Raw genomic sequence first — 95,495 nt, 5'->3', positions numbered from 1 at the left:
CCTTTTCGATCCGATTCCCTGTCGGCGGGATTTGCCGATCGCCTTCGTGCTTTCGCTCGTCGGCCTTTCGACATTCACTACGTTAGCCGATCTTTCCGTGGACTCATAATCGAGTCCCGCGAGTTTGAATTCAGGCATGCGGACATGCCGAATTCGCTCCCGCTGAGGGAAGTCGTAGGTAGTGGGTTGGCCGCTTCCGGCTGCAGGCGATTGCCGTACCCGGGTCAAGCGGCTCGGGCTACGTTACGCGTCTGCCAAAGGAGAGTCAACTTCGGCGCTTCCTAGGGACATGGGCCCGGTACGGGCTGACCGTCGGGTCGTCGGCGACCCAGTAGCGCCAGGGGTGCACGCCGCCTTCGCCGGCCACTCCGGTCCGGGGACCGTTGCGTACCTGGTCACCGGGTACGGGGTCGCCGGTCAGGATGCGCAGCGGGGTGTCCTGGGCCGTGCACGCGTCCGTGCCGTTCAGGGCGCGGTCCACGCCCAGGGCGGTGGCGAGGCGGGCCGGGCCTTTGGCCAGTTCCTTGTCATTGCGGGCGGAGAGCCGGCGGGTCCGCGCCAGCTCGGCTCCCTCGATGATCTCGCCGGCGCGCAGCAGGACCGCGCTCGACCTGCCCTCGGGGCCGCACACCAGGTTCATGCAGAACCACATGCCGTAGGTGAAGTAGACGTACACGTGTCCGGGGGGACCGAACATCACGTCGTTGCGGGGGGTGCGACCGCGGTAGGCGTGCGAGCCGGGGTCGTTCTGACCGTCGTAGGCCTCCACCTCCGTCAGGCGGAGGGCGATCGGACCGTCCGGGGTGGTGCGCACCAGGATGCGGCCCAGGAGGTCGGGGGCCACCTCGAGAACGGGGCGGTCGAAGAAATCCCTGGGCAGGGGCGTACGGTCAGGGCTCGCGATCATGCCGTCCGAGCGTAACGCAGCCGGGGCCGTGCGCGGGGTGGTCAGGGAGCGTGCGCCTTGCCAGGGTGTGGGGCGCGGAACCGGCCACGCCCGGATCGCGTTTGTAGGGATCGAGGATCCACACGTAAGCCTGGAGAGGGAGAGACATGGCGTTCAAGAAGCTGCTCGCGAGCCTGGGGGCCGGCGGGGCCTCGGTCGAGACCGAGCTGCACGAGGTCAACGTCGTTCCGGGGGGTGTCGTCCAGGGCGAGGTGCGGATCCAGGGAGGGTCCGTCGACCAGGAGATCGAGGGCCTGTCGGTCGGGCTCCAGGCCAAGGTCGAGGTGGAGAACGGCGACCAGGAGTACAAGCAGGACGTCGAGTTCACCAAGGTGCGGCTCGGTGGCGCCTTCCAGCTCAAGGCCGGCGTGGTGCACGCGGTGCCCTTCGGGCTCGAGATCCCGTGGGAGACGCCGATCACCATGATCGACGGGCAGTCGCTGCGCGGGATGAACATCGGCGTCACCACGGAGCTGGAGATCGCGCGCGCCGTGGACTCCGGTGACCTGGACGCGATCAACGTGCATCCGCTGCCGGCGCAGAAGGCGATCCTGGACGCGTTCATCGGCCTGGGCTTCCGCTTCAAGAGCGCGGACATGGAGCGCGGTCACATCCGGGGTACGCGCCAGCAGCTGCCCTTCTACCAGGAGATCGAGTTCTTCCCGCCGCAGCAGTACCGCGGGCTGAACCAGGTCGAGCTGAGCTTCGTGGCCGACGCGCAGGCGATGGACGTCGTCCTGGAGATGGACAAGAAGCCCGGGCTGTTCAGCGAGGGCAGCGACACGTTCCGTTCCTTCAAGGTCGGGCTGAACGACTACCAGGGCACCGACTGGACGGCGTACCTGAACCAGTGGCTGTCGGAGGTCGGCAGCAAGCGCAACTGGTTCTAGAAGATCTAGGCTCGGTCATCTCTGCACCAGACCATTCAGGAGGTACCGAGGTGACCGAGCTGAAGCGGCGTCCGCTCCCCCATGACTTCCATCCGCCCGTGCCGTCGTTCACCGTCACGAGTGAGGACGTCCCGAAGGGCGGGACGCTCAAGGACGACCAGGTCCACGCGGCCGGCAACACCTCCCCGCACCTGCGGTGGGAGGGCTTCCCGGCCGAGACCAAGAGCTTCGCCGTGACGTGCTACGACCCGGACGCCCCGACGGGCAGCGGCTTCTGGCACTGGGTGGTGTTCGACATCCCGGCCTCGGTGACCGAGCTGCCGGCGGGGGCGGGCAGCGGCTCGTTCGAGGGGCTGCCCGAGGGGGCCGTGCAGGCGCGCAACGACTACGGCAGCAAGGACTTCGGCGGAGCCGCGCCGCCGGCCGGGGACGGCCCGCACCGGTACGTGTTCACGGTGTACGCGGTGGATCAGGAGAAGCTCGGGCCGGACGCGGACGGCACCCCCGCCTTCGTCGGCTTCAACCTGCGCTTCCACACCCTCGCGCGGGCCCACCTCATCGGTGAGTACGAGGTGCCCGCCGACAGCTGACCCAGCTGAGCGTTCATGGAACGTTTGCCCGCCCCTGGTCTTGGAATGGATCAGGGGCGGGCATCTTTATATTGCGTTGTCCATCTCGGCGTGCCCGGCCAGAGTTGATCCCAGCCCGCCAGGGGGTGGGCCGGTGCGCACGGGAGGTGGGCTGGTATGCGGGACACGTTGGTGCTGAACGCGAGCTTCGAGCCGTTGTCGACGGTGACGTTGAACCGAGCCGTCGTTCTGGTGCTCCAGGACAAGGCCGTCGTCGAGCAGGCCCACCCCTCGCTGCGGATGCGCGGAGCCGCGCTCGACATACCCGCGCCACGGGTGATCAGGCTCTGCCAATACGTACGGGTGCCGTTCCGAAGACGCGCCCCATGGTCGAGGCGGGGGGTGTTGGTCCGGGACCGGCACCGGTGCGCGTACTGCGGGCGGCGCGCGACGACCGTCGACCACGTGGTGCCGCGCTCGCACGGCGGGCAGGACACGTGGCTGAACACGGTGGCCTCGTGCGCGGAGGACAATCACCGCAAGGCGAACCGGACGCCGGAGCAGGCGGGGATGCCGTTGCTTCGGAAGCCGTTCGAGCCGACGCCCGCGGACGCGATGCTGCTGGCGCTGGCCCGGGACGACTTCGCCGCGCTGCCGGAGTGGTTGGTTCTGGACGCCGCGTGACGGCTGCGTCCTCGGGGCCTGGGTTTTCCGCCCCGAGTGCGGGCCGTTCGCGGCTGGTCGCGCCCACGCGGCGGAGCCGCACGTCGATACGGCCCCGCGCCCCTCGCGGGGTGTGCCGGTCGCCCGGCATCCAGTGAGTGCCGTCAGTCGATCGACGGCTTCTCGCGGCGTTCCTGGGCCGGGACGCTCGCGCCGCCGTTGCCGCTTCCCGAGCCGCCGCCCAGGCCGCCGAGGTTGCCCATGGCGCCGGAGAGCCCCTTGAGGGCGTCGCCGATTTCGCTGGGGACGATCCAGAGCTTGTTGGCGTCGCCCTCGGCGATCTTCGGGAGCATCTGGAGGTACTGGTAGGAGAGCAGCTTCTGGTCCGGGTCGCCGGCGTGGATGGCCTCGAAGACCGTGCGGACGGCCTGGGCCTCGCCCTCGGCGCGCAGGGCGGCCGCCTTGGCCTCACCTTCGGCGCGCAGGATCTGGGACTGCTTCTCACCCTCGGCGCGCAGGATCTCGGACTGCCGGACACCTTCGGCCTGGAGGATCGCGGCGCGCTTGTCGCGGTCGGCGCGCATCTGCTTCTCCATCGAGTCCTGGATGGAGGTGGGCGGTTCGATGGCCTTGAGCTCGACGCGGTTGACGCGGATGCCCCACTTGCCGGTGGCCTCGTCGAGGACGCCGCGCAGGGCCGCGTTGATCTCCTCGCGGGAGGTCAGGGTCCGCTCCAGGTCCATGCCGCCGATGATGTTGCGCAGGGTGGTGACGGTGAGCTGCTCGATGGCCTGGATGTAGCTGGCGACCTCGTAGGTCGCGGCGCGGGCGTCGGTCACCTGGTAGTAGATGACGGTGTCGATGTTGACGACCAGGTTGTCCTGGGTGATGACCGGCTGCGGCGGGAAGGGGACGACCTGTTCGCGCAGGTCGATGCGGTTGCGGATGGTGTCGATGAACGGGACCACGATGTTGAGGCCCGCGTTGAGTGTCCGCGTGTAGCGGCCGAAGCGCTCGACGATGGCGGCGCTGGCCTGTGGAATGACCTGGATGGTCTTGATCAGGGCGATGAAGACCAACACCACCAGGATGATCAGGACGATGATGACCGGTTCCATCGTGGGTGTCCGTCCCCTTCTCCGCCTCGGCGCTCCGGCAGATCCTATTGACCAGATCTTGTCGAGCAGGTCCTGTTGACCTGGCCGACCCTGACTACTGCTGATCTTACGGCTGTTGAGGATCTTGCTGGTCGAGTCTGACAGACCGTCGCATGCCTCGGGGTGCGTTCGGGCCAGTTGTGCCTGGCCGGGTCACATGATGACGGCCGTGGCCCCGTCGATCTCCACGACGTCCACTTCCTCACCGGGTTCGAAGGCGCGCCCGGTGTCCAGGGCGCGTGCCGACCAGACCTCCCCGGCCAGTTTGATCCGGCCGCCCGAGCCGTCCACCCGCTCCAGCACGACGGCCTGTCTGCCCCTCAGGGCGTCCACTCCCGTGGCCAGTTGGGGCTGTTGGGAGCGGTGTCGGGCGGCGATGGGCCCTACGACGGCGATGAGGGCGACCGAGACGATGACGAAGACGAGTACCTGGAAGACGAGGTCCGCACCCAGTCCGGAGGCGACGGCGGCGGCGACCGCGCCGACGGCGAACATCCCGAACTCCGGCATCGCGGTCACGACGAGCGGGATTCCGAGCGCTGCCGCGGCGACGAGCCACCACACCCATGCGTCGATGTCGTTCACGCTGTCATGGTAGGTCCGTTGGGCATGCCGGGGACAGGGCGCACGTGGGGGCGGGTCAGGAGAGCGGGAGCCCCTTCGCGGTCCACCGGTCGCCTGCCTGCTCGACGACGAGCGGGAGTCCGAAGCACAGGGACAGGTTGCGGGAGGTGAGTTCGAGCTCCAGCGGGCCGGCGGCCAGGACCTTGCCCTGACGGATCATCAGGACGTGGGTGAAGCCGGGGGCGATCTCCTCGACGTGGTGGGTCACCATGATCATCGAGGGTGCGATGGGGTCGCGGGCGAGACGGCCGAGGCGGCGGACGAGGTCCTCGCGGCCGCCGAGGTCGAGGCCGGCGGCGGGCTCGTCGAGGAGGAGCAGCTCGGGGTCGGTCATCAGGGCGCGGGCGATCAGGGTGCGCTTGCGCTCGCCCTCGGAGAGGGTGCCGAACCTGCGGTCCAGGTACTCGGTCATGCCGAGGCGGTCGAGGAAGGCGCGGGCGCGCTGCTCGTCGACGTCCTCGTACTCCTCCTGCCAGCCGGCGGTCATGCCGTAGGCGGCGGTCAGCACGGTTTGCAGGACGGTCTGACGCTTGGGCAGCTTGTCGGCCATGGCGATGCCGGCGACGCCGATACGCGGGCGCAGTTCGAAGACGTCGGTGCCGGGCTTGCCGAGCGTCTCGCCGAGGATGCTGGCGGTGCCGGTGCTCGGGTAGAGGTAGCTGGACGCGACATTGAGGAGGGTGGTCTTGCCGGCGCCGTTGGGGCCGAGGATGACCCAGCGCTCGCCCTCCTTGACCGACCAGGAGACCTGGTCCACCAGAGCCCGGCCCTCGCGGACCACGGATACGTCCTGAAGCTCCAGAACATCGCTCATGAGCGCGTTGTCTCCCCTTGCATTGTGGCCGGTCTCGGCTGTCGCGTACACCTGTGACTCGGGCCGCGGCGCCGGTGGGCGCAGGCCCCTCCAGGAAATCTACGCCACCGGTCGGCGTAACCGTTCCATCGGTCCGGTCCTTAGGGTGGGGGCATGCTCTCGGAACCACGCGCAGGGCGCTTTGCCGCCTGGGGAAATGCCCTTATTGCCCACATGGTCTCGCCGGACGACGCCGCGGTCGCGATCGTGGGCGAGGACGCCGTGCACCGGGTGGAGGGGCTGCCGGGTGAAGACGCTCCGGTCGGTCTCACGCTGGCGTTGGGGCGGCTGCGGGCGCTCGGCGCGGTCGGGCTGCGGATCGCGCTGCCCGCGCCGGGGCATCCGCTGGGGCTGAGCGGGCCTCCGGAGTTCAACGCGCGGGCGCTGGAGGCCGAGGAGGCGGTGATCTGCGAGGGGGCCGCGCTGGGGCTGGTGCCGGAGGTGTACGAGGCGGGGCCCGAGGGTGATGTGCACGTCGAGGTGGTGTGGCACTGCCTGCCGGTGCGGGAGGCGCCGCCGGCGGACGTGCCCTCGCTCGGGGAGGCGGAGCGGGAGCTGGCGGAGGCGCTGCGGGACGCGACGGAGGTGCTGACGCGGCTGGACGTCGCCGGGTCGGGGCCGGTGGCGGAGGCGGCGGTCGCGGCGTACCGGGCGCGGGCGGAGCGCGGGCGGGAGGTGCTGGCGCCGGGGTATCCGCCGCGGGCGGTGCGGGTGCTGGAGTTGGCGCAGCGGGTGGGGATGCTGGTGTCGCTGGCGTCCGAGAACGGGCACGGGGGCGCGGTGAGCGCGTCCGAGATGGCCGCGCGTGGGGAGGCGCTCAGGCCGGTGGAGCGGGTGGCTCGGCGGGCGCAGGTGGCTGCGTACAACTCGGTTGTGGTGGAGCGGGGACGGTGACGGCGCCGTCTCTCGGCGGGTGCCCGGCGTGAGTGGGGGCGCGGGCCGGAGGTGCGCTGCTCGGCGCTGACGAGGTGCCGCAGCGCCCACCCGTGCCGCCCCAGCGGCACGACTGCCCGCTGCTGGGGGCGGCACGCGACTGCCCGCTGCTGGGGCGGCACGGGTGAGGGGTGGCCTGCGTCAGTGGTTGACGCCCAGGTTGCCGAAGGCCGGGTTCAGGACGCCGATGACGTTGACGCTGTTGCCGACGGCGTTGACCGGGATGTGGATCGGCGCCTGGATCAGGTTGCCGGAGGCGACGCCCGGGGAGCCGATGGCCTCGCCGTGGGCGTGGGAGCCGCCGTCGGTGGCGGAGGCCATGCCCGCACCGGCGGCGATCAGACCGCCGGCCACCATCGTCACGGCCGCTGCCTTCTTCAGGTTCTTCACTTACAAGCCCTCCTTGCGATCACCGTGGCAGGCGCCGCGGTGCGCACTGAAGAACGGCCGGACCCCTCGAAGGATGCGCCATATGGGGGACATTCCCACGACGGTATGAATCTCCGACCGGAGGGGAACCCTCCGGCGCGTCGCCGCGTACCGGGTCAGCCGGTCATGCCGTGGCGTACGGCCCACAGGGCGGCCTGGGTGCGGTCCGCCAGGTCGAGTTTCATCAGGATGTTCGAGACGTGGGTCTTCACCGTCTTCTCCGAGAGGACCAGCGCCCGCGCGATCTCCCGGTTGGAGCGGCCGTCCGCTATCAGGCCCAGCACCTCGCGCTCCCGTTCCGTCAGGGACCCGCCCCGGCCCGGCCCGGAGCTGCTCTCCTCCTGGCTCAGGAGGGCACCCGCGACCTCCGGCTGGAGCAGGATGTGCCCGGCGTGGACGGAGCGGATGGCGCCGGCCAGCGCGTCGGGGTCGACGTCCTTGTAGACGTACCCGGCCGCGCCCGCCCGCAGGGCCGGGACCACGGTGCGCTGCTCGGTGAAGCTGGTGACGACCAGCACGCGCGCGTGGTTGTCCAGCTCCCGGAGCCGGCGCAGCGCGTCGACGCCGTCCATGCCCGGCATCTTGACGTCCATGAGGATCACGTCGGGCGTCAGCTCCTGGGCGCGGTCGACCCCCTCGGCGCCGTCCGCGGCCTCGCCGACCACCTCGATGTCGTCCTGCACCTCCAGGAAGGTGCGCAGTCCCCGGCGGACCACCTGGTGGTCGTCGACGAGCAGCACCTTGATCGCGTCAGCCACCGGGAACCTCCATCTCGATCGTGGTGCCCTCGCCGGGCGCGGACCGCACGGTCAGCCGGCCGCCGGTGCCGCTCGCCCGGTCGCGCATCGAGACCAGGCCGAGGTGGCGTCCGGCGCGGCGTACCGTGCGCGGGTCGAAACCGCCGCCGTCGTCGGTGATCCGCAGGACGGTTCCGGTGCCCCGCCGGTGCAGGGTCACCTCGACGCGCTCCGCGCCGGAGTGGCGCAGGGCGTTGTGCAGGGCCTCCTGGGCCACGCGCAGCATCGCCTCCTCCTGGGCGGCCGGCAGGGCCTTGACCCCGCGGCCGGTGAAGGTGACGCGCGCGGCGTGGGCGCGGTCGAGGACCTGGATCTGGGTGCGCAGGGTGGCGACGAGGCCGTCCTCCTCCAGCGCGGCGGGGCGCAGCTCGACGACGGCGGCGCGCAGTTCGTCGGCGGCCTCGGCGGCGAGGGAGGCGACCTGGTGCAGCTCCCCCTTGGCCCGCGCGGGGTCGCGGTCGACCAGGGCGGTGGCGGCCTGCGCGGTCAGACGCAGCGAGAACAGCTTCTGACTGACCGCGTCGTGCAGCTCGTGGGCGAGGCGGCTGCGCTCCTCGGCGATGGTCAGCTCGCGGCTGCGCTCGTACAGGCGCGCGTTGGTGAGGGCGATCGCGGCGTGCTGGGCGAGGATGCCGAGCAGTTCCTCGTCGTCCTGGGTGAAGCCGCAGGTGCCCGTCGGTTCGGGGCACGGGGGCTGTGGGGGGTGTCCCTCCACAGGACGCAGCTTGTTCGCGAGGAACAGCGCCCCGAGGACCTCGTCGCCGTCGCGGATCGGCAGGCCGAGGAAGTCGACCAGGTCGGGGTGGGCGGAGGGCCAGCCCCCGAAGCGGGGGTCCTTGCGGACGTCGCCGAGGCGCTCGGGGGTGGCCTCGTGGAGCATCGCGGCGAGGATGCCGTGCTGGCGCGGCAGCGGGCCGATGGCCTTCCACTGCTCGTCGCTGACGCCGTCGACCACGAACTGGGCGAAGCCGCCGTGGTCGTCGGGGACGCCGAGGGCGGCGTACTGCGCGTCGAGCAGCTCGCGGGCCGAGGCGACGATCGTCTTGAGGACGTCGCGCACCTCGAGGTGCCTGCTCATGGCCAGCAGCGCGGAACTCACCGCGGTGAGGCCGGACCGGGGGCCGTGGCTCATGTCCTCACGGTACCCGCGGGGGGTGCCGGCGTGGATCGGCCCGGTGACGGGCGTCGCCTGGGCCGGTGGGCCTAGGTCCGAGGTCCCGTCCGTCGGGCCTAGGGCGAAGGGCCCTGGGCGGTTGGGGCGCGTGCCCGAGGCGAGGGGCGGGGGCCGGTTCCTAGGTTGAGGATCACGCCGGCCGGACGGACGGCGGAGACGCGACGAAGGGGACGGGTGTCATGCCGGTTGCGATCATCACGGGGGCGTCCAAGGGACTGGGCCGGGCGCTCGCCGAGGCCCTGGCGGCGCGGGGGTGGGACCTGGTGCTCGACGCCAGGAATGCCGAGGTGCTCAAGGAGACGGCGACGGCGCTGGAGGCGTACGGCACGCGCGTGACGGCGTTGCCCGGCGACGTCACCGACTCCTGGCACCGGACGGGGCTGGTGGCGGAGGCCCGGCGGCTGGGCGGCGTGGACCTGCTGGTCAGCAACGCGAGCGCGCTGGGTGCCGAGCCGCTGGTGCGGCTGGCGGAGCTGCCCCTGGAGGGGCTGCGGCGGGCCCTTGAGGTGAACGTGGTGGCCGCGCTGGGCCTCGTCCGTGAGGCGCTGCCGCTGCTGCGGGCGGCCGCCGCGGGCACGGTCGTCACGATCAGCTCGGACGCGGCCGCCGAGGCGTACGAGACGTGGGGCGGCTACGGGGCGTCCAAGGCGGCCCTGGACCAGCTGGCGGCGGTGCTGGGTGCCGAGGAGCCGGGGCTGCGGGTCTGGGCGGTGGATCCGGGGGACATGGCCACGGATCTGTACGCGGCGGCCGTGCCGGACGACGAGGACCCGCGGCCGGATCCGGCGAGTGTGGTGCCGGCGCTGCTGCGGCTGCTGGACGAGCGTCCGGCGAGCGGGCGCTACGGGGCTCCGGCGCTGCTGGAGGCGCGCTGATGTCGGCGCTGGCGGTACGGGTCCCACCGGAGCTGTCGGCCCGGGTGCCGGTCGAGCAGCGGGAGCCGGGGCTCGACCGGGACGGCGTACGGCTGCTGGTGTCGCGCGGCACCGAGGTGTCGCACCACGGGTTCGCGGAGCTGCCCGGGCTGCTCCGGGCCGGTGATCTGCTGGTGGTCAACACCTCCCCCACGCTGGCCGCCGCCGTGGACGGCCGGGTCGGGCACACGCGCGTGGTGGTGCACTTCTCCACGCGGGGGGACGACGGCCGGTGGGCGGTGGAGCTGCGGGAGCCGGACGGCAGGGGCACCACGCGCGCGCGTACGGAGGCAGCGGACGCGATGTTCCTCCGCACGCGCGCGCGTGCGGAGGAAGAGGGAGTGGCAGGGCGCGGCTGCGGTGGCCCGGCGGGGACGAGGGTGCGGTTGCCGGGCGGTGCGCGGCTGGTGCTGGACGAGCCGCTGAGCGCGCGCGGGGAGCGGCTGTGGTGGGCGAGGCTGTCGGGGGCGCAGGTGCCCGCGCTGCTGCGGGAGCACGGGCGGCCCATTCGCTACTCCTATACGGAGCGGGATCAGCCGTTGTCCGTCTACCAGACGGTGTTCGCGCTGCCGTACGCGGACGGGGCGGGCAGCGCGGAGATGCCGAGCGCGGCGCGGCCCTTCACGGCGCGGCTGGTGGCGGAGCTGGTGAGCCGCGGGGTGCAGTTCGCGCCGGTGACGCTGCACACGGGGGTGGCCTCGGCCGAGTCGCACGAGCCGCCGTACCCGGAGCGGTTCGCGGTGCCTCGGGCGTCGGCGCGGCTGATCAACGCCGCGCGGGCCGGTGACGGGCGGGTGGTGGCGGTGGGGACGACGGCCGTGCGGGCGGTGGAGTCGGCGGCCGGGGCCGACGGGGTGGTACGGGCGCGGGCCGGGTGGACGGATCTGGTGGTGACGCCGGAGCGCGGGGTGCGGGTGGTGGAGGGCCTGCTGACGGGGCTGCACGAGCCCGAGGCCTCGCATCTGCTGATGCTGGAGGCGGTGGCGGGGCGGGCGGCGATCGACCGCGGGTACGAGGCGGCGGTGCGGGGGCGCTACCTGTGGCACGAGTTCGGGGACGTCCATCTCCTCCTGCCGTAGGAGGGCGCCGCGAACCCACTCACACATTGCATTGCTTCAGCAACTAGTAGTGAGATTGACGGGGGGTCGATGTGAGCCCGCGCATAGGGCGCACGTCACGTACGAAGGGGAGTAGGAGAAGGACTCGTCCGTTTTGAGCGGGGCAGATGGTCCAATCTGCCCCGCTTTGTCGTTCCCTGATCCACTATCTCGGATCGTACGTCACACCTTTGCCTCCGGATTTTGCGGCCGCTAAGAATTGCTCTCGTCGCTCAGCGCCGTGGGTTCTCCCCCGCGGCGTTTGTGCCGGAAGCACCAACTGTCCCCACCGGACGAGAGCGACCTCCGCGCTATCCGAAGAGGTCTATCCCGCCATGCTCAAGAACATCCTTCCCCGTGGTCGCAGTCGTTCCCTGAACCGCACCCAGAAGGCCGCGATCTCCGGTGTCGGCGCGCTCGGCGCCGCCGCCGTCGCCCTCACCGCCGTCCCGGCCAGCGGCCAGACGACGACCACGAGCGAGGCCGCTCCGACGGCCAAGGTGGCGTACAGCACCAAGCAGATCCAGGACGTGCACGCCGGTGTCACCGGCCAGCTCGCCGGCGCGAGCCAGAAGGTCGCCGCCATCGAGGCCAAGCAGGAGGCGGCCGCCAAGAAGGCCACCGCCGAGAAGAAGGCCGCCGCCAAGAAGGCCACCGCCAAGCGTGCGGCCAAGGAGACCACCAGCCGGTCCGCCCAGCGCACCGAGGTCAAGAAGGTCGCGAAGTCCTACCCGGACAACCTCGACGGCTGGATCCGCGAGGCCCGCGCCATCATGAAGAAGCACGGCATCCCCGGTACCTACGAGGGCATCCACCGCAACATCATGCGGGAGTCCTCCGGCAACCCGAAGGCCATCAACGACTGGGACATCAACGCCATCAACGGCATCCCGTCGAAGGGCCTGCTCCAGGTCATCCCGCCGACGTTCGCGGCCTACCACGTGCCCGGCACCTCGAAGAACATCTACGACCCGGTCGCCAACATCGTCGCCGCGTGCAACTACGCCGCGGACAAGTACGGCACCATGGACAACGTCGACAGCGCGTACTGAGGTCGGCGCGGACCTCTTCACGACGTCGCCGACGCCGCACCGTACGCCGAAGGGCGGCACCCTCCTGACGGGGTGCCGCCCTTCGGGGCGTGCGGGCCGGGCCTGCGGGCCCGCCGGACCTCGGCCTACTTGCGCATGACCTCGGGCTCGTGCCGGCGCAGGAAGCGGGCGACGAAGAACCCGCAGATCACGCCGAGGACGATCAGCGCGGCCATGTCCAGGCCCCAGGCGCCCACGGTGTGCTCCCACAGCGGATCGGCCTCGGCGCCCTTCTCGGGCGGGCTGACCTTGTTGAAGTCCAGCGTGGCACCGGCCGCGGCGACCGCCCAGCGCGAGGGCATCAGGTACGAGAACTGGTTGACGCCGACCGCGTCGTTCAGCGCGAAGAGGCAGCCGGTGAAGACGACCTGGATGATCGCGAACATCACCAGCAGCGGCATGGTCTTCTCGGCGGTCTTCACCAGCGACGAGATGACCAGGCCGAACATCATCGAGGTGAAGCCGAGGGCCATGATCGGCAGGGACAGCTCGACGAGTGTCATCCCGCCGAGGACCAGCCCCTCCTTCGGGATCTCGCGGTTGACGAAGCCGATCACGCCGACCAGCAGGCCCTGGAACACCGTGATCAGGCCGAGCACGAAGACCTTGGACATCAGGTACGCGGACCGGGACAGGCCCGTCGCGCGTTCCCGCTCGTAGATCACCCGTTCCTTGATCAGCTCACGGACCGAGTTCGCGGCACCGGCGAAGCAGGCGCCGACCGCGAGGATCAGCAGGACCGTGGTGGCGGTGCCGTTCGGGATGATCCGGCCGGTCTGCTGGTTCGCGGGGTTGGGCAGCAGGCCCTTGTCCGCGTCGATGAGCAGGCTCACCGCGCCCAGCACGGCCGGCAGGATCACCATCAGGGCCAGGAAGCCCTTGTCGGAGGCGATCACCGACGTGTAGCGCCGTACCAGCGTGACGAACTGCGACATCCAGCCCTGCGGCTTCGGCGGCCGCATCGCCTGCATCGGCGGCACCTGTACGGACTGCGGCGCGACGGCGTCCAGGTCCGCGGCGTACATCTGGTAGTGCTGCGAGCCCTTCCAGCGGCCCGCCCAGTCGTAGTCGCGGTAGTTCTCGAAGGCGGAGAAGACGTCGGCCCAGGTGTCGTAGCCGAAGAAGTTCAGCGCCTCCTCGGGCGGGCCGAAGTAGGCCACGGAACCGCCCGGCGCCATCACGAGCAGCTTGTCGCAGGTCGCCAGCTCGGCCACCGAGTGGGTGACGACGAGGACGGTGCGGCCGTCGTCCGCGAGGCCGCGCAGCAGCTGCATGACGTCGCGGTCCATGCCCGGGTCGAGGCCGGAGGTCGGCTCGTCCAGGAAGATCAGCGACGGCTTGGTGAGCAGCTCCAGGGCGACGGACACGCGCTTGCGCTGGCCGCCGGACAGGGACGTGACCTTCTTGTCCTTGTGGATGTCCAGCTTCAGCTCGCGCAGCACCTCGTCTATCCGGGCGTCGCGCTCGGCGGCCGTGGTGTCGGCCGGGAAGCGGAGCTTCGCCGCGTACTTGAGGGCCTTCTTGACGGTCAGCTCCTTGTGCAGGATGTCGTCCTGCGGGACCAGACCGATGCGCTGGCGCAGCTCGGCGAACTGCTTGTACAGGTTCCGGTTGTCGTAGAGGACCTCGCCCTGGTCGGCGGGCCGGTAGCCGGTGAGCGCCTTGAGCAGGGTCGACTTGCCGGAGCCCGACGGGCCGATGACCGCGATCAGCGACTTCTCGGGCACGCCGAAGGAGACGTCCTTGAGGATCTGCTTGCCGCCGTCGACCGTGACGGTCAGGTGGCGGGCGGAGAAGGACACCTCACCGGTGTCGACGAACTCCTCGAGCCGGTCGCCGACGATCTGGAACGTCGAGTGGCCGACGCCGACGATGTCGGTCGGACCGAGCAGCTGGGAGCCGCCCTTGGCGATCGGCTGGCCGTTGACGTACGTGCCGTTGTGCGAGCCGAGGTCGCGGATCTCCATGCGCCCGTCGGGCGTCGAGTGGAACTCCGCGTGGTTGCGGGAGACCTGGAGGTCGGAGACGACCAGGTCGTTCTCCAGGGCACGGCCGATGCGCATGACGCGGCCGAGCGAGAACTGGTGGAACGTGGTCGGGCTGCGGTCCCCGTGGACCGGTGGCGCCCCCGCCGCGCCGCCTGGTCCGTGCTGCTGGGGAAAGTGCGGCGCGGCCTGCTGCGGCTGCGGCGCTGCCTGCTGCGGTGGTTGTTGCTGCTGCCAGCCGGCCTGCTGGGCCTGTTGGGCCTGGTGCTGCGGTGCCTGCTGAGGCGGTGCCTGCTGCTGGAACGGGTCCTGCGCGGGCGGTGCCTGCTGGGCCCAGCCCGCGTTCGCGCCCTGCGCGGCGTACGGCTGCTGCTGCGGCTGCGGCTGGGCCTGCGGCGTGCCGGCCGGGGCCTGGGCGCCGGTCAGGCTCACGCGCGGTCCGTCGGTCGCGTTGCCCAGGTTCAGCACCGCGCCGGCGCCGAGCTCCATCTGCTGGACCCGCTGCCCGTGCACGAACGTGCCGTTGGTGCTGCCGTGATCGTCGACCACCCAACTGCGGCCGTTGAAACTGATCGTGGCATGCCGCCAGGAGACCCTGGCGTCGTCGAAAACAAGCTCCCCCTGCGGATCGCGTCCTAGCGCGTATGACCGGGACGGATCGAGCGTCCAGGTCCGTCCATTGGATTCCAGTACGAGTTCCGGCACTCCATGCCCCACTGAGTTGTCCCCCGATGTGCTCCCGTCGCGGGGAGTCTAGGGATGTCGAACATCGGGGGGAACTATTTCAGGCTCGGGGCCCTGACCGAAAGTCGGGCCTTGTGAAAAGTGCGTAGGCACCCTCGGCCGTTCCCGTTGACGGGGTTGAAACCTGCCCGGAGAGTGGTATTCCACGCGAGGGGGACATGCGCGGCAACCTGACCGCGCAGCGGATCGGGGGGTCTGCCATGAGCGCGTCCACGAGCGTCGGAACCAAGGGGTACGGCACCGGTGTGCCGTGGGGCGACGTACTGCTGTCCGCGATCGCCTCCGTGAGCTGGGCGTTGATCGGCATGGCCGGTACGGCGGCGCTCGGCCTCCATCTGCTGGACGCGGACGCGGCGGGCTCGCTCGGGCCGATGACCGCGGCGGTCGTGGCGCTCGGGGCGGGTGGTTCGGTCACACCGGCCGGTGATGTGTCCTCGTTCGGTCTGAAAGGGGCCGAGGCGCACACGGCCATCGAGATCACGCCACTGGGAGTGGGCCTGGTCGGGGCGCTGTTCCTGTCGTTCTTCTTCCTGCGGTCCCTGCGGGCGGCCGGAGTTGTCGTCGCTCCCGCCGAACTCGTCGCGCGCGTGGGCGCGGTGGTCGCGCTGTTCGTGGCGATGACGGGTGGACTGGCCTGGGCGGGTCACGACGTCGTCACGATCGACGGCGCCTCGCTCGGGCTGGACGACCTGCCCGGCGGGGGTGACGGCGGTGGCGGCGGGCTGGAGATTCCCGGGCTCGGCGACGTGGGCGACATCGGCGGGCTGCTGCCCGACCGGGTTGGTGACCTCGTGGACGCCCAGGCCGCCGTCGGGTTCACGGTGGACACCGCGCCGACGTTGCTGGGCGGTCTCGTCTGGTCCGCCGGGGTGCTGCTGATCGCGTTGCTGGCCTCGCGCCGCACTCCTCTGCCGCGCGGGTGCGAGGCCCTGCACCGGGTGGTGCGGCCGGCCGTGTCCGCCCTGGTCACGGTGGCGCTGACGGCGGTGGCCGCCGGCCTTGCGGCGGCGGCCTGGGCGGCGGTCGGCGACGATCATCCCCGGCGGATCGCGGGGGCCGCGCTGCTGGGCGCGCCGAACGGGGTCTGGCTCGGCGTCCCGCTCGGCCTGTTCGTGCCGTGGGACGGGCGGGCCACCGGTGCGCTGGCCGGGGTACTCCCGGCTCCCCTGGACGACCTGCTCGGCTCCGGCGCCCAGGAGCCGGTCACGCTGGGACGGCTGGCGGAGCTGGACGGGCGGATGTGGCTGCTGGGGGTGGCGGCGGCACTGCTGATGCTGCTGGCCGGGGTGCTCACGGCGGTACGGACACCGGTCGGGCCCGCCGACGCACGTGCCCTCGTCTTCGCCGGGCGCTGTGCGCTGCGGCTGGGCGTCGCCACCGCGGTGGCGCTGCCCCTGTGGGCACGGCTCACGGACGTGTCCGTGGACGCGTCCCTGTCGGTGCTCGGCATCGACGCCTTCGGGGCGGGCATCGACCTGCGCGGACATCTCGGCGCGGCCCTGCTGCTGGGCGCCGCCTGGGGCGCGGGCGCGGGGGCCGCGGGGGCGCTGCTGGCGCGGGTGAGCGGGGCGGCCGGGGCGGGGGCGTCGGACTTGGCACGCAGTGCCGAGGCGGTGCCGGGGGCGGTGACGGGGAGCGCGGTCGCGGGCGGTGCGGCGTATGCGGGCTCGTCCGCCGGGCCGTACCGGCCGGGTACGCCGCACCGGCCGCGGCCCGGGCCGGACGCCAACCCCTACCTGCGGTCGCGGGAGGGGCCGTGGTCCGGGACCGGCCCGGCGCCGGGCGCGGGAGGACCCCCGGGAGAGCCCGAGGACGCCCGTCCGGCGGGAGCGGCTCCGGCGAGGCGCGACGCGGGGCCGCCGCCGGGCCCCGGGCACACGGCGTCGGGAGCACAGCCGCCCGCAGGCCCGGGCCATGGGCAGGCGCACCAAGGAGGCAGTGGCGTGGTCCGGCGGGGCGACGGTCCCGGGCGGTACGGCGCCGAGGCGGGCCGCGAGGACGGCAGGGCGGATCCCCTTTCCGACGACGACGACGTGTACGGCGCCCCTACGGTGGCGGGACCGCTGGAGCCACCGGGAACGCCGCGACGCCCGCGGCGGCCGGGAGAACGGCCCCCGCCCCGGCCCTGGGGCGAGGGCCCTCCGCCGCCTCCGCCCCCACCCCCGGCGCCGCCCCGACGCCCTCGGGACGAACGGTGAGTCCCGGGACTCCGGTACCGGCACCGGCACTGGCACGCGCAGGCTCCGCCACCGCGCCCGGCAGGCCCCCGCCGCGCCACGCGGGGGCATGTGGTGGGGCCCGCGCCGCCCCGACCCCCCGGGACGGGCCATGAGTCGCCGTACTCCGGTACCGGCACCAGCACCGGGGTACGGCACCGGCACACGCAGGCTCCGCCACCGCGCCCGGGCAGGCCCCCGCAGCGCCACGCAGGCGGGCGTGCAGTGGCGCCGTGGGGTCCCGCTCCGGTGGTCGGCCCGCCGGGGGGGGCGGAGAGTGCGGCTCGCTCGGCGGTCTCCGGGCGGTCGGAGCGCCCCAGCCCCGGCCCGGCGGAGCAAGGTTCCGGCCTGGCCAAGCGGGTCCCGGCCCGGCCCGGCCGGGGCGAGGTCCCGGCCCAGCCGGGGTGAGGTCCCGGCCCAGCCGGGGTGAGGTCCCGGTCGCCGCCGGGACCGGTCGTGTCCCCTCCCCGTGGCTCCTGTCCGCCAGTCGGACCTCGGGGGCGGGCGGCACCGGGTGCCGGATACGGTGGGAGCACCATGAGCGCTACGCAGACCTCTGACGTTCCCACTCTTCTCGTCAAGATCTTCGGCAAGGACCGGCCCGGCATCACGGCCGGCCTGTTCGACACTCTCGCCGCGTACTCCGTCGATGTCGTCGACATCGAGCAGGTCGTCACCCGTGGCCGGATCGTGCTGTGCGCGCTCGTGACCGAGCCGCCCCGTGGTCTGGAGGGCGATCTGCGGGCGACCGTCCACAGCTGGGCGGAGTCGCTGAAACTACAGGCGGAGATCATCTCCGGCATCGGCGACAACCGGCCGCGCGGCCTCGGCCGCTCCCTGGTCACGGTGCTCGGGCACCCCCTCACCGCGGAGGCCACCGCCGCCATAGCGGCCCGGATCACGGAGTCCGGGAGCAACATCGACCGTATCTTCCGGCTGGCCAAGTACCCGGTGACCGCCGTCGAGTTCGCCGTGTCCGGAGTGGAGACCGAACCGCTGCGCACGGCGCTGGCCACCGAGGCCGCGGCGCTCGGCGTGGACATCGCGGTCGTCGCGGCGGGGCTGCACCGGCGGGCGCAGCGCCTGGTGGTGATGGACGTGGACTCCACGCTGATCCAGGACGAGGTCATCGAACTGTTCGCCGCGCACGCCGGGTGTGAGGACAAGGTCGCCGAGGTGACGGCGGCCGCGATGCGCGGGGAGCTGGACTTCGAGCAGTCGCTGCACGCGCGCGTGGCCCTGCTGGCGGGTCTCGACGCCTCGGTGGTGGACAAGGTGCGCGCCGAGGTGCGGCTGACGCCGGGTGCCCGCACCCTGATCCGCACGCTGAAGCGGCTCGGCTACCAGGTGGGCGTCGTCTCCGGCGGCTTCACCCAGGTCACCGACGCCTTGCAGGAGCAGCTGGGGCTGGACTTCGCCCAGGCCAACACGCTGGAGATCGTCGACGGCCGGCTGACCGGCCGGGTCACCGGGGAGATCGTGGACCGGGCGGGCAAGGCGCGGCTGCTGCGCCGGTTCGCCACCGAGGCGGGCGTGCCGCTGTCGCAGACCGTGGCGATCGGTGACGGCGCCAACGACCTGGACATGCTGAACGCGGCCGGGCTGGGGGTCGCCTTCAACGCGAAGCCGGTGGTGCGCGAGGCGGCGCACACAGCGGTGAACGTGCCCTTCCTCGACACGGTGCTCTATCTGCTCGGCATCACCCGCGAGGAGGTCGAGGCCGCGGACACGCTGGACGAGGGTCCCGGTGAGGGCCGTGGTCTGCCCGCCGAGCGATCCTGACCCGGCGGAAGGCCTGACGGCCCTGATCCGGTGGCCCTGATCCGGCGGGAACCCGACGCGGAAGGACGGGTGGGCGCCCGGCACGCCAGACGCCCCGAGACGTTGAGGGCCCGGGCCGCGTAGGCGCCGGGCCCTGTCACGTGGGGGGACGGGTCAGTCGGTCGGCGCCCAGTAGTCGACCAGGGTGGCCCGGCCGGGCTCCACGTCCTTCCAGGAGCCCGTGAAGGTCAGGACGGCGAAGGCGGCGGTCGGGAAACCCCGGCGGTTGATCCGCTCGCGGACCTCGTCCTCGGCCGAGCCGGCCAGGATCTCGGTCAGCGCCTCCATGCCCGGGTTGTGGCCGATCACCAGCACGTTCCGCAGGTCGTCGGGGGTCTCGTTGAGCACGGCGATCAGCTCACCGGGCGAGGCCTCGTAGATCCGCTCCTCGTAGACGGTCTTCGGCCGGTGCGGGAACTCCTGGACGGCGAGCTTCCAGGTCTCACGGGTCCGGACCGAGGTGGAGCACAGGGCCTGGTCGAAGGGCACGCCGGTGTCCGCCAGCCGACGCCCGGCCTCCGCGGCGTCCATGCGGCCCCGGTCGGCGAGCGGTCGCTCGTGGTCGGTCACCTGCGGCCAGTCGGCTTTCGCATGCCGGAAAAGAACAATCCTGCGGGGTTCTGCGACGCTCATGTCATCCAGCTTCGCATGAAACAGGCCATGGGGCTCTGGGAGTTGACACGCGGACCCAGCACGGGCCACGGGTGGGAGCCCGTGGTCGGCGCTCAGCGCGCGGCCAGCTGCTCCAGCCGCTCCAGAAGGTGGCTGATCGCGGGCTGCTCCGCGGCCGCGTGAGCGTCGGCGGGATTGAGTATCAGCAGGAGCAGCGCGACGAAGGCGAGCACGGGCAGGGCGAGGGCCCACCAGGGCAGCCGCATGTCGACGCCACCCCGGGTCGCCCGGGGAGGCCTGGTGTAGGTAGGGGCCGACATGAGTGCCTCCGCTGGTCTTCGGGCGTCCCTGGTCCGTGCTCCGCGGCCCGCCTGTCGCGGGCACATCTCGAAGGTACGGAACGCGCGGGGCCCAACCCATCCGGAGGTCCACCCACTTGACCCTGCCCCTTGCCCCCTAGGGGACGGGGGGTTAACCCCACCGTCCGTCCGGCGGGAGCGGGGTCACGGCGAGGCGATGGTCGCGATGACGCCGATGATCACGAAGATCGCGAGGAAGGAGCCGAAGACGATCAGCATCTTCTTCTGGCCGTGCTGGGGGTTCGGGTCGAGGACTGGCATACGGCAAGTCTCGCATCCCGCGCGCGGACCGCTCCCGGCGGGCCACCGGCCGGGACCGGCCCGCCGTCCGGCCGGTCAGAGGGCGGCCGTCCGGCCGGTCAGAGGGCGGCCGTCCGGCCGGTCAGCGGGCGGCCGTCCGGCCGGTCAGCGGGCGGCCGTCCGGCCGGTCAGCGGGCCGCCTCGTCCTCCACCGTGCGGTTGCGCCCGGCCAGGACGCCCACCACGATCTGCGGCACCATCAGCGCGCTCATCAGGGCGATCGGCAGTCCCCAGCCGCCGCTGTGCTGGTACAGCACGCCCACCAGGAGCGGGCCCGGGATGGAGATGAGGTAGCCGGTGCTCTGCGCGAAGGCGGACAGCTGGGCGACGCCCGCCCCGGTCCTGGCCCGCATCCCGACCATGGTCAGCGCCAGCGGGAAGGCGCAGTTGGAGACACCGAGCAGCAGGGCCCAGGCCCAGGCGCCGCCGACCGGCGCGAAGTACAGACCGGCGTATCCGGCGAGCCCGCACACGCCCAGGACCACCACGATCGGACCCTGGTGGGGCAGGCGGGTCGCCACGCGCGGGATGACGAAGGCGAGCGGCACGCCCATCACCATGATGACGGCGAGCAGCAGTCCGGCGGTGCCGGCGGAGACGCCCGAGTCCCGGAAGATCTGCGCCATCCAGCCCATCGTGATATAGGCGGCGGTGGCCTGGAGACCGAAGAAGACGGCGAGCGCCCAGGCCGTGCGGCTGCGGGTGATGCGCAGCGGGGGCTGTTCCGCGGACTTCCCGCCCTCCGGGCCCGACCCCGGCTGCGGCGCGGACGGCACCGTGGCGGCCGGCGCCTTCCGGTTCCGTACGAACGGAATCCAGGGCAGGACGGCCAGCGCGGGCAGCACGGCCCAGACCGCGAGGCCGGGCTGCCAGTGACCGCCCAGCGCGTCGGTCAGGGGCACGGTCGCCGCCGCGGCGACGGAGGTGCCGAAGGCGAGGGCCATCGAGTACAGGCCGGTCATGGAACCGACGCGGTCGGGGAAGTAGCGCTTGACGATGACCGGCATCAGGACGTTGCTGACCGCGATGCCCATCAGCGCCAGGGCGGTGGCGGCCAGGAAGCCGCCCGTGCCGCCGGCGTACGGGCGTATCAGCAGGCCCGCGGTGATGGCGACCATGCCGGCGCAGACCACCGCGCCGGGCCCGAAGCGGCGGGCCAGCCGGGGGGCGGTGACCCCGAAGACGGCGAAGCAGAGCGGCGGCACGGAGGTGAGCAGTCCGGCGATGCTGCCGCTCATGCCGAGGCCGTCGCGGACCTCCTCCAGGAGCGCGCCCAGGCTCGTGATGGCGGGGCGCAGGTTCACCGCGGCCAGGACGATGCCGAGCATGAGCAGCCGGGTCGTCCACGTCGTCCACGCGCGCGTGGCGGTCGCCTCGCCGGGTACCTCGGGCACGCCGCTCTCGGCAGGCGCCTGCACGCGAGCCTCCGTGGGGGTTTCCGTACGTGTCTCCGTCCGGGTTTCGTCACTAGCCATGAGACCCATCATAGAATCATGGGATGATTGTCTGTCCACTCGCTCGTCCCTCCGTGTGCGAAGGTGTGCCATGCCGCTGAACCATCCCCGTCGTTCGGCACTGTCCGAGCAGGTCATCGCGGCGCTGCGGCAGCAGATCGCCTCGGGCGAGTGGCCGGTCGGGTCCCGCATTCCCACGGAGCCCGAGCTGGTCGAGCAGCTCGGCGTCGCCCGGAACACGGTCCGCGAGGCCGTCCGCGCGCTGGCCCACAACGGTCTGCTGGACATCCGCCAGGGCTCCGGCACGTACGTCGTGGCGACCAGCGAGCTGGCCGGCGTGATGCAGCGCCGCTTCGCCGACGCCGATCCCCGGCACATCGCCGAGCTGCGTTCCACGCTGGAGTCGGCCGCCGCACGCCTGGCCGCCGAGCGGCGCACGGAGCGGGACCTCAAGCAGATCGACGGGCTGCTGCTGCGCCGGGAGGAGGCCTGGGAGTCGGGTGACGCGGAGGCCTTCGTGTCGGCGGACGCCACGTTCCACCTGGCCGTCGTGGCCGCCTCGCACAACGACGTGATGACGGCGATGTACGCGGACCTGGGCGAGGTGATGCGGGACTGGCTGCGCGGCGACGTGGGCGAGGGCATGTCCCCGGCGATGCACATGGACCACGCCCGGCTGGTGGACGCGATCCGCGCGGGCGACGCGGCGACGGCGGCCGAGGAGGCGGCGGCTTATCCGTTCGTGTGCCGGCCGGCGCTGTTCTCCCCGCCCTCGGGCGACTGACCCGCGCCACCGCGGTGACACGCCCGCCGCACCACCGCGGTGACACGCCCGCCGTGACGGCGCGAGGGCCCGCACCCCGTACGGGATGCGGGCCCTCGGGCGAGGCGGCGGGTCAGGCGCCGATGGCGTGCAGACCGCCGTCGACGTGGACGATCTCCCCCGTGGTCTTCGGGAACCAGTCGCTCAGCAGCGCGACGATGCCGCGGCCGGCCGGCTCCGGGTCCTTCAGGTCCCACTCCAGCGGGGAGCGGGTGTCCCACACGGACGCCAGCTCGCTGAAGCCCGGGATGGACTTGGCGGCCATGGAACCGATCGGGCCCGCCGAGATCAGGTTGCAGCGGATGTTCTGCTTGCCCAGGTCACGGGCCATGTAGCGGCTGGTGGCCTCCAGCGCGGCCTTGGCCGGGCCCATCCAGTCGTACTGCGGCCAGGCGAACTGCGCGTCGAAGGTGAGGCCGACGACCGAACCGCCGTTCTGCATCAACGGCAGGCAGGCCATGGTCAGCGACTTCAGGGAGAACGCCGACACGTGCATGGCGGTGGCGACCGACTCGAACGGCGCGTTGAGGAAGTTGCCGCCGAGGGCGTCCTGCGGGGCGAAGCCGATGGAGTGCACGACGCCGTCGAGGCCGCCCAGCTCCTCGCCGACGACGTCGGCGAGCCGGGCGAGGTGCTCCTCGTTGGTGACGTCCAGCTCGATGACCTTGGCGGGCTTCGGCAGCTTCTTGGCGATGCGCTCGGTCAGGGTGGGGCGGGGGAACGCGGTCAGGATGATCTCGGCGCCCTGCTCCTGGGCCAGCTTCGCGGCGTGGAAGGCGATGGAGGACTCCGTCAGCACGCCCGTGATCAGGACGCGCTTGCCCTCGAGAATTCCGCTCATGGTGATCAGTGACCCATTCCCAGTCCGCCGTCAACGGGGATGACGGCTCCAGTGATGTACGAGGCGTCGTCCGAGGCGAGGAACCGCACCGTCGCGGCGATCTCCTCCGGCCGCGCGTACCGCCCCAGCGGCACCTGCGACACGATGTTGGCCCGCTGCTCGTCGGTGAGCACCTTGGTCATGTCGGTGTCGACGAAGCCGGGCGCGACGACGTTGAAGGTGATGTTGCGCGACCCCAGCTCACGGGCGAGGGAGCGCGCGAAGCCGACCAGGCCGGCCTTGGAGGCGGCGTAGTTCGCCTGCCCCGCGGAGCCGAGCAGCCCGACGACCGACGAGATGAGGACGACGCGGCCCTTCTTGGCGCGCAGCATGGCGCGGTTGGCGCGCTTGACGACGCGGAAGGTGCCGGTGAGGTTGGTCTCGACGACGGAGGTGAAGTCCTCCTCCGACATGCGCATCAGGAGCTGGTCCTTGGTGACGCCGGCGTTGGCGATCAGGACCTCGACGGGACCGTGTGTCTCCTCGATCTCCTTGTAGGCCTGCTCCACCTGCTCGGTGTCGGTGATGTCGCACTTGACGGCCAGGAAGCCCTCCGGCGGCTCACCCGAGCGGTATGTGATCGCGACCTTGTCGCCGGCGTCGGCGAAAGCGCGGGCGATGGCGAGGCCGATGCCCCGGTTTCCTCCGGTGACGAGAACCGAGCGGCTCAACGGATCACCCTTTCCCTAGCGGTCGTCCACCCGTCCGTTCACCCGTACGGCGGGCGGGGGCGGCAGGCGGCTTCCTCGGAAATCTATCGGTCCCCGGCCTCCCTCAGAGACTCGGGCACCCACAGTGGCTTACGGGGCTGTCTGTCGGATCCCTACAGAACCGGTCCCCGGCGCGGCGGGAAAGGTGTGGTCGCCGGATCGCCGACGCGACATGATGCGGCGCAGCCCCCGGTGTCGCGGCAGACGACCGGTCACGTCGACAGAAAGAGACGCAGGTGCCTCACAGCATCGACCAAGCCTTCACGGCACTCCCCCTACGCGCCCTCGCCGACGCCGCCCTCGCCCGTGCGCGTGCCCTCGGCGCGGAGCACGCGGACTTCCGCCTCGAGCGGGTGCGCAGCGCGTCCTGGCGGCTCAGGGACGCCCGGCCCGCCGGGTCCTCGGACACCACCGACCTCGGGTACGCGGTGCGGGTGGTGCACGGCGGTACGTGGGGGTTCGCGTCCGGCGTGGACCTGACCCTGGACGCCGCGGCCAAGGTCGCCTCGCAGGCGGTGGCGATGGCGAAGCTGTCGGCGCAGGTGATCAGGACCGCCGGGTCGGACGAGAGGGTGGAGCTGGCCGCCGAGCCCGTGCACGCCGACCGGACGTGGATCTCGGCGTACGAGATCGATCCCTTCACCGTGCCCGACGAGGAGAAGTCGGCCCTGCTGGCCGACTGGAGCGCGCGGCTGCTGGCGGCGGACGGGGTCGACCACGTGGACGCCTCGCTGCTCACCGTGCACGAGAACAAGTTCTACGCCGACACCGCCGGGACCGTGACCACCCAGCAGCGGGTGCGGCTGCACCCGGTGCTCACCGCCGTGTCGGTGGACGACTCCAGCGGCGAGTTCGACTCCATGCGCACGCTGGCGCCGCCGGCCGGGCGGGGCTGGGAGTACCTGACCGGGACGGGCTGGAACTGGGACGCGGAGCTGGCCGAGATCCCGGAGCTGCTCGCGGAGAAGATGCGCGCGCCGAGCGTCGAGGCGGGGCTGTACGACCTGGTCGTCGACCCGTCGAACCTGTGGCTGACCATCCACGAGTCCATCGGGCACGCCACCGAGCTGGACCGCGCCCTCGGCTACGAGGCCGCCTACGCCGGCACCTCCTTCGCCACCTTCGACCAGCTCGGCAAGCTGCGCTACGGCTCCGAACTGATGAACGTCACCGGCGACCGCACCGCCGAGCACGGCCTGGCGACCGTCGGATACGACGACGAGGGCGTCGAGGGCCAGTCCTGGGACCTGGTGAAGGACGGCACGCTGGTGGGTTACCAGCTCGACCGGCGGATCGCGAGGCTCACCGGGTTCGAGCGGTCCAACGGGTGCGCCTACGCCGACTCCCCCGCGCACGTGCCGGTGCAGCGGATGGCCAACGTGTCGCTGCGCCCGGATCCGGGCGGGCTGTCGACCGAGGACCTGATCGGGAGCGTGGACCGCGGGATCTACGTCGTCGGGGACCGGTCCTGGTCCATCGACATGCAGCGCTACAACTTCCAGTTCACCGGTCAGCGGTTCTTCCGGATCGAGAACGGGCGGCTCGCCGGACAGCTGCGGGACGTGGCGTACCAGGCGACGACCACCGACTTCTGGGGGTCCATGGCGGCCGTCGGCGGCCCGCAGACGTACGTCCTGGGCGGTGCCTTCAACTGCGGCAAGGCCCAGCCGGGGCAGGTCGCGGCCGTCTCGCACGGCTGCCCGTCCGCCCTCTTCAAGGGAGTCAACATTCTGAACACCACCCAGGAGGCCGGTCGATGAGCGTCCGCAGCAGCAAGCCGCACGAGATCGTCGAGCGGGCGCTGGAGCTGTCCCGGGCCGACGGGTGCGTCGTCATCGCCGACGAGGAGTCCACCGCCAACCTGCGCTGGGCGGGCAACACGCTCACCACCAACGGCGTCACGCGCGGGCGCACGCTGACGGTCGTCGCCACCGTCGACGGGCGGGAGGGCACCGCGTCCGGGGTCGTGTCGCGCTCGGCGGTGACCGTGGACGAGCTGGAGCCCCTGGTGCGGGCCGCCGAGGCCGCCGCACGGGGCGCCGGACCGGCCGAGGACGCGCAGCCGCTGGTCACGGGCGGGCCGGCGGCGCCGGACTTCACCGACGCGCCCGCCGAGACCTCGTCGGCGGTGTTCGCCGACTTCGCCCCGGCGCTCGGGGAGGCGTTCGCCCGCGCGCGTGCGGGCGGGCGGGAGCTGTACGGGTTCGCGAACCACGAGATGACGTCGACGTACGTGGGCACCTCGACGGGGCTCAGGCTGCGGCACGACCAGCCGAACGGGACGCTGGAGCTGAACGCCAAGTCGCCGGACCGGACCCGGTCGGCGTGGGCGGGGCAGGCCACCCGGGACTTCAAGGACGTCGACCCGGCGGCCCTCGACGCCGAGCTGGCCGTACGGCTCGGCTGGGCCGAGCGCCGGGTGGAGCTGCCCGCGGGGCGCTACGAGACGCTGCTGCCGCCCACCGCGGTCGCGGACCTGCTGATCTACCAGTACTGGTCGGCGTCCGGTCGGGACGCGGTCGAGGGGCGCACGGTGTTCTCCAAGCCCGGCGGCACCCGGGTCGGCGAGCGGCTGGGCGCACTGCCGCTGACGCTGCGCAGTGATCCGCACGAGCCGGGGCTGGAGAGCGCGCCGTTCGTGGTCGCGCACTCCTCGGGCGGCGACCAGTCGGTGTTCGACAACGGGCTGCCGGTGACGGCGACCGACTGGATCCGCGCGGGTGAGCTGCACCGGCTGACGACCACCCGGCACAGCGCGGGGCTGACCGGGCTGCCGGTGGCGCCCGCGGTCGGCAACCTGATCCTGGACGGCGGCGACCCCGACCGCTCCCTGGCGGACATGGTCGCGGGCACGGAGCGCGGGCTGCTGCTGACCTGCCTCTGGTACATCCGCGAGGTCGACCCGGCGACGCTGCTGCTGACCGGGCTGACCCGGGACGGCGTCTACCTCGTGGAGCACGGCGAGGTCGTCGGCGAGGTGAACAACTTCCGGTTCAACGAGTCGCCGGTGGACCTGCTGGGGCGGGCCTCGGAGGCCGGGCGCACGGAGAGGACGCTGCCCCGGGAGTGGGGCGACTGGTTCACCAGGGCCGCGATGCCGGCGCTGCGGGTCCCCGATTTCAATATGAGCTCTGTCAGCCAGGGCGTATAACCTCGTACCTGATTTGCGAGACCACTCGACACGACTCGATACGTCTCGATACAGGACCAGTCAAGGAGACACGAGAACCGTGACGGACATCGTCGACGAGCTGAAGTGGCGCGGGCTGTTCGCCCAGTCCACCGACGAGGACGCTTTGCGCAAGGCGCTCGCGGACGGTCCCGTCACGTTCTATTGCGGTTTCGACCCGACCGCGCCGTCCCTGCACGTGGGGCACCTGGTGCAGGTACTCACCGTGCGCCGGCTCCAGCAGGCCGGGCACCGGCCGCTGGCGCTGGTGGGCGGGGCCACGGGTCAGATCGGCGACCCGCGTCCGACCGCGGAGCGCACGCTGAACTCGCCGGAGACCGTCGCGGGCTGGGTCCAGCGGCTGCGGGGCCAGATCGAGCCGTTCCTGTCCTTCGAGGGCGAGAACGCCGCGGTGATGGTCAACAACCTCGACTGGACCGAGGGCCTGTCGGCGATCGAGTTCCTGCGGGACATCGGCAAGCACTTCCGGGTCAACAAGATGCTGACCAAGGACTCCGTCGCCCGGCGTCTGGAGTCCTCCGAGGGCATCAGCTACACGGAGTTCAGCTACCAGCTGCTCCAGGCGATGGACTTCCTCCAGCTCTACCGGAGGTACGGCTGCACGATGCAGCAGGGCGGCAGCGACCAGTGGGGCAACCTCACGGCCGGCCTCGACCTGCTGCACCGCCTGGAGCCGGACGCGTCCGTGCACGCCTACGCGACCCCGCTGATGACCAAGGCGGACGGCACCAAGTTCGGCAAGACCGAGGGCGGCGCCGTCTGGCTCGACCCGGAGATGACCACGCCGTACGCGTTCTACCAGTTCTGGCTGAACGTGGACGACCGGGACATCTCGACGTACATGCGGATCCTGTCCTTCCGCTCCCGTGCGGAGCTGGAGGAGCTGGAGCGGCAGACCGAGGAGCGGCCGCAGGCGCGGGCCGCGCAGCGCGCGCTGGCCGAGGAGCTGACGACGCTGGTGCACGGCGCCGACCAGACGGCCGCCGTGATGGCCGCGTCCAGGGCTCTCTTCGGCCAGGGCGAGCTGGCGGAGCTGGACGAGCGGACGCTGGCTGCGGCCCTCTCCGAGCTGCCGCACGTCCGGGTCGCCGAGCCGGCCCCGGTCGTCGACCTGTTCGCCGAGGTGGGCCTGGTGGCCAGCAAGTCCGCCGCGCGCCGCACGGTGAAGGAGGGCGGCGCCTACGTGAACAACGCCAAGGTCACCGGCGAGGACGCCGTCCCCGCCAAGGAGGACCTGCTGCACGGACGCTGGCTGGTGCTGCGCCGCGGCAAGAAGAACCTGGCCGCGGTGGAGGTCACCGGCGCCTGAGCGGGCGCACACGCGAGGGGCGTGCTCCGCAGCCGCACGGCTGCCGGAGTCCGCCCCTTCGCCCTGCCGGGTCCCGGGGGCCGTCAGGCCCGTTCGCGCCGCTTGTTGCCGCGCATCGCCGTGTAGGCCGCGTCACCGAGGCCGACGACGATGATCGCGGCCACCAGCTGGAACAGGTGCCGCCACCAGTCGATGCCGGAGGTCGCGTCGACGCCGGCCGCGCGGGCGATGGCGTTGCCGACGATCGCGCCGATCATGCCGCAGATGGTGGTCAGCCACAGCGGCATGTGCTGCTTGCCGGGAATGATCGCCTTGGCGATCAAGCCGAGCACGAATCCCACGATGATCGCCCACAACCAGCCCATGGCTGCCTCCTCGTCCGGCTCTACGCGAGCATTGCCACCAGTGTTCGGCCGTACCGCGTACGGCGCATGCCGCGTACCGCCGAACGGGGTACGGGCGGCTCCGCCGGGCGGCGCAGGCGGTGCGGCCGGACCGGAGGCGACCCGGTCTCGTGGGCGGAGCGGGCGCGGCGTAACCTGGGGAGTTGTCCGGGACCGGAGTCCCCGAGCGGCCGCGGACGAGAGCGGGGCGGGGAGAGTCCGATACGGGCGGATGGTGGAACCAGATGCGGAAGCAGAGTGCCGGCGGCAGTGCCGAGGTGTTCCGGATCACCGGAGCCCGGACGGGCCTCCAGGAGGACGTGCGCGGGCGGCAGCGGCGGTACATCATCTCGATGTCGATCCGTACCGCGTCGGTGATCCTCGCGGTATGCCTGTGGAACGTGGAACGGCACGTCGCGATCGTGGCCCTGGTCCTCGGGGCGGCCCTGCCGTACATCGCGGTCGTGATCGCCAACGCCGGGCGTGAGAACGCGCCATCCTTGCCGTCGACGTTCGTGACGGCGCCGACCCCGCCGATGATCATGCCGCCGCGGGCCGGGGGCGGTGCGGCGGAATCCGTCCCGGAGGGCGCCGCCGCCGATCCGGCGCCGGGTGCGGGCGGCGATTCGCGCGGCCGGCCGTGACCGCTGCGCCGCTTCCCGGTGGCGTCGATTCCACGCCAGGCCGAAGAAATGCTCAGATGAATCGTGTGGTTCCGGTGCCGGGCGGCGGGTGGGCCGTGACATACTTCGTACGCGCTCCGCATCCCCCGTCGGAGCGACGGACCGACGCCGGGCAGCTCCCCCCGTGGCTGCTCGGCGTCGCCTTGTGTGGGGGCCCTGTGCGTGGATCTGTGAGACCAACCTGTGAGTGACGAAACCACCCCGATCTGCTCCGCCAAGGGCTGCCGCACCCCCGCCGTGTGGGTGCTGGCGTGGAACAACCCGAAGCTGCACACCCCGGAACGCCGCAAGACGTGGATCGCGTGCGACGAGCACCGCGAGCACCTGTCCCAGTTCCTCGGGGTGCGGGGTTTCCTGAAGGACGTGGTCCCGCTCGCCGAGTGGGAAGCGCCCGAGGACTCCGGCCGCTCCTAGGACCGGCCCCCGGCCTCGACTCAGCCTCCGATCGCCGACATCGGGCGGTCGGGCTGGACGAACGTCGGGTCGTCGAGGCCCGCGCCCGCCTTCTTGCCCCACATGGCCAGCCGCCAGATGCGGGCGATCTCCTCGTCGGGGGCGTCGGAGCGCAGGGCCGCGCGCAGGTCGGTCTCCTCGGTGGCGAACAGGCAGGTGCGCACCTGGCCGTCCGCGGTCAGCCGGGTGCGGTCGCAGGCCGAGCAGAACGGGCGGGTGACGGACGCGATGACGCCGACGCGGTGCGGGCCGCCGTCCACGAGCCAGCGTTCGGCCGGGGCCGAGCCGCGCTCCTCGGACCCCTCGGCGGTCAGCTCGAAGCGGGTGCGCAGGGAGGCCAGGATGTCACCGGCGGTGACCATGCCCTCGCGCTTCCAGCCGTGCTGGGCGTCCAGGGGCATCTGCTCGATGAACCGCAGTTCGTAGTCGTGCTCGACGGCCCAGGCCAGCAGGTCGGGGGCCTCGTCGGCGTTGAGCCCCGGCATCAGGACGCTGTTGACCTTGACCGGGGTCAGTCCGGCCTCGCGGGCGGCCTCCAGGCCCTCCAGGACGTCCTTGTGGCGGTCCCGGCGGGTGAGGGTCTTGAAGACGTCGGGGCGCAGGGTGTCCAGGGAGACGTTGACCCGGTCCAGGCCCGCCGCCTTCAGGGCCGCGGCCGTGCGCCGGAGGCCGATGCCGTTGGTCGTGAGCGACATCTGGGGGCGGGGCTCCAGGGCCGCCACGCGCTCGACGATGCCGACCAGGCCGGGGCGCAGCAGCGGCTCGCCGCCGGTGAAGCGGACCTCCTCGATGCCGAGGGAGGTGACCGCGATGTCGATGAGGCGGACGATCTCGTCGTCCGTGAGCAGATCGGGCTTGGCCAGCCACTGGAGGCCCTCTTCGGGCATGCAGTAGGTGCAGCGCAGATTGCAGCGGTCGGTGAGCGAGACCCTCAGGTCGGTGGCCACTCGGCCGTAGGTGTCGATGAGCACGTGGGCCCCCTCCCTCGACGCGGATCGGCGGAGCACTTCTCTCCTCCGACACCGTCGAGCCTACGTGACCGGTCGGACATCGACATCGGCCCGAACCCACGACGCGCGACGCGGCCGCGTCGTAGGGATCTACGAGCGGCCGCGTCGGTGCGGGTCGGGCGCGGGGCCCACAGGGGGTCCGGCGGGGGCGTCAGTGCGCTCCGGTGCCGGTCAGGGACCGGACCTCCAGCTCCGCGTACTTCGCCTTGTCCGGCTCCTCCTTGGACAGGACCGTGCCGAGCCAGCCCATCAGGAAGCCGAACGGGATCGAGATGATGCCCGGGTTCTTGAGCGGGAACCAGGCGAAGTCGACGTCCGGGAACATCGCCTTGGGGTCGCCGGAGACGACGGGCGAGAACAGCACCAGGCCGACGGCGACGATCAGGCCGCCGTAGATCGACCACAGGGCGCCCTGCGTGGTGAACCTCTTCCAGAACAGGCTGTAGAGGATCGTCGGCAGGTTGGCGGACGCGGCGACGGCGAAGGCCAGCGCGACCAGGCCGGCCACGTTCAGGTCCCGGGCGAGGGCGCCGAGCGCGATGGAGACGATGCCGATGAAGACGGTCGCCCAGCGGGCCGCCCGCATCTCCTCCTTCTCGGTGGCCTGCCCCTTGCGGATGACGTTGGCGTAGATGTCGTGCGCGAAGGACGAGGACGAGGCGAGGGTGAGGCCGGCGACCACGGCGAGGATGGTCGCGAAGGCCACCGCCGAGATCGTGGCGAGCAGGATCGCGCCCCAGGCCGAGTCGACGCCTCCGACGTGCAGCGCGAGCAGCGGCGCGGCCGTGTTGCCGGACGGGTTGGACTCGGTGATCTCCTTCGGCCCGACGAGCGCCGCCGCGCCGAAGCCGAGGGCGATGGTCATCAGGTAGAAGGCGCCGATGATGCCGATGGCCCAGTTCACGGACTTACGGGCGGCCTTGGCGTTGGGCACCGTGTAGAAGCGGATCAGGATGTGCGGCAGGCCGGCGGTGCCGAGCACCAGGGCGATGCCCAGGGAGATGAAGTCGAGCTTGGTGGTGCCCGTCGCGCCGTACTGGAGGCCGGGCTCCAGGAAGGCGGAGCCCGCGCCGCTGTTCTCCGCGGCCTTGCCGAGCAGGTCGGAGATGTTGAAGTCGAACTTCAGCAGCACCAGGAAGGTGATCAGGATGGTGCCGCCGATCAGCAGCACGGCCTTGACCATCTGGACCCAGGTGGTGCCCTTCATGCCGCCGATGGTGACGTACACGATCATCAGGACGCCGACGAGGGCGACGATGAGGATCTTGCCCGCGTCGGAGGTGATGCCGAGCAGCAGCGAGACCAGGACGCCCGCGCCCGCCATCTGGGCCAGCAGGTAGAAGATCGAGACGACGATCGTGGAGGTGCCCGCCGCGGTGCGCACGGGCCGCTGGCGCATGCGGTACGCGAGGACGTCGCCCATCGTGTAGCGGCCGGAGTTCCGGAGCGGCTCGGCGACCAGGAGCAGGGCCACCAGCCAGGCGACCAGGAAGCCGATGGAGTACAGGAAGCCGTCGTAGCCGAAGAGGGCGATGGCGCCGGCGATGCCGAGGAAGGACGCCGCCGACATGTAGTCGCCGGAGACGGCGAGGCCGTTCTGGAAGGCGCTGAACTGGCGGCCGCCCGCGTAGAAGTCGGCCGCGTCCTTGGTCTGGCGGCCCGCCCACACGGTGATGCCGAGCGTGGCGAGCACGAAGACCGCGAAGAGCGTGATGATCAGCGGCCGGTGCTCGCTCGCCTCGTTGGCGGCCAGCTCGGCGGCGAATACGGACTGTGCGGGGCTCATGCGCCGCCCTCCATCCGGGACTTGATGGCCTCGGCCTTGGGGTCGAGCTTCGCGGCGGCGTGCCGCGAGTACCACCAGGCGATGAGGAACGTGGTGACGAACTGGGCGATGCCGAAGACGAACGCGACGTTGATGTTGCCGAACAGCTTGGTGCCCATGAAGCCGCCGGCGTAGTTCGACAGCAGCACGTACAGCAGGTACCAGGCCACGAAGGCGACGGTCAGCGGGAACGCGAAGGAGCGGAAGGAGCGGCGCAGTTCGGCGAACTCAGCGCTCTGCTGCACTTCGGAGAACTCCTCGGCGGACGGAAGCGGGCGTTCCCCTTTCGCGGGGGGTGGTACGTCGGTGGCCACGGAGTCTCCTCGTACGACGGACATGACGGCTTGGACCTCGGTGTTCTCGCAGGGAACCGATCGTGCTCGGGTTCCCTGTCCAACGACACGGCGCCCCGCGGGGACCGGTTCAACACCCGTGGCACTTTCCGAAGTCGTCCTCGGCGGGTCATTGCTGGCCAGCGACTTCGGGGGATAACTTCGCCCTGCACCACTACGTCATGTACCTGCCCGGCCCGTTTCACCCGTGCCCGGGCAGGTGCTGTTTGCCGGATGATGTGGAGACCCCATGGATCATCTGCGCTTCCCGCGCGACCCGCGCTCCAGACGCGGGCTCGTTTCCCGAGCTTTCCCGACGGACTGGAGACATCACGCATGACCGCTCCCCTCTCGCGTCACCGCCGTGCCCTCGCGATTCCGGCGGGCCTGGCCGTGGCCGCGTCGCTCGCGTTCCTGCCGGGCACCCCGGCCGCCGCGACCCCCGCGGCCGAGGCCGCCCCCTCGACGACGGCGGACGCGACCTCGCTCAGCTACGTCGTCAACGTCGCCCCCGGGCACCGTCCTTCGGCCACCGTGCGGCGGGCGATAGCCAAGGCGGGCGGCACGATCGTCACGTCGTACGACCGGATCGGCGTGATCGTCGTCCACTCCGCCAACCCCGACTTCGCCCAGACCGTCCGCAAGGTGCGCGGCGTGCAGTCGGCCGGCGCCACCCGCACCGCGCCGCTGCCCTCGGCCGCCACCACCGACACGGGCGCGCCCCAGGTGCTCGGCGCCGAGGAACTGGCCGCCGCCAGGGCCTCCTCCGCGAAGGCCGGCAGCCAGGACCCGCTGGAGTCGCTCCAGTGGGACCTGCCCGCCATCAAGGCGGACAAGGCGCACGAGAAGTCGCTGGGCAGCAAGAAGGTGACCGTCGCCGTCATCGACACCGGCGTGGACGACACCCACCCGGACATCGCCCCGAACTTCGACCGGCAGGCGTCCGTCAACTGCGTGGCGGGCAAGCCGGACACCGCCGACGGCGCCTGGCGGCCGAGCGCGGCGGAGAGCCCGCACGGCACCCACGTGGCCGGCGAGATAGCCGCCGCCAAGAACGGCGTCGGCATGACCGGTGTGGCGCCCGGGGTGAAGGTCGCCGGCATCAAGGTCTCCAACCCCGACGGCTTCTTCTACACCGAGGCCGTGGTCTGCGGCTTCATGTGGGCGGCCGAGCACGGCGTCGACGTGACGAACAACAGCTACTACACCGACCCGTGGTACTTCAACTGCAAGGACGACCCGGACCAGAAGGCACTCGTCGAGGCCGTCTCGCGGGCCTCGCGGTACGCGGAGAAGAAGGGCGCGGTCAACGTCGCCGCGGCCGGCAACGAGAACTACGACCTCACCTCGGACGAGATCACCGACCCGTCCTCGCCGAACGACACCACGCCCGGCGACCGGACGGTCGACCCGTCGAAGTGCCTGGACATCCCGACCCAGCTGCCCGGCGTCGTGACGGTCGCGGCGACCGGTGCGAAGGGCCTCAAGTCGTCCTTCTCCAACCACGGCCTCGGCGTCGTCGACATCGCCGCGCCCGGCGGCGACTCGACGGCCTACCAGACCCCGGAGCCGCCCGCCACCAGCGGTCTGATCCTGGGCACGCTGCCCGGCGGCAAGTGGGGCTACATGGCCGGTACGTCGATGGCCTCGCCGCACGTCGCGGGTGTCGCCGCCCTCATCAAGTCGACGCACCCGCACGCCTCCCCCGCCATGGTGAAGGCCCTGCTGTACGCCGAGGCCGACGCCACGGCGTGCACCAAGCCGTACGACATCGACGGCGACGGCAAGGTCGACGCGGTGTGCGAGGGCCCGAAGAACCGCAACGGCTTCTACGGCTGGGGCATGGCCGACGCACTGGACGCGGTGACCTGGTAGCCGGTACGCGCAGGCGCACGTGACGCGGGGGCGGCGGCCCGGTTTCCACCCGGTCCGCCGCCTCCCGCCGTGCGGCAGTATCTGCGTCATGGAGACCTACGAAGACCCCGCCACCTGGGCGCCCGAACCGGTGCGCCCCCGCTGGTCGCTGGCCCTGAGGTTCGTCGCGACCCTGCTGTTCTTCCCGCTGCTGTGCGCGTTCTGGCTGGCGGTGGCCGTGGTCCTCTTCGTGGTGGGTCTGTTCGCCGACGCGATCGCGGCGGTCAGCGAGGGCTTCGAACGCGGCTACATGCGGTTCATGGACGACACCCTCGGCGGGATCGCCCGGCTGGGTGCGTGGTGTGTGACGTGGCCCGAGCTGCGGCACGAGGGGGACGTCCCCTACTACCGGGCACGGGTCGAGAAAGTGGTGGGCAACTGGACCAGGCAGGCCTCCGCCCCGCGCGAGCCGAAGAAGGCGCGGCCGCCCGTGGAATGCGCGATACCGCGGCGCGTCTACCGCGGGACGGGCGGACGGTACGTCGCCGAAGTCGCCCTCGCCCAGGGGTGGGAGCTGCGGCCCACGGACGTGCGCAAGGAGGTGCGGCTGTGGTGGTCGGCCGCTTCCCGCCCGCAGGACGCCTCCGCGGCCGACGCGGCGGCGGACTCATGACGGCGACGGCTGACTCCTGACGGCGACGGCGACGGCGACGGCGACGGCGACGGCGACGGCGACGGCGACGGCGACGGCGACGGCGACGGCGGAACTTGCCCGGATCTGGTGACTTGGTGAAGATCCTGGGGTGACCTCGATACGCCCCCCGTCCCGGCCCACCGGCACCGGCACCGGCACCGGACGCCACTCGCGGCCCTCCGGGACGGGCCGGACCGTGGCCGTACTCGTGCTGGTGGTGCTGGGCGCACTGATACCCGTGCTCGGCCCGTCCCCCGCCCTGCACGGCACCGGGGAGGCCGAGGCTCCCGGCACCGGCGGCATCGCCCTGCTGCGCACGGTGCTCTTCGCCGCGCTGAGCGTCCCGCTCGGCGAACTCTTCGTGAACCGCCTGGCCCGGTCGCTGCCCGGCGCTCCCGCGGACCGGCCCCGCAGCTGGTCGCCGTACGCGGCCGCCGCCGGTTTCGCCGCCGCCCTCGGGCTGGCCTCGGTGGTGGCCACGGGCAACCTGGTGCCGGGCTCCGCCGCGGACGTCGACGTCGGCGGTCTCTACGCCTCCCGCGACGGCAAGCTGGCGCTCCTGGAGGTCAACGGATTCCTCGCGGCCTGGCTGTGCGCGACCTCGCGCCGGCCCGGACTCCAGGTGTGGCCGCTGGCCGCGGTGATCGTCGCGGACGCGTTGCGCGCGCACCCCAACACCGAGTACAGCCCGCTGCTCGGCTCCGGTCTGACCCTCGTCCATCTGACGTGCGCCTCGCTGTGGGTGGGCGGTCTGCTGTACGCGCTGCGGACCCTGCGGCGGTGGCGGGGAGCCGAGGCGGGGCCGGCCCTGCTGGGGCTCTACGCGCGCGTGGCGGCCGTCCTGCTGGCGGTCCTCACGGCGACCGGGGTGGGCAGTTCGCTGCGCCGGATGCCGGCGGGCACGATCCTGGACCAGCTGACGGACACCGCGTACGGGCGGGTCCTGCTCGCCAAGGTGCTCCTGGTGGCCGCCGTCGCCGCCCTCGCGCTCTGGGCCAGGATCCGGCTGGGCCGCGCGGCCGATCCGCTGACCGCCTGCTCCCCCGCGCGCGCGGAGGTCGCCGCGCTGGGCGTGGTGGTCGCGGTGTCGGGGCTCCTGACGGCCCTTCCGGTGCCGATCCGGTGGTGAGCGCGCGCACGGGGCGCCGCAACGCTCCTTCGGTGCCCGGAACTTGACGGCACGGGGCCCCTGCGGGACCGGAGTGTCGGTCCCGGCCCGTATCCTCATTGACCATGCTCGAAGACCGTACGACCGCAGCGCCGTCCGCCACGGCGTGGCCGACCGCGTATCCGCAGGGGTACGCGGTCGTCGACGTGGAGACCACCGGCCTGGCCCGCGACGACCGCATCATCTCGGCGGCCGTCTACCGGCTGGACGCCCGCGGCGAGGTCGAGGACCACTGGTACACCCTGGTCAATCCGCAGCGGGATCCGGGGCCGGTGTGGATACACGGTCTGACGAGCGAGGTGCTCCGGGACGCGCCGCTCTTCCCGGACGTCGCCGAGGAGTTCGCGGCCCGGCTCGACGGGCGCGTCCTCGTCGCGCACAACGCGGTCTTCGACTGGCAGATGATCGCCCGCGAGTACGCGCGCGCGGAGCGCGAGGCACCGGTGCGTCAACGGCTGTGCACGATCGCCCTGTCCAAGGCCCTGGACCTGCCGCTGCCCAACCACAAGCTGGAGTCGCTGGCCGCGCACTTCGGCGTCGTGCAGCAGCGGGCGCACCACGCGCTGGACGACGCGCGGGTGCTGGCGGAGGCGTTCCGGCCGAGCCTGCTCGCCGCGGCGGCCGGGGACGTGCGGCTGCCGCTGCACGAGTGCCGGCCGCTGACCGAGTGGTCGGACCGGCCCGCGCCCCGGATCGGGCAGCAGGCGGGCTACGGGAGCTACCGGCCGAACAGCTGGCGCCCCTCCCGCAAGAGGCCCTCGTGCCCCTATCCCAACCCGGGCCGGTACGAAGCGGGCAAACGGCTCAAGCAGGGCATGCGGGTCGCCTTCTCGGGTGACACCTCCGTCGAGCGCGACCTGCTGGAGGACCGCGCCGTGGAGGCGGGGCTGCACGTCGCGACCAGCCTGTCCCGGCTGACCAGCCTGCTGGTCACCAACGACCCGGACTCGGGGACCTCCAAGGTGGTCAAGGCCCGCCAGTTCGGCACGCCGGTGGTGGACGAGGCGGCCTTCGGGCAGCTGCTCGCGGACGTCGAGCCCGCGGACGCCACACCCTGAGGGCGCGGGCCGCAAAGCCGTGCGGACGGGTGATTCCGGGCGACTCGCCCGGCGCCCGTCGGCCCGCGTTCGCGGCGACGGCCCACCCTGTGGCGCATGGCGACATGCGAAGTCTGCGGCAACAACTACGGAATGTCCTTCGAGGTCCACGCCCAGGGAGCGGTGCACGTCTTCGACTGCTTCTCCTGCGCGATCCACCGGATGGCCCCGATCTGCGAGCACTGCCGGGTGCAGATCATCGGCCAGGGCGTGGAGGTCGACGGGCACTGGTTCTGCGGCGCCCACTGCGCCCGCGCGGAGGGGAGGGCGGGCATCGTCGACAAGGTCTGAGCACGCCGCCGGGCGCGAGCCCGTACCCGCCGCGTGACGCCCCACGACCGAGTTGTACCGTCGTGGGGTGTACCGCTTCCTGTTGTCCCGCCAGTGGGTGATCCTCACGCTGGTCGCCGTGCTGCTCATCCCCACGATGATCAAGCTGGGCTTCTGGCAGATGCACCGCTACGAGGAGCGCACCGCCCGCAACGACCTGGTCGCGCACGCGCTCGAGGCGTCACCGGTGCCCGTGGAGTCGCTGACCGCGCCCGGCGAGAAGATCACCACGCGTGAGCGGTACCGCACCGTCACCGCGAAGGGCAGCTTCGACACGGACCGCGAGGTCGTGGTCCGCCGCCGCACCGACGGCGACGACAACATCGGCTACCACGTACTGACCCCGTTCGTGCTGAACGACGGCAAGGTCCTGCTGGTCAACCGGGGCTGGATCCCCGCGGACGGCCCGAGCCAGACCGCGTTCCCGAAGATTCCCGCGCCGCCCCGGGGCGAGCTGACCCTCACCGGGCGGCTGATGCCCGACGAGACGACCGAGGCGAGCGGCATCAAGGACCTCGAGGGCCTCCCGGACCGGCAGATCATGCTCATCAACAGCGAGCAGCAGGCCGAGCGCCTGGACGCCCGGGTGCTCGGCGGCTACGTGGTCCTGAAGACTCCCGAGCCGAAGAACGACACCCCGAAGGCGATCGGCAGGCCCGGCAACGAGAACGCCGCGCTGAACTTCGCCTACGCGATCCAGTGGTGGCTGTTCGCCGCGGCCGTGCCGGTCGGCTGGTGGTTCCTGGTCCGCCGGGAGAAGCGCGACCGGGAGAGCGCCGAGGACGTCGAGCCCGCGGAGCCGGAACCCGTGGCGGTATAGCCCCGCGGCGGGCGGGCGCGGGCGGATCCGATTGCTCCGGCTCCGGCCGGGAAGAGGTCAACCCGTGCACCCCCACATCGAGGACTACGCGCTCATCGGCGACCAGCAGACCGCGGCCCTGGTCTCCACGGACGGCTCCGTGGACTGGCTGTGCCTGCCCCGCTTCGACTCGGCCGCCTGCTTCGCCAAGCTGCTCGGCGACGAGGACAACGGCCACTGGCGCATCGCCCCCGTGGGCGCCGAACGCTGCACACGGCGTGCCTACCGGCGGGACACCCTCGTCCTGGACACCGAGTGGGAGACCGAGGACGGCGCGGTCCGCGTCACCGACCTGATGCCCCAGCGCGACCGCGCCCCCGACCTCGTCCGCATCGTGGAGGGCCTGCGCGGCGAGGTCACCGTGCGCAGCGCGCTCCGGCTGCGCTTCGACCACGGCTCGATCGTTCCGTGGGTGCGCCGGGCCGACGGGCACCGGGTGGCCGTCGCCGGACCGGACTCGGCGTGGCTGCGCAGCGAGCCCGAGGTGCACAGCTGGGGCCAGGACTTCGGGACGCACGCCGAGTTCACGGTCGCCGCGGGAGAGAAGGTCGCGTTCGTGCTGACCTGGCACCCCTCGCACGAGCCCCGGCCGCCGCTGATCGACCCGTACATGTCGCTGGAGCACAGCGTCGAGGACTGGCGCGAGTGGGCGGCGCGCTGCCGCTACGACGGTCCGCACCGGGACGCCGTGGTCCGCTCCCTGATCACGCTGAAGGCACTCACGTACCAGCCCACCGGCGGCATCGTGGCCGCCCCCACCACCTCGCTGCCGGAGGAGCCGGGCGGCGTGCGCAACTGGGACTACCGCTTCTGCTGGCTGCGCGACTCCACGCTCACCCTGGGCGCCCTGCTCTCGGCGGGCTACCTGGAGGAGGCCGAGGCATGGCGCGACTGGCTGCTGCGCGCGGTCGCGGGCAACCCGGCGGACCTTCAGATCATGTACGGCGTGGCGGGCGAGCGCCGGCTGCCCGAGTCCGAACTGCCGTGGCTGTCCGGCTTCGCCGGTTCCGCGCCCGTGCGCATCGGCAACGACGCGGTGAACCAGCTCCAGCTGGACGTGTACGGCGAGGTCATGGACTCCCTGTCGCTGGCCCGGCTGGCGGGGATGCGGCCCCGGCCGCAGATGTGGGAACTCCAGTGCGCCCTCATGGACTTCCTGGCCACGGTGTGGCGGGAACCGGACGAGGGGCTGTGGGAGGTGCGCGGCGGGCGCCGGCAGTTCGTGCACTCGAAGGTGATGACGTGGGTGGCCCTGGACCGGGCGGTGCGCACGCTGGAGGACCGTCCCGAGCTGGGCGGCGGCGACCTCGACGGCTGGCGGGCGCTGCGCGACGAGGTGCACCGCGAGGTGTGCGAGAAGGGCTACGACCCGGTGCGCAACACCTTCACCCAGTACTACGGCTCGCGGGAGCTGGACGCCTCGCTGCTGCTCGTGCCGCGGGTGGGCTTCCTGCCGCCGGACGACCCGCGGGTGGTCGGCACGGTCGACGCGGTCGGCGCGGAGCTGACCCGGGACGGTCTGGTGCGGCGCTACAGCACCGAGGGCGATCCCGTGGACGGACTGCCGGGCGGCGAGGGGACGTTCCTGGTGTGCTCGTTCTGGTACGCGGACGCGCTGCACGCGACCGGCCGGACGAAGGAGGCCCGGGAGCTGTTCGAGCGGCTGGTGGGGCTCGCCAACGACGTGGGGCTGCTGGCCGAGGAGTACGACCCGGTCTCCGGCCACCAGCTCGGCAACTTCCCGCAGGCCTTCAGTCACGTCGGCCTGGTGAACACGGCCCTCGCCCTGTTCGGGGGCGAGGGGGCAGGATAGGGGCCATGGATCTTGGACTGAAGGACCGGGTGTACGTCGTCACGGGTGCCACCCGTGGCCTGGGCAACGCCGCCGCGCGCGAGTTGGTCGCCGACGGGGCGAAGGTGGTCGTGACGGGGCGGGACGAGAAGAGCGTCGCGGAGGCGGCCTCGGCGCTGGGACCGGACGCGGTCGGGGTGGCCGCGGACAACGCCGACCCGGAGGCCGCGGGGCGGCTGATCGCGACCGCGCGTGAACGCTTCGGCCGTTTCGACGGCGTACTGATCAGCGTGGGCGGGCCGCCGCCCGGGTTCGCCGCCGACACCACGGACGAGCAGTGGCAGTCGGCGTTCGAGTCGGTGTTCCTCGGCGCGGTGCGGCTGGCCCGGACGGCGGCGGCCGAGCTGGCGGACGGCGGGGTGATCGGGTTCGTGCTGTCGGGTTCGGTGCACGAGCCGATCCCCGGCCTGACCATCTCCAACGGTCTGCGCCCCGGGCTGGCGGGCTTCGCCAAGTCCCTCGCCGACGAGCTGGGCCCGCGCGGCATCCGCGTCGTCGGTCTGCTGCCGGGCCGCGTGGACACCGACCGCGTGCGCGAGCTGGACGGCCTGTCCGCCGACCCGGCGGCGACCAGGGCGGCCGCCGAGTCCCGTATCCCGCTGCGCCGCTACGGCGCCCCGGAGGAGTTCGGCCGCGCGTCGGCGTTCCTGCTCTCCCCCGCCGCGTCGTACATCACGGGCGTGATGCTGCCGGTGGACGGCGGCGTGCGGCACGGGTTCTAGTTCGCGGCGCTCCCTCCGGGCCGGGCGGGTGTCGCCGGCAGCCGGGCGGTCGGGCGGTCGGGCAAGCCGGTCTGCGTCGGTAGACTGGGTGTTCGGCATGGAGGAGGAGCGGCGGGCGTGGACTACGGCGACAAGCTCTTCTGGCTCTCGGTCCTGATCCAGCGGAGGTACGCGCAGATCTGCGCCGAGTACGATCTGACGTCCTTGCAGGCCACGCTGCTGTGCGCGGTCAAGGACGAGCCGCGCCGGATGGCGTACCTCGCCGCCTCGCTCGGCATGACCAAGAACGCGCTGAGCCAGCTCGTCGATCGCATCGAGCGGCGCGAGCTGGTCACCCGGGCGAGTTCCGAGCAGGACCGGCGGGTCATCATGCTCAGCGTGACGCCCGCGGGGAAGGTGCTCGCCGAGGCGGTGTTCGCCGAGACCACCAAGCGCCTGCCCGACCTCGCGGAGAACCTCGACGCCGACGACCGGCGCGACTTCGAACGCCTGGCCACCGCCATCGTGGACGCGTCGGGCGTCTCGGCGTCCACCTCGTCCTGACCTACGTACCGAGCAGTCCTCCTGGGCACCTGCATGCCTTGCTTCAGTTCACGCCATGAACTAATCTCGTTCATGGCGTGAACTAATAACGGTGCACGCCATGCCCTAGCGAGAGGTGAGGACATGGTCACGCGGGAGCACGGTGTCATCGCGGTCTTCGGTGCGACGGGACAGCAGGGCGGGGCGGTCGTCGACGCGCTCCTGGCCCGGGAAGCGCGGGTGCGGGCCCTCGTCCGCACCCCCACGTCCGACCGGGCGCAGGCGCTGGCCGCCCGGGGCGTCGAGCCGGCGGTCGTCCGGATCGACGCCCCGGCGTCGACGGTCGCCGCGCTGGAGGCGGTCGACGCGTTCTACTTCATGACCCCGGAGGCGAACAGCCTCGAGGAGGTCGAGGAGGAGGTCCGCGTGGGCACCGCCCTCGTCGACGCGGCGGCCGCGGCGCGCGTGCCGCACGTCGTGTTCAACTCGGCCTTCGGAGCGGATCGCGAAAGGGGTGTGCCGCACCACGACTCGAAGCACCGGATCGAGGAATACCTGAAGCGCTCCGGCCTGCGGGCCACGATGGTTCGCCCGGCCGCCTTCATGGAGAACTTCGCGACCGTGATGGCGCCGAGCCTGGAGGACGGGACGATCGTGCTGAGGCTGCCGCTGCCGGACGACGTCGTCCTGAAGATGATCTCGATCGAGGACATCGGCAAGGTCGCCGCCGCGATCCTGCTCGGCACCGCGGACGTGCCCGGCGGAGCCGTCGCGGTCGTCGGCGACGAGCCGACGGGCCCTCAGATCGCCGCCGTGTTCGGCAGGCGCGCCGGGCTGCCGTCACGCTACGAGGCCCTGCCGCTGAGCGTCCTCGGCAACGACCTCGACAAGGCGATGTTCCGCCAGTTCGCCGAGGCGTCCGCGTCCCCGTCGGACATCGCGGCGGTGCGGGCGATCGAGCCGGCCGTCCGGGACCTGACCGAGTGGATCCGCTCCACCGGCTGGACCGCGCCCGCGGACCGGGTCCGTTCCTGATACTCCGGCCGCAGGCCATGATCCCGCCGGCGTGGCGGTCCCGGACATGGCCCGGCCACCGAGGAGGACCTGGCCCTCCCGGGCTGCCCGCAGCCCTCAGCTGACCCGCTCGGCCCCGTGCTTGACGCCCCGGAGCTGGACCTCCGCCGGGAGGGAGGCGAGGTTCGCCGAGTCGCGGGCGTGGGCCAGCGCGCGGGTGGTGAGGTCGTGCAGGGCGGTGCCGGGGTCCACGTGAGGGGCGAGCAGCAGCCGGATGCGGGCCGCCGGGGCGTCGCGGCGGCCGCTGAGCCGGACAGCGGCCCGTTCGACCCCGTCGACCCGGTCCGCCTCACCGGCGAGGACGTCCTCCAGTGCCCTGCCGCGCAGCGTGGCGCCCTCGCCGTCCCCGGTGTCCACGAGGACCTCGGTGAGCCTGCGGCGGCGTACCACCGCGACCAGCCACCACAGGGCGAGCAGCAGCAGGACCGCGAGCGCCGCGATGACGACCGGCCACCACCAGCCGGCGTCCCGCCACCGGGTCCGTTCGGCGTTGCTCAGCAGTACGTCGTGCGGCCCCTGGTGGACCCACCAGGAGGGGGCCGGGGCGTCGAATCCAACGGCCAGCACCGCGCCGCCGAGGGCCAGCAGGACCAGGCCCGCCAGTGCGGTCAGTACCCGGTTCACCGTCCTGAGCACCGCGCTCACCCCTTCCGTCCGGAGCGGGCCGCCCGCGACCACGCAGCGGGCGGTACGGCCGGCACGGCACCGCACACCTCTCCACCGAGGCCCGGCGGCACCCGGCCCGTCCGGCCCGTCAGCACCCCGTTCACGCTCCTGACCACCGCCCTCACCGCCCTCACCCCTTCCGTCCCGGACGCGCCACCCGCAGTGACACGGCGGGCGGCCGGGCCAGGCCGAGGCCGCGTACCGCGTCGTCGAGCGCGCCGTCGAGATCGGTCCGTACGTCGTCCAGTTCGCGGAAGTGCGACAGTGCGCGGACGCGGGCCCTGCGGCGGTGCAGCCGCACCCGTGCGGACTGCACCCCGGCGACCTCCATGGCCCGGTCGCGCAGCACCGTGGCGGCCGCGTCCCGGTGCAGCCCGGCGCGTACGTCCGGATGGGTGCGGCGCATCGGCAGCACCCGGCGCAGTCCGGGGGTGAGGGCCAGCAGGAGCAGCCAGAGCCCGAGGGCCGCGGCGACTCCCGCGCCGACCAGTACCCAGGTGTCGTCGACGGGCCGCTCGGCGAGCTGCCGGGCCAGGTCGCGGCGCCAGCCGAGCGCGGTCCGGCCGGCGCGCACGGCGACGACGTCGTAGAGGAAGGCCCCGGCGAGGAGCAGGAGCAGCAGCGCGACCAGACCGGCGGGGACGCGGCGCGCGGACCAGAAGCGGCCGGCCCGTCCGCTGCCGGCGTCGTCCGGCAGGTCGGGGCCGTGCTGCTCCGGGGACGGGGCCGCGCCCGGTTCCGTGCCGCGTTCCACGACGGGCAGCCGCTGGGTGCTGCCCTCTCCGGTCCCGGCGCCCTGGGGCTCGCTCATCGCGTCCTCCCGTGCCTCGCACCGTATTCCGCCGACAGGTGCAGCCGCTCCACCTGTACGGCGACCTCCGGCACCGCCATGCCCACCAACGCACGTACCCGCTGGACGACTTGGTGACGCACCCGGCCGCAACGGGCGCCGATGTCGCACGGGTAGTCGAGTTCCAGGTGGACCCGGACCCGGGCGGTGTCGTGGTGGACGTCGACGGTGGCGTACGGCCGTGCGGCGTCCGGGTGGAGCGGGCCGAGGGCCTCGCGTGCCGCCCGTGCGGCGACCTTGGCGACGACCCGGTCGGCGATCCGGGTGGCACCGCGCTCGCCCGGCGCCACCCGGGCCAGGGGTTCGAGGAGGTCACCGGCCCCCTCGCTCACGCCGGTCACCGCCGCCGGTCGTCGCGGGAGCGGAAGAAGTCGCCGAGGTCCATGTCCCCTTCGAGGAGGCGTCCGGTGACGAACCCGACGGCCCCCAGGGCCGCCACCAGCAGGAAGGCACCGAAGCCGCCGAAGTATCCGGCGAAGCCCAGTGCCATGCCGGCGATCATGCCGACGACGGCCATGCTCATGGCGCGCTCCCCTCGTTCACCGTTTCATCCACCGTTCAGTCGGTTGTCGGTCGGTGTCCGCGTCACTTGATCCGGGGCTCCGGTTCCTCGTCCTCCTCGTCGGGCAGCTTCACGTCGCTGACCGCGATGTTGACCTCGACGACCTCCAGACCGGTCATCCGCTCCACCGCCGCCACCACGTTCTCCCGCACGTCCCGGGCCACGTCCGCGATCGACACGCCGTACTCGACGACGATCTCCAGGTCGAGGGCGGTCTGCTTCTCGCCGACCTCGGCCTTCACCCCGCGCGTCACCCCGGACTTGGTCCCGCCGGGCACCCGGTCGCGCACGGCGCCGAAGGTGCGCGACATCCCGCTGCCCATCGCGTGCACACCGGCGACGTCCCGTGCCGCCATTCCGGTGATCTTCTCCACGACGCCGTCGGCGATGGTGGTCCGTCCCCGGGTGCCGGGGTCTCCGCCGCCGCGCCGCATCGTCTGGCCCTTGGCCGCCCCGGAGGTCTCGATCGTGTCCTGCCCGCTCCGGTGGGTCTCCATGTCGCTCATCGCCGTACGTCCCTTTCGGTCGTAGTCCTGTGCCCACGTTAGGCGGGGTTGCGGTGCCCCGCGCCACGGATGCGGCAGGCTGGACGAATGACGACGGCGGACCGGTGGACGCGGGCGGTGCGGGAGCAGCTGGGTCTCGGCAGGCTGGTGCCGCTGGGCGGCCCGGGGGACGGCGCGTGGATCGCCGAGCGTGCGGCACGGGAGGTGCTGCTGGCGGCGGCCCGGGGCGTGGCGGGGGTGCGTCCGGGTGACCTGCGGATCGGGGCAGCCGACCCGGACGGCGTACACGAACCCGCCGTGCCGCCTCCGCCGGGCGCGCTGCCGCCCGGTCCGCTGCGGGTGACGGCCGGCTTCGCGGCGGTCGTGGAGCCGACGGCGGCGGCCCCGGAACCCCTGCCGGTGACGGCCGCGGTCCTGCGTGCCGTGCTGACGGAGGCCGCGACCGGGCGGCTGGGTCTCGTGGTGGCGGACGTGGATCTGCGGGTGACGGGCCTGCTCGACGGGACGGCGGCCCCGGAACCGGACACCGAGGCCGGGCAGGGCCCCGCCCACGCGCCCGGCACCGGGGCCGGCAGCGGAGGCGGCGGGAACGGCGGCGGGAACGGCGACGGGAACGGCGGCGGGACCGGCGACGAGGGGCGGGTCGCCCGGGCCGTGTCGGCGGTGCCGGGCGTGGCCCGGCTGACGGGCGTACTGGGCCGTCCGGTGCACCTGTCAGAGCCGCCCCCGCCGGAAGGGGCCCTGGCGCGCCGCCACGTCCGGGTGGAGCTCGCGGTGCGCGCGGACCATCGGGCCGTGGAGGTGGCCCGGCGGGTGCGCGCGGTGGTGTCCGAAGCCCTGCCGGACCGTCCGTCGGCGGCCGTGGTGGTGACCGGCGTCGGCTGAGCGGCCGCGCTCCCGGCCCGGTTACTCCCCGAGCCCCGCCAGGTCGCGCAGCCGACGGCCCTGGGCGGCCCGCTCGGCGGTGCGCTGGGCCTCGGGGTCCCGCGTCAGGGCGCCCTGGAGCAGCGCCTTGGTCTCGACGACCGCGTCGCGCGGTGCGGCCAAAATCGCCGACACCAGGTCGTGCACGGCGGGGTCGAGCTGGTCCGCGGGCACGGCGAGGTTGGCCAGGCCGGTGCTCACGGCCTCCTCGGCCGCGACGAAGCGCCCCGTCGCGCAGATCTCCAGCGCGCGGGCGTACCCGACCAGGGACACCAGGGGGTGCGTGCCCGTCAGGTCCGGCACCAGCCCCAGGCTGGTCTCGCGCATGGCGAACTGCACGTCGTCCGCGACGACCCGCAGATCACAGGCGAGGGCCAGCTGGAAGCCCGCCCCGATGGCGTGCCCCTGGACGGCGGCAACCGACACGAGGTCGCTGCGCCGCCACCAGGTGAACGCCTCCTGGTACTCGGCGATGGTCGCGTCCAGCTCGGCGTCGCCGCCCCGAGCGAGGTCGATGAACGACGGTTCGCCGTCGAAGCCCTCCGGGGTGAACGCCTGCCGGTCGAGCCCGGCCGAGAAGGACTTGCCCTCGGCCCGCAGCACCACGGCGCGGACGGAGCCGGGCAGCAGCCGGCCGGCCTCGGCGAGCGCCCGCCACAGAGCGGGGCTCTGCGCGTTGCGCTTGGCCGGGTTGGTCAGCGTCACCGTGGCGACGGCGTCGTCGACGGTGAGCCGCACGCCGTCCTGGTCGAGTGCGGGACCGGGGTCGTGGACGGGCGAAGCCATGGGGCGCCTCCGAAAGATGCGGTCGTCGTCCCCGCCGCGCGCCGAACGGTGCGCCGTGCGACGGCAGGACTAAGTGACTGCACAGTAACCACCCGGACGGTCGGACGACCGACCGGGTGGCCACCGTCACTTTCGGAGCCGAGGGGCCGCCCGGGGCGTCAGGCCGACGTGGCCTTCTTGCCCCGGGTAGCCCCGCCACGCCCTCGGAGCGTGACGCCCGACTCGCTGAGCATGCGGTGCACAAAGCCATACGAGCGGCCGGTTTCCTCGGCCAACGCCCGGATGCTCGCACCGGCGTCGTACTTCTTCTTCAGGTCTGCCGCGAGCTTGTCGCGCGCGGCGCCGGTTACCCGGCTGCCCTTCTTCAGAGTCTCGGCCACCCGTGCCTCCTCATGGGAAGTGCGCTCTGGTACTCCTCATGATCACCCCTCCCGGCCCGCATGGCCACCCATTCGGCAAGGTCGATGAGACAAGGTTGTGACGACAGGAGCGCGTCCCCACATACGGAATCCGCGATTCCAGAGAATTGGACGCGTTCGTCCGAACGGGTTTCCGCGCGTCGTTCCAGGTCAGAAAGGCGTCGCGGCCGGACCCCGGCACATGGGGGTCCGGCCGCGAAATCGATGTAGGACACACCTCTTGATGAGGAGATCTCACACAGATGGTGGATCACGGATCGGCCGAATGATCCATCACCAGTGGATCATCCATTCGGTCAAGCGAGGGCGACGAGGTCCGCGTAGTCGGCGCCCCACAGGTCCTCGACGCCGTCCGGCAGCAGGATGATCCGCTCCGGCTGGAGCGCCTCGACGGCGCCCTCGTCGTGGGTGACGAGGACGACGGCGCCCTTGTAGGTGCGCAGCGCGCCGAGGATCTCCTCGCGGCTGGCCGGGTCGAGGTTGTTGGTGGGCTCGTCGAGCAGCAGCACGTTCGCCGAGGACACCACGAGGGTGGCCAGCGCGAGACGGGTCTTCTCACCGCCGGAGAGCACACCGGCGGGCTTGTCGACGTCGTCGCCGGAGAACAGGAACGAGCCCAGCGTCTTGCGGACCTCGACCAGGTCCAGGTCGGGGTTGGCCGAGCGCATGTTCTCCAGGACCGTGCGCTCGGGGTCGAGGGTCTCGTGCTCCTGCGCGTAGTAGCCGAGCTTGAGTCCGTGGCCCTCGATGACCTTGCCGGTGTCGGGCTTCTCCGCCCCGCCCAGCAGGCGGAGCAGGGTCGTCTTGCCCGCGCCGTTGAGGCCCAGGATGACGACCCGGGAGCCCTTGTCGATGGCCAGGTCGACGTCGGTGAAGATCTCCAGCGAGCCGTACGACTTCGACAGTCCCTCCGCCATGAGCGGGGTCTTGCCGCACGGTGAGGGCTCGGGGAAGCGCAGCTTGGCGACCTTGTCGGACTTCCGCTCGGCCTCCAGGCCGGCCAGCAGCTTGTCCGCGCGGCGGGCCATGTTCTGCGCGGCGACGGTCTTGGTGGCCTTCGCCCGCATCTTGTCGGCCTGCGAATGCAGCGCGGACGCCTTCTTCTCGGCGTTCTGGCGTTCGCGCTTGCGGCGCTTCTCGTCGGCCTCGCGCTGCTGCTGGTACAGCTTCCAGCCCATGTTGTAGACGTCGATCTGGGAGCGGTTGGCGTCCAGGTAGAACACCTTGTTGACGACCGTCTCGACCAGGTCGACGTCGTGGGAGATCACGATGAAGCCGCCGCGATAGGTCTTCAGGTAGTCGCGCAGCCAGATGATCGAGTCCGCGTCGAGGTGGTTGGTCGGCTCGTCGAGCAGCAGCGTGTCCGCGTCCGAGAACAGGATCCGGGCCAGCTCGATACGGCGGCGCTGACCGCCGGAGAGCGTGTGCAGCGGCTGGCCGAGCACCCGGTCGGGCAGGTTCAGCGCGGCGGCGATGGTGGCGGCCTCGGCCTCGGCGGCGTACCCGCCCTTGGTGAGGAACTCGGTCTCCTGGCGCTCGTACTGCCGCAGTGCCTTGTCGCGGGTGGCGCCCTGGCCGGTGGCGATGCGCTGCTCGTTCTCGCGCATCTTGCGGATCAGGGTGTCCAGGCCGCGGGCGGACAGGATGCGGTCGCGGGCGAGCACGTCGAGGTCGCCGGTGCGCGGGTCCTGCGGGAGGTAGCCGACCTCTCCGGAGCGGGTGACGGCACCGGCGGCGGGCTGGCCCTCGCCGGCCAGGACCTTGGTGAGGGTGGTCTTGCCGGCGCCGTTGCGGCCGACCAGGCCGATGCGGTCGCCCTTGGCAACGCGGAAGGTGGCGCTCTCGATGAGGACGCGGGCACCGGCGCGCAGCTCGATGCCGGAGGCGGAGATCACGGTCAGACTCCTGGGCGGGTGGATTGGCGGGGTGGGCGGCTGTGGAGGTTCCCGCCGCTCTAGTGCACGAGGAGAATGGCCATGGGGCCAGTCTAACGGGGCCGTGCAACCACTTTTCCCCGCGAGCGGTGTCAGTGGCCGGTGCAAGACTGGGCGAACGGGCCCAAAGCAGCACGGGCCACCGGCTCACGAGGAAGTGATCGGCATGGCAGGCAATGCGGGCGGGCGCCCGAGCATCTACCCGACGCTCCAGTACGCGGACGCCAAGGCGGCGATCCGGCAGCTCACCGAGGCGTTCGGGTTCACCGGGCTCGCGGTGTACGAGGACGAGGACGGCTCGGTCGCCCACGCCGAGCTGGTCCAGGGCAACGGCGCGGTCATGCTCGGCTCGAAGGGCAAGGGCGGCCGGTTCGACGAGGCGATGAAGAACGGCGGCACCACGGGGGTGTACGTGGTGGTGGCGGACGTCGACGCCCATCACCGGCGGGCCGTGGAGCACGGCGCCGAGATCCTGATGCCCCCGACCGACCAGGACTACGGCTCGCGGGACTACATGGCCCGCGACCTGGAGGGCAACGTCTGGAGCTTCGGGACGTACGCGCCGGAGGTACGCGGGTAGCCTCCGGCGCTCCGCCCGCCGGGCCCGGCCCGGTCAGCTGCCCCCGGTGTGGACCTGGAAGGCCGCCCGGCGTACGGCCTTGGCCAGGGCGGGGTCCGGGTGCGCGGCGGCGAGCGCCACCAGCACCTGCACGGTGCGGGGGTGGCCGACCGCGCGGACCTCGTCGAGCAGGGCCGGGACGGTGGCCTGCACCGCCGACTCCAGGTGCCGCACCAGCAGCGGGGCCTCTCCGTGGTCGGCGACGGCGGCCGCGGTGTCGACCCACAGCCAGGTGGCCTCCGGGCGGGTGAGGACCTCGTGGGCGTCCTCGGGGTCGATGCCGTCGTGCTCGGCCAGCCACAGCAGGGCGTACGGCCTGAGCGTCGGCTCGTCGAGGACGCCGCGGACGTCGGGCTCGGCGGGGGCCCCGACGACGCGCAGCGCCTCGAAGGCGAGGCCGCGCAGCAGGGCGTCCTCGCCGCGGGCGGCGCCGAGCAGTTCGGTGACGGCGCTGCCGACGGGGCGGGCGGCGAGCCAGGCGCGGTACTCGGCGCGGGCGGCGTTGGGGCGGAGTTGTGCGCAGCCGCGGAGCATGCCCTCGGCCGACTGCTCGATGTTGCCGGCGGGGCTCTGCGCGGCGACGCAGATCTGCTCCAGCTTGACCCAGACCGCCCAGTTGCCGAGCGGGGTGAGCGTGGCATGTCCGTCGCCGCAGGTGAGGGCGCCGACGGCGGCGAGGGCGTGCAGGGCCCAGTCGAGCAGGGGGGCGAGCGGGGTGTCGGTGGCCGGGGCCGGGTCGGCGCCCGGGGTGCCGGGTTCCAGCCGGGGGCCGTAGGGCACCTCGCAGCGCTCGGTGCGCAGTTCGGTGACGCGCTGCTCCAGCAGGTCCAGGAGCTGTGCCACGGGGACGGGCCCGGCGGACAGCTGGAGGAAGGAGAGCACCTGGGGCATCGCGGAGACGACCTCGGCCACGGCGGCGGGCTCCTGCCCGGCGGGCTCGGGGTGGGCGAGCGACCAGGCGTCGAAGAGGGCGACCCAGCCGCGCAGCACGGCGCTGTCGTCGCGGTTCCAGGCGCGCAGCCGCCAGCCGGGGCGGGCGGTGCCGCCGTGCACCTCGACCAGTCCGGCGAGGCGGGCGGTGTCCCAGTCGGCGCGGACCTCGGCCACGGTCAGGCCCAGTTCGCGGGCCGCGTGGGCGGCGGTGGCGTCGGACAGGGTGGCCTTGCCGTCGGCGGTCGCGCTGCCGCGGCCGGGGCCGAGTGCGGAGTCTGCCCAGCGGGCGACGCGGGCGGCGTCGGCAAGGCCGGAGCGCGCCATTCCGGCCAGTTCGGACCGGGCCGGTGTGCCTTCCGGGGGGCGCGGTGCGGGGCGGCGTGGACGCCGCTGATTCATCGCTTGGGGGGCGGCGGCCAGGGGTCGCGGGCGGACGAGTCGAAGCCTGGAGTCGCGCGGGATACGGGACGTCACGGGTGCAGTCTTCCGGTTGACGGTCCGAAAACCCAAACGGAATGCCCCGACGGCCTCCCGGGACGGTGCGCGCCGGGGGCCGGGCGCGCCGTCCGGGCATCGGATCGGGCCAGTGGTACGGCGTCAAACGGAACCGGTTCACCGGGCCCGGGGGCGCCGTGCCGCCGGGCGGCGGGGGCCGCCGGAGGGGATCACACCAGCGGGGTCATGAAGCGGCGCAGGGTCTCCTCGTAGTCCGCGGGGTCGGCGTTCCACATGGCGCCGTGCGGGGCGTCCCGCACGGTGTGGAGGGCGACCAGGCGCGGGTGGGTGTCGGCGAGGCGGCGGCTCAGGCGCCAGGGGGCCACCTCGTCGCCGGGGCCGTGGAAGATCAGGGTGGGCACGGCCGGGCGATGCAGCCCGGTGGTGCCGGTGTCCCGGTCGGCGTGCAGCCCGGCGCGGCCCTGCGCGGCCCGGACGGCGAGCGGCAGGAGCGGGCCGGGGGTGCGGCGGGCGGCGGCCAGGGCACGCAGGGTGGTCTCCCAGCTGAGCACCGGCGAGTCCAGGACGAGCCCCGCGATGCGCTCGCGCACGCCGGAGAGCGCGGCAGTGCGCAGCGCCATGGTGGCGCCGGTGGACCAGCCGAGCAGGACGACCTGGCGGGCACCGTGGTCGAGGGCGTAGCGGACGGCCGCGTCCACGTCGCGCCACTCGGTCTCGCCGAAGTGGTGCAGGCCGTCGGGCGAGGGGGGTGCGCCGACGTCGCCGCGGTAGGCGAGGGCGAGCACCGGGACGCTGCGGCGGTGCAGGGGCGCGATCAGGTTCAGGGCGTGTTCGCGGGTGGCGGCCAGCCCGTGCACGGCGATGATCCAGGTCGGCCGGGCCCCGGGCAGGAACCAGGCCGGGAGCGGACCGAGTTCCCCCGGGACCTCGACGTCGGTGTGCTCCAGGTCGAGGGCCGTGCCCGGGTTCCCGACGTACAGGTTCGGGGTGAACCAGGCTCGGTCGCCGGTCGCGAAGGTGCCGTGCGTGACGCTTTCCAGGCGGCGTACGACGGTGTCGGCGCCGTGCTCGGCGGTGTCGAGGACCGGGCCGACGACCGCGTGCGAGCCGTCACCGGCGAGTCCGTACCGGCCGGGGCGCAGTGCGGCCAGGTCCCGGGTGAGGGTGATCTGTCCGGCGGCGGTGCCGTGCACGGTGAGCCGGGGCTCGGTGGGCAGGGGCCGGCCGGGGGGCGCCTTCAGCGCGGCGTCGCTGGCGAGCCGGCCGGCGGCGACGCTGGCCATTCCGGTCGCCAGAGCTGCGGTGACGGCGGCTGCCGTTGCGGTGACAGTGCGCATGGGGCCAGTCTCCTGGTGCAGTCCTCGGGCGGCCAGTGGACGGGTGACAGGGGGTGACGGGGCCCCACGTGTCCTGTAGCCGGTGTCCTGTAGCCGGTACCCCGGCAGTGCCCCGGCACGCACGCCCGCGTCAGCTCGGTTGCCCGTATCCGCGGAGGCGTTCGGTCACCTCCGTCAGCTGGGCCGGTGTCAGCAGGGACGGCGAGTGGCCCGGCACCGAGGCGGCGGTCAGCCAGAGGCGGCACATCCACTCGAGCTGGGCGGTGCGGTCGTAGGCCTGGTCGAGGGAGGTGCCGTAGGTGATCGTGCCGTGGTTGCGCAGCAGGCAGCCGGTGCGGTCGGCGAGGGCGTCGAGCATGCCGCGGGCCAGCGCGTCGGTGCCGTAGGCGGCGTACGGGGCGACCCGGACGGCGCCGCCGAGCGCGGCGGTCATGTAGTGCACCGGGGGGAGTTCGGGGACGAGCAGCGAGACGGCCGTCGCGTGCACGGCGTGGGTGTGGACGACGGCCCGGGCCGCGGGGTCGGCGCGGTACACCGCCAGGTGCATGGGCAGTTCGCTGGTCGGGACGAGGGTGCCGAGCACCTGCCGTCCGTCCAGGTCGACGCCGGTCGCGTCGTCCGGGGTCAGCCGGTCGTAGGGGACGCCCGAAGGGGTGACCAGGACCGTGTCGCCGACGCGCACCGATACGTTGCCGGAGGTGCCGACGACCAGCCCGTCCGCGACCGTCCGCCGGGCCGCCGCGACGAGTTCCTCCCAGGCCGCTTCCTCGCTCGATCGCGTCACAGTCACCGTCTCCTCCCGGGCGTCCGCGCGCCCCTCGTGGCCCGTCGACGGACGGTCTCGCGGTGATCCTGCCAGGGACGTCTCCGGAGAGCTTCGGAGCGGGCACGCAGAGGGAGGTTCCGACCCCGCTTCCGGTCACCGTGGCGCCCTGCCCAGTTCATCTTCCGTTCACCCTGGTTACCTACGTTCGTCGCGCCAACGACCTCGAACGATTGCCTGGGTAAATGGAAAGCTTCTCGCTGATCCTCGCGATTGTGGTGGTAACCGCACTCGCGTTTGATTTCACGAACGGTTTCCACGACACCGCGAACGCGATGGCAACGACCATTTCGACCGGTGCGCTCAAGCCCAAGGTGGCGGTGGCGATGTCCGCCGTCCTCAACCTTGTAGGCGCCTTCCTCTCCGTGGAGGTCGCCAACACGATCTCCAAGGGTCTCGTCGACGAGACCGGCATCCGTCCCGAGGTCATCTTCGCCGCACTGGTCGGCGCGATCCTCTGGAACCTCCTGACCTGGCTGGTCGGGCTCCCGTCCAGTTCCTCGCACGCCCTGATGGGCGGCCTGATCGGTGCCGCCGTCGCCTCGGCCGGCATCGGCGCGGTCAACGGCGACGTGCTCGTCACCAAGGTGCTCCTCCCCGCGATCGCCGCCCCGATCGTGGCCGGCGTCGCGGCGATGCTCGCGTCCCGGATGACGTACTCGCTGGGCCGCAAGGCCGACGGCAAGGCCGCCGCGAAGGGCTACCGGGCCGGTCAGATCGCCTCCGCCGGTCTGGTCTCGCTGGCCCACGGCACCAACGACGCCCAGAAGACCATGGGCATCATCACCCTCGCCCTGATCGCCGGCGGCTCGCTCGCCCCCGACTCCGACCCGCCCGTGTGGGTCATCCTGGGTGCGGGCCTGGCCATCGCGCTCGGCACCTACCTGGGCGGCTGGCGCATCATCCGCACCATGGGCAAGGGCCTGACCGACCTCCAGCCGCAGCAGGGCTTCGCCGCCCAGACCAGTGCCGCCACGGTCATCCTGGCCTCCTCCCATCTCGGCTTCTCGCTGTCCACCACGCACTCGGTCTCCGGTGCGGTGATGGGCGCGGGCCTCGGCCGCAAGGGCGGCGTGGTCCGGTGGTCCACGGCCACCCGGATGTTCATCGCCTGGGGCCTGACGCTGCCCGCCGCGGCCCTGGTCGCCGCGCTCGCCGAGTGGGTCTGCCGCCTCGGCGACTGGGGCACGGCCCTCGTCGCGGTGTTCCTGGTCGCGTCCAGCTTCGCGATCTGGCGGATCTCGCGCCGCGAGGTCGTCGACCACACCAACGTCGTCGACGACGACCCGGTGGGCGCCGCCGAACCGGCCGGTGTGGTCACCACGGCGATGGCCGCGGTGTCGCCGCCCCCGGCGGGTGTGACCGAGGACCTGGCGGCCACCGTCCCGGCCCCGGCCACCACGCCGGACCCCAAGGCCCCGTCGGCCGCCACCACCGTCTGAACCCGCGTCCCGGGTACGAAGGAAGCGAACCTCCATGAGCATCGACTGGGCAGCCCTGGGCTCCGTCTTCGGCGTCAGCCTCGTGGCCACGGTGGCCCTGGTGGGCCTGTTCACCCTCGGCATCGTCGGCCTCTCCCGCCAGGAGCGGGCCGCCGCCGAGGGCGGCTCCGCGGCCCTCGCGGTCACCGGTGCGTACGCCTGCTTCGCGGCCTGCACGGCGGCGGTGGGCTACGGCATCTATCTGATCGTCGCCTGAGCGCCGCCCGGTTCACGGGCGCACTCGCCGGGGCGGGGCGCGGAACGGACTCGAACCGTTCCGCGCCCCGCCCCTTCGCGTGCCGGCGCACACCACTCGTGTGTGGGCCTTCGCACACTCCCCCGTCGCAGGTCAACGCCAGGTTGACGGGTGTTCGCGGGCCGTGGTGGACTTCCGGAGCCATCTACGGCGGCAGGAGAGGAAGCCCGGTGCGAATCCGGCGCGGTCCCGCCACTGTGACCGGGGAACAGGAACCCCCGGGAGCCAGGAACTCTCACCGCCGGACTCTTCGAACCAGGGCGTGGACACCCTGAGTGAGGACATGACGCGATGCCCGGCTGCCGCCACCGCTCGAGCCCGACACCCCGTACCCGGTGCTTCCCCGACCGTGTGACCGGCTGAACCCGTGCGTGCCGGACGCGTCTTCGCGTACGGCGCCGCCGCCGGCCTCCTCGGCGACCTCCTCCTCGGCGACCCGCGCCGGGGACACCCGGTCGCCGCGTTCGGCCGTGCCGCGGGCGCCGTGGAACGGGTGCTGTGGCGGGACCACCGGGGCTGGGGCGCCCTGCACACCGCCGTGTGCGCCGGGGGCGCCGCCGCGATCGGTACGGTCGCCGCGCACGCCGTACGCCGCTCCCCCGCCGCCCGCGTCGCGCTGACCGGCGCGGCCACCTGGGCCGTCGTCGGCGGCACCTCGCTGGCCCGCGAGGCCGCCGCGATCGGCCGGGCCCTGGACGCCGGGGACGTCGAGGCGGCGCGGGCGCGGCTGCCGCACCTGTGCGGGCGGGACCCGCAGGCGCTGGACGCCGACGGCGTCGCCAGGGCCGTCGTCGAGTCCGTCGCCGAGAACACCTCGGACGCGGTCGTGGGCGCCCTGGTGTGGGGCGCCGTGGCGGGTGTGCCAGGACTGCTCGGCTTCCGGGCCGTCAACACGCTGGACGCCATGGTCGGCCACAAGTCGCCCCGGTACCGCCGCTACGGCTGGGCCTCGGCCCGCCTGGACGACCTCGCGGGCTGGCCGGGCGCCCGGCTGACCGCCGTCCTGACCACCGTCGCCGGGGGCGATCCGCGGGGCGCCGTACGGGCCTGGCGTGCGGACGCCGCACAGCATCCGAGTCCCAACGCCGGGCCCGTGGAGGCCTCGTTCGCCGGCGCCCTGGGCGTCCGGCTCGGCGGGACGCTCTCCTACGGCGGGCGGGTCGAGCACCGGCCCGTCCTCAACGGCGCCGCGGGACGCGCCGTCCGGGCCGGTTCGGGCGACATCGACCGGGCGGTACGGCTCTCCCGGCGCGTGGGCTGGCTGGCGCTGGGCGTGTGCGCCGGCGCACGACTGCTCGCGCGCGGAGCCTCCGCCGCCGCGGCGGAGCGGGACGTCACGAAGGGACGTACGTCATGAACGGTGGCCTGCTCGTCGCCGGCACCACCTCCGACGCCGGCAAGAGCGTCGTCACCGCCGGGATCTGCCGCTGGCTGGTGCGTCAGGGCGTCAAGGTCGCGCCCTTCAAGGCGCAGAACATGTCGCTGAACTCCTTCGTGACCCGCGAGGGCGCGGAGATCGGGCGGGCCCAGGCCATGCAGGCCCAGGCCTGCCGGGTGGAGCCCACCGCGCACATGAACCCGGTGCTGCTCAAGCCCGGCGGGGAGCGCAGCAGCCAGGTGGTGCTGCTCGGCAGGCCGGTCGGCGAGATGAGCGCCCGGGGCTACCACGGCGGGCGCCAGGCGCGGCTGCTCGGCACGGTGCTGGACTCGCTCGCCGAACTGCGCGCCACGTACGACGCGGTGATCTGCGAGGGGGCGGGCAGCCCGGCCGAGATCAACCTGCGCCGCACCGACATCGTGAACATGGGGATCGCCCGGGGCGCCCGACTGCCCGTCCTCGTCGTCGGCGACATCGACCGCGGGGGCGTCTTCGCCTCGTTCTTCGGCACGGTGGCGCTGCTGGCGCCCGAGGACCAGGCGCTGGTCGCCGGGTTCCTGGTGAACAAGTTCCGGGGTGATGTGTCGCTCCTGGAGCCCGGGTTGGAGATGCTGCACGGCCTCACCGGGCGGCACACGTACGGCGTGCTGCCCTTCCGGCACGGGCTCGGCATCGACGAGGAGGACGGTCTGCGGGTCTCGCTGCGCGGGACCGTGCGGGAGTCGGTGGTCGCGCCGCCGGTCGGCGAGGACGTGCTGCGGGTCGCGGTCTGCGCGGTCCCGCTGATGTCCAACTTCACGGACGTGGACGCGCTGGCCGCCGAACCGGGCGTCGTGGTGCGGTTCGTGGACCGGCCGGAGGAGCTGGTCGACGCGGATCTCGTCGTCGTGCCGGGAACACGGGGCACGGTGCGGGCCCTGGAGTGGCTGCGGGAGCGGGGGCTCGCGCGGGCGATCGTGCGCAGGGTCGCCGACCAGCGGCCCGTGCTCGGCATCTGCGGCGGCTTCCAGCTCCTCGGGGAGCACATCGAGGACGAGGTCGAGTCGCGCGCCGGGCACGTGGACGGGCTCGGACTGCTGCCCGTGCGGGTGCGGTTCGCCCGCGAGAAGACCCTCACCCGGCCGGTGGGCGAGGCCCTCGGCGAGCGCGTCGAGGGGTACGAGATCCACCACGGGGTCGCCGAGGTGACGGGCGGCAGCCCCTTCTTGGACGGCTGCCGGGTCGGACAGACCTGGGGCACCCACTGGCACGGTTCGCTGGAGTCGGACGGCTTCCGGCGGGCGTTCCTGCGCGAGGTGGCCGCCGCCGCGGGCCGCCGCTTCGTGCCGGCCCCCGACACCTCGTTCGCCGCGCTGCGCGAGGAGCAGCTCGACCGGCTCGGCGACCTGATCGAACACCACGCGGACACCGACGCGCTGTGGCGGCTCATCGAGTCCGGCGCGCCGCAAGGACTGCCCTTCATTCCACCGGGAGCGCCCGCATGAGCACAGTGCTGTTGTTGTCGACCGCCGACACGGATCTGCTGGCGGCCCGCGCGTCGGGCGCCGACTACCTGATCGGCAACCCGACCCGGGTCGACGTACGGGAGGAACTGCCGGGCCTGGTCGAGGGCGCGGACCTCGCCGTCGTGCGCCTGCTCGGCGGCAAGCGCGCCTGGGAGGACGGACTGGCCGCGCTGAAGGCGGCCGGTGTCCCGACCGTCCTGCTCGGCGGCGAGAGCGTGCCGGACGCGGAGCTGATGGCCGAGTCGTCGGTCCCGGCCGGGGTGGTGGCGCAGGCGCTGCGCTACCTGGTCGAGGGCGGCCCGGACAACCTCACCCAGCTCGCCCGCTTCCTGTCGGACACGGTGCTGCTGACCGGCGAGGGCTTCGACGAGCCGCGGAAGATGCCGGAGTTCGGCGTCCACGGCTCCCGGACCTTCACCGAGGGCCGTCCGACGGTCGGCGTGCTCTTCTACCGCGCCCACCAGCTGAGCGGCAACACCGCGTTCGTCGACACGCTGTGCGACGCGATCGAGGCGCGCGGCGCCAACGCGCTGGCCGTGTACTGCGGTTCGCTGCGCGGCGCGGACCCCGGGCTGTACGAGCTGCTGGGCCGGGCCGACGCCCTGGTCGCCACCGTCCTCGCGGCGGGCGGCACGCACGCCTCGCAGGCCTCGGCGGGCGGCGACGAGGAGGCCTGGGACATCGGGGCGCTGGCCGACCTGAACGTGCCGGTGCTGCAAGGGCTCTGCCTCACCTCCTCCCGGGCCGCCTGGGAGGCCTCCGACGCCGCGCTGTCCCCGATGGACGCCGCGATGCAGGTCGCGATCCCGGAGTTCGACGGGCGGCTCGTCACGGTGCCGTTCTCCTTCAAGGAGGAGGGTCCCGACGACGTGCCGGTCTACGTCGCCGACCCCGAGCGGGCGGGGCGGGTCGCCGGGATCGCCGTGCGGCACGCGGCCCTCGGGCACAAGCCGAACGCCGACAAGAGGCTCGCGCTGGTCTTCACGGCGTACCCGACCAAGCACTCCCGCGTCGGCAACGCGGTCGGTCTCGACACCCCGGCGTCGGCGGTGCGGGTGCTGGACGCGCTCCGGGACGCGGGGTACGGGGTCACCGGGTACCCGTCCGAGGGCGACGAGTTGATCCACCGGCTGATCGAGGCCGGCGGGCACGACGTGGAGTGGCTGACGGAGGATCAGCTGGCCGCGGCGCCCGCGCGGGTGCCGCTGGCCGACTACCGGGCGTGGTTCGAGAAGCTGGACCCGGAGCTGCGGGACGGCATGCGGGAGGCGTGGGGCGAGCCGCCGGGGTCGCTGTACGTCGACGGCGACGACATCGTGCTGGCGTCCCTCCGGTTCGGGAACGTCGTCGTGATGATCCAGCCGCCGCGCGGCTTCGGGGAGAACCCGATCGCGATCTACCACGACCCGGACATGCCGCCCTCGCACCACTACATGGCCGCCTACCGCTGGCTGGAGTCCGCCACGTCGGAGGGCGGCTTCGGCGCCGACGCGATCGTGCACATGGGCAAGCACGGCACGATGGAGTGGCTGCCGGGCAAGGGCCTCGGCCTGAGCGCGGGCTGCGCACCCGACGCCGTACTCGGCGACCTGCCGCTGATCTACCCGTTCATCGTCAACGACCCCGGCGAGGGCACCCAGGCCAAGCGGCGCGGGCACGCCACGGTCGTCGACCACCTCGTGCCGCCGATGGCACGCGCCGACACCTACGGCGACCTGGCCAAGCTGGAGCAGCTGCTCGACGAGTACGCGCTCGTCTCCGACCTGGACCCGACGAAGGCGCCGGCGGTCCGCGCGCAGATCTGGACGCTGGTCAAGGCCGCCGAACTCCACCACGACCTGCATGTGGACGACCAGCCGGACGACGACGCGTTCGACGAGTTCGTCATGCACATCGACGGCTACCTGTGCGAGATCAAGGACGTGCAGATCCGCGACGGCCTGCACGTCCTGGGCGGCGGCCCGGTCGGCGAGCCGCGCGTCAACCTGGTACTCGCGGTGCTGCGCGCCTCGCAGGTGTGGGGCGGACAGGCGAACGCCCTGCCGGGCCTCAGGGCGTCGCTGGCCGAGTACTTCGGGCTGGTGGAGAAGGAGCTGCTGGCCGAGCCCGGCGCCCCGGTGAAGGTGCCGGTGGAGCTGACGGAGCTGGTGGAGGGTCCGGCGCGGTCGGCGGCCGACGCGATCGACCTGCTCGAGCAGCTGTGCCGCCGGGTCGCGGAAGGCATGGAGCTGCGGGCGTGGGACCCGGCGGCCGTACCGGCTCTGGTCCGGGACGTGCTGGGCACCGAACTCCCCGACGCGGTCGCGGTGCTGGAGTTCGCCTGCACGGAGGTCGTGCCGCGCCTGGCCCGGACCACGGACGAGATCGGGCACATCCTGCGGGCCCTGGACGGCGGCTACGTGCCGGCCGGACCGTCGGGTTCGCCGACCCGCGGGCTGGTCAACGTCCTGCCGACCGGCCGGAACTTCTACTCCGTCGACCCGAAGGCGATCCCGTCCCGGCTGAGCTGGGAGGTGGGCCAGTCCCTCGCGGACTCGCTGATCCAGCGGTACCTGACCGACACCGGTGAGTACCCGAAGTCCGTCGGCCTCACGGTGTGGGGCACGTCCGCGATGCGCACCCAGGGCGACGACATCGCGGAGATCCTGGCGCTGCTGGGCTGCCGTCCCGTCTGGGACGACGCCTCGCGCCGGGTGACGGGCTTCGAGGTGGTGCCGCTCGCGGAACTGGGCCGGCCGCGCGTGGACGTCACGGTGCGCATCTCGGGCTTCTTCCGGGACGCGTTCCCGCACGTGGTGGGGCTGATCGACGACGCGGTGCGGGCGGTGGCGGAGCTGGACGAGCCGGCCTCGCAGAACTTCGTCCGCGCGCACGCCGACGAGGACACCGCCGAGCACGGCGACCGGCGCCGGGCCACCTCCCGCATCTTCGGCTCCAAGCCGGGCGCGTACGGCGCGGGTCTGCTGCCGCTGATCGACGCCCGCAACTGGCGCAGCGACGCGGACCTCGCCGAGGTGTACGCGGTGTGGGGCGGCTACGCCTACGGACGCGGGCTCGACGGGCGGGCGGCGCGCGGGGACATGGAGACGGCGTTCCGGCGGATCGCGGTGGCGGCGAAGAACGTGGACACGCGTGAGCACGACCTCGTGGACGCCGACGACTACTTCCAGTACCACGGCGGCATGGTCGCCATGGTGCGCCATCTGACGGGCGCGAGCCCGGAGGCGTACGTCGGCGACTCCGCGACCCCGGACCAGGTGAAGACGCGGACGCTGGGCGAGGAGACCCACCGCGTCTTCCGCGCCCGCGTGGTCAACCCGCGGTGGATGGCGGCGATGCGGCGGCACGGCTACAAGGGCGCCTTCGAGATGGCGGCCACCGTGGATTACCTCTTCGGGTACGACGCCACGGCCGGGGTGGTGGACGACTGGATGTACGAGCGGCTCAGCGCCGAGTACGTCTTCGACCCGGAGAACCGCGACTTCATGAAGAAGTCCAACCCCTGGGCGCTGCGCGGCATCACCGAGCGGCTGCTGGAGGCCGCGGACCGGGGGCTGTGGGCGGAGCCGGACGCGGAGACGCTGGAGCGGCTGCGTGCCACGTATCTGGAGCTCGAGGGCGATCTGGAAGGTGACGACAAGTGAGTACCCCGTTCCCGTTCACGGCCGTGGTCGGCCAGGACGACCTGCGGCTGGCGCTGCTGCTGAACGCCGTCTCCCCGGCCGTCGGCGGTGTGCTGGTCCGCGGTGAGAAGGGCACCGCGAAGTCCACGGCCGTGCGGGCGCTGTCGGCGCTGCTGCCGCAGGTGGACGTCGTCTCCGGGTGCCGCTTCTCCTGTGACCCCGGCTCCCCCGACCCGGGCTGTCCGGACGGCCCGCACGAGCCGGGTGCGTTCGCCTCGCGCCCGGCGCGCATGGTCGAGCTGCCCGTCGGCGCCTCCGAGGACCGGCTGGTGGGCGCCCTCGACATCGAGCGTGCGCTGGCGGAGGGCGTCAAGGCCTTCGAGCCGGGGCTGCTGGCCGACGCGCACCGCGGGATCCTGTACGTCGACGAGGTCAACCTGCTCCACGACCATCTCGTCGACCTGCTGCTGGACGCCGCCGCGATGGGCGCCTCGTACGTCGAGCGCGAGGGCGTGTCGGTGCGGCACGCCGCGCGGTTCCTGCTGGTCGGGACCATGAACCCCGAAGAGGGCGAGTTGCGCCCGCAGTTGCTCGACCGGTTCGGGCTCACCGTCGAGGTCGCCGCCTCGCGCGAGCCCGACCAGCGCGTGGAGGTCGTACGGCGCCGGCTGGCGTACGACGACGACCCGGCCGGTTTCGCGGCGCGCTGGGCCGACGAGGAGGCCGCCGTACGGGCGCGGGTCGTGGCGGCGCGGAGGCTGTTGCCGTCGGTGCGCCTCGGCGACGGGGCGCTGCGGCAGATCGCGGCCACGTGTGCCGCCTTCGAGGTGGACGGCATGCGGGCCGACATCGTGATGGCGCGGACGGCCACCGCGCTGGCGGCCTGGGCCGGGCGGACGGAGGTGCTCGCGGAGGACGTACGGCAGGCGGCGCTGCTGGCGCTGCCCCACCGGCGGCGGCGCAATCCGTTCGACGCGCCGGGGCTCGACGAGGACAAGCTGGACGAGACGCTGGAGGAGTTCGGCGGGTCGGACGGGCAGGACGGGGACGGAGGCGGGGACGACGATCCCGATCCGGGCCCCGACGGCGGTCCCGGTGGGCAGCCCGAGCCCGACGACGCGCCCCAGGGCGACGGGGACGCCGCCGCGCGCCCCGAGGCCGGGGAGGGCGGGGAGCCGCAGCCGTCCGGTGGTGCCGGTGAGCAGTCCCCCGCGCGGCCCGCCGAGCCGTTCCGGACCAGGGTGCTCAGCGTGCCGGGGCTCGGGGAGGGTGCCGCCGGGCGCCGTTCGCGGGCGCGGACCGAGCACGGGCGGACCATCGGGGCCCGGCGTCCCCGGGGCGCGCTGACCAAGCTGCACCTGGCCGCCACCGTGCAGGCCGCCGCACCGCACCAGCGGGCGCGGGGCCGCAGCGGGCCGGGGCTCGTGGTGCGCCGCGACGATCTGCGGCAGGCGAGCCGTGAGGGGCGTGAGGGCAACCTGGTGCTGTTCGTCGTGGACGCCTCCGGGTCGATGGCCGCGCGGCAGCGGATGGGCGCCGTCAAGGGTGCCGTGCTGTCGCTGCTGCTGGACGCCTACCAGCGTCGGGACAAGGTGGGGCTGGTGACCTTCCGGGGGTCGGCGGCGGACGTCGCGCTGCCGCCGACCTCGTCGGTGGACGCGGCGGCGGTGCGGCTGGAGTCGCTGCCGACCGGGGGGCGTACGCCGCTGGCGGCCGGGCTGCTGCGTGCCCACGAGGTGCTGCGGGTGGAGCGGCTGCGGGATCCGGCGCGGCGGGCGCTGGTGGTCGTCGTGACGGACGGGCGGGCCACGGGTGGTCCCGAGCCCGTCGCGCTGGCGGGGCGTGCCGCGCGGCTGTTCGCCGCCGAGGGCACCGCCTCCGTGGTCGTGGACTGCGAGTCGGGGCCCGTGCGGCTCGGGCTTGCCGGGCGGCTGGCGGATGAGCTGGGCGGTACGGCGGTGACGCTGGACGAGTTGCGGGCGGACTCGATCGCCTCTCTCGTGAAGGACGTTCAGGGCAGCAGGAGGGCCGCGTAGTGCCGCAGGGAAAGCCGAGTGTCGTTCCGGACGACGGACTGACGACCCGCCAGCGGCGCAACCGTCCGCTGGTCGTGGTGCACACGGGCGTCGGGAAGGGCAAGTCCACCGCCGCCTTCGGGCTGGCGCTGCGCGCCTGGAACCAGGGCTGGCCGATCGGGGTGTTCCAGTTCGTCAAGTCGGCCAAGTGGAAGGTCGGCGAGGAGAACGCCCTGCGGGTGCTGGGCGCCAGCGGCGAGGGCGGGTCCGTCGACTGGCACAAGATGGGCGAGGGCTGGTCCTGGGTCCAGCGCGACGCGCAGCTGGACAACGAGGAGAAGGCCCGGGAGGGCTGGGAGCAGGTCAAGCGGGACCTGGCCGCCGAGACGTACCGGCTGTACGTGCTGGACGAGTTCGCCTATCCGATGCACTGGGGGTGGGTCGACACCGACGAGGTGGTGTCCGTGCTGCGGGAGCGGCCCGGGACGCAGCACGTCGTGATCACCGGGCGGAACGCGCCCGCCGCCCTCGTGGACCTCGCCGATCTCGTCACCGACATGTCCAAGGTCAAGCATCCGATGGACACGGGGCAGAAGGGGCAGAGGGGCATCGAGTGGTGACCTCCGCGGATTCCGGTGTTCCCCGGCTGGTCATCGCGGCGCCCTCGTCCGGGAGCGGCAAGACCACCGTCGCCACCGGGCTGATGGCCGCGCTGACCGGGCGCGGGCTCGCCGTGTCGCCGCACAAGGTCGGGCCGGACTACATCGACCCCGGGTACCACGCGCTCGCGACCGGGCGGACGGGGCGCAACCTCGACGCGTACCTGTGCGGGCCCGAGCTGGTCGGGCCGTTGTTCCTGCACGGGGCGCGCGGGTGCGACATCGCCGTGGTCGAGGGGGTGATGGGGCTGTACGACGGTGCCGCCGGGGAGGGCGAGCTGGCCTCCACCGCGCAGGTCGCGAAGCTGCTGCGGGCGCCGGTGGTGCTGGTCGTGGACGCGTCGTCGCAGTCGCGGTCGGTGGCGGCGCTGGTGCACGGGTTCGTGTCCTGGGACCCGGAGGTGCGGATCGGGGGCGTGATCCTGAACAAGGTCGCGTCGGACCGGCACGAGGTGTTGCTGCGGGAGGCGGTGGACTGCGTCGGGGTGCCGGTGCTGGGGGTGTTGCGGCGGGCCGCGCGGGTCGACGTGCCGTCGCGGCATCTGGGGCTGGTGCCTGTCGCCGAGCGGGGCTCGGATGCGGTGGATGCCGTGGCGGCGATGGGTGCGCAGGTCGCCGCAGGGTGTGACCTGGAGGCGTTGGTCGGGTTGGCGCGGGCTGCCGGGCCGTTGCCAGGGGGCTCCGCCCCCTGGACCCCCGGGCCTGTGCCCACCCTCCCCCACGCTCGAATGCGCTCGCGCGGGGGGACCCCCATCCCGTCTCGGTCGGTCGAGAAGTCGACGCCACGCGTCGCCGTCGCCGGAGGAGCGGCCTTCACCTTCTCCTACGCCGAGCACACCGAGCTGCTCGCCGCCGCCGGGGCCGAGGTCGTCGCGTTCGATCCGTTGCGGGACGAGGAGTTGCCCGAGGGGACCGCGGGGCTCGTCATCGGGGGCGGGTTCCCCGAGGTGTACGCCTCCGAGCTGTCCGCCAACGAGGGGCTGCGGAAGTCCGTCGCCGAGCTGGCGCTGAGCGGTGCTCCCGTCGCCGCCGAGTGTGCGGGGCTGCTGTATCTCTGCCGCGAGCTGGACGGGCTGCCGATGTGCGGGGTGCTGGACGCCTCCGCGCGGATGTCGGGGCGGTTGACCCTGGGGTACCGGGACGCCGTGGCCGTGTCCGACAGTGCGCTGGCAGCCGCGGGGACGCGGCTGCGGGGGCACGAGTTCCACCGGACCGTGGTGGAGCCGGGGGCCGGGGCCGCGCCGGCCTGGGGGATGCGGGCGCCACAGCGGCGCGTCGAGGGATTCGTGGAGCGCGGTGTGCACGCGAGCTATCTGCACACGCACTGGGCGGCCGAGCCCGGTGTCGCCCGTCGGTTCGTGGAGAGGTGCCGGACGTCATGAGCAGCAGGCTGATCGGGGTGGGGGTCGGGCCCGGGGATCCCGAGCTGGTGACCGTGAAGGGCGTCAACGCCCTGCGGGACGCCGATGTCGTCGTCGTGCCGGTGATGGCCGCGGCCGACGGCACGGACGGCGGTGAGCGCGGGCGCGCCGAGGCGACCGTGCTGCACTACGTGGGCGCCGAGAAGGTCGTGCGGGTCGTGTTCGCGCTGAACGAGCGCGCCGACCGGGCGCGGCGCGAGGCGGCCTGGGACGCGGCCGGGGAGCGGGTGGCCGGGCTGTTGCGGGAGCACTCCGCCGTCGCCTTCGCGACCATCGGCGACCCCAACGTGTACTCGACCTTCACCTATCTCGCGCAGACCGTCGGCGCGCTCGTGCCGGGCACCGTCGTGGAGACCGTGCCCGGGATCACCGCCATGCAGGACCTCGCCTCGCGGTCGGGGGCCGTACTGACCGAGGGCACCGAGCCGTTGACGCTGGTGCCGGTCACGGCGGGGGCCGGCGTGCTCAAGGAGGCGCTGCACGGGCCCGGCACGGTCGTCGCCTACAAGTTCGGCCGGCAGGCGGCCGAGGTGGCCGAGGCGCTGCGGGAGAGCGGGCGCCTCGACGACGCCGTGTGGGGGTCGGCGCTCGGGCTGCCGGAGGAGTCCGTGCGGCCCGCCGGTGAGCTGGACGGGGCGCCGCTGCCGTACCTGTCGACGCTGATCGCGCCCGCCCGGCGCGAGGGCGGCCGGGGCGGGAAGCTGTGACGGCCCCCGGTGCTCGGCGCTCACTCGGCGATGCCCACCACCAGCCAGATGAACGCCGCCCCCGCGACCGTGCACAGCAGGGTCGAGCGGGCGGGGTGCTCGTGGTGGGCCTCGGGGAGGATCTCGGCCGCCGCGAGGTAGAGGAGCACACCGCCGAAGAGGCCCAGATAGGCGCCGAGAGCACCCTCCGGGATGGTGAACAGCAGGGTGGAGGACGCCCCGACGACGGGGGCGATCGCGTCGGCGACGAGCATGGCGACGGCCCGGCGGCGGGCGTTGCCGTACAGGCTGGTCAATGTGTAGGTGTTGAAGCCGTCCGCGAAGTCGTGGGCGATCACGGCCAGCGCGACCGCCGCGCCCATGCCGCCGCCGACCTGGAAGGCCGCGCCGATCGCCACGCCGTCCATCGCGCTGTGCCCCACCATCGCGGCCGCGGCCGTCAGGCCCACCTCGGGCGAGCGGTGGCCGTGCTCGTCGGCGCCGTGGGCGGCGCGCCGGGCCGCCAGCAGGCGTTCCACCAGGTGCGCGAGCAGGAATCCGGCGACGAAGAGCAGCAGGGCCGCGGGCACGCCGAACACCTCGTCGCCCGCCGCCTCCAGCGCCTCCGGCAGCAGGTCGAGGCCGACCACGCCGAGCATGAGGCCGCCGGCCAGGCCCAGGACCAGGTGGCGCCGGTCGGTCACGCGCTGTGCCGTCCAGCCGCCGGCCAGCGTCATCAGGAACGCGCCGAGCGCGACGAAGACCGCCATGGGCCCTTGGTATCCGATCACGTCGCGTTCAGGCGCGTACGACAGCAGCAACCCGCAGTAAATATGCGCAGGATGCACAGGAGAGGACCGAAAACGATGGATTCCGAGGCCAAGGTGACCTTCGTCGGTGCCGGTCCCGGCGCCGCCGACCTGCTGACGTTCCGTGCGGCGCGGGCCATCGCCGAGGCGGACGTGGTGATCTGGGCGGCGAGCCTCGTCCAGGCGGAGGTGCTCCAGCACGCGCGCGAGGGCGCCGAGGTGCTGGACTCGGCGACGATGTCGCTGGAGGACGTCGTCGCCGTGTACCGGCGGGCCCGGGAGGAGGGTCTGCGGGTGGCCCGGATCCATTCCGGCGACCCGGCGCTGTGGGGCGGCACGCAGGAGCAGCTCGACCGGTGCGCGGAGATCGGCGTGGCGACCGAGGTGGTGCCCGGGGTCTCCGCGTTCTCGGCCGTGGCCGCGCTCGCGCAGCGGGAGCTGACCATTCCGGAGGTCGCGCAGTCGGTGGTCCTCACCCGGCTCGGCGGGGGCAAGACGCCGATGCCGCCCGGGGAGGAGGTCCGCGAGTTCGCCAAGCACGGCACGACCATGGCGGTCTTCCTGTCGGCGGCCCGCAGCGGGCAGCTGGTGCGGGAGCTGCTGGAGGGCGGCTATCCGACCGAGACGCCGGTCGTCGTCGCCTACCAGGCGACCTGGCCGGAGGAGCTGGTCGTGCGGTGCACGATCGGGACGCTGGAGGAGACGGTCAAGGAGCACAAGCTCTGGAAGCACACCCTGTTCCTGGTCGGCCCGGCCCTCGACGCGCACGGCACCCGCTCGCACCTCTACCACCCGGGGCACTTCCACGGCTATCGCAAGGCCGATCCCGATGCGCGCCGGGAGCTGCGCTCGCGGGGTGCGAGCACGTGATCACGGTGGTCGGGACGGGGACCGGTTCCCCGCTGCCCGAGGACGTGGCCGACGGCGCGGAGCTGGTCGTCGGCGGGCGGCGGCACCTGGACGCCGTACGGCTGCCCGAGGGCGCCCGGACGGTCGTCCTCGGGGCGCTGGCGCCCGCCCTGGACACGGTCGCGGAGTACGTCGCCGAGGAGCGGCCGGTGACCGTGCTGGCCTCCGGCGACCCGGGGTTCTTCGGGATCGTGCGGGCGCTGGCCGAGCGGTTCGGTCCGCAGCGGCTGGACGTGCGGCCCGGGGTCTCCTCGGTCGCCGCGGCCTTCGCACGCGTGGGGCTGCCGTGGGACGACGCCGTGGTGGCGAGCGCGCACGGGCGGGACCTCGGGACGGCGGTGCACCTGTGCCGGGCGCACCCCAAGGTCGCCGTACTCACCGGCCCCGGGGCCGGTCCCGCGGAGCTGGGGGCCGCGCTCGGGTCCGACGGGCGGGTGCTCGTCGTCGCCTCCGCGCTGGGCTCGGCCGAGGAGCGGGTGGAGCGGGTGACGCCCGCCGAGGCCGCCGCCCGGGACTGGGGGGCGGCGGTGAGCGTGGTGCTGTGCCTGGACGCGGCGCGGGCGCTGGGACCGGTGCGCTCGGTCGCCGGGCCGCGGCCGGGGCCCGCCGGGTGGGCGCTGGACGAGGCGGAGTTCGCCCACCGCGACTCCATGATCACCAAGTTCGAGGTGCGGGCGCTGGCGCTGGCCCGGCTCGGGCCGCGCCCCGGTGACCTGGTGTGGGACGTCGGCGCGGGCTCCGGCTCGGTCGGCGTGGAGTGCGCGCGGCTGGGTGCCGCCGTCACCGCCGTCGAGAAGACGCCGGACGGGGTCGCACGGGTCCGCGCCAACGCCACCGCGCACGGTGTCGACGTGCGGGTGGTGCACGGGGCGGCGCCCGCGGTCCTGGCCGGCCTGGACGAGGAGCCGGACGCGGTGTTCGTGGGCGGTGGCGGGCGCGACCTGCCCGCGATCGTCGCCGCGTGCGCGCGGCGGGCCCGGCGCGCCGTGGTCGTCGCGCTGGCGGCGCTGGACCGGGTGCCCGCGGCTCGTCAGGCGCTGCTCGACGCCGGTCTCGACTGCGACGGCGTGCTGCTTCAGTCCTCGCGGCTCGCGCCGCTGCCGGGGGACGTGACCCGGCTCGCGGCCACCCATCCCGTCTTCCTGCTGTGGGGCGTCAGGCCGCACGGCCGTACCGAAGGAGTTGCCCCTTGATCGGCCTCATTTCCGCCACGGCGGCGGGAGCGGCGGCGCGGGACCGGCTGGCCGCGGCGTGGCCGGACCGCACGCGGGTGTACGCGGGTCCCGTCGGGGACGCCGTACGGTCCGCGTTCGCCGAGTGCGACCGGCTGGTGTGCTTCCTGGCCACCGGTGCCGTGGTCCGGCTCGTGGCACCGCTGCTGGACGACAAGCGGACCGACCCGGGTGTGGTCTGCGTCGACGAGGGCGGCCGGTTCGCCGTGTCGCTGGTCGGCGGGCACGGGGGCGGCGCGAACGAACTCGCCCGCGCGGTCGGCGAGGTACTGGGTGCCCAGCCGGTGGTGACGACGGCGACCGACGCGGTCGGGCTGGCCGGTCTGGACACGCTGGGCCTGCCCGTCGAGGGCGACGTCGCCGGGGTGTCCCGGGCCCTGCTGGACGGCGAACCGGTGGCGCTGCGCGCGGAGGTGGCCTGGCCGCTGCCGCCGCTGCCGGTCGCGGCCGACGGGGCGTACACGGTCCGGGTGACGGACCGTGCCGTGGAACCGGCCGAGGGCGAGGTCGTCCTGCGGCCGCCGTCCCTGGTCGTCGGCGTGGGCGCCTCCCGGGGCGCACCGGTGGACGAGGTGCTCGGCCTGGTGGAGGACGCCCTGCGCGAGGCGGGGCTGTCCGCCGCGTCGGTCGCCGAGCTGGCCACCGTGGACGCCAAGGCGGAGGAGCCCGGGATCGTCGGGGCCGCCGGCCGCCTGGGCGTGCCCCTGGTGACGTACCCGGCCGACGAGTTGGCCGGGGTCGAGGTCCCCAACCCCTCGGACGCCCCGCTCGCGGCCGTGGGCACCCCGTCGGTCGCGGAGGCGGCGGCGCTGGTGCGCGGGGGCGACCTCCTCGTGCCCAAGCGGAAGTCGGCGGCGGTGCCCGCGACGGCCACCTGTGCGGTGGTGCGGCGTCCTGGGCGCGGACGGCTCGCGGTGGTCGGGCTCGGTCCCGGTGCCCGGGACCTGGTGACGCCGCGGGCGCGGGCGGAGCTGCGGCGGGCGTCGGTGCTGGTCGGCCTCGACCAGTACGTCGACCAGATCCGCGACCTGCTGCGGCCCGGCACCCGGGTGCTGGAGTCCGGGCTCGGCGCGGAGGAGGAACGGGCCAGGACCGCGGTCGAGGAGGCCCGGCGCGGGCACGCCGTCGCGCTGATCGGCAGCGGGGACGCCGGGGTGTACGCCATGGCCTCGCCCGCGCTGGCGGAGGCGTCCGACGACATCGACGTGGTCGGGGTGCCGGGCGTGACGGCGGCGCTGGCGGCCGGGGCGGTCCTGGGCGCGCCGCTCGGCCACGACCACGTGTCGATCAGCCTGTCCGACCTGCACACGCCGTGGGGGGTCATCGAGCGCCGGGTGCGCGCGGCGGCCGAGGCGGACCTGGTCGTGACGTTCTACAACCCGCGCAGCCGGGGCCGCGACTGGCAGCTGCCGAAGGCGCTGGCGATCCTCGCGGAGCACCGGGAGCCGACGACTCCGGTGGGCGTGGTGCGCAACGCGTCGCGCGCCGACGAGTCGAGCCGCCTGTCCACGCTCGCCGCGCTCGACCCGGCGACCGTCGACATGATGACCGTCGTGACGGTGGGCAACACCGCGACCCGGGAGATCGCCGGGCGCATGGTGACGCCGCGCGGCTACCGCTGGCAGGAGGACCCGGCGACCCGCCGCTCCCCCGCCGCCGCGTCCCGGACCTCCGGGTCCGGAACGTCCGCATCCGAGAAACCCGCATCCGAGAAACCCGAGGAGAACCTGTGACGACCCCGCCCGCCCTGCTCATCGCCGGACACGGCACCCGGGACGAGGCCGGAGCCGAGGCGTTCCGCGCCTTCGTGCGCGAGCTGGGCCGACGCCACCCCGAACTGCCCGTCGCGGGCGGCTTCATCGAACTGTCCCCGCCGCCGCTGGGCGACGCGGTCGCCGAGCTGGTCGAGCGCGGTGTGCGCCGGTTCGCGGCGGTGCCGCTGATGCTGGTGTCCGCCGGGCACGCCAAGGGCGACATCCCGGCGGCCCTGTCCCGCGAGAAGGAGCGCCACCCCGGCATCTCGTACACCTATGGACGTCCGCTGGGTCCGCACCCCTCGCTGCTGCGGGTACTGGAACGGCGCCTCGCGGAAGCGGTCGACCCGTCCTGGGACCCGTCCGAGGTGACGGTGCTGCTGGTGGGCCGCGGGTCCACGGACCCGGACGCCAACGCCGAGGTGTTCAAGGCGGCCCGGCTGCTGTGGGAGGGACGCGGATACGCGGCGGTGGAGACGGCGTTCGTGTCGCTGGCGAAGCCGGACGTGCCGGGCGGCCTGGACCGCTGCGTGCGGCTGGGGGCGCGGCGGGTCGTGGTGCTGCCGTACTTCCTGTTCACCGGCATCCTCCCGGACCGGGTCCGGCACCAGACCGAGGAGTGGGCGGCCGCGCACCCGGAGACCGAGGTGCGGTCGGCGGACGTCATCGGCCCGGAGCCGGAGCTGCTCGACCTGGTGTGGGAGCGGTACGAGGAGGCGGTCGGCGGCGACCTGCGGATGAACTGCGACAGCTGCGTGTACCGGATCGCGCTACCGGGGTTCGAGGACAAGGTGGGGCTGCCCCAGCAACCGCACTTCCACCCCGACGACGACGGCGACCACCACCACGGGCACCATCACGGGCATGGACACGCACACTCCCACGCACACTGAGTACGGGACGGGCGGGCCCGGCGGCCCGGACCTGCGGCACCACGGGGACGCCGAGGTGCGCGACGACGGTTCGGCGCTGGTGGACCTCGCGGTGAACGTCCGCGCGGACACTCCCCCGGCCTGGCTGCGGGAGCACGTCGCCGCCTCACTGGGCTCGCTCGCCGCCTACCCGGACGGGCGGGCCGCGCGGGCGGCGGTGGCGGCGCGGCACGGGCTGCCGGTGGAGCGGGTGCTGCTGACGGCGGGGGCGGCGGAGGCGTTCGTGCTGCTGGCGCGGGCGCTGAAGGTGCGCCGGCCGGTCGTGGTACACCCGCAGTTCACCGAGCCCGAGGCGGCGCTGCGGGACGCGGGGCACACGGTCGGCCGGGTGCTGCTGCGGGCGGCGGACGGTTTCCGGCTCGACCCCGCCGCCGTCCCCGAGGACGCCGACCTGGTGGTGGTCGGCAATCCGACGAACCCGACCTCGGTGCTGCACCCGGCGGACGTGCTCGCGTCGCTGGCCCGGCCGGGGCGGACGCTGGTCGTGGACGAGGCGTTCATGGACGCGGTGCCGGGCGAACGGGAGGCGCTGGCCGGACGGACGGACGTGCCGGGGCTCGTCGTCCTGCGCAGCCTCACCAAGACGTGGGGCCTTGCGGGGCTGCGCATCGGGTACGTCCTGGCGGACCCGGAGACGGTCGGCGAGCTGGCGCGCGCCCAGCCGCTGTGGCCGGTGTCCACACCGGCGCTGGCGGCGGCCGAGGCGTGCGTGGCGCCGCGGGCGCTGGCGGAGGCCGCCCACGCCGCCCACCGCATCGCCGCCGACCGGGACCGACTCGTCGCCGGGCTGGCGGAGTTCGCCGGTGCCGGGGTGCGGGTCGCCGGACCGGCCGAGGGCCCCTTCGTCCTGGTCGCCGTCCCGCACGCGTCCGCCGTACGGCGCCGGTTGCGCGCCCTGGGGTACGCCGTCCGGCGCGGGGACACGTTCCCGGGGCTGGGCGAGGGGTGGCTGCGCCTGGCGGTACGGGACCGGACGACGACGGAGGGCTTCCTGCGCGCGCTGGAGCGGGCGGTGGCGATGACGGCGGGGGAAGCGGAACCGGCGCAGGCGGAGGCGGAGATGACAGCGCGGGCGGAGGCAGTGAAGACCGCGACGGCGTAGGCGGAACCGGCCTGAGGCGTACCGGTGCGTGCGCACGTACGGCCTCGGCCAGTTCCGCCTCCCCACCGTGTCGGCCGCGCGTCAGCCGCGCCTGCGCCTCGCCAGGACCAGCGCGCCGCCGCCCGCCAGGACCAGGGCCGCGGCACCGGCGGCGACGTACGGGGTCGCGGAGCTGCCGCCGGTCTCGGCCAGGTCCGGCTCGGTGCGGGCGCCCTGCGCCCGTACGTCGGCGGCGGGTTCGGCGGCCGGGTCGGCGTCCTGCTCGGCCGGGGGCTCGTCGGCCTTGGCGGGAGGCTGTCCGGCCTCGTCCGCCGGGGCGGCCGGGGATTCGCAGGTCGCCTCGGCGAGGGTGACGGTGCCGTCGACCTCGGCGACGTTCAGATCGCCGGGGTTGACGGAGACCCTGAGTTCGAGCGCGGTGGCGGCGGCCGTGCGGGAGGTGGTCTCCTCCTTGGAGAGGTCGAGCCGGACCTCGCCGACGCCGGGCACCTTCACGTCCGTCGTGCCGCCGGTGGTGAGCGTGACCTTCTTGCCGAGGACCGTCACCGGACCCAGCAGGTTGGCGTCGGCGACCGGCTGCTTCCCGGCCTCGCAGGTCGCCGTGGAGGTGACCTCCTGGACCTCGACCACCGACAGCAGCGGCAGACCGGGGACGTGGAGCCTGGCGCGGGCCAGCGTGGTGGTGCCCTCGCTCTTCTCGGCGGTGGCCGTCGCCTTTGCCTCGGCGACGTCGGCGCGCAGGACGCTGAAGGGCTTGCCGCCGTCGACGCCGTCCAGTCGGGCGGTGAGCGCGGTCTTCTCGGCGTTCCCGGGGGCCCGCACCTCGTTGAGGGCGACCGAGAGCGGGACGTTCACGGTCTTGTTGAGCAGGGAGACGTCGAGCCCGGTGCGCAGCACGGTGGCGCTCGCGCGGCCGTGGTCGCCGGTCGCGTGGGCGGATCCCGCGCCGGCCAGCGTCGCGGGGCCGGCGGCCAGGGCCGTGGCCGCCGCGACGGTGGCGAGACGGCGTGCGGGCATGCGGAAGGTGTTGCCGTTCAAGGTGGTGGGACCCCCAGTGAGACATGCGTGCGGGGCACGCATGAGCGACGTGCTTGGGACCCGGACAGAATGTCCCCGCGTCCGCCGAACCGTCAGCGAACCGGGGGCACTTCACCCCTTCGTGCGGTTTTGGCGGATCTATTCGAACCTTCGTCGCACCGCCCGGCACGGGTGTTCCCCGGCGTCACTCCTGTCGGCTAACCGACGACCCGCCCGTTCAGCACCACCCGGCGCGGAGCGGTGAGCACGCGCACGTCCGCGCGCGGGTCCTGTTCGTACACCACCAGGTCCGCCGGTGCGCCCTCCTCCAGGCCCGGCCGGCCGAGCCAGCGCCGGGCGGCCCAGGTCGTCGCGGCGAGGGCCTCGACGGGCGGGATGCCCGCGGTGACCAGCTCCGCGACCTCGGCCCCGGCCAGTCCGTGGGCGAGGGCACCGCCCGCGTCGGTGCCGACGAAGACCGGGATTCCGGCGTCGTAGGCGTCGCGCACGGTGTCGTAGCGGCGTTCGTGCAGCCGGCGCATATGGGCCGACCAGCGCGGGAAGCGCCGCTCTCCGCCGTCGGCCAGCGCGGGGAAGGTGGCGATGTTGACCAGCGTGGGCACGATGGCGACGCCGCGTTCGGCGAACAGGGGGATCGTGTCGTCCGTGAGCCCCGTGGCGTGCTCGACGCAGTCGATCCCGGCCTCGACCAGGTCGCGCAGGGAGTCCTCGGCGAAGCAGTGCGCCGTGACGCGGGCGCCGAGGCGGTGGGCCTCCGCGATGGCCGCCTCGACCGCGCCGCGCGGCCAGCAGGCCGACAGGTCGCCCAGGTCGCGGTCGATCCAGTCGCCGACCAGCTTCACCCAGCCGTCGCCGCGCCGGGCTTCCTGGGCGACGTACGCGACGAGGTCCTCGGGTTCGACCTCCCAGGCGTAGTTGCGGATGTAGCGGCGGGTGCGGGCGATGTGCCGCCCGGCCCGGATGATCTTCGGGAGGTCCTCGCGGTCGTCGATCCAGCGGGTGTCGGAGGGCGAGCCGGCGTCGCGGATCAGGAGGGTGCCCGCCTCGCGGTCGGTCAGCGCCTGCTTCTCGGCGACGTCCTCGGGGACCGCGCCGTGCTGGTCCAGGCCGACGTGGCAGTGCGCGTCGACCAGGCCGGGCAGCGCCCAGCCCTCGACGGTGCGGACGTCGGCCGCGCCGGTGGGGCGGTCGTACGAGATCCGGCCGTCGATCACCCACACCTCGTCCCGGACCTCCTCCGGTCCGACGAGCACCCGACCCTTCACGTGCAGCACCGCGCGATCGCTCATGCCCCGCACCCTAAACGGTGCCCGCACCCCCGTCCGGGGCCGGTCACCGGCGGTCGTCGCGCGCTGCCGCGCGGGTGCGCGGCCCGGCCGCGCGCCCGGCCGCGACGGCGCTCGCGACGGCGGTCAGGGCCAGGGCCGCGGCGCCGGGGTTGACGTAGCCGGGGACGTCGTCGCTGGTGTACGCGCCGCCGTCGGTGGTCTCGCAGACGAAGCCCAGGGGCAGGAAGGAGACCGACTGGTCGATGACGTGGAGGGCGCGTTCCTCGTTCCCGGGGGTGCGGCAGGGCGGCGCGGGTGCGGAGCCGGCGCCGCCGTTCGACTCCATGACGGCGCCGGTCACGTGCAGCAGCCCCCAGGCGTACACCGCGACGGCGGCGGCACCGGCGAAGGCGGCCAGGGCGCGCGGTGCGGGTCCGGCGCCCGGACCCCGGGCACGGCGGGCGGCGAGGACGCTCGCGCCGTGCCCGGTCAGACCGACGGCCGTCACCACGGCGACCACGACGACCAGCAGGAGTACCAGGAACACGGGGCCAGTCCATCAGGCGGCGACCTCTCCGGCTGTGACGGAAGCCACGATTCCGGGCGTGGGGGTGTCGCAACGGAAGCCCTCCGGCGCGAGTGCCGGCGGGCGCCATGGTTACTCTCGACTCCGTACGCGACGTACGCGACGTACGCGCGTCCGTACCCGGCGTACCCGCCGCACACCCGCCGTTACCGAAGAGAGCACCGCCGTGACCCACCCCTTCCTGGACCTCCCCCCGCTGAGCGCCGCACGTTTCGCCGCGATCGAGGACCGGGTCGCGCGCCTGCTCGGCACCGGACAGGACGTGGTCGTCATGCAGGGCGAGGCGCTGCTGCCCCTGGAGGGCGCGATCCGCGCCGCCGCGGGTCCCGGCACCGTCGCGCTGAACATCGTCACGGGGCCCTACGGGCAGACCTTCGGGAACTGGCTGCGCGACTGCGGCGCGACCGTGCACGACCTCGCCGTGCCGTTCCACACGGCGGTCTCCGCCGAGCAGGTCCGCCGGGCCCTCGCCGAGCACCCGGAGACCGACTTCGTGTCCCTCGTGCACGCCGAGGCGGCGACCGGCAACACCAACCCGGTCGCGGAGGTCGGCGAGGTGGTGCGGGCGCACGGGGCGCTGTTCTACCTGGACGCGGTGGCCTCCGTGGGCGCCGAGCCGGTGCTGCCGGACGCGTGGGGCGTGGACCTGTGCGTGATCGGCGCGCAGAAGGCGATGGGCGGCCCGGCCGGGGTCTCGGCGGTGTCGGTGAGCGAGCGGGCCTGGGCGCGGATGGCGGCGAACCCGAACGCCCCGCGGCGGTCGTACCTGTCGCTCCTGGACTGGAAGGAGCGCTGGATCGACGGCGGGCGCAAGGCGCTGCTGCACGCGCCGGCGCAGTTGGAGATGCTCGCGCTGGAGGCCTGTGTCGAGCGCATCGAGGCGGAGGATCCCGAGACGGTGATGGCGCAGCACGCGTCCGCCGCGGCGGCCACCCGGGCCGGCGCGCTCGCGCTGGGCGGCGTCGAGCCGTACGTGTACGAGGCGCGGGACGCGGCGCCGGTCGCGACGACGCTGCGCACGCCGTCGGACGTCGACGCGTCCGCGCTGGTGGCCCGTGCCCTGGAGTCCGATCCCGCGCTGCCGCTGGCCGCGGGCGGCGGCGCGCTGGCGGGCGAGATGATCCGGGTCAACCACTACGGCCCGGACGCGACGCGCGGGGTCGTGCTGTCCTGCCTGACGGCACTGGGTGCCGCGCTGGCCGAGCGGGGCGTGAAGGCCGACCCGGACGCCGCCCGGCGGGCGGTCGAGGAGACGTGGGGGCGGCCGACCGGACCCGGCCTTTCGGAAGGATGAATCGGAGGGAATTCCGGATGCTCGCACAAGCAGAATTCATGAATTTCACTCAGCGCAGCTTCCCGTATTCTTCTGCCCGCTTTCCCCGGACCTAAACACAAAGATTTAACGACTACCGATCTTCACATTTCGGACACGTCTCGCACGGGTTACGCGATTGTGACCCGATCCACATGCTGCCCGCTTTGCGGCTTACATCCCCGTCAAACCCCCACATAACGCCGCCGTCTCGCGCGGTGGCACGCGCCCGCGTGATAGCACACGGGGCGCCCATTCGTAACCCCATCCGGCGATGCAATTTCGAATTTCGCTGGGTAAATTCAATTTGCATGACTGCCGCGCAAGCAGACCTGCAAATCGATCGTCCGAGAGTGGCCGACGGTGCCGCCCTGTGGCGGATAGCGAGGGATTCCAAGGTCCTCGACCTCAACTCCTCCTACAGCTATCTGCTCTGGTGCCGGGACTTCGCCGCCACGTCGGCCGTCGTGCGCGACGGGCACGGCGTGCCGGTCGGCTTCGTCACCGGCTACGTACGGCCCGACAGCCCCGACACCCTGCTCGTGTGGCAGGTGGCGGTGGACCGGACGTACCGTGGTCGTGGGCTCGCGGCCACGCTCCTGGACGGACTGGCGGCCCGGGTGGTCCACGAACGCGGGATCACCGTCTTGGAGACGACGATCTCCCCCGACAACACGGCGTCCCAACGACTGTTCACCTCGTTCGCCGAGCGCCGCGGCGCCCGGCTTGAGCGCGAAGTCCTGTTCGACACGGCGGTGTTCCCCGACGGGCCGCACGAGCCCGAGGTGCTGTACCGCATAGGCCCCCTGTCCGCCACCGGCTGACCCGGCCGTCCGGACGGCCCGGCACCCCGCGCCAGTCCGGCCCCCAGACTTCCCGGCGGACCGCACCGGTCCCCGGATCCGTACGACCTTCCTCTCCCACCTCACCCCACGAGGAGCGATTCGTCGTGACCATCACCCAGCCCGACCTCAGCGTCTTCGAGACCGTCGAGTCCGAGGTGCGCAGCTACTGCCGCGGCTGGCCCACCATCTTCGACCGTGCGGTCGGCAGCCGCATGTACGACGAGGACGGCCACGAGTACCTCGACTTCTTCGCCGGAGCGGGTTCGCTCAACTACGGGCACAACAACGCCGTGCTGAAACGCGCGCTGATCGACTACCTGGAGCGGGACGGCGTCACGCACGGGCTCGACATGTCGACCACCGCCAAGCGCCGCTTCCTGGAGACGTTCCAGAACACGATCCTGCGCCCCCGCGACCTGCCGTACAAGGTCATGTTCCCGGGCCCGACGGGCACCAACGCCGTCGAGTCCGCGCTGAAGCTGGCGCGCAAGGTGAAGGGGCGCGAGTCGATCGTGTCGTTCACCAACGCCTTCCACGGCATGTCGCTCGGCTCCCTCGCGGTGACCGGCAACGCCTTCAAGCGGGCCGGTGCCGGCATCCCGCTGGTGCACGGCACGCCCATGCCGTTCGACAACTACTTCGACGGCACCGTCGAGGACTTCATCTGGTTCGAGCGGCTCCTCGAGGACCAGGGCTCCGGCCTGAACAAGCCGGCCGCCGTGATCGTCGAGACGGTGCAGGGCGAGGGCGGCATCAACGTCGCCCGCGCCGAGTGGCTGCGCGCCCTGGCCGCCCTGTGCGAACGCCAGGACATGCTGCTCATCGTCGACGACATCCAGATGGGCTGCGGCCGCACCGGCGCCTTCTTCTCCTTCGAGGAGGCGGGCATCACGCCGGACATCGTCACCGTCTCCAAGTCGATCAGCGGCTACGGCCTGCCGATGGCGCTGACCCTGTTCAAGCCGGAGCTGGACGTGTGGGAGCCGGGCGAGCACAACGGCACCTTCCGCGGCAACAACCCGGCCTTCGTCACGGCGACCGCCACGCTGGAGGCCTACTGGGCCGACGGGTCGGCGATGGAGAAGCAGACCCGCAAGCGCGGCGAGCAGGTCGAGCAGCACATGATCGCCATCACCGAGGAGAACCTCGCCGACGTCAAGGAGTACCGCGGCCGCGGCCTGGTCTGGGGCCTGGAGTTCCACGACAAGGGCCGCGCGAACCGGGTCGCGAAGCGCGCCTTCGAGCTGGGGCTGCTCATCGAGACCTCCGGCCCCGAGAGCGAGGTCGTCAAGCTGCTGCCCGCGCTCACCATCACGCCCGACGAGCTGGACGAGGGCATGAAGACCCTGGCCCGGGCCGTGCGCGAGACCGCGTGACCGTCCTCGTGACCGTCTGACGGCTTGGCCGTCGGGCACCCACCCCATGACTCCCGGCGTCTTCGGCCCGCGAGGCCGAAGACGCCGGGGCCCCTTGCACACCCTTCACCTAGGAGGCATCGCAACACCGTGATCGTCCGTTCGTTCAAGGAGTTCGAAGGCACCGACCGGCACGTGAAGAGCGCGTCCGGCACCTGGGAAAGCACCCGGATCGTCCTCGCCAAGGAGAAGGTCGGCTTCTCCCTGCACGAGACGATCCTGTACGCGGGTACGGAGACGTCGATGTGGTACGCCAACCACATCGAGGCCGTCGTCTGCACCAAGGGCGACGCCGAGTTGACCGACCGCGAGACGGGGAAGACGTACCACATCACGCCGGGCACGATGTACCTCCTCAACGGCCACGAGCGGCACACGCTCAAGGTCAAGGAGGACTTCCACTGCATCTGTGTCTTCAACCCGCCCGTCACCGGACGGGAGGATCACGACGAGAACGGCGTCTACCCGCTGCTCACCGAGGAGGTGTGAGTCACCGTGACCACGACCACGAACGTCACCGATCTCTATCCCACCCGCGGCGCCACCGAGGTGGCGACTCCCCGGCAGGACCCGGTGGTCTGGGGCTCCCCGGACACGCCCGGCCCGGTCCCGGCGGGTGACCTCCAGTCGCTGGAGCGCGACGGCTTCCTCGCCATCGACCAGCTGATCGCGCCGGACGAGGTCGCCGAGTACCAGCGGGAGCTGGAGCGGCTCACCACGGACCCGGCCATCCGCGCGGACGAGCGCTCGATCGTGGAGCCGCAGTCCAAGGAGATCCGGTCGGTCTTCGAGGTGCACAAGATCAGTGAGGTCTTCGCCAAGCTGGTGCGCGACGAGCGCGTGGTCGGGCGGGCGCGGCAGATCCTCGGCTCGGACGTCTACGTCCACCAGTCGCGGATCAACGTCAAGCCGGGCTTCGGGGCCAGCGGCTTCTACTGGCACTCGGACTTCGAGACCTGGCACGCCGAGGACGGCCTGCCCAACATGCGCACGATCTCGGTCTCGATCGCGCTCACCGAGAACTACGACACCAACGGCGGTCTGATGATCATGCCGGGGTCGCACAAGACGTTCCTCGGGTGCGCGGGGGCCACGCCGAAGGACAACTACAAGAAGTCCCTGCAAATGCAGGACGCGGGGACGCCGTCCGACGAGGCGCTGACCAAGATGGCCTCCGAGTACGGCATCAAGCTGTTCACCGGCAAGGCCGGCTCGGCGACCTGGTTCGACTGCAACTGCATGCACGGGTCGGGCGACAACATCACGCCGTTCCCGCGCAGCAACGTGTTCATCGTGTTCAACAGTGTGGAGAACACGGCCGTGGAGCCGTTCGCGGCGCCGATCCGACGGCCGGACTTCATCGGCGCGCGGGACTTCACCCCGGTGAAGTGACCCGCGTCTGAGACTCGGGCAGGGGCCTTCTCGTGTGGGACGGGAGGCCCCTGCCCGATATTTCTTCCCGGACCGGCCGGAGCTGCCGGACTCGCCGGACCTGCCGGACCCGCCGGACCTGCCGGGTCAGCCCGCCAGCACGTCGAGCAGCCGGTCCACGTCGACCGCGGTGTTGTACACGTGGAAGGCGGCCCGCAGGTTGCCCGCCCGGTCCGAGACCTGGACGCCCGCCCCGCCCAGCTCGCCCTGCCGGTGTCCGAGTCCCGGCACGGACACGATCGCGGAGCCCGGCGCGGCCACCGGCTCGTGGCCCAGCGAGCGCACCCCCGCCCGGAACCGGTCGGCGAGCCCGGTGTCGTGGGCGTGCACCGCGTCGACGCCCAGTTCCTCGATCAGGGCCAGGGAGTGCCGGGCGCCGGTGTAGGAGAACAGGGCGGGGCTCTCGTCGAACCGCCGGGCGGAGTGCGCGAGTTCCTCGACGGGGCCGTAGCAGCTGTCCCAGGGGTGCTCGCCGGAGGCCCACCCGGCGAACAGCGGTGTCAGCCCGGCCGCCGCCCCGAGGTCCTCCGGTACGACGAGGAAGGCGACGCCGCGCGGGCACAGCACCCACTTGTAGGCGACGGCGGCCACGAAGTCGAAGTCGCCGGCCGCCAGCGGCAGCCACCCGTTCGACTGCGAGGCGTCGATCAGCGTCCGCGCCCCGTGCGCCCGGGCGGCGTCCCGCAGCGCGGCGAGGTCGGCGAGCCGCCCGTCGGCGGACTGCACGGAACTGACCGCGACGAGCGCGGTGTCGGGACCCACCGACTCGGCCAGCCGTTCCAGCGGCACGCTGCGCACCTTCAGGTCGCCGCGCGTGTACAGCGGGTTCACCAGGGAGCTGAAGTCGGCCTCCGCGGTGAGGACTTCGGCGCCCGGGGGCAGCGACGCCGCGACGAGCCCGCTGAACGTGGCGACGGACGCGCCGGCCGCGACCCGGGTGGCGGGCACTCCCACGAGACGGGCGTACGCGGCCCGGGACGCCTCGACGTCGGCGAACATGTCGAGTGGCTGCCCCGCCGCGGCGGAGGCCGCCGCGTCGCGCATGGCCACGAGGGTCCGGGCGGGCAGCAGGCCGGTGCTGGCGGTGTTCAGGTACGTGGTCTTCGGGGCGAACTCGGTAGGGACGAGGTTCTCGAAGCTCTCCATGGCACCACTGTGCGGCCCCGTGACCTCCCCGTCCATCGCGTATTTCTACGCGGTACCCCCAAGGGCCGCTTATGCGTCCGCCCCGGCCTGCCGCTTCAGTTGCCGGGGACCGCGCATCCGTCCGGGCCGCAGGCCTCGGCGCCGCCGTCGTCGATCAGCTTCAGCGGCGTGCGCTCGCCCCAGGCCTGGGTCAGTGCCTGGGTGAAGACCTCGGCGGGCTGGGCGCCCGAGACGCCGTAGGCGCGGTCGAGCACGAAGAACGGCACCCCGGTGGCCCCGAGCTGGGCGGCCTCCCGCTCGTCGGCGCGCACCGCCTCGGCGTAGGCGTCGGGGTCGGCGAGCACCGCACGGACCTCCTCGGCGTCGAGCCCGGCACCGGCGGCCAGCTCCACGAGCCGCGCGTCGTCGTTGAACACGGAGCGCTCGTCGGCGAAGTTGCCCCGGTAGAACGCGTCCAGCAGGGCATCGTGCCGCCCCCGCTCCTTGGCCAGGTGCAGCAGGCGGTGCATGTCGAAGGTGCTGCCGTGGTCGCGGTCCCGGGTGCGGTAGTCCAGGCCCTCGGCGGCGGCCTGCGCGCCGAGGTTGTCCTCACCGGCCTGCGCCTGCTCCTGGCTCATGCCGTACTTGGCGGTGAGCATCGTCAGCACCGGCTGTACGTCGTCCTTGGCCCGTCCGGGGTCCAGCTCGAAGGAGCGGTGGACCACCTCGACCCCGTCCCGGTGCGGGAAGGCCGCGAGCGCCTTCTCGAAGCGGGCCTTGCCCACGTAGCACCAGGGGCAGGCGATGTCGCTCCAGATCTCGACGCGCATGTCTCGGCTCTTCTCCAGGTCGTACGGCGGCGGAGGCCCTCTCCGCCCCGTACGTGAACGTTCAAGCAGCGGATCTCATTCCCGCCCGCGCTCAGCTGCCGTCCCGCAGGTCCGCCGGCCAGGCCGGCCGGAACTCCAGGTGGTCGTACGTCACGGTGCAGCCCTCCCCCGTCGGCGCCTGCGCCAGGAAGCCGACGAGGGCCGCGCCGGTCTCCTCCTCGTCTCCCAGGGTGAAGAGCCGTACGAAGGTCCAGCGCTTCCCGTCGAGCGAGGCGTGGAAGGCGAAGGCCCGTCCGGTCCGGCTGACCCGGAACCAGACGGAGTCCCCGTCCACGGTGAAGGAGTTGCAGTCGTCGGAGTGCCCGCGGGTGACCACCGTGCAGACGGTGGGCACGTCGGGCGAGTACTCCAGACACAGCTTGGCCCAGGCCCGCTCCCCCACGTGCACGTAGAGCACCCCGGCGTCGAAGGCCCCCCGGAACCCGACGGACACCCGCGCGATCAGCTGGAAGTCCCCGTCCGGCGCCCCGAGCAACCGCGGCGCGTCGGACACGGACTCCAGCGACTCCCCGGTGGGCGGCACGAACCGGTCCTGCCGGGCCCCGGCGACCCCGGTGAGCACACCGTCGGCGTAGGACCAACGACCGTCGGGCCCGTACGGGCGGAGGGCGAACGGCAGTTCGGGAAGCTGAAGAGTCATGCACTGATCATCGCAGGCTCAGTGAACGCTTTTAAGGGGCGCGGGACTGTATCGATGTGCGGCTCCGCCGCGTGGGCGCGACCGGCCACGACGGCGCAGCACCCGCCGAACAACCGCACCCCTACGGCGCACCCGCGAATCCCTACCGCTCGAGAACCCCGTTGAACCGCCTCGGCAGCCCCAGCGGATTGTCATCCCGCAGCTCCACAGGAAGCAGCGCCTCCGGCACCCCCTGATACGCCACCGGCCGCAGCCACCGCTCGATGGCCGTACCCCCCACCGACGTGGACGTCGACGTGGTCGCCGGGTACGGCCCCCCGTGCTGCTGAGCCGCCGCCACGGCAACCCCCGTGGGCCAGCCGTTGACCAGGACCCGCCCCGCCAACGGCGTCACCTCCGCGAGGAGAGCCGCCCCGGCGCCCTCTCCCGCCACTTCCTCGGCAGAGAGCTGCACCGTCGCCGTGAGGTTCCCCGGCAGCCGCGACAGCACCCCCCGCACCTCCCCCTCGTCCTCGTAGCGGGCCACCACGGTGACCGGCCCGAAGCACTCCTCCAGGAGCAGGTCGTGCTCGCCCTCCGCCGCCAGCCGCGCCGCCGGCACCGTGAGGAACCCGGGGCTGACGGTGTGCTCGCCGCCCGAGCCGGGCGTCACCGGGGAGTCCACGTCGGGCAGCGCGGCGCGCTCGGCGACGCCCGCGACGAAGTTGTCCCGCATGCGGTGGTCGAGGAGCACACCGGCGTCGGTGGCGCTGACCGCGTCGGTGAGCGACTTGACCAGGCCGTCACCGGCGTCGCCGGCCGGTACGAGGACCAGACCGGGCTTGACGCAGAACTGGCCGACGCCCAGCGTCATCGAACCGGCCAGGCCCGCGCCGATCGCCTCCGCCCGCTCCACGGCCGCCGCCTGAGTGACGACGACCGGGTTCAGCGAGCCCAGTTCGCCGTGGAACGGGATCGGCACCGGACGCGCGGCCGCCGCGTCGAACAGCGCGCGGCCACCGCGGATCGACCCGGTGAAGCCCGCCGCGGCGACCAGCGGGTGCTTGATCAGCTCGACGCCCGCCTCGAAGCCGTGCACCAGGCCGAGGACCCCGTCCGGGATGCCGTGGCGGGCCGCGGCCCGGCGCAGCACCTTGGCGACCAGCTCGGACAGGGCCGGGTGGTCGGGGTGCGCCTTGACGACGACCGGGCAGCCGGCCGCGAGGGCGCTGGCGGTGTCGCCACCGGGGACGGAGAAGGCGAAGGGGAAGTTGGAGGCCGAGTAGACGGCGACCACGCCGAGCGGCACCTTGTAGCGGCGCAGGTCGGGGATGGGCGGGGTGGCGGTGTCGTCGGGGTGGTTGACGACCACCCCGAGGAACTCGCCCTCGTCGACGATGTCGGCGAAGGCCCGCAGCTGGTAGCAGGTACGGGCGAGTTCGCCGGTGAGCCGGACCGGGCCGAGCGCGGTCTCCGCGTCGGCCACCTCGACGAGGGTGTTCTCGGCCGCCTTCAGCTCGTCGGCGGCGCCGCGCAGGAAGGCCGCGCGCACGGTGCGGTCGGCGAGGGCCTCCCGGGCGGCGTGCGCGGCACGGACGGCGGCGTCCACCTCCTGGGCCGTGGCTTCCACCGCGACCTGCTCACGCTGCTTCCCGGTACGGGGGTCGACACTCCAGACTGGTGCTGCTGCCACCGCGGGTCCCTCCACGTGCTCTTCCCAGATGTCGTTCGATATACTGAACGCTGTCTCTACTGATGAATATGCTGTTCGAGACTATATCTTCAGCTTCTCGTCGAACGAAGGGGTCAGGGCGATGTCGGCTGTCGAGACGGGGGGCGGAGCGCAGGTCAAGTCCGCGGTGCGGACGGTTGAGCTGCTGGAGTACTTCGCCGGACGCCCCGGAATGCACTCCCTCGCGTCGGTCCAGGAGGCTGTCGGCTACCCCAAGTCCAGTCTGTACATGCTGCTGCGCACGCTGGTGGAGCTGGGCTGGGTGGAGACGGACGCCACCGGCACCCGGTACGGCATCGGGGTGCGCGCGCTGCTGGTCGGCACCTCGTACATCGACGGCGACGAGGTGGTCGCGGCGGCGCGGCCGACGCTGGACCGGCTCTCCGACGACACCACGGAGACCATCCACCTCGCCCGCCTGGACGGCACCAACGTGGTCTACCTGGCCACCCGCCAGTCCCAGCACTACCTGCGGCCGTTCACCCGGGTCGGCCGCAGGCTGCCCGCGCACTCGACCTCGCTGGGCAAGGCGCTGCTGAGCACGTACAGCGACGAGCAGGTCCGCAAGCTGCTCCCGGAGACGCTCCCGGCGCTGACCGAACACACCATCACCGACCGGGAGAAGCTCATCGAGGAGCTGCACCTGGTGCGGGAGCAGGGCTTCGCCGTGGACCGCGAGGAGAACACGCTGGGACTGCGCTGCTTCGGCGTGGCCGTCCCCTACCGCACCCCCGCGCGGGACGCGATCAGCTGCTCGGTGCCGGTGGCACGGCTGACCCCCGCGCACGAGCAGATGGTGAAGGACGCGTTGTTCGACGCGCGGGACCGGCTGACGCTGGCCACGCGTAGGCTCTGATCCATGCACATCGCACTGCGCGAGGTTCACGACAGCGATCTGCCCGTCTTCTTCCGGCAGATGAACGATCCGGAGGCCCTGCGCATGGCGGCCTTCATCCCGAGGGACCCTGCCGACTGGGAGGCGTTCGCGGCCCACTGGGCGAAGATCCGCGCCTCCCGCGACGTCGTGCGGACCATCCTCGGCGACGGTGACGTCCTCGGCAGCACGGCGGTGTACGGGGAGCCGGGCGAACGCGAGGTCACGTACTGGGTCGACCGGGCGTACTGGGGGCAGGGCGTGGCGACGGCCGCGCTGCGGGCGCTGCTCACCGAGGTGCCGGACCGCCCGCTGTACGCGCGCGCCGCGGCCGACAACACGGGATCGCGGCGCGTGCTGGAGAAGTGCGGCTTCGTGACCAGCGCGCGGGCGCGGGGGTTCGCGCCGGCCCGCGGCGAGGAGATCGACGAGGTCGTCCTGCACCTCGCGGAGTGAGGACGGCGCCGATGAACGGGCGCTGAGAAGCATGAGAAAGATGAGAAAACGGGGCACACGGGAACGACCGCCACCCGCCCGTTCGTCCTGTCAGCGGGATGAACGGGATGAACAAGACGATCAGGCGGGCCTCGGTCTTCACCCTGCTCCTGGTGTTCGCTCTGCTGGTCAGGGCGACCTGGGTGCAGTTCTACGAGGGACAGGCGCTCGCGGACAGCAAGGACAACCGGCGGGGCGCGATAGAGACCTACGCGGAGCCGCTCGGGAACATCATCGTGGGCGGCCGGTCGGTCACCGGCTCGGCCCCGACGGAAGGCGGCGACCTCGCGTACAAACGCACGTACGAGAACGGGAAGCTCTATGCGGCGGTGACGGGCTACGCCTCGCAGGCGTACGCGCCGACCCAGCTGGAGGGCATCTACCAGGACGTGCTCAACGGCACCGATCCGCGGCTGAAGACCGTGATGGACACGGTCACCGGCTCCCGCGCCGAGCCGGGCAACGTGGTCACGACGATCGACCCGGACGTGCAGAAGGCCGGGCTGGAGGCGCTGGGCGACACCAAGGGCGCCGCCGTGGCGATCGACCCGAAGACGGGCAGGATCCTCTCGGTCGTGTCGACCCCCTCGTACGACCCCACGTCGCTCACCGACGCCAACACCGCGGGTGAGGCCTGGGAGAAGCTCACCGCCGACCCGGACAAGCCGCTGACCAACCGCGCGCTGCGCCAGCCGCTGCCGCCGGGCTCGACGTTCAAGCTGGTCGTGGCGGCCGCCGCGCTGGAGAACGGGCTGTACGGCTCGGTGGACGAGAAGACCGACAGCCCCGATCCGTACACGCTGCCGGACACCACGACGGAGCTGACCAACGAGAACCCGAACGCGCCCTGCGAGAACGCCACCATCCGCACCGCGCTCCAGTACTCGTGCAACAACGTCTTCGCGAAGATGGCCGTCGACCTCGGCCAGGACGAGCTGCGCGCCATGGCCGAGAAGTTCGGCTTCAACGACGAGACCCAGGACGTGCCGGTCCGCGCCTACACCAGCGTCTACCCGAAGGACATGAACCGGTCCTCGACGGCGCTGACGGGCATCGGCCAGTTCGACGTGACGGCGACCCCGCTCCAGATGGCGATGGTCTCCGCGGCCCTGGCCAACGGCGGCGAGCTGGTCTCCCCGCACATGGTGTCGCAGGTCACCGACAGCGGCGGCGACGTCCTGGAGGACCACACCGACGCCGACGCGAAGCGGATCGTCAGCTCCGCCACCGCCGAGCAGTTGCAGTCGGCCATGCGGACCGTCGTCGAGAAGGGCACGGGGTCCAACGCGCAGATCGCCGGGGCGACGGTGGGCGGCAAGACGGGCACGGCCCAGCACGGCGAGAACAACAGCAAGACGCCGTACGCCTGGTTCACCTCGTACGCGAAGTCCGACTCGTCGGACCAGGAGGTCGCGGTGGCGGTCATCATCGAGCAGTCCGACGCGGCCCGCAGCGAGGTCAGCGGCAACGGCCTGGCGGCCCCGGTGGCCAAGGCGATGATGGAGGCGGCGCTCAAGGGCTGACTTCTGCGGGGCCGTCCTGGTGCGGTCTGCCGTACGGTGTCCGGCAGGCCGCACCCGGGAAGCCGCTGCGAGGAGAGTCCGCCGTGAGGTCAGCCGTCGACGCCGTCGCCGCCGCGGAGTTCCACGCCTTCTTCGAACGCCACTACGCCGAACTGGCCCGGCTCGCCCACCTGCTGACGGGCGAACCGGACGCCGCCGACGACCTGGCGGCGGACGCCCTGCTGGCCCTGTGGCACCGCTGGGACCGGGTCCGTGCGGCCGACCACCCGGTGGCGTACGCGCGCGGTGTCGTCGCCAACCTCGCCCGCACCCGGGTCCGGACGGCCGTGCGCGAGCGCAGACGCGTCGCCCTGTTCTGGTCGCAGCGCGAGGAGCGCACGGAGAACCCCGACGTCGCGGGCGTGGTGGACGTGCAGGGGGCGCTGCGCCGGCTGCCGTTCCGCAAACGGGCGTGCGTGGTGCTGCGGCACGCCTTCGACCTCTCCGAGAAGGACACGGCGCTCGCCCTGGGCGTGTCGGTGGGTACGGTCAAGAGCCAGACGTCGAAGGGAGTGGCCGAGCTCCAGCGGTTGCTCGGCACCCGGGCCGCTCCCCGTGCTCCTGGGCAGGTGCGCGCGGCGATCGCACGCAGCGGTGGGGCCGCGGGAGGGACCCGATGAGCGGACCGCGGCGGGACGTGGACGAGGAACTGCGCGCCCGGCTGCGCGCGGCGGCCGGCGAGCACCGGCCCGACCGGGCCCGGATCCTGGCCCGGGTGGAGCGCGGCATGGCGGCCGGGAACCGCGGGCCGGCCCGTGCGCGGCTGCCGGGCCGGCTGCGGGTGGCCGGTGCGACGGCGGCGGTGGCGGGCATCCTGGTGGCCGGCGGCTACACCGTCGCCTCGGCGGTGCGGGACGACGCGCCCGCGCGGCCCCCGGTCGCCGCGCCGCCCGGCCCACGGGAGTCCGAATCGCGGGAGCCCGGATCTCGCGAGCCCGGATCTCGCGAGTCCGGATCTCGCGAGCCCGGACCTCGCGAGTCCGGATCTCGGGAGTCCGGCCCGGTGTGGTCGAGCGGCGCGGTCGACCCGCACAGCAACGAGTTCTGGGCGCAGAGCAACGTCACCCTGGGCACGAGCACCCCGCTGAGCGCGCTCACCGTCGAGCTGCGGGTGGCGCAGACCGGCTCGGTGACCTCCACCGGGGCCTGGCGCTCGCTGCCGGAGGACGACTTCGCGTTCACGCTCGACGAGCGGGACGGCTTCCTCGTCTACCGGTGGACGCTCAGGCAGGGCCGTACCGTCCCGGCCGGCGAGTGGATGTTCGCCGGCCAGTACAACCACCGGCGGGGTGGCCGGGACGCGGGCGGCGACCGCTACTCGGCGGCGGCCACCACGGCGTCCGGCCCCCTCACGGTCCGGGGCGGCTTCACCCCGGGCGGCTGAGCGGGCGACCCGCTACTCGACGAAGTACGTCGGGTTGGGCAGCTTGTACGTGCGGTCCGCATAGCCGCCCTGGAGGTCGGAGTACTGGTCGCCGAAGTTGGCGACGATGTCGTACCCGAGGTCCCGCTCGATGTGCCGGCGGGTGCCCGCCTTGTACTGCACGGTGGTGCACTTCCAGGTGCCCGGGGTGGCGCAGTGGGCCAGGTAGGACGGCGGGTTCGCCTTGTCCTTCAGGAAGACGTGGCCGGTGTCGAGGTTGACGTCGGCGCCGACCTTCTTCAGGTTCTCGACGGCGGCGGCGCGCTGCGCCTCGCCCAGACCGGAGTTGTAGAAGACCTCGACGCCCTTCTTCTCGGCGTACCGGGCCAGTTCGGGGCTGCCGGGGACGGCGGGGCGGTCGGCGCGGTCGACGTAGGCGGCCCAGGTGGCGCCGTCGTAGCCGTAGTTGTTCTTCTTCTCGTAGTCGAGGCTGAGCAGCAGCGTGTCGTCGATGTCGAAGACGACCGCGGGCCTGGTGTGCTTGTGGTGCGCCGCGCGGGCCGCCCGGTCGATCTGCTTCTTGGCGGCGGCGTCGACGCGGGCCAGGTCGGCGGCGTACGGGCTGTCCGGGGACGCCTGGTAGACGCCGTCGGCGTCGAGCGTGGTGCCGTAGTAGGCGTCGATGTCCTTGGCCAGCACCCCGATGTTGTACGGCTCGTGGGTGGAGTTCGCGGTCGACTGGTCGGCGGTGGCGGCGCCCGTGCCGTAGAGGACGGCACCGGCGACGGCACAGGCGGCGGTGACGGTCGCGATGCGCAGTGGTTTATGCATGACACAGGTTTCTACGCGCGTCACCCCGGTGAGCGCGAGACCCGTGGCCGGATCCGCGCCCCTTTACCTGGCAAAAATCGCGTCAAGCAGGTCAAGTGCGGGGGGTCGGCGGGCCGGTCAGCGCCGCCGGTCGTACGGCCGCCAGTCGCCGAGGTACGCCTGGCGGGTGTGCGCGGCGGCCTCGGCACGGGTGAGCTGCGGCCGGTTCGCGGGGACGGTGGTCGCGGCGCCGGGCCCGGTGTTGCGGTACTCGCGGAACCGCTGTTCCTGCCAGGGGTAGGCGTCCCGCATGTTCGCGTACGGCGCCGCCGCGTCGATGCCCGCGCCGAGGTGCGTCTCGCGCACGGTGAGCATGGGCCGGGCGCTGGTGTCGGAGCTGGGTACCCAGGGGCGGGCCAGCTTGTAGTAGCCGTCGGGGGCCTCGCTGCTGACGCGGCCGCGCACCACCAGGTAGCCGCGCGGGTTGGCGCCCGCCGTGGACGGCGCGAACACGAAGCCGTAGGGGGCGGCGTCGAGGTCGGGGCGGACCAGGGTGCGGAAGTGGCACTGCTCGTACACCGCGGTCGCCCGGCCGAAGACGAAGTCGACGTCGCCCTCGACGTAGCAGCGCGCGTAGTACTGGCGGGCGAAGAGGCCGAGGTCGCGGGTGTCGGCGTAGAGGGTGTCCTGGTGGCCGAGGAAGTGGCAGTCGTGGAAGGCGGACCGGTCGCCCATGACCTTGATCGCGACCGCCTGGGTGCCGGTCCAGTCGGGCTGGTCGGCGCGCAGCCAGTCGTTGGCGAAGGTGATCGCGTGGGCGGTGAAACCGTCAGCGCGCACGGTGGTGGTGGCCGACCCGCTGGTGCCGTGGGTGCCGGAGCCGTCCGGTTTCGGGGTGCCGGCCGCGTTGTCGTACACGATGACGGCGTCGCGCGGGTCCCCGGAGGCACCGATCCAGGTGGCCCCGGTGCGGTCGGCGTCGACGGAGACCGTCTCGCGGTAGGTGCCGGGAGCGAGGACGAGCGTCCAGCCGTCGCCCTCGGCGGTGTCGACGGCGGCCTGGACGGAGGTGAAGTCGCCGCGGCCGTGCGGGTCGACGTACAGGGTCCTGGGTGTGCGGCGGGCGGCCGGTGAACCGTACCGGCCGAAAGGCCGCGGGTGCGGGCGCGGCCCGGTGCCGGCGGCGGCCGGGCCGGCTGCCGCGGGGCCGAGGCCGAGGGCGGCGCCCGCGCCGGCGGTCGCCAGGAGGAAGCCTCTGCGGGACGGGGCGGCGGGTCGGTGCATACGGGTGCTCCTTCGGGAGGGACGGAGACGGCCGGGATGGGCCGGGGCGGTGCGGGCGCCCCGGCCCGGTTCGGTTCGGTTCGGGGGACGGGGTCAGCGCAGCCGGCCGGCACCCGCGCCGTGGTCGACGACGAAGGGGACGGCCCGGGACGGCAGGACCTTGGTGCGCAGCGTGGGCGTCCAGCCCGCGCCGGAGCGGAGGACGGCGTCCGGGTTCCCGGCGTTGTGGGCGGCGATCAGGTCGACGGTGCGGCCGTTGACGCGGTTGCGGGCGGCGCTGAGCGGGGAGTCGTTCCAGCGCTTGAGCACCTGCGCGGGGCTGACGCCGGCCGGCAGGGTGAAGGCGTTGTGCTCGGCGACGATGGCCGACTCCTTGCCGACGCCGAAGCTGTAGGCGTAGTCGTCCGAGGCCACGAAGTGGTTGTTGTAGACGTCGACCTGGCCGAAGCGGACGCGGGGCGCGCGCTCGACGAGGTTCTTGAACAGGTTGTGGTGGAAGGTCGCCTTCAGGTGGCCGCGGTCGACGGCGGCGGTGGACTCGCTGTCGCTGTTGCCGATCAGGATGGTCTTGTCGTGCTCGGTGAAGACGTTCCAGGACGCGGTGACGTAGTCGGCGCCCTTGACGATGTCCAGCTGGCCGTCGTGCTGCTGGTAGAGCATGCCGAAGTAGGTGGGCGCCGCGCTGTCGGGGTGCGCGCCGTCGGTGAACGTGTTGTGGTCCAGCCACACGTGCGTCGACCCGTACACGACGGCGCTGTCGTACTCGGAGTTCCAGTTGCCGCTGTCCCCGTCCGTGGGGTCCCACTGCGGGAAGCAGTCGACGGGGCTCTCGAAGGTCAGGTTGCGGACGATGACGTTGTCGACGTCCTTGATCTGGAGGCTGGCGCCCTTGAGCGCGGCGCCCCGGCCGACGCCGACGATGGTGGTGTTGGCAGGCACGTTCGCCTTGATGGACCGGTCCTGCTGTGCGGCGGACGCGCGGCGCAGGCCCTCGGGGCTGTCGTCGGGCTCGGCGCTCAGGTCGGTCTCCCTGCCCCAGTTCTCGGGCGAGTACTTCTCCAGGTAGGCGTCGAAGTCGTAGCCGGGCGCGGCGAAGGCCTCGCAGCCCTCCGAGACGACGTCGACGGTGCCCTTGACCTTGACGATGCGCGGCGCGGTGCCTTCGGCGGCGAGGGCGGCCTTGAACTCGGCCCAGGTGGAGACGGTGTACACGCGCTCCGCGTCGGCGGCGGCCCCGCCGGTGGTGCCGGTGCCGTGGGAGGCCCAGCCGTCGTTCGCGGGGAGCGTCTGCCGGGCGGTGTCCCGGGGGTGGTGGTGACCGGGGCGGGCCTCGGCCGTGGCGGCCGTCAGGCTCAGTACGAGGGCGGTGCAGCCGACGAGTGCGGCGGTGCTCTTCATGGCATGCCCATGCCATCTCAGTGTGCTCATGGTGCGGCTCTCCCTTGCTGCGGGGATCGGTCGACGGTCGTCGGTGTTGTGCGGTGGCCGGTGCTGCGCGGTGGCCGCCGGGGTTACGCGGTGGCCGGTGCGGGCCAGCTGATCCAGGACTCGGGGATCTCCTCGTCCAGCCGGCGCACGTCCCGGTGCGCCAGTACGCGCCCGCGCAGCAGTTCCCGGGCGACGAGCCGGGCGACCGCGATCGCGCCCGGCGGATTGAAGTGCGTGTTGTCCTGCTCGGTGGCGGTCCAGTTGAAGTACGCCTTGGTCCCCTCGGCCCCGAGCCGCTGCCACAGCGCGAGCGACAGCGCCTGCACGTCGAGCAGCGTCACACCCTCCCGCCGCGCCAGGGCCCGCATCGCCGCCGGGTACTCGCCGTGGCTCGGCACGGCGTTCCCCGCCGCGTCGAACCGCCGCCGCTCGACGGGCGTGACCAGCACCGGCCGCGCCCCGCGGGCCCGCGCCCCGTCGACGTACATCCGCAGATACCGCTGGTACGTCGTCCAGGGCTCCGTGTAGCGGGTGGGGTCCTCGTCCTTCTCGTCGTTGTGCGCGAACTGGATCAGCAGGAGGTCGCCGGGCCGGATCGCGCCGAGGAGGGTCTCCAGCCGCCCCTCGTCGACGAAGCTCTTGGAACTCCGGCCGTTCACGGCGTGGTTGGCGACCTCCGGCTCCCTGCGGAGGAAGAAGGGCAGGGCCATGCCCCACCCGGTCTCGGGCGCGGCGTCGGAGTACTTCTGCGCGGCGGTGGAATCCCCGGCGATGTAGAGGGTGCGGGGGTGGTGGCGTCCGCCGGCCTGGGCGGTTTGCGTGGCGGCGAATGCCAGGGGAACAGCGGCTACGGCAGCGGAAGTGACCTGTCTTCGGGTGATGGACACGCTGGCACACCTTCCAAGAGGGGTGAGGAGAGCAACCCAGGGGCGCGGGGCTGTCTCGATGTGCGGCTCCGCCGCGCGGGCGCGACAAGCCGGGGACGGCCCGCAGCCTGCACACCACAGGCCGCCCCACGGCGATGTCCGGCTCAGGACGTTCAGCCCATCTGCTCCGTCCACTCGGCCTGCGCCTCGTTCAGCTTCTCGGCCAGCCCGTTCAGGAAGTCCTTCGCGCTCATGTCACCCAGCAGCACCTTCTGGAACCCCGGCTCACTCTCCGACTTGGACAGGGTGTTCCAGTCCGGCAGGTAGTAGGGCAACTGAACTATGGTCGTAGAACCATCATTCAGCGCCTGCGCCGCCAGCTTCGTCGGCTCGGCCTTCTGGATCCACGTGTCGTTCGCGGCCTCCGTGTTGGACGGCACCTGCCCGGCCGACTCGTTGAACTTCGAGTTCTGCTCCTTCGACGTGGCGAACTCGATGAACTTCCAGGCGGCCTCCTTGTTCTTCGAGCTCTTGAACATGCCGAGCCCGTCGACCGGGTTGGAGACCTGGACCCGCT

Annotated in this window: 93 protein-coding genes and 1 riboswitch (1 of these 94 only partly in view); of the genes, 51 read left to right on the top strand and 42 right to left on the bottom strand. The window is 72.9% G+C overall.

Features of this window, described 5'->3' with window-relative positions; translation table 11 throughout:
* Positions 1 to 265: 265 nt before the first annotated feature.
* Positions 266 to 907: a DNA-3-methyladenine glycosylase gene (locus B9W62_RS30165; RefSeq protein ID WP_087810107.1), complete on the bottom strand. Its 642-nt coding sequence runs from the start codon at positions 905 to 907 to the stop codon at positions 266 to 268.
* 146 nt (positions 908 to 1,053) lie between these two features.
* Between B9W62_RS30165 and B9W62_RS30160 the strand changes: the two genes are divergently transcribed.
* From B9W62_RS30160 to B9W62_RS30150, 3 genes are all read left to right on the top strand, one after another.
* The gene (locus B9W62_RS30160) at positions 1,054 to 1,836 is read left to right on the top strand and encodes a sporulation protein (protein ID WP_087810106.1); all 783 of its coding nucleotides are present in this window, start codon (positions 1,054 to 1,056) and stop codon (positions 1,834 to 1,836) included.
* A 50-nt stretch (positions 1,837 to 1,886) separates the two neighbouring features.
* Positions 1,887 to 2,426, top strand: coding sequence for a YbhB/YbcL family Raf kinase inhibitor-like protein (locus B9W62_RS30155; protein WP_087810105.1), 540 nt, complete (start codon positions 1,887 to 1,889; stop codon positions 2,424 to 2,426).
* 156 nt (positions 2,427 to 2,582) lie between these two features.
* Entirely contained in the window at positions 2,583 to 3,089 is a 507-nt protein-coding gene (locus tag B9W62_RS30150; RefSeq protein ID WP_003977027.1) for an HNH endonuclease, read from the top strand.
* A gap of 143 nt (positions 3,090 to 3,232) precedes the next feature.
* Here the strand turns inward: B9W62_RS30150 and B9W62_RS30145 are convergent, their stop codons facing one another.
* From B9W62_RS30145 to B9W62_RS30135, 3 genes are all read right to left on the bottom strand, one after another.
* The gene (locus B9W62_RS30145) at positions 3,233 to 4,186 is read right to left on the bottom strand and encodes an SPFH domain-containing protein (RefSeq protein WP_087791681.1); all 954 of its coding nucleotides are present in this window, start codon (positions 4,184 to 4,186) and stop codon (positions 3,233 to 3,235) included.
* Between the two features lie 192 nt (positions 4,187 to 4,378).
* The gene (locus tag B9W62_RS30140; RefSeq protein WP_087810104.1) at positions 4,379 to 4,810 is read right to left on the bottom strand and encodes an NfeD family protein; all 432 of its coding nucleotides are present in this window, start codon (positions 4,808 to 4,810) and stop codon (positions 4,379 to 4,381) included.
* 55 nt (positions 4,811 to 4,865) lie between these two features.
* Positions 4,866 to 5,663 carry an ABC transporter ATP-binding protein gene (locus tag B9W62_RS30135; RefSeq protein ID WP_087810103.1) on the bottom strand — a complete coding sequence of 266 codons (798 nt, stop codon included), beginning with the start codon at positions 5,661 to 5,663 and terminating at the stop codon, positions 4,866 to 4,868.
* A gap of 153 nt (positions 5,664 to 5,816) precedes the next feature.
* Here B9W62_RS30135 and B9W62_RS30130 point away from each other — a divergent pair, with 153 nt between their 5' ends.
* Positions 5,817 to 6,596 carry a hypothetical protein gene (locus tag B9W62_RS30130; RefSeq protein ID WP_087810102.1) on the top strand — a complete coding sequence of 260 codons (780 nt, stop codon included), beginning with the start codon at positions 5,817 to 5,819 and terminating at the stop codon, positions 6,594 to 6,596.
* Positions 6,597 to 6,776: 180 nt separating this feature from the next.
* On the opposite strand, the gene chpE is transcribed toward B9W62_RS30130, so the two are convergent.
* The 3 genes from chpE to B9W62_RS30115 form a co-directional block, all read right to left on the bottom strand.
* Positions 6,777 to 7,025 (bottom strand): chaplin ChpE, encoded by a 249-nt coding sequence (chpE, locus tag B9W62_RS30125; protein ID WP_087810101.1) that lies wholly within the window; start codon positions 7,023 to 7,025, stop codon positions 6,777 to 6,779.
* Positions 7,026 to 7,180: 155 nt separating this feature from the next.
* On the bottom strand, positions 7,181 to 7,822 hold the full coding sequence (locus B9W62_RS30120) for a response regulator (RefSeq protein ID WP_087810100.1): 642 nt from the start codon (positions 7,820 to 7,822) through the stop codon (positions 7,181 to 7,183).
* The gene (locus B9W62_RS30115; protein WP_087810099.1) at positions 7,815 to 8,993 is read right to left on the bottom strand and encodes a GAF domain-containing sensor histidine kinase; all 1,179 of its coding nucleotides are present in this window, start codon (positions 8,991 to 8,993) and stop codon (positions 7,815 to 7,817) included. Before B9W62_RS30115 ends, B9W62_RS30120 begins: the two co-directional genes overlap by 8 nt.
* Before the next feature lie 221 nt (positions 8,994 to 9,214).
* On the opposite strand from B9W62_RS30115, the gene B9W62_RS30110 reads away from it, so the two are divergent.
* From B9W62_RS30110 to B9W62_RS30100, 3 genes are all read left to right on the top strand, one after another.
* Positions 9,215 to 9,910: an SDR family NAD(P)-dependent oxidoreductase gene (locus tag B9W62_RS30110; RefSeq protein ID WP_087810098.1), complete on the top strand. Its 696-nt coding sequence runs from the start codon at positions 9,215 to 9,217 to the stop codon at positions 9,908 to 9,910.
* Positions 9,910 to 11,028: an S-adenosylmethionine:tRNA ribosyltransferase-isomerase gene (locus B9W62_RS30105; RefSeq protein WP_087810097.1), complete on the top strand. Its 1,119-nt coding sequence runs from the start codon at positions 9,910 to 9,912 to the stop codon at positions 11,026 to 11,028. Before B9W62_RS30110 ends, B9W62_RS30105 begins: the two co-directional genes overlap by 1 nt.
* 353 nt (positions 11,029 to 11,381) lie before the next feature.
* On the top strand, positions 11,382 to 12,098 hold the full coding sequence (locus B9W62_RS30100; RefSeq protein ID WP_087810096.1) for a transglycosylase SLT domain-containing protein: 717 nt from the start codon (positions 11,382 to 11,384) through the stop codon (positions 12,096 to 12,098).
* Between the two features lie 125 nt (positions 12,099 to 12,223).
* On the opposite strand, the gene B9W62_RS30095 is transcribed toward B9W62_RS30100, so the two are convergent.
* Entirely contained in the window at positions 12,224 to 14,827 is a 2,604-nt protein-coding gene (locus tag B9W62_RS30095) for an ABC transporter ATP-binding protein/permease (RefSeq protein WP_179235743.1), read from the bottom strand.
* A 239-nt stretch (positions 14,828 to 15,066) separates the two neighbouring features.
* Between B9W62_RS30095 and B9W62_RS30090 the strand changes: the two genes are divergently transcribed.
* On the top strand, positions 15,067 to 17,064 hold the full coding sequence (locus B9W62_RS30090; RefSeq protein ID WP_179235742.1) for a streptophobe family protein: 1,998 nt from the start codon (positions 15,067 to 15,069) through the stop codon (positions 17,062 to 17,064).
* A 555-nt stretch (positions 17,065 to 17,619) separates the two neighbouring features.
* The gene (serB, locus tag B9W62_RS30085) at positions 17,620 to 18,864 is read left to right on the top strand and encodes a phosphoserine phosphatase SerB (RefSeq protein WP_087810093.1); all 1,245 of its coding nucleotides are present in this window, start codon (positions 17,620 to 17,622) and stop codon (positions 18,862 to 18,864) included.
* Between the two features lie 153 nt (positions 18,865 to 19,017).
* Here the strand turns inward: serB and B9W62_RS30080 are convergent, their stop codons facing one another.
* The 4 genes from B9W62_RS30080 to B9W62_RS30065 form a co-directional block, all read right to left on the bottom strand.
* Complete coding sequence (locus B9W62_RS30080) at positions 19,018 to 19,536, bottom strand: SixA phosphatase family protein (RefSeq protein WP_087810092.1); 519 nt, start codon at positions 19,534 to 19,536, stop codon at positions 19,018 to 19,020.
* 92 nt (positions 19,537 to 19,628) lie between these two features.
* Complete coding sequence (locus B9W62_RS30075) at positions 19,629 to 19,835, bottom strand: hypothetical protein (protein WP_087810091.1); 207 nt, start codon at positions 19,833 to 19,835, stop codon at positions 19,629 to 19,631.
* Between the two features lie 183 nt (positions 19,836 to 20,018).
* On the bottom strand, positions 20,019 to 20,135 hold the full coding sequence (locus B9W62_RS40930; RefSeq protein ID WP_037836969.1) for an SGM_5486 family transporter-associated protein: 117 nt from the start codon (positions 20,133 to 20,135) through the stop codon (positions 20,019 to 20,021).
* 167 nt (positions 20,136 to 20,302) lie between these two features.
* Positions 20,303 to 21,661 carry a CynX/NimT family MFS transporter gene (locus B9W62_RS30065; protein ID WP_179235741.1) on the bottom strand — a complete coding sequence of 453 codons (1,359 nt, stop codon included), beginning with the start codon at positions 21,659 to 21,661 and terminating at the stop codon, positions 20,303 to 20,305.
* A 58-nt stretch (positions 21,662 to 21,719) separates the two neighbouring features.
* On the opposite strand from B9W62_RS30065, the gene B9W62_RS30060 reads away from it, so the two are divergent.
* Positions 21,720 to 22,412: a FadR/GntR family transcriptional regulator gene (locus B9W62_RS30060; protein WP_087810090.1), complete on the top strand. Its 693-nt coding sequence runs from the start codon at positions 21,720 to 21,722 to the stop codon at positions 22,410 to 22,412.
* A gap of 112 nt (positions 22,413 to 22,524) precedes the next feature.
* Here B9W62_RS30060 and fabI read toward each other — a convergent pair whose 3' ends face one another.
* Both fabI and fabG read right to left on the bottom strand, forming a co-directional pair.
* Positions 22,525 to 23,292, bottom strand: coding sequence for an enoyl-ACP reductase FabI (fabI, locus tag B9W62_RS30055; RefSeq protein WP_087810089.1), 768 nt, complete (start codon positions 23,290 to 23,292; stop codon positions 22,525 to 22,527).
* Between the two features lie 5 nt (positions 23,293 to 23,297).
* Entirely contained in the window at positions 23,298 to 24,002 is a 705-nt protein-coding gene (fabG, locus tag B9W62_RS30050) for a 3-oxoacyl-[acyl-carrier-protein] reductase (protein WP_003977008.1), read from the bottom strand.
* A gap of 275 nt (positions 24,003 to 24,277) precedes the next feature.
* Between fabG and B9W62_RS30045 the strand changes: the two genes are divergently transcribed.
* The 3 genes from B9W62_RS30045 (at position 24,278) to tyrS (ending at position 28,540) form a co-directional block, all read left to right on the top strand.
* Positions 24,278 to 25,801 carry a TldD/PmbA family protein gene (locus B9W62_RS30045; RefSeq protein ID WP_087810088.1) on the top strand — a complete coding sequence of 508 codons (1,524 nt, stop codon included), beginning with the start codon at positions 24,278 to 24,280 and terminating at the stop codon, positions 25,799 to 25,801.
* The gene (locus B9W62_RS30040; RefSeq protein WP_087810087.1) at positions 25,798 to 27,192 is read left to right on the top strand and encodes a metallopeptidase TldD-related protein; all 1,395 of its coding nucleotides are present in this window, start codon (positions 25,798 to 25,800) and stop codon (positions 27,190 to 27,192) included. The genes B9W62_RS30045 and B9W62_RS30040 overlap by 4 nt, the downstream gene beginning before the upstream one ends.
* A 79-nt stretch (positions 27,193 to 27,271) precedes the next feature.
* Positions 27,272 to 28,540, top strand: a complete 1,269-nt coding sequence (tyrS, locus tag B9W62_RS30035; RefSeq protein ID WP_087810086.1) for a tyrosine--tRNA ligase — start codon at positions 27,272 to 27,274, stop codon at positions 28,538 to 28,540.
* An 83-nt stretch (positions 28,541 to 28,623) separates the two neighbouring features.
* Here the strand turns inward: tyrS and B9W62_RS30030 are convergent, their stop codons facing one another.
* Entirely contained in the window at positions 28,624 to 28,905 is a 282-nt protein-coding gene (locus B9W62_RS30030; protein WP_087810085.1) for a GlsB/YeaQ/YmgE family stress response membrane protein, read from the bottom strand.
* Between the two features lie 263 nt (positions 28,906 to 29,168).
* Between B9W62_RS30030 and B9W62_RS30025 the strand changes: the two genes are divergently transcribed.
* Positions 29,169 to 29,567, top strand: a complete 399-nt coding sequence (locus tag B9W62_RS30025; protein WP_179235740.1) for a DUF3099 domain-containing protein — start codon at positions 29,169 to 29,171, stop codon at positions 29,565 to 29,567.
* A gap of 222 nt (positions 29,568 to 29,789) precedes the next feature.
* Positions 29,790 to 30,020, top strand: coding sequence for a hypothetical protein (locus tag B9W62_RS30020; RefSeq protein ID WP_087810083.1), 231 nt, complete (start codon positions 29,790 to 29,792; stop codon positions 30,018 to 30,020).
* 20 nt (positions 30,021 to 30,040) lie between these two features.
* Here B9W62_RS30020 and moaA read toward each other — a convergent pair whose 3' ends face one another.
* The 3 genes from moaA to B9W62_RS30005 all read right to left on the bottom strand — a co-directional run bounded on the left by moaA (position 30,041) and on the right by B9W62_RS30005 (position 33,208).
* On the bottom strand, positions 30,041 to 31,030 hold the full coding sequence (moaA, locus tag B9W62_RS30015) for a GTP 3',8-cyclase MoaA (protein ID WP_218781994.1): 990 nt from the start codon (positions 31,028 to 31,030) through the stop codon (positions 30,041 to 30,043).
* A gap of 190 nt (positions 31,031 to 31,220) precedes the next feature.
* Positions 31,221 to 32,855 carry a solute symporter family protein gene (locus B9W62_RS30010; RefSeq protein WP_087810081.1) on the bottom strand — a complete coding sequence of 545 codons (1,635 nt, stop codon included), beginning with the start codon at positions 32,853 to 32,855 and terminating at the stop codon, positions 31,221 to 31,223.
* The gene (locus B9W62_RS30005; RefSeq protein ID WP_087810080.1) at positions 32,852 to 33,208 is read right to left on the bottom strand and encodes a DUF485 domain-containing protein; all 357 of its coding nucleotides are present in this window, start codon (positions 33,206 to 33,208) and stop codon (positions 32,852 to 32,854) included. Before B9W62_RS30005 ends, B9W62_RS30010 begins: the two co-directional genes overlap by 4 nt.
* A gap of 354 nt (positions 33,209 to 33,562) precedes the next feature.
* On the opposite strand from B9W62_RS30005, the gene B9W62_RS30000 reads away from it, so the two are divergent.
* The 10 genes from B9W62_RS30000 to B9W62_RS29955 all read left to right on the top strand — a co-directional run bounded on the left by B9W62_RS30000 (position 33,563) and on the right by B9W62_RS29955 (position 43,359).
* Positions 33,563 to 35,101, top strand: a complete 1,539-nt coding sequence (locus B9W62_RS30000; protein ID WP_087810079.1) for a S8 family serine peptidase — start codon at positions 33,563 to 33,565, stop codon at positions 35,099 to 35,101.
* An 88-nt stretch (positions 35,102 to 35,189) separates the two neighbouring features.
* Entirely contained in the window at positions 35,190 to 35,753 is a 564-nt protein-coding gene (locus B9W62_RS29995; protein ID WP_087810078.1) for a hypothetical protein, read from the top strand.
* Positions 35,754 to 35,883: 130 nt separating this feature from the next.
* On the top strand, positions 35,884 to 36,903 hold the full coding sequence (locus tag B9W62_RS29990; protein WP_087810077.1) for a CopD family protein: 1,020 nt from the start codon (positions 35,884 to 35,886) through the stop codon (positions 36,901 to 36,903).
* A gap of 104 nt (positions 36,904 to 37,007) precedes the next feature.
* Complete coding sequence (locus B9W62_RS29985; RefSeq protein WP_087810076.1) at positions 37,008 to 38,000, top strand: DEDDh family exonuclease; 993 nt, start codon at positions 37,008 to 37,010, stop codon at positions 37,998 to 38,000.
* A 96-nt stretch (positions 38,001 to 38,096) separates the two neighbouring features.
* Positions 38,097 to 38,330 carry a hypothetical protein gene (locus B9W62_RS29980; RefSeq protein ID WP_051777537.1) on the top strand — a complete coding sequence of 78 codons (234 nt, stop codon included), beginning with the start codon at positions 38,097 to 38,099 and terminating at the stop codon, positions 38,328 to 38,330.
* Positions 38,331 to 38,397: 67 nt separating this feature from the next.
* Positions 38,398 to 39,189: an SURF1 family cytochrome oxidase biogenesis protein gene (locus tag B9W62_RS29975; protein ID WP_087810075.1), complete on the top strand. Its 792-nt coding sequence runs from the start codon at positions 38,398 to 38,400 to the stop codon at positions 39,187 to 39,189.
* A 64-nt stretch (positions 39,190 to 39,253) separates the two neighbouring features.
* Positions 39,254 to 41,041: a glycoside hydrolase family 15 protein gene (locus B9W62_RS29970; protein ID WP_087810074.1), complete on the top strand. Its 1,788-nt coding sequence runs from the start codon at positions 39,254 to 39,256 to the stop codon at positions 41,039 to 41,041.
* Between the two features lie 5 nt (positions 41,042 to 41,046).
* Positions 41,047 to 41,802, top strand: a complete 756-nt coding sequence (locus B9W62_RS29965) for an SDR family oxidoreductase (RefSeq protein WP_087810073.1) — start codon at positions 41,047 to 41,049, stop codon at positions 41,800 to 41,802.
* 117 nt (positions 41,803 to 41,919) lie between these two features.
* Complete coding sequence (locus tag B9W62_RS29960) at positions 41,920 to 42,345, top strand: MarR family winged helix-turn-helix transcriptional regulator (RefSeq protein ID WP_087810072.1); 426 nt, start codon at positions 41,920 to 41,922, stop codon at positions 42,343 to 42,345.
* A 123-nt stretch (positions 42,346 to 42,468) separates the two neighbouring features.
* A complete protein-coding gene (locus B9W62_RS29955; protein ID WP_087810071.1) occupies positions 42,469 to 43,359 on the top strand; it encodes an NmrA/HSCARG family protein in 891 nt (296 codons plus the stop codon).
* 96 nt (positions 43,360 to 43,455) lie between these two features.
* On the opposite strand, the gene amaP is transcribed toward B9W62_RS29955, so the two are convergent.
* The 5 genes from amaP to B9W62_RS29930 form a co-directional block, all read right to left on the bottom strand.
* Entirely contained in the window at positions 43,456 to 44,043 is a 588-nt protein-coding gene (gene amaP, locus B9W62_RS29950; protein ID WP_087810070.1) for an alkaline shock response membrane anchor protein AmaP, read from the bottom strand.
* A gap of 151 nt (positions 44,044 to 44,194) precedes the next feature.
* Complete coding sequence (locus tag B9W62_RS29945; protein ID WP_107424225.1) at positions 44,195 to 44,875, bottom strand: DUF6286 domain-containing protein; 681 nt, start codon at positions 44,873 to 44,875, stop codon at positions 44,195 to 44,197.
* Positions 44,872 to 45,255 (bottom strand): hypothetical protein, encoded by a 384-nt coding sequence (locus B9W62_RS29940; protein WP_087810069.1) that lies wholly within the window; start codon positions 45,253 to 45,255, stop codon positions 44,872 to 44,874. The genes B9W62_RS29945 and B9W62_RS29940 overlap by 4 nt, the downstream gene beginning before the upstream one ends.
* Positions 45,252 to 45,437: a hypothetical protein gene (locus B9W62_RS29935; protein ID WP_087810068.1), complete on the bottom strand. Its 186-nt coding sequence runs from the start codon at positions 45,435 to 45,437 to the stop codon at positions 45,252 to 45,254. The genes B9W62_RS29940 and B9W62_RS29935 overlap by 4 nt, the downstream gene beginning before the upstream one ends.
* Positions 45,438 to 45,499: 62 nt before the next feature.
* Positions 45,500 to 45,982 (bottom strand): Asp23/Gls24 family envelope stress response protein, encoded by a 483-nt coding sequence (locus tag B9W62_RS29930; RefSeq protein ID WP_087810067.1) that lies wholly within the window; start codon positions 45,980 to 45,982, stop codon positions 45,500 to 45,502.
* Between the two features lie 87 nt (positions 45,983 to 46,069).
* Here B9W62_RS29930 and B9W62_RS29925 point away from each other — a divergent pair, with 87 nt between their 5' ends.
* A complete protein-coding gene (locus tag B9W62_RS29925) occupies positions 46,070 to 46,867 on the top strand; it encodes a nucleopolyhedrovirus P10 family protein (protein ID WP_087810066.1) in 798 nt (265 codons plus the stop codon).
* A gap of 21 nt (positions 46,868 to 46,888) precedes the next feature.
* Here B9W62_RS29925 and B9W62_RS29920 read toward each other — a convergent pair whose 3' ends face one another.
* The 3 genes from B9W62_RS29920 to B9W62_RS29910 all read right to left on the bottom strand — a co-directional run bounded on the left by B9W62_RS29920 (position 46,889) and on the right by B9W62_RS29910 (position 50,006).
* Positions 46,889 to 47,692: an enoyl-CoA hydratase/isomerase family protein gene (locus tag B9W62_RS29920; protein WP_087810065.1), complete on the bottom strand. Its 804-nt coding sequence runs from the start codon at positions 47,690 to 47,692 to the stop codon at positions 46,889 to 46,891.
* Positions 47,693 to 47,850: 158 nt separating this feature from the next.
* Positions 47,851 to 48,072: a helix-turn-helix domain-containing protein gene (locus B9W62_RS29915; RefSeq protein WP_003976983.1), complete on the bottom strand. Its 222-nt coding sequence runs from the start codon at positions 48,070 to 48,072 to the stop codon at positions 47,851 to 47,853.
* Between the two features lie 335 nt (positions 48,073 to 48,407).
* A complete protein-coding gene (locus tag B9W62_RS29910; RefSeq protein WP_087810064.1) occupies positions 48,408 to 50,006 on the bottom strand; it encodes an ABC-F family ATP-binding cassette domain-containing protein in 1,599 nt (532 codons plus the stop codon).
* Between the two features lie 205 nt (positions 50,007 to 50,211).
* On the opposite strand from B9W62_RS29910, the gene B9W62_RS29905 reads away from it, so the two are divergent.
* Positions 50,212 to 50,625: a VOC family protein gene (locus tag B9W62_RS29905; RefSeq protein WP_087810063.1), complete on the top strand. Its 414-nt coding sequence runs from the start codon at positions 50,212 to 50,214 to the stop codon at positions 50,623 to 50,625.
* A gap of 33 nt (positions 50,626 to 50,658) precedes the next feature.
* Here B9W62_RS29905 and B9W62_RS29900 read toward each other — a convergent pair whose 3' ends face one another.
* From B9W62_RS29900 to B9W62_RS29890, 3 genes are all read right to left on the bottom strand, one after another.
* Complete coding sequence (locus tag B9W62_RS29900) at positions 50,659 to 52,071, bottom strand: hypothetical protein (RefSeq protein ID WP_179235739.1); 1,413 nt, start codon at positions 52,069 to 52,071, stop codon at positions 50,659 to 50,661.
* Between the two features lie 191 nt (positions 52,072 to 52,262).
* On the bottom strand, positions 52,263 to 53,390 hold the full coding sequence (locus B9W62_RS29895) for an alpha/beta hydrolase family protein (RefSeq protein WP_087810061.1): 1,128 nt from the start codon (positions 53,388 to 53,390) through the stop codon (positions 52,263 to 52,265).
* A 130-nt stretch (positions 53,391 to 53,520) separates the two neighbouring features.
* On the bottom strand, positions 53,521 to 54,174 hold the full coding sequence (locus tag B9W62_RS29890; protein WP_179235738.1) for a class II aldolase/adducin family protein: 654 nt from the start codon (positions 54,172 to 54,174) through the stop codon (positions 53,521 to 53,523).
* 224 nt (positions 54,175 to 54,398) lie between these two features.
* Between B9W62_RS29890 and pitH the strand changes: the two genes are divergently transcribed.
* The 9 genes from pitH (at position 54,399) to cobI (ending at position 67,258) form a co-directional block, all read left to right on the top strand.
* Positions 54,399 to 55,655 (top strand): low-affinity phosphate transporter PitH, encoded by a 1,257-nt coding sequence (gene pitH, locus B9W62_RS29885; RefSeq protein ID WP_087810059.1) that lies wholly within the window; start codon positions 54,399 to 54,401, stop codon positions 55,653 to 55,655.
* Between the two features lie 34 nt (positions 55,656 to 55,689).
* Positions 55,690 to 55,911 (top strand): hypothetical protein, encoded by a 222-nt coding sequence (locus tag B9W62_RS29880; protein ID WP_087810058.1) that lies wholly within the window; start codon positions 55,690 to 55,692, stop codon positions 55,909 to 55,911.
* Between the two features lie 149 nt (positions 55,912 to 56,060).
* Positions 56,061 to 56,206, top strand: a riboswitch (cobalamin riboswitch).
* A gap of 111 nt (positions 56,207 to 56,317) precedes the next feature.
* The gene (locus B9W62_RS29875) at positions 56,318 to 57,307 is read left to right on the top strand and encodes a cobalamin biosynthesis protein (RefSeq protein WP_087810057.1); all 990 of its coding nucleotides are present in this window, start codon (positions 56,318 to 56,320) and stop codon (positions 57,305 to 57,307) included.
* Entirely contained in the window at positions 57,304 to 58,812 is a 1,509-nt protein-coding gene (locus B9W62_RS29870) for a cobyric acid synthase (RefSeq protein WP_087810056.1), read from the top strand. The genes B9W62_RS29875 and B9W62_RS29870 overlap by 4 nt, the downstream gene beginning before the upstream one ends.
* Positions 58,809 to 62,477, top strand: coding sequence for a cobaltochelatase subunit CobN (gene cobN / locus B9W62_RS29865; protein WP_087810055.1), 3,669 nt, complete (start codon positions 58,809 to 58,811; stop codon positions 62,475 to 62,477). The genes B9W62_RS29870 and cobN overlap by 4 nt, the downstream gene beginning before the upstream one ends.
* Complete coding sequence (locus B9W62_RS29860) at positions 62,474 to 64,492, top strand: putative cobaltochelatase (protein WP_087810054.1); 2,019 nt, start codon at positions 62,474 to 62,476, stop codon at positions 64,490 to 64,492. Before cobN ends, B9W62_RS29860 begins: the two co-directional genes overlap by 4 nt.
* Positions 64,492 to 65,091 carry a cob(I)yrinic acid a,c-diamide adenosyltransferase gene (gene cobO, locus B9W62_RS29855; protein ID WP_087810053.1) on the top strand — a complete coding sequence of 200 codons (600 nt, stop codon included), beginning with the start codon at positions 64,492 to 64,494 and terminating at the stop codon, positions 65,089 to 65,091. Before B9W62_RS29860 ends, cobO begins: the two co-directional genes overlap by 1 nt.
* Positions 65,088 to 66,512: a cobyrinic acid a,c-diamide synthase CobB gene (locus B9W62_RS29850; RefSeq protein ID WP_087812168.1), complete on the top strand. Its 1,425-nt coding sequence runs from the start codon at positions 65,088 to 65,090 to the stop codon at positions 66,510 to 66,512. Before cobO ends, B9W62_RS29850 begins: the two co-directional genes overlap by 4 nt.
* On the top strand, positions 66,509 to 67,258 hold the full coding sequence (gene cobI / locus B9W62_RS29845; protein ID WP_087812169.1) for a precorrin-2 C(20)-methyltransferase: 750 nt from the start codon (positions 66,509 to 66,511) through the stop codon (positions 67,256 to 67,258). Before B9W62_RS29850 ends, cobI begins: the two co-directional genes overlap by 4 nt.
* Positions 67,259 to 67,278: 20 nt before the next feature.
* Here cobI and B9W62_RS29840 read toward each other — a convergent pair whose 3' ends face one another.
* Complete coding sequence (locus B9W62_RS29840) at positions 67,279 to 68,007, bottom strand: ZIP family metal transporter (protein ID WP_087810052.1); 729 nt, start codon at positions 68,005 to 68,007, stop codon at positions 67,279 to 67,281.
* 96 nt (positions 68,008 to 68,103) lie between these two features.
* On the opposite strand from B9W62_RS29840, the gene cobM reads away from it, so the two are divergent.
* From cobM to cobC, 5 genes are read left to right on the top strand one after another with little or no spacing between them, the layout of a single operon-like run.
* Positions 68,104 to 68,916, top strand: a complete 813-nt coding sequence (cobM, locus tag B9W62_RS29835; RefSeq protein ID WP_179235737.1) for a precorrin-4 C(11)-methyltransferase — start codon at positions 68,104 to 68,106, stop codon at positions 68,914 to 68,916.
* Positions 68,913 to 70,148 carry a precorrin-6y C5,15-methyltransferase (decarboxylating) subunit CbiE gene (gene cbiE / locus B9W62_RS29830; protein WP_179235736.1) on the top strand — a complete coding sequence of 412 codons (1,236 nt, stop codon included), beginning with the start codon at positions 68,913 to 68,915 and terminating at the stop codon, positions 70,146 to 70,148. Before cobM ends, cbiE begins: the two co-directional genes overlap by 4 nt.
* Positions 70,145 to 71,920 carry a precorrin-3B C(17)-methyltransferase gene (gene cobJ / locus B9W62_RS29825; RefSeq protein ID WP_256976629.1) on the top strand — a complete coding sequence of 592 codons (1,776 nt, stop codon included), beginning with the start codon at positions 70,145 to 70,147 and terminating at the stop codon, positions 71,918 to 71,920. Before cbiE ends, cobJ begins: the two co-directional genes overlap by 4 nt.
* Positions 71,917 to 72,834, top strand: a complete 918-nt coding sequence (locus B9W62_RS29820) for a sirohydrochlorin chelatase (RefSeq protein ID WP_087810050.1) — start codon at positions 71,917 to 71,919, stop codon at positions 72,832 to 72,834. The genes cobJ and B9W62_RS29820 overlap by 4 nt, the downstream gene beginning before the upstream one ends.
* On the top strand, positions 72,806 to 73,975 hold the full coding sequence (gene cobC, locus B9W62_RS29815; protein WP_087810049.1) for an Rv2231c family histidinol phosphate aminotransferase CobC: 1,170 nt from the start codon (positions 72,806 to 72,808) through the stop codon (positions 73,973 to 73,975). Before B9W62_RS29820 ends, cobC begins: the two co-directional genes overlap by 29 nt.
* Before the next feature lie 81 nt (positions 73,976 to 74,056).
* Here the strand turns inward: cobC and B9W62_RS29810 are convergent, their stop codons facing one another.
* From B9W62_RS29810 to B9W62_RS29800, 3 genes are all read right to left on the bottom strand, one after another.
* Positions 74,057 to 75,013: an SCO1860 family LAETG-anchored protein gene (locus tag B9W62_RS29810; protein ID WP_179235735.1), complete on the bottom strand. Its 957-nt coding sequence runs from the start codon at positions 75,011 to 75,013 to the stop codon at positions 74,057 to 74,059.
* A 197-nt stretch (positions 75,014 to 75,210) separates the two neighbouring features.
* Positions 75,211 to 76,302 carry an amidohydrolase family protein gene (locus tag B9W62_RS29805; protein WP_087810047.1) on the bottom strand — a complete coding sequence of 364 codons (1,092 nt, stop codon included), beginning with the start codon at positions 76,300 to 76,302 and terminating at the stop codon, positions 75,211 to 75,213.
* Positions 76,303 to 76,345: 43 nt separating this feature from the next.
* Positions 76,346 to 76,828: a hypothetical protein gene (locus tag B9W62_RS29800; protein ID WP_087810046.1), complete on the bottom strand. Its 483-nt coding sequence runs from the start codon at positions 76,826 to 76,828 to the stop codon at positions 76,346 to 76,348.
* 205 nt (positions 76,829 to 77,033) lie between these two features.
* On the opposite strand from B9W62_RS29800, the gene B9W62_RS29795 reads away from it, so the two are divergent.
* The 5 genes from B9W62_RS29795 to thpD all read left to right on the top strand — a co-directional run bounded on the left by B9W62_RS29795 (position 77,034) and on the right by thpD (position 81,831).
* Positions 77,034 to 78,161 (top strand): pyridoxal-phosphate-dependent aminotransferase family protein, encoded by a 1,128-nt coding sequence (locus tag B9W62_RS29795; RefSeq protein WP_087810045.1) that lies wholly within the window; start codon positions 77,034 to 77,036, stop codon positions 78,159 to 78,161.
* A 329-nt stretch (positions 78,162 to 78,490) separates the two neighbouring features.
* On the top strand, positions 78,491 to 79,003 hold the full coding sequence (gene ectA / locus B9W62_RS29790; protein WP_087810044.1) for a diaminobutyrate acetyltransferase: 513 nt from the start codon (positions 78,491 to 78,493) through the stop codon (positions 79,001 to 79,003).
* A gap of 125 nt (positions 79,004 to 79,128) precedes the next feature.
* Entirely contained in the window at positions 79,129 to 80,400 is a 1,272-nt protein-coding gene (gene ectB, locus B9W62_RS29785; RefSeq protein WP_087810043.1) for a diaminobutyrate--2-oxoglutarate transaminase, read from the top strand.
* A 129-nt stretch (positions 80,401 to 80,529) separates the two neighbouring features.
* Positions 80,530 to 80,928, top strand: coding sequence for an ectoine synthase (locus B9W62_RS29780; protein ID WP_030184764.1), 399 nt, complete (start codon positions 80,530 to 80,532; stop codon positions 80,926 to 80,928).
* Between the two features lie 6 nt (positions 80,929 to 80,934).
* On the top strand, positions 80,935 to 81,831 hold the full coding sequence (thpD, locus tag B9W62_RS29775) for an ectoine hydroxylase (RefSeq protein WP_179235734.1): 897 nt from the start codon (positions 80,935 to 80,937) through the stop codon (positions 81,829 to 81,831).
* Between the two features lie 126 nt (positions 81,832 to 81,957).
* Here the strand turns inward: thpD and B9W62_RS29770 are convergent, their stop codons facing one another.
* The 4 genes from B9W62_RS29770 to B9W62_RS29755 form a co-directional block, all read right to left on the bottom strand.
* On the bottom strand, positions 81,958 to 83,052 hold the full coding sequence (locus tag B9W62_RS29770) for an aminotransferase class V-fold PLP-dependent enzyme (RefSeq protein WP_087810042.1): 1,095 nt from the start codon (positions 83,050 to 83,052) through the stop codon (positions 81,958 to 81,960).
* A gap of 59 nt (positions 83,053 to 83,111) precedes the next feature.
* On the bottom strand, positions 83,112 to 83,825 hold the full coding sequence (locus B9W62_RS29765) for a DsbA family oxidoreductase (RefSeq protein ID WP_087810041.1): 714 nt from the start codon (positions 83,823 to 83,825) through the stop codon (positions 83,112 to 83,114).
* Between the two features lie 91 nt (positions 83,826 to 83,916).
* Positions 83,917 to 84,525, bottom strand: a complete 609-nt coding sequence (locus B9W62_RS29760) for a DUF1349 domain-containing protein (protein WP_087810040.1) — start codon at positions 84,523 to 84,525, stop codon at positions 83,917 to 83,919.
* A 142-nt stretch (positions 84,526 to 84,667) separates the two neighbouring features.
* Entirely contained in the window at positions 84,668 to 86,197 is a 1,530-nt protein-coding gene (locus B9W62_RS29755) for an aldehyde dehydrogenase (NADP(+)) (protein ID WP_087812165.1), read from the bottom strand.
* A 121-nt stretch (positions 86,198 to 86,318) separates the two neighbouring features.
* On the opposite strand from B9W62_RS29755, the gene B9W62_RS29750 reads away from it, so the two are divergent.
* The 5 genes from B9W62_RS29750 (at position 86,319) to B9W62_RS29730 (ending at position 90,551) form a co-directional block, all read left to right on the top strand.
* Positions 86,319 to 87,092 (top strand): IclR family transcriptional regulator, encoded by a 774-nt coding sequence (locus tag B9W62_RS29750; protein ID WP_087810039.1) that lies wholly within the window; start codon positions 86,319 to 86,321, stop codon positions 87,090 to 87,092.
* A 3-nt stretch (positions 87,093 to 87,095) separates the two neighbouring features.
* Entirely contained in the window at positions 87,096 to 87,566 is a 471-nt protein-coding gene (locus B9W62_RS29745) for a GNAT family N-acetyltransferase (RefSeq protein WP_087810038.1), read from the top strand.
* 107 nt (positions 87,567 to 87,673) lie between these two features.
* Positions 87,674 to 89,128 (top strand): peptidoglycan D,D-transpeptidase FtsI family protein, encoded by a 1,455-nt coding sequence (locus B9W62_RS29740; protein WP_087810037.1) that lies wholly within the window; start codon positions 87,674 to 87,676, stop codon positions 89,126 to 89,128.
* Between the two features lie 83 nt (positions 89,129 to 89,211).
* Positions 89,212 to 89,787, top strand: coding sequence for a SigE family RNA polymerase sigma factor (locus B9W62_RS29735; RefSeq protein ID WP_087810036.1), 576 nt, complete (start codon positions 89,212 to 89,214; stop codon positions 89,785 to 89,787).
* Positions 89,784 to 90,551 (top strand): hypothetical protein, encoded by a 768-nt coding sequence (locus B9W62_RS29730; protein ID WP_087810035.1) that lies wholly within the window; start codon positions 89,784 to 89,786, stop codon positions 90,549 to 90,551. The genes B9W62_RS29735 and B9W62_RS29730 overlap by 4 nt, the downstream gene beginning before the upstream one ends.
* A gap of 12 nt (positions 90,552 to 90,563) precedes the next feature.
* On the opposite strand, the gene B9W62_RS29725 is transcribed toward B9W62_RS29730, so the two are convergent.
* The 5 genes from B9W62_RS29725 to B9W62_RS29705 all read right to left on the bottom strand — a co-directional run.
* Positions 90,564 to 91,361 carry an HAD family acid phosphatase gene (locus tag B9W62_RS29725; protein WP_087810034.1) on the bottom strand — a complete coding sequence of 266 codons (798 nt, stop codon included), beginning with the start codon at positions 91,359 to 91,361 and terminating at the stop codon, positions 90,564 to 90,566.
* A gap of 117 nt (positions 91,362 to 91,478) precedes the next feature.
* Complete coding sequence (locus tag B9W62_RS29720; protein WP_087810033.1) at positions 91,479 to 92,624, bottom strand: pectinesterase family protein; 1,146 nt, start codon at positions 92,622 to 92,624, stop codon at positions 91,479 to 91,481.
* Positions 92,625 to 92,717: 93 nt separating this feature from the next.
* Positions 92,718 to 94,052, bottom strand: a complete 1,335-nt coding sequence (locus B9W62_RS29715) for a pectate lyase family protein (RefSeq protein ID WP_087810032.1) — start codon at positions 94,050 to 94,052, stop codon at positions 92,718 to 92,720.
* An 83-nt stretch (positions 94,053 to 94,135) separates the two neighbouring features.
* Entirely contained in the window at positions 94,136 to 94,939 is an 804-nt protein-coding gene (locus tag B9W62_RS29710; protein ID WP_087810031.1) for a rhamnogalacturonan acetylesterase, read from the bottom strand.
* Between the two features lie 152 nt (positions 94,940 to 95,091).
* Positions 95,092 to 95,495 carry the end of an ABC transporter substrate-binding protein gene (locus B9W62_RS29705; RefSeq protein ID WP_179235733.1) on the bottom strand. 967 nt of this gene lie beyond the right edge of the window, so 404 of the gene's 1,371 nt are visible here — the last part of the coding sequence; the start codon falls outside the window, past its right edge — the gene reads right to left on this strand; its stop codon occupies positions 95,092 to 95,094.

The organism is Streptomyces sp. CS113 (assembly GCF_002188365.1).
GTDB classification, from domain to species: Bacteria; Actinomycetota; Actinomycetes; order Streptomycetales; family Streptomycetaceae; genus Streptomyces; species Streptomyces tendae.
This window is presented reverse-complemented; position numbering and strand designations above follow the sequence as displayed.

Bases quoted from the DNA above. Each gene is read 5' to 3' on its own strand.
- B9W62_RS29925 (WP_087810066.1), top strand. From the start codon at position 46,070: ATGACGACGGCGGACCGGTGGACGCGGGCGGTGCGGGAGCAGCTGGGT.
- B9W62_RS30165 (WP_087810107.1), bottom strand. From the start codon at position 907: ATGATCGCGAGCCCTGACCGTACGCCCCTGCCCAGGGATTTCTTCGAC.
- B9W62_RS29985 (WP_087810076.1), top strand. From the start codon at position 37,008: ATGCTCGAAGACCGTACGACCGCAGCGCCGTCCGCCACGGCGTGGCCG.
- B9W62_RS29740 (WP_087810037.1), top strand. From the start codon at position 87,674: ATGAACAAGACGATCAGGCGGGCCTCGGTCTTCACCCTGCTCCTGGTG.
- B9W62_RS29980 (WP_051777537.1), top strand. From the start codon at position 38,097: ATGGCGACATGCGAAGTCTGCGGCAACAACTACGGAATGTCCTTCGAG.
- B9W62_RS30100 (WP_087810096.1), top strand. From the start codon at position 11,382: ATGCTCAAGAACATCCTTCCCCGTGGTCGCAGTCGTTCCCTGAACCGC.
- cobM (WP_179235737.1), top strand. From the start codon at position 68,104: ATGGATTCCGAGGCCAAGGTGACCTTCGTCGGTGCCGGTCCCGGCGCC.
- B9W62_RS30115 (WP_087810099.1), bottom strand. From the start codon at position 8,993: ATGAGCCACGGCCCCCGGTCCGGCCTCACCGCGGTGAGTTCCGCGCTG.
- cobC (WP_087810049.1), top strand. From the start codon at position 72,806: ATGGACACGCACACTCCCACGCACACTGAGTACGGGACGGGCGGGCCC.
- cobN (WP_087810055.1), top strand. From the start codon at position 58,809: ATGAGCACAGTGCTGTTGTTGTCGACCGCCGACACGGATCTGCTGGCG.
- B9W62_RS29905 (WP_087810063.1), top strand. From the start codon at position 50,212: ATGGCAGGCAATGCGGGCGGGCGCCCGAGCATCTACCCGACGCTCCAG.
- B9W62_RS30065 (WP_179235741.1), bottom strand. From the start codon at position 21,661: ATGATGGGTCTCATGGCTAGTGACGAAACCCGGACGGAGACACGTACG.
- ectA (WP_087810044.1), top strand. From the start codon at position 78,491: ATGACTGCCGCGCAAGCAGACCTGCAAATCGATCGTCCGAGAGTGGCC.
- B9W62_RS29965 (WP_087810073.1), top strand. From the start codon at position 41,047: ATGGATCTTGGACTGAAGGACCGGGTGTACGTCGTCACGGGTGCCACC.
- B9W62_RS29920 (WP_087810065.1), bottom strand. From the start codon at position 47,692: ATGGCTTCGCCCGTCCACGACCCCGGTCCCGCACTCGACCAGGACGGC.
- B9W62_RS29880 (WP_087810058.1), top strand. From the start codon at position 55,690: ATGAGCATCGACTGGGCAGCCCTGGGCTCCGTCTTCGGCGTCAGCCTC.
- B9W62_RS29995 (WP_087810078.1), top strand. From the start codon at position 35,190: ATGGAGACCTACGAAGACCCCGCCACCTGGGCGCCCGAACCGGTGCGC.
- B9W62_RS29725 (WP_087810034.1), bottom strand. From the start codon at position 91,361: ATGCATAAACCACTGCGCATCGCGACCGTCACCGCCGCCTGTGCCGTC.
- B9W62_RS30060 (WP_087810090.1), top strand. From the start codon at position 21,720: ATGCCGCTGAACCATCCCCGTCGTTCGGCACTGTCCGAGCAGGTCATC.
- B9W62_RS29805 (WP_087810047.1), bottom strand. From the start codon at position 76,302: ATGAGCGATCGCGCGGTGCTGCACGTGAAGGGTCGGGTGCTCGTCGGA.
- B9W62_RS29715 (WP_087810032.1), bottom strand. From the start codon at position 94,052: ATGAGCACACTGAGATGGCATGGGCATGCCATGAAGAGCACCGCCGCA.
- B9W62_RS29770 (WP_087810042.1), bottom strand. From the start codon at position 83,052: ATGGACGGGGAGGTCACGGGGCCGCACAGTGGTGCCATGGAGAGCTTC.
- B9W62_RS30040 (WP_087810087.1), top strand. From the start codon at position 25,798: ATGAGCGTCCGCAGCAGCAAGCCGCACGAGATCGTCGAGCGGGCGCTG.
- B9W62_RS29895 (WP_087810061.1), bottom strand. From the start codon at position 53,390: ATGCGCACTGTCACCGCAACGGCAGCCGCCGTCACCGCAGCTCTGGCG.
- B9W62_RS29930 (WP_087810067.1), bottom strand. From the start codon at position 45,982: ATGAGCGACATGGAGACCCACCGGAGCGGGCAGGACACGATCGAGACC.
- B9W62_RS30160 (WP_087810106.1), top strand. From the start codon at position 1,054: ATGGCGTTCAAGAAGCTGCTCGCGAGCCTGGGGGCCGGCGGGGCCTCG.
- B9W62_RS30090 (WP_179235742.1), top strand. From the start codon at position 15,067: ATGAGCGCGTCCACGAGCGTCGGAACCAAGGGGTACGGCACCGGTGTG.
- B9W62_RS30145 (WP_087791681.1), bottom strand. From the start codon at position 4,186: ATGGAACCGGTCATCATCGTCCTGATCATCCTGGTGGTGTTGGTCTTC.
- fabI (WP_087810089.1), bottom strand. From the start codon at position 23,292: ATGAGCGGAATTCTCGAGGGCAAGCGCGTCCTGATCACGGGCGTGCTG.
- B9W62_RS30105 (WP_087810097.1), top strand. From the start codon at position 9,910: ATGTCGGCGCTGGCGGTACGGGTCCCACCGGAGCTGTCGGCCCGGGTG.
- B9W62_RS30075 (WP_087810091.1), bottom strand. From the start codon at position 19,835: ATGTCGGCCCCTACCTACACCAGGCCTCCCCGGGCGACCCGGGGTGGC.
- B9W62_RS30130 (WP_087810102.1), top strand. From the start codon at position 5,817: ATGCTCTCGGAACCACGCGCAGGGCGCTTTGCCGCCTGGGGAAATGCC.
- cobI (WP_087812169.1), top strand. From the start codon at position 66,509: ATGAGCAGCAGGCTGATCGGGGTGGGGGTCGGGCCCGGGGATCCCGAG.
- B9W62_RS29955 (WP_087810071.1), top strand. From the start codon at position 42,469: ATGGTCACGCGGGAGCACGGTGTCATCGCGGTCTTCGGTGCGACGGGA.
- B9W62_RS29745 (WP_087810038.1), top strand. From the start codon at position 87,096: ATGCACATCGCACTGCGCGAGGTTCACGACAGCGATCTGCCCGTCTTC.
- B9W62_RS30110 (WP_087810098.1), top strand. From the start codon at position 9,215: ATGCCGGTTGCGATCATCACGGGGGCGTCCAAGGGACTGGGCCGGGCG.
- B9W62_RS29935 (WP_087810068.1), bottom strand. From the start codon at position 45,437: ATGAGCATGGCCGTCGTCGGCATGATCGCCGGCATGGCACTGGGCTTC.
- B9W62_RS29750 (WP_087810039.1), top strand. From the start codon at position 86,319: ATGTCGGCTGTCGAGACGGGGGGCGGAGCGCAGGTCAAGTCCGCGGTG.
- B9W62_RS29840 (WP_087810052.1), bottom strand. From the start codon at position 68,007: ATGGCGGTCTTCGTCGCGCTCGGCGCGTTCCTGATGACGCTGGCCGGC.
- B9W62_RS30000 (WP_087810079.1), top strand. From the start codon at position 33,563: ATGACCGCTCCCCTCTCGCGTCACCGCCGTGCCCTCGCGATTCCGGCG.
- B9W62_RS30030 (WP_087810085.1), bottom strand. From the start codon at position 28,905: ATGGGCTGGTTGTGGGCGATCATCGTGGGATTCGTGCTCGGCTTGATC.
- B9W62_RS29720 (WP_087810033.1), bottom strand. From the start codon at position 92,624: ATGCACCGACCCGCCGCCCCGTCCCGCAGAGGCTTCCTCCTGGCGACC.
- B9W62_RS29730 (WP_087810035.1), top strand. From the start codon at position 89,784: ATGAGCGGACCGCGGCGGGACGTGGACGAGGAACTGCGCGCCCGGCTG.
- B9W62_RS30010 (WP_087810081.1), bottom strand. From the start codon at position 32,855: ATGAGCCCCGCACAGTCCGTATTCGCCGCCGAGCTGGCCGCCAACGAG.
- B9W62_RS29760 (WP_087810040.1), bottom strand. From the start codon at position 84,525: ATGACTCTTCAGCTTCCCGAACTGCCGTTCGCCCTCCGCCCGTACGGG.
- B9W62_RS29765 (WP_087810041.1), bottom strand. From the start codon at position 83,825: ATGCGCGTCGAGATCTGGAGCGACATCGCCTGCCCCTGGTGCTACGTG.
- B9W62_RS40930 (WP_037836969.1), bottom strand. From the start codon at position 20,135: ATGCCAGTCCTCGACCCGAACCCCCAGCACGGCCAGAAGAAGATGCTG.
- B9W62_RS30135 (WP_087810103.1), bottom strand. From the start codon at position 5,663: ATGAGCGATGTTCTGGAGCTTCAGGACGTATCCGTGGTCCGCGAGGGC.
- B9W62_RS29870 (WP_087810056.1), top strand. From the start codon at position 57,304: ATGAACGGTGGCCTGCTCGTCGCCGGCACCACCTCCGACGCCGGCAAG.
- serB (WP_087810093.1), top strand. From the start codon at position 17,620: ATGAGCGCTACGCAGACCTCTGACGTTCCCACTCTTCTCGTCAAGATC.
- B9W62_RS30150 (WP_003977027.1), top strand. From the start codon at position 2,583: ATGCGGGACACGTTGGTGCTGAACGCGAGCTTCGAGCCGTTGTCGACG.
- B9W62_RS30080 (WP_087810092.1), bottom strand. From the start codon at position 19,536: ATGAGCGTCGCAGAACCCCGCAGGATTGTTCTTTTCCGGCATGCGAAA.
- B9W62_RS30025 (WP_179235740.1), top strand. From the start codon at position 29,169: ATGCGGAAGCAGAGTGCCGGCGGCAGTGCCGAGGTGTTCCGGATCACC.
- pitH (WP_087810059.1), top strand. From the start codon at position 54,399: ATGGAAAGCTTCTCGCTGATCCTCGCGATTGTGGTGGTAACCGCACTC.
- B9W62_RS29945 (WP_107424225.1), bottom strand. From the start codon at position 44,875: ATGAGCGAGCCCCAGGGCGCCGGGACCGGAGAGGGCAGCACCCAGCGG.